We start from the raw sequence: 115343 nt of genomic DNA, 5'->3' as shown, positions 1-115343 counted from the left end.
TGGTCTTACCTGATGACGTAACTATTTGTTCTACTTGACGAAAACGACGTTCAAACTTGCGATTTGCTGCCTGTAACGCATTTTCAGCTTTATGGCCCAAATGACGAGATAAGTTAACTGTAGCAAACAACAAATCGCCGATTTCCTCGCCCAACTTCTCTTCGTCCACGACAGCTTGTCGCGCTTCGAACATCACTTCATCAATCTCTTCGTAGACTTTGTCCAGAACCGGGCCAAGTGTATCCCAGTCAAAACCGACAGCAGCGCAGCGTTTCTGGATTTTATGGGCTTTCATCAAAGCTGGCAGTGCATCAGGAATATCATCCAATGCAGAATACAAAGCTTTCTCTGCCCTTTCCTCAGCTTTACGCGATTCCCAACCTGCCAATGCGGCCTCACTGCCCATTATAGCGCCTATGGCGTTTGGTGACTCGCCAGGGAACACATGTGGATGGCGGCGCACCAACTTATCGCTGATGGCATGACAGACATCAGCGAACGCAAATAGCCCTTGCTCCTGCCCCATTTGCGCATAAAACACCACCTGAAACAGCAAATCACCCAATTCGTCACGAAGATCGTTGAAATCTTTGCGCTGAATCGCATCAAGCACTTCGTAAGTTTCCTCCAGGGTGTAAGGCGCAATTGTGTCAAAAGTCTGCTTACAATCCCACGGGCAGCCGTGTTCGGGGTCACGCAAGGTGCGCATAATATCTAACAAACGTTGCAAAGCTAATGCAGTGGTGTCATGGGGAGTAACTGATTGGGTCATCTGAATTTATTCACTTTTTTTTTGTTTTTTAGCATTCGAGGCGTCGTGAGTGCAGCAGATTGATTGCCGCCAACGCGCAGCCCCCAAAGCGCACCGCAGTACGCAAGGAGGGCAAGCACAGCCCAATATCAATATTGCCAAAGCGCAGTAGCCGTCCAGATCAAAAAAAACTAATTGCCGTGGAGCCGACGGGCGTCGATAACATCCGGTAACTGATTCAACTTAGCTAACACCCTGCCCAGCACCTGCAAATTGTAGATCTCAATATCCATGTCGATGGTCGCCAGCATCTTTTTGGTATCGCTACGGCTGGCAACGCCCAGCACATTGACCTTTTCATTCGCCAAAATGGTGGTGATATCGCGCAACAGACCACTACGGTCATTGGCTGTCACCCGCACCACCAGCGAATAGCCGCTGGAATAGCTTTCGCCCCAGACAGCATCAACAATCCGCTCAGGAGCATGAGACTGTAATTCGGCTAACTGTTCACAATCAGCCCGGTGAATGGAAATCCCCCGGCCTTGCGTGATAAAACCAATAATCTCATCACCGGGAATTGGCTGGCAGCACCGAGCAATATGGTGCATCAGATTGCCAACACCTTCGACCACAATACGCCCACTGTCTTTGCTGGCATTGCGTGGCGCTGGCTGATGTTTATTATTCAGATGGCGTAAAGCCTCTAAATCTGCTTCTTCTGCCGTCGGCTTATTGAGTTTCCCTTGCAGGAAGTTAACCATCTGATTCAGACGGATATCACCACCACCAATAGCCGCCAACACTTCATCCATAGAATTCATGTTATAGCGCGGAACTAGTAGCTTTTCAGCCTCTTTCAAGCTGATATCCATGTGCTCTAGCTCGTCATCTAACATCTGCCGGCCAGCAAGAATATTCTTGTCTCTATCTTGTTTTCTAAACCAGTTATGAATCTTAGAGCGCCCACGGCTGGTCGTGACATAACCGAGGTTAGGATTTAGCCAGTCACGACTCGGGTTAGGCTGTTTCTGGGTGATAATTTCAATCTGATCACCCATCTGTAGTTGATAAGTAAACGGCACTATCCGGCCACTGATTTTGGCACCAATACACCGGTGCCCGACATCACTGTGAATATGATATGCAAAGTCCAGCGGTGTAGAACCGGCTGGTAAATCAATAACATCGCCTTTCGGAGTAAACACATACACCCGGTCATCAAACACTTGACTGCGAACTTCATCAAGCATTTCGCCGGAATCCGCCATTTCTTCTTGCCAGGCAATCAGTTTGCGCAACCAGGCAATCCGCCCCTCATAACCGGAGCGGCCTGCGACCACTGCACCCTCTTTATATTTCCAGTGCGCAGCGACGCCCAGCTCAGCATCCTCATGCATCTGGCGAGTACGGATTTGAATTTCGAGTGTTTTACCACGTGGCCCAAGCACGACTGTATGGATCGACTGATAACCATTTGGTTTAGGGTTAGCAACATAGTCGTCAAACTCATCAGGTAAATGACGAAAGTGAGTATGAACAATACCGAGAGCGGCATAACAATCTTGTAAACGCTCGACGACAACCCGCACGGCTCGCACATCAAACAATTCATCGAAAGCCAGCGACTTCTTCTGCATTTTGCGCCAGATGCTGTAGATATGCTTGGGGCGACCATAAATGTCGGCTTTGATACCCTCATCTGCCATTGCTTTATGCAATGAAGCCACGAAGTCATCTATGAATTGCTCACGATCAATACGGCGCTCGTGAAGTAACTTAGCGATTTGCTTATATTCATCGGGGTGCAGATAACGGAAGCAAAAGTCTTCCAGCTCCCACTTGATCTGGCCAATCCCCAGACGGTTAGCCAGTGGCGCGTAAATATTGGAACACTCTTTCGCCGCCAGCACGCGCTCATCTTCCGGCGCATCTTTCACTTCACGCAAATGCGCAATACGCTCAGCTAACTTGATGACTACACAGCGGAAATCTTCCACCATCGCCAATAACATACGGCGCACATTATCCACTTGCTCAGAGCTCATGGAATCATTGTGGGTGGCTTTCAACTGACGGATGGCGTCCATATCCCGCACGCCATGCACCAGATAAGTAATACTTTTGCCGAATTGCTCCGTCAAAGTGGCTTCATCCACCACATTGGCATCCACCAGCGGGAACAGCAGCGCCGCACGCATACTGTCATTATCCATGCTCAGGGTGGAAAGAATTTCAACCATTTCAAGGCCACGCCACAGCAACAATGGGGCATCAGGATGGTTTTGCGTCTGCTGCTCACAGTACCGCCAGGTTTCGGCCAAACGCTCACCTGACTGCGGATTAGGAAGCCCCAAACTGGCGATCCAATCGTCGAGAGCAAACTCGCCCGCTGGATTCAAATGTGCACTTCGTACCGCAACCATAACTTCTCCCTACTTTGCGACCCCTGGCTCCTGCATAAACAGCGCCATAGATTCAAGATGCCCGGTGTGGGGAAACATATCCAACATCCGCACCTGAGCAAGACGGTAACCGGCGGCTAACAACACCTGACTATCTCGTGCCAGCGTAGTGGGATTACACGAAACATACACCACCCGCTTTGGCGCCAGTTTAACTATATGTGACATGACCCCGGCAGCACCTGCGCGGGCGGGGTCTAACAATATTTTATCAAATCCTTGTGTTGCCCACGGCTGACAACTGATGTCAGATTCCAGATTTTCATGGAAAAAAGACACATTGGGCAACGCGTTATTCTGTGCATTATACTGCCCATTCGCTACCAGCGCCGCAACTCCTTCCACGCCGACCACTTCGCGAGCAAACTTGGCCAGCGGCAAGGTAAAATTGCCCATACCACAGAACAGATCCAGCACGCGCTCATCTGGCCGCACATCCAGCCAAGCTATAGCCTGAGCCACCATTTGCTGGTTGACCCTATCATTGACTTGAATAAAATCCCGTGGATGAAACGCTAAGCGTAGACCCTCAATCTGGTAATAGGGTTCCTCACCGATGAGTTTTTCCAAACTCTCGCTGTCACCGGCCAGATAGACGGCGATATCCTCTCGCAGGGCAAAGTCGGTTAACGCCACGCGATCTACCTCTTTAAGGGTATCAAGGTGACGTAAAACCATCAACGGCCCATTATCAGCCAATACCAGCTCCACATGCCCCAGGCGACGAACGGCCTGTAGGGCCGATAAGCAGTGATAAAGCGGCTGTAACAAGCGCTCTAATTCGGGCCGCAGAACCGGGCAGTGTTTTACACTAACTAAATCATGGGATTCGTTGTGGTGAAATCCCATTTGTAATTGTTGCTGCTTTGTCTGGTAGAACAGGCCAAATCTTGCCCGCCGACGATAGCCATATTCCGGCCCACAAATAACAGGGTCTAATTCAGGGCAACTCCCCGTCTCCCGCATGATCAAACGCCGAAGTGAATCGGCCTTGCTCATCTGTTGTAGCTGACTATTGGCGTGCTGCTGCTGGCAGCCTCCACAAATACCGAAGTGAGGGCAAGCTGGAGCCACCCTTTCACTGCATCGGTTCAACAAACGTTTAAGTTTACCGCGGCTATATTGGCGCTTTTGCTCAGTAAGCTCAATTTCAGCTTGCTCCCCTGGCAAAGTGCCCGGAATAAAGATAGCTTTGCCGTTGTGGCGCGCAACCCCCTGACCAAAAGGGTCAAGCGAGTTTACTGTCACAGTTAGCGTTTGTTTGGTCGTCACACGTCGGTTTGGAGAGTAGAATTGCGCCATATTGATTGTACAAGCATCGGTTTCGTCAGCTGCTAATTCTCCCACATTGGAATACCATGACCAAATACAGTCTTCGCGCGCGCATGATGATTTTAATCCTGGCCCCCACGCTGCTTCTTGGGCTGTTACTTAGCACGTCCTTTATGATCAATCGTTATAATGAACTGCAAAAACAACTGGTTAGTGCTGGTACAAATATTATTGAGCCGCTGGCTGTTGCCAGTGAATACGGAATGACCTTTCGCAATCGCGATACTGTTCGTCAGTTGATTAATCTCCTTCATCGCCGTCATTCGAATATTGTTCGGTCAATATCTGTTTTTGACGCAGATAACAATCTTTTTGTCACATCTAACTATAATTACAATTCCTCACAATTAAGATTGCCCAAAGGCGATCCGATTCCCAGTTCGCTGATGCTTTCCTATCGCGGCGACTCTTTGATTCTGCGCATGCCTATTGTGTCAGAGTCCAACTTGTCCAGTGACCGAACCTCAGATTCAGATATCACAAATCGGCCATTGGGCTATATCGCCATGGATTTGGATTTACAATCAGTGCGCTTGCAGCAATACAAAGAGATCTTTATTTCAACTCTGCTGCTGTTGTTCTGTATGTGTGTGGCGATTTTATTTGCGTATCGTCTGATGCGCGATGTCACCGGCCCCATTCGTAACATGGTGAATGCCGTTGACCGCATTCGCCGTGGGCAATTAGATAGCCGGGTTGAAGGGCATATGCTCGGTGAATTGAACATTCTTAAAAATGGCATCAATTCCATGGCTATGTCGCTGGCGGCCTATCACGAAGAGATGCAGCAAAATATCGACCAAGCCACATCTGACTTGCGCGAAACATTGGAACAGATGGAAATCCAGAACGTCGAATTGGGGTTGGCGAAAAAACGTGCGCAGGAAGCCGCACGAATTAAATCTGAATTTCTGGCCAATATGTCCCATGAGCTTCGTACTCCGCTCAATGGCGTAATTGGCTTTACCCGCCAAACGCTGAAAACATCACTGACACCGACTCAAACTGACTATCTGCAAACTATTCAGCGTTCCGCTAACAATCTGTTATGCATCATTAATGATGTGCTGGATTTCTCTAAGTTAGAAGCCGAAAAACTGGTTCTCGAGCATATCCCGTTCCCACTGCGCGGGGCACTGGATGAAGTCGTTATTTTGCTGGCACACACCGCACATGAAAAAGGCTTGGAACTGACTCTGCATGTTAATAATGATGTTCCAGAGCAAGTGATTGGTGACGCAATGCGTTTGCAGCAAATAGTCACGAACTTGCTGGGTAATGCGATTAAATTCACCGAACAGGGCAATATTGATATTCTAGTGGCGGTGCAGGCCAAAACTGCACAGCGGGTCACTCTGGTGGTAGAAATTCACGATACCGGCATTGGTATTTCCGAATCCCAGCAAGCACAGTTGTTCCAGGCATTTCGTCAGGCCGATGCCAGTATTTCACGTCGTCACGGAGGAACTGGCCTAGGGCTGGTAATAACCGAAAGATTGGTGAAAGAAATGGGTGGCGATATCAGCTTTCACAGCCAGGTCGATAGAGGTTCGACTTTCCGCTTCCACCTGACCTTGGATCTTAACGAAGCCATTCCCTACCGCCACCCGGATATGCCAGATTTGGCAGGGAAAACACTGGCATATATTGAACGCAATGCCGCGGCGTCAAGAGCAACGCTGGATATTCTCAGTATCACCCCTTTGGAGGTGACTCATAGTCTGACATTAGCGCAATTGCCGAGACAGCATTATGATTTCCTGCTGGTTGGGGTGCCAATCCCATATCGCAATAATATGGCTGTTCATCAAGATAAACTGATTGCCGCCCTGAAGATTTCCGAACAAGTTATTTTAGCGCTACCCAGCCAATCACAGGTGGAAGCTGAACAACTTAAGCAAATCGGTGCCAAAGCGTGCTTGATTAAGCCCATCTCCGCCAATCGATTAATCCCGTTATTATCTTATGAAGAAGTGCATTATGAATCGCCGGTAGCAGAGCAAACTCGCAAGCTACCAAAGCTGCCTTTCAAAGTGATGGCTGTTGATGACAACCCGGCTAACTTGAAGTTAATGGGGACGTTGCTGGAAGAACAGGTCGAAGAAACAGTGTTATGTGACAGTGGAGCGAAGGCCATTGCCTATGCTCGTGAAAATACATTGGACATCATTTTAATGGATATTCAAATGCCGGAAATCGACGGCATCCGCGCCAGTGAAGTGATTCACCAGATGTCACATCATCAGGACACCCCAATTATTGCCGTCACTGCTCACGCCGTTAGGGGGCAGCAAGAACAATTATTAAAATTAGGAATGGCTGATTATCTGGCAAAACCTATTGATGAAGCTCGGCTGATACAAGCCCTTTCACGTTATCAACCTGATTGTGTTCCACAAAAGCCGGTGGAGTCTGACATTCAGTCAATTCCACAATCTGAATGTGAGGGATCAATAGACTGGCCGCTGGCAGTAAGGCAAGCGGCCAATAAAGAGTCGCTGGCCAAAGATCTGTTGACCATGTTGTTAGAGTTTACGCCACAAGTGACGGAGCGCGTGCAGGCGATTCTGGCCGGTAGCCATGATGATGATATTCTGAATCTGATTCATAAACTCCATGGCAGTTGCGCATGTAGCGGTGTACCTCGGCTGAGGCAATTGTGTATGACAATTGAACAGCAATTACGCCAACAAACTGATTTACAAGACTTACAACCTGAATGGCTTGAGTTGTTAGATGAAATAGATAACGTCCGCTACGCCGCACGAAGTTATTTAGGCGCAGCCTGATACCAATGCGGCTTTGGGCTGAAATAAAAAGGGCACACCGATAAACGGCTGTGCCCTTTTTTGTGATATTTATGCTTTTACTGCATAAATAGCCGTCACTGTATCAATAGCTATTACTGCATCAACAAGTAGAGTGAAGTATCACCACGCTGAATGCTCAACGCCAATACTGATGGTTTGGTATCAAGGATTTTCCGCAACTCACCCAGATTCTGGACCGGTTGCTGGTTAACACCCATAATAATATCGCCTTTTTTCAGGCCGATACGTGCAGCAGCGGTACCAGGTTTCACACTATCAACTTTCACGCCTTTCTTACCATTCGCATCAGAGTTGCTCAGCTCCGCCCCTTCAATACCGGTGTAAAGATTACCGGAATCAACTTGCGTTTGGCTGCTCTGCTCTAATGTAACTTCCACATTGACTGGTTTACCCTCGCGCAGCAGACCTAAGGTCATTTTGCTGCCCACTGGCAAAGTACCAATCTCAGCACGGAAGCCAGCGAAACTGTTGATAGCTTTACCATTCATGCTGACAATCACATCACCCGCTTTAATCCCTGCTTTAGCCGCAGCTGATTTTGGCAATACCTGACTAATAAAGGCGCCTTTCTGTGCATCAACATTCATCGCTTTCGCCAGCTCAGAGTTCAGCTCTGTGCCCATGATGCCCAGCTCACCGCGTTTAACCTGACCAAATTCAACCATCTGAGATGTCAGGTTTTTCACCATGTTACTTGGGATAGCAAAACCGATACCAATATTGCCGCCATCAGGTGCCAGAATAGCAGTGTTAATCCCGATCAGCTCACCGTTCAGATTGATCAAAGCACCACCAGAGTTCCCACGGTTAATGGCCGCATCAGTCTGGATAAAGTTTTCGTAGTTTTCCACATTCAAACCACTACGACCCAATGCTGACACAATACCAGAGGTTACGGTTTCACCCAGCCCATAGGGGTTACCAATTGCAACGGTATAATCCCCGACACGCAGTTGATCGGAATCAGCAATTTTAATCGCAGTGAGGTTTTTAGCATCTTTCAGCTGTAATAAGGCGATATCGGTACGTGGATCTTTACCAATCACTTTCGCTTCATAGCTGCGGCCATCACTCAACTTCACATTGATTTTGGTTGCATTATCTACCACATGGTTATTGGTAACGACATAACCCTTAGCGGCATCAATAATGACACCTGAGCCCAGCGCACGGAAATCCTGCTTGCTCGGTGCGCCACCTTTACTCCCTGGCCCGCCTCCCTGACACATCGGGGAAGCCTGGAACGGGGAACCGTCCTGACAGAATGGCGAATCATCACCAAAGAATTGCTGGAACTGTGGTGGAATGCCGCCGGCACCGGCATTGCTGACCTGAGCACTCCCCTCCACATTAATACTCACAACCGAAGGCATTACCTTCTCTAGCATTGGCGCCAGGCTAGGGAGCTGCTGGCTGCTGGAAGAAGCTGTTTCTGCCGAAATGGCAGAAGAAACCGGCCCCATGGCTAAACCGATGCTCAATGCCAATGCACTTAACACTAAAGTTGTTTTTTTCATGTATTCTGGTTCTCGCTATACAATTAATAATGAGTCAATAAAATGGTGTATAACAGACTTATCCCGTAATAGATGATGTGCTGCAGATACAGCAGATGAACCCGAGAATCTAACTCAATTTAGTAAATCGGGTGAATGCTAACTGCTAACACCACAACAATTTCAAGTAAGAAGGATATAGTCGTCTTGCATAGTAAGATTAAATATGGGGGATGAAGTTCAGATAACCAATAATTGGAAAAGTAAAAAATATTGTCCGTCTTTACAAATCTATAGTTAATTAAACGGACACTTTAGTTTTTCTGCATACTATTCCGCAGCCATCAAACGGCGATATTCATCATAAGCATAAAGATCTGTCATACCACTGATATAATCCTGAATTAAACGCGCACGATAATAATATTCATATATCTCATGTTGTTCTGGCGATAAATTACGTAACCGCTCTGCTGATTCCGCATAGGCCAGGCGATGCTTCGTTGACAACTTATGGAACAAACGAGTCTCAATCGGGTACTCTCGATGGCTGTCTTCTGCCACTAATTGTGTAAATGCCGTTTGTGGCATAGCCAATAGCGGGCTATAAATATCAAGCAACCCACTAATAACTCTATATCCTTGTAATTCAAGCTGTTCTACTTCTGGATAATTGAATACGTGTTTCACTGCTACCTTTTTAAAAATTTGCAGTAATTTACATGCTGGGCTGGAGTCTTCTAATAAAGCATGATTAAACGAACCTGAAAATACTTCTGATAGATTCTCAATAAAACGCTGTGCTGCATGCGGAACTAATTTTCCGACGGTATTAACCCGTAAATACATAAAGAATTGATCTTCAGAACTACGCCGACCTTGCCCGCGCCCTAATTGACGAAATGCACCGCCCACCACTTTATCAAACAAATCACCATGACTCACTTCACCCCACTCTTGCACCATATGGTCATAAAGTTGTTCAACACTGAAGATATTTTTTTCGACAGCATCTTCTAAGTCAGCAATACAATAAGAGATATCATCCGCAGCTTCCATAATATAGGTCAGCGGGAAACGGTTAAACTCCCCCATATTGAGTTCACGACGTAAATCTTTAACATACTCTTCTTCCGCGAGATAAAATCCTGGCTTCTTCATCAAATAGTGATAGGAGTCCGGAATATCACCTGACCAATAAGCCGGTTTCGTATATTTAAGAATGCAGCCAACCTGTGCATAAGTAAGATTCAGCTTTAATAAGCTATAAACTAATCGAATCGCTTGTGCATTGCCCTCAAACTGGCTTAAGTCATGGCGGATTTTACTGCGGAGAATATTAAGCTCAGTTTCTCCCTCCCGCAGTTTTAATACGTTAACTTTGCATTGATCTTTGCCCCGCAGCTCAGCGCCTCCTCCATTAGGGTCCATTTGTTTAGTAAACCAATTATTGATTGCCGACTCACCAAAATGGCCAAAGGGCGGATTGCCAATGTCATGCATCAGACATGCCATTTCTACAATACTTTCAAAAGGATCCAGTAATTTATCTAACCCGTAGGCAGTGATTTTTTTATCTTGTTTAAAGCGATTGAGGATCTCTTTGGCGATATAACGGCCGACCTGTTGAACTTCCAGCGAATGAGTTAAGCGGCTGCGGACAGCTGCATTGCGCTCCAACGGGAAGACTTGTGTTTTTTGCTGTAGACGCCGAATAGCGGCAGAATTAACAATGCGACCGCGATCACTTTCAAATACTCGGGTAATTTCATATTCATCTTCAGCCGAACTGGGTTTACCAAATGGCCGCTGAAAACTAATTTTCTGTTTAAAGTCGATCCCGGACATGTTACCCCCTGAGTATTTAAGTGTATCCCAAAAGTCATTGGTATTACGGCATGACAGCAAACAAGTATATCCCGATGAGCTGACATAAGTCGGTGATTCGGATGTGTGAGAACCGCTAACACCGCCGTAATTTCAAGTACAAAAGGAATAAACAGTGATACCCACTCTCAGAAGAAGATGCAATTGATTACGTGTGAACTGCGGCACATTACGCATTATCTTTGGTGAACTACCCGACTATCTCACTTACCTGATAAACTGTGTACTGGACATTACAGATTAATCTATTCTTTAATATCAGCGGGTATCTATATGAAAGTAGGCATTATTGGTGCAATGGAACAAGAAGTCACACTGCTGCGTGACAAAATTGAAAATCGCCAAACCTTAGCACGCGCGGGTTGTGAGATTTACACCGGCAAACTCAATGGTGTTGATGTTGCCTTGCTGAAATCCGGTATTGGTAAAGTGTCTGCAGCGATGGGCACCACTCTATTGTTAGAGCATTGCCAGCCAGACATTGTTATCAATACCGGTTCTGCGGGTGGCCTAGCCTCTAGCCTGAAAGTCGGCGATATCGTGGTTTCTACTGAAGTCCGTTATCACGATGCCGATGTGACTGCTTTTGGCTATGAACCAGGGCAAATGGCGGGTTGCCCGGCAGCTTTCGTCGCCGCGCCTGAGCTGATTGCGCTGGCTGAAAGTTGCATCAAGACATTGAATTTAAATGCAGTGCGTGGCCTGATTTGTAGTGGCGATGCTTTTATCAATGGGGCAGCCCCTTTGGCCCGAATTCGCGCGACTTTCCCGAGTGTGGCGGCGGTTGAAATGGAAGCTGCGGCTATCGGCCATGTTTGCTATCTCTTCAAAACACCTTTCGTTGTGGTTCGCGCTATTTCTGACGTCGCAGATCAAGAGTCTCATCTGAGTTTTGATGAATTCCTGGTTGTCGCCGCAAAACAGTCAACTCTGATGATTGAAGCAATGTTAACTACACTGGCTCAGCGCGGTTAATGGTGCGACTCAATATTGCCCCCTTGGCACGAGCAACAATAATCCTGCCCCTGGCAGCGATATTATTGTTGCTCAGCCTGTTTACCAAATTAGCGCTGGCGGCAGAGCGGGTTATCAGTTTGTCTCCCAGCACCACTGAGTTGGCCTATGCTGCTGGGCTTGGGGATAAACTGGTTGCAGTAAGTGCTTACTCTGACTATCCCGAAGCGGCTAAAAAGCTGGAACATGTCGCTTCTTGGCAAGGGGTAAATGTCGAACGTATTTTGGCATTAAAGCCAGATTTGATCCTCGCATGGCGCGGAGGAAATCCACAACGCCCGTTGGATCAACTGGCTTCTTTTGGTATTCCGATCTTCTATTCTGATCCCGTTAATATTGATCAAATTGCAGATGATCTGGATAAACTGGCGCAATACAGCCCACATCCGGAGCAAGCACATCAGGCTGCGGAGCAATTACGTCAGGAAGTCATTGAGTTACGAAACAATAATGCCCGCAGTCAGCCGTTACGTACTTTCCTGCAATTTGGTACTCAACCGCTATTTACCAGTTCAGAACATACATTACAGAGCGAAGTTATTTCCCTCTGTGGTGGGGAAAATATTTTTGCGGGCAGCCGCGTGCCATGGCCTCAGGTCAGTCGTGAGCAAGTTATGACACGCCAACCACAGGTGATAGTGGTGAGTGGTGATAAGTCTCAGGCTGATAATATCCACACCTTTTGGCAGCCCCAGCTTACAGTACCGGTGATAACGCTCAATGAGGATTGGTTTAATCGTGCTGGCCCACGAATTGTGCTGGCCGCTAAACAACTGTGCCAACAAATGGCCAGTCTTCCATCCTCTGTGGCGGAGTCACATTAATGCTGGTCTATTGGCTGGATATTTTAGGTACTGCGGTATTTGCTATTTCTGGTGTATTGCTGGCGGGGAAGTTGCGCATGGACCCCTTTGGCGTGTTAGTTTTGGGTGTCGTGACTGCGGTTGGCGGGGGGACAATACGCGATATGGCCTTAGCTAATGGCCCCGTATTTTGGGTAAAAGATCCCACTGACTTGGTGGTCGCGATGGTAACTTGCCTGGCAACTATTTTGCTGGTGCGACAGCCACGACGAACACCAAAATGGATATTGCCCGTGCTGGATGCTATCGGCCTGGCGGTATTCGTGGGTATCGGGGTCAATAAAGCGTTTGCTGCCGATGCCAGCCCCTTAGTTGCTATCTGTATGGGTGTCATAACGGGTGTCGGTGGGGGAATTATCCGTGATGTATTAGCCCGCGAGATCCCAATGATCCTACGGACTGAAATCTATGCCACCGCCTGTATCATTGGCGGCATTGTGCATGCTACGGCGTTTTATACTTTTGGCATGCCGCTGCAACAAGCAATGATGCTCGGCATGGTGATAACTCTTGGCATTAGACTTGCCGCTATCCGCTGGCGTTTGAAACTGCCGACATTTGAAATCGAGCATTAGTTGTAAATATTCAGTTCCTGATTGCCAGACGTAGCATATATTTTATACAATGTACGTGCTTGTAGGCTCTTGCCGAGTCTACAAGGCTTCTTATTAGCGCTGTAATTTAAGATGAAATACGTATTTTAGTGTGAGTTAAATCTTCAAGTTTTTAAATAATTAGCCGATGTTTAGAGTTATCGCTACCGACTCGGGTGGCGGCAGTTAAAAATAATGTAGTTATAAAATCATGAAATATTTTATGTTGATGTTTTGGCTGGTCTTTCTTGTCAGTCCGTCGCTAGCCCAGGGGCTAAGCGGCACAATAGATTTACATCTGACTATAGTGCCATCTTGCCAGGTGCAATCGCCGAATCAAAACGAACACGTAGTGAATGATCCAAAAATGAATTATCCAGAAATACAGTGTCATAGAGGAAACGGATTGGTTGCGGAACCTAAAATCAGCCATTCTTTTATTGCATCAAATGACCCACATGTTAGCAAAACCCGTGCCGACCAGATGGCGCAATTGATTACTGTAGAATGGTAATATTCAGATATAAAAAAACCGCAGTTGTTAAAGCTGCGGTTTTTTTTATCGAAAATTTAGCCGTGCTCTTATACCCTAACTCATTGCTATTAAGAATAAATTGCTGTTAAGGGTAAATTAAATGCTGAAAGAAGAACCGCACCCACAAGTGCTCTTCGCATTTGGGTTTGTCACAATAAAGCGAGAACCTTCCAGCCCTTCGGTATAATCCACTGCACCGCCAACCAGATATTGCAGGCTCATTGGGTCAACGACCAGTTCAACACCTTGCTTTTCAATGGTCATATCACCATCGTTTATCTGGTCATCAAAAGTAAAGCCGTATTGGAACCCGCTGCATCCACCACCGGTGATGTAAACCCGCAGCTTCAGATTTGGATTTTCCTCATCAGAAATCAGCAGTTTCACTTTTTTTGCCGCTGCCTCGGTAAACTGCAGGGGCAGTACTGTTTCGTCGCTCATACTCATTACTCCCAACCGGTGTTCGAGGTGCAGGTTACTACAATGGCAGCCTGATCTGTATTTTGATTATCTAATACCCGAGTAGTTCATTCAAGTATTGTGGCCTAATGTTATATATTATCTACCTGTTTGAGTGCTACTTTCAACCACAGCTTGTTGCTCAGCAGCCTTTGCTGCCTGCTCTTGTCTTTGTAATGTGCGGGCTAAAATAGCTGAATACAAGGGCTTACCGCCCATAAATTGCGCTATTAAGGTCGCCCCCAGACAAGTCACTATCATGGGCAAAATGAGCTGATAATTATCGGTCATTTCCAACACCAGTACGATCCCGGTAAGAGGTGCCCGTACCGAGGCGGCAAACAGTGCCCCCATTCCAGCAATAGCAAAAGTACCTGCATCAATAGAGTATTCAGGGAAAAAGTGCGCGCAAGATAAGCCAAAAGCGGTTCCCAGAATAGTTCCCAGGGCCAACATTGGGGCAAATATCCCGCCCGGAGCACCAGAACCAAAACACAGCAAAGTGGTTATCACCCTGGCAACAAAGATAAAAAGCAACATACCAATACTGAAATTACCGGCTACCGCGATAGGAATTAATGCAAAACCACCCCCGACAGCTTCGCCGTGAATCAATGCGAGTAAACCACACATCCCCCCCAATAAACCGCCTATCAGCACCAGTTTGCGCCAGTCACCACCGTGAAAACGCATAAACATATCTTGAGAACGGAATATTAGCGCATTGAACATCACTCCCACTGCACCGAAAATAATGCCCAGCAACAGATAGAGCCACAAGGTATTCAGCGGCACATCACTGAGCTTGCCAACATCAATAATTGCGCGCTCACCATTAAAATAGCGGTAAACAATCGTTGAGGTTATCACCCCCACAAATACTGCTTTAATGGATACCAGGCTGTAGCGGAACTGCGAACGCATCTCTTCAATAACAAACAAGATTCCAGCCAGCGGAGCATTAAACGCGGCAGACAGCCCCGCAGCCGCACCGGTCGCTAATAAAGAGTGGCGAGCTTCAGAGCTGCGCAGACGGAAAATATCGACGATCATCCGCCCACTATTGGCCCCCATTTGCACCATTGGCCCCTCTCGCCCTAACACCATGCCAGCCCCGAGCGTACCAAGGCCACCAATAAATTTGACTGGAATGACCCGCCACCAGCGAACTGGCCGCATTTCTTCCATCGCCCCTTCTATTTCAGGTATCCCCGAACCACCGGCCTCTGGAGCAAAACGGCGCACCAGAAAATAACCTATCATTGCCAGCAATGCCGACATAATAAAAGCCAACGGCCACACTAAAATCGCATTGTTAGCAACCTTAGCGAGGGTCGCCAACCTTTCTTGCTGGATCCAATCGACGCCGCGATCAAAAGCAACCCCTAATAAACCGGTGACCACACCTACCACGGCCGCCATGATAAGGATAACTAAGGGTGTAGTATCACGATTAACCAAAGCATGGATAAAGCGACCACGTTTGACTTCTGAAATGCCTTCAGCAGGTATATTTTGCGTTGAATCAGTCATAGTTTTTATGCTTGTAAGTTGAATAATAAGTAATACAAATTCGCAATATGAGTCTAGCTTAGACGTTGAGAGTGTGCCTACTTAAACGCCAATGAAATGATCTTGCTCAGAAAAGGCTTTTTCTTCAGTTTGCGGCACATCGCGCATGCTAGCGGTTAAATATATCCAATCATTTGATAACCGCTGCCAGTTCTTTAGAATAAGCAGCATTGTTTATTGCCAAGGCTGATGTTGCCAATGTTAATGTCGCCCAATTCAGGAGCCGTTTTATGAGTAAATCCGAAAGTCTGTATGCCCAGGCAAAACAGCTAATCCCAGGCGGGGTTAACTCTCCGGTGCGCGCATTCAGCGGTGTCGGTGGCGTTCCATTATTCATTGAGCGAGCTGATGGCGCTTATTTATTTGATGTGGATGGTAAAGCCTATATTGATTATGTTGGCTCTTGGGGGCCAATGGTCTTGGGGCATAATCACCCGGCAATTCGTCAGGCCGTGATTGAAGCCGTCGAACGCGGTCTAAGCTTTGGTGCGCCAACAGAGATGGAAGTCAAAATGGCTGAATTGGTTACCAATTTAGTCCCCACGATGGATATGGTGCGAATGGTCAACTCCGGTACTGAGGCGACCATGAGTGCTATTCGTTTGGCCCGAGGCTTTACTGGCCGCGATAAAATTATCAAGTTTGAAGGTTGCTATCATGGCCATGCTGATTGCCTACTGGTAAAAGCCGGTTCGGGCGCCCTGACACTAGGCCAACCTAACTCGCCAGGTGTCCCCGCAGATTTTGCGAAGCACACGCTGACTTGCACCTATAATGATTTAGCCTCAGTGCGCGAAACCTTTGAACAATATCCGCAAGATATCGCCTGTATAATTGTCGAACCTGTCGCCGGTAACATGAACTGCGTTCCCCCTTTACCAGAGTTCCTCCCCGGCTTGCGCACATTATGTGATGAGTTTGGTGCGCTGCTAATTATTGATGAAGTCATGACCGGGTTTCGCGTGGCATTAGCCGGAGCGCAGGATTATTACGATGTTGTCCCTGATTTAACCTGTCTGGGTAAAATCATCGGCGGCGGTATGCCGGTAGGTGCGTTTGGTGGCCGTCGCGATGTCATGGATGCTCTGGCGCCAACAGGTCCGGTTTATCAGGCGGGTACACTATCCGGCAACCCAATCGCCATGGCGGCCGGTTTTGCCTGCCTGACAGAAGTTGCCCAAGTCGGTGTCCATGAAACCTTGACTGAATTAACGGACTCACTGGCAACAGGCCTGATCCATGCCGCGAAAGCAGAGAATATTCCATTGGTCGTGAACCATGTCGGCGGGATGTTTGGTTTATTCTTCACTGATGCCCCAACCGTGACTTGCTATCAGGATGTGATGAACTGCGACGTTGAGCGCTTCAAGCGCTTCTTCCATTTGATGTTAGAAGAAGGCATTTATCTGGCTCCTTCTGCTTTTGAAGCCGGCTTTATGTCAGTGGCGCACAGCAAAGAAGATATCCAGAACACAGTGGATGCCGCTCGCCGCAGCTTTGCTAAGCTTTAATCTCAATTAATTCGCCATCTCCCGGTCTGGGAGATGGCGAAAAAACAAAACTCATACTTGCTCAATTTTTATGTAACTAACTTAATATCGATTAATATTATAAAGTCTTTCAGATGGCTTTACTTATTACAGAATAGGCTACTATCTCAACTTAAGCCGTAGATATAATACTACCCAAAGCCGATGAAATAATTGATAAAATTTGGCTACCGCCCTTGTTTACGTAATAAATAAACAAAATACGGGGCACCAATAAACGTCGCCAATAAGCCCGCAGGGATCTGATTCGGGAATAACAGCATCCGGCCACACCAATCAGCAAAGACCATCAATAAACCACCCAAGATAGCTGCAATAAATAACTGTGGGATAGCACGACGGAAGCCCAGCATGCGGGCCATATGAGGTGCCATCAAACCGACAAAACTTAATGGCCCCACAGTCAATGTGGCCGCAGCCGTCATAGTGGCCGCCAGTAGCAAGATGGCTAACCGGCTGGGCGCAAGCGCAACACCGAGGGCTTTGGCTGTCACACTCCCCAAGGGGATAATCATTAGCCAACGGCGGCAAAGTGGGGCTAATGCAACCAAAACCAAGGCAATGGCACCGGTACTCAATGCTTGTGGCCCATCAACAGCATAGGTAGAACCTGAGATCCATGTCAGCAAACCACGCATCCGCGGATCACCACTGGCCAGCAACATGGTTATCACCGTGGTAAAAGCGGTGCTCAACGCAATCCCTGCCAATAACATGCGGCCGGGCGAGAACCCTCCGCGGCCCGCCACCACTAAAATCAGTAATAAGGTTGCCGCCGCCCCCAAACTCCCGGCAGGTAGTAGCCAAGCTAGCGCATTGCCCGGCACGATAAACATCATGATAACAACACCGAAAGACGCCCCGGAGCTTATCCCTAGCACCTCGGGGCTGGCCATTGGGTTACCCGTCAGTTTTTGAATTAATGTTCCCGCAACTGCCAGCATCACACCAGCGGCCAATGCAGCTAATACCCGTGGCCAGCGCCAGTGCAATAATGCCTGAATATCATCCCCGGAGAGCCAATTCCAACCATGACTATCACGACCAAACATGAGTGCCAGCGCTAAGCCGGCTAGCAATATCAGTAAACCGCCACTGAGCCATAAGCCCAGATACTGCCGCTCAGCAGGAACATTGTCGCCAAAATCCATACTGGGTACCGTCGCGCTATGCAGGCGAGGCAACAGCCATAATAAGAGTGGTGCGCCAATTAGCGCGGTGGCCGCACCCGTCGGAATTTCCTGCCAAACTTGTGCCAGCCAGATAAGGCTCTGATCCGTTACCCACAGCAGCAAAGCACCCAATATCGGAGCCAACATCAGACGTTGTGATAATCGGCGAGCACCCAAAATCCTTGCCAGTAAAGGAGCGAATAGGCCAATAAAACCAATGACACCGACAGCATTAACTAACATTGCGCTGAATAGGATTGCCACCCCTAACGCACTTAGCCGTGCTAACGATAACCCTAAACCCAGATTACGGGCGATACCATCATCCAGACCGAGCAAGGTTAAGGGACGAATCAATAAAGCAGCCAATACACCGGTTATCAGCAAGCGAGGCAGCAAAAACTGCACCGTGCTCCAATCTTGTTGATTCAGGGCACCGCTACTCCACAGGAACAATCCTTGCAGTTGATCATAATTGAATAGTGCCAGCAAGTTACTGACTGCACTGCAATAAAGTCCGAGAACCAACCCTGCCAATATCAGTGTAACTGGCGACATACGTTTGCCCCAGGCGACACCAAATACCAACACGCCAATAATGATACCACCGGCCATCGCGGCCAGTTGGCGGGTCAATTCACCACCGGGTAACATCCATAATGTCGCGATAGTCAGGCCAAGCTGAGCACCGGCCGCGACACCCAGAGTGGCCGGTTCAGCCAGTGGGTTGCGCAATACCTGCTGGAACAAAACCCCCACCAGCCCCAATCCGGCGCCGGTTAGCAGTGCCACCACCAACCGGGGAAGTTGGCTGTAATGGAATAGCATTTGGCGCACATCATCACTATCGGGCTGCCATAGTGCAGTGCCCCAGAGTGGGGCCGGCAGTACCTGACTAAAATTATACAGTGTTAATGCCACTGCAAAAATTAGCAGTAAGCCAAATAAGCTGGCAGGTAAAAGCCAACTTTTACGTGGATTTTTTGCCATCATGAAGATTGACCCCACGCTGACGTCAACAACCGTACAAATCGCATGGCTGACAATGTTGCGCCATAGAACCACACCGCGGGCAGTATCTGTAACTGATTTTGGCGAACAAATGACATGGACTGCCATAATGGCGTGCGGGTAACCTGTTGTAACATCTCACTATTACCATGGACAAAACACATTGCTCGCCCTGGTTTTACCGTGGCTAAACGTTCAATTCCCACGACAGCGCTGCCCCACATATTGGTCTCACCCTGCCAGGCATTTTTAATATTCAATTCGTTTAATACATCTTGGAATAAGCTGCCTTGGCCTATGACCAATGCGTGGCGAGTATCCAACAGGGAAAACATCAATAATGATGTCTCACGAGTATCAGAGAAGTGTTGCCGAGCAGTTTGCATAAAGCGGTTAAAATCAGCGATATGCTGCTCAGCAACCGTTTCCAACCCCAGCCGCTGGCCTAGCGCACGCAATGAGTGCTTACCAACTGCGAGCGGCGAACTGCCCTGTTGACTAAAAGCAAAGCTCATCGAAGGCGCTATCGGCGCAAGTTTTTCCGGCGAGGGGCCAAAACCTTCTGACATCAAAATCAGTGACGGAGCCATTTGTTGTAACAATTCCAAATTAGGTTCCGTACGCTGCCCTACATCAATCACACTGGCAGGTAATGCCGGTTCCTCAACCCATAACCGATAATTATGCGTATCCGCCACGCCATACGGTGTAACCCCGAGAGCCAGCAATAACTCCACAGGCAACCATTCGAGCGCGACAACCCTGCGACTATCAATTTTGGAGGAATTAGCCGCCCATCCGGGCAATGAATACAATAATGGTGACAAAGCCAATGCGGTGAGCAATCTGCGCCGTGTCAGGTCAGGTGACATTAAATCGGGCTGTTCCATGGGTAAATGCATTTTCATTAATATACGAAACTTACCGGCGCACCACCGGCCGGATGCGGCAATATTCCCATAGGAATACCGTAAATCTGTTCCAGTACAGCACCTTGCATCAGGCTATCCGCCGGGCCTTGCGCTATCATCTCGCCACCACGTAACGCCACCAAATGGTCGCAATAGCGGGCGGCCAGATTAATATCATGCAATACAGCAATAACGGTCAGGCCGCGCTCACGGCTAAGGCGCTGAATCAGCCCCAGCACCTCAACTTGATGAGCAATATCCAGCGCCGAGGTCGGCTCGTCGAGCAACAGGCACCGGCTATTTTGCGCCACCATCATCGCCAGCCATGCTCGCTGGCGTTCACCACCCGATAAACTGTCAACCAACCGATTTGCCAGTGGTTTTAAATCTACCAGCGCAATGGCTTCTTCCACCTGTTCACGATCCTCTTGACGAAAACGCCCGAGCGCGCCATGCCATGGATAACGGCCAATCGCTACCAGCTCACGCACTGTCATCCCTTCTGCTGCGGGCAATTGCTGTGGCAAATAGGCCACTTCACGAGCAAAGGCTTTGTTATCCCACTGAGATAAAGTCACCTCATTCAACAACACCTCGCCACTGGAGGGCGGTTGATGACGACCCAGCATTTTTAAGAGTGTCGATTTGCCGGAACCATTATGTCCAATAAGCCCGCAAACTTTTCCTTGTGGAAAGGTCAGTGACAATGGCTGCAATAAAGTTCGACCAGGAACTGAAAAACTCAGTTCACGGAGTGAAAATACGCTGGATTGGCTTGCCTGTTGGTCCAAGATGGTGCCCTGCGATTGAAAAAGTTAACGGGTGTAGTTGTTATTGCAACCCGAACGTTATCGATAAATAACGAGAAAGTGAATCGAAACGATAATAATTATCAAAGCGAGTAGTTTATGCGTAACCCACGGCGAACTGCAAGCGCAAAGCCAGACGATTTACTTGGGCGAAATACAGAAGATGAGTACACAGAGGTGGCCCTGCGGTGGCAAGTACGGCAGGGAGAGACTGGCACGGTCATGATTACCGTGCCAGCCGATAAAGCTTTACTGGCCGAACATGTCTTTAATCCAGCCCGCGACACCATCACCATCGGGTTTGGTTTGTTCCGCAGGTTGAGCCGCCTGACACAATCCTTGCGGATTTTCAGTCCAAACAGGGATTGAGCGCATGCCGCTGCCCTCACCGCAGACAAAATTCCCAGCCGAATCAATGTTCATCTGGCTAATCCCTTCTGGTGGCTGCAATACCAGCGGTAATGGAGTTTGATTCTCGAGATAGCGGCGATACAGCGTCAATGCGCCGTTAGCACCGGTCAATTTGGCCGGGCCATTATTGTCGCGCCCCACCCAGGCAATCGCCACTTCTTTGCCATCAATACCGGCAAACCAACTATCACGCAGATCATTGGTTGTACCGGTTTTGGCGGCCAGATTGTATTTTGAGAATTTCACCGATAATGAACGAGATGTCCCGCGGGCAACCCCTTGTTGCATTGCATAAAGAGTGAGATAAGCGGCCTGCGCAGGTACCATGCGCTCCGCCTGCGGGAAGCTCTGATACAACACGGTGCCGTCTTCGGCAATAACCGAGCGCACTGCGGATAATGGCGCGCGATTACCGCCACTGGCGATAGTCTGATATTCCTGCGCCACTTCAACGGGAGTCAAATCAATCGCCCCCAACAACATCGCCGGAACAGTATTAATGACCGCTTTCGGGATCCCCAGGCGTTGCAGCATGGCACTTATCTGATCCAACCCGACAGACATCCCCAGATTAACCGTCGGCACGTTCAGCGAGTTAGCTAAAGCATCAACCAGCATCACCTGACCACGGAACTGACGATCATAGTTTTTAGGCTGCCATGATGAGCCGTTGGGTAACTTAATCGACAGCGGCTGGTCGGATAGCCAGGTATTAAGCCGATATTTATCCGGCTCACTTAAGGCGGTCAAATAGGTCGGTGGTTTGGCGAGTGACCCCACTAAACGGCGAGCTTGCATAGCACGGTTAAAACCGGCAAATTGCGGCTGTGCGCCCCCGACCATGGCACGAACTTCACCACTGAAGCGGTCGACAATTACCATTGCCGCTTCTAAATCATCCAAATGACGGGCAGCTTTCAACGCTGGGATCCCATCTTCGATGGCTTTTTCTGCCGCGTCCTGTGACACCGGGTCTAGCGTGGTGAAAATTTTCACACCGGACAAGTCGTTAATCTTGTCGCCCAATTTCTGTTGCAACTCTTGACGCACCATCTGCATAAAAGCAGGTTGCGGTGTGATAACCCCACCTTTCGGCTGCACGCCCAATGGACGCGCGCTGAGCATGGTATACAGCTCTGCATCAATCACGCCCTGATTTTGCAATAAGCGCAGCACCAGATTACGGCGTTCGAGAGCCAAAGTCGGGTTACGCCATGGGTTATACAGAGAAGCCCCTTTCACCATCCCCACCAGCATGGCTTGCTGGTCGAGGCTCAATTCATTCACCGGACGACCAAAGTAATACAAGCTCGCCAATGGGAAACCGCGAATCTGATCACTACCACTTTGGCCGAGATACACTTCGTTCAGATACAGTTCCAGAATTCTGTCTTTGCTGTAGCGGTAATCGACCAGCAGAGCCATATAAGCTTCGTTAAGCTTACGCCACAGCGAACGCTCATTGGTCAGGAACAAGTTTTTGACCAACTGCTGCGTCAGAGTACTACCGCCCTGAACCGCCTTGCCGGCGGTCAGGTTAGCCACCACGGCGCGGCCAATGGAATATGGGCTGATACCATCATGCTCATAGAAATGGCGGTCTTCTGTCGCCAGCAAGGTATCAACCAGCAAATCAGGGAAACCAGCGCGCGGCACGAACAAGCGCTGTTCGCCATTAGGCGATTGCAGCATGGTGATCAACTTAGGATCAAGGCGCAGGAAACCAAAATCGCGTTGATTATCCAGGTTTTGGATCTGGGCCAGCCGATCATTTTTAAACACCAAACGCGCACGAATTTGGCCTTCTTTCGCATCCGGGAAATCAAATGGGCGACGCAAGATATCGATGCTGTCGCCCTGGACGGTAAACTCGCCAGGGCGAGTCATACGCGTAACCTGCCGGTATTGCATTCCCTCCAGCAAATCGATCATTTCTTTCTTGCTGTAAGACATCCCCGGCTCAAGGTTCACCATGCGGCCATAAACAGCGGCGGGCAATTGCCAAACCTTGCCGTCAATTCGGCTACGGATTTGCGAATCGAGGTAAACCCCATAAATAGCCAATACCACAGCGCCGACCAGGAACAGTTTGATAAATAACCCAAGCCAACGGCGTTTTTTACGGGGCGGACGTGATGCTACCTTTCTTGGCATCGGTTCTTCCTCGTCATCATCATAGTCATCATCGTCGTGGTCTTCGTCATCTAAATAGTCTTCTTCTTCGTATTCATCTTCATCACGCCGCCGGCGCAATGGCCGTTTCGGTGTAGCTTTGGGTTGGGCTTTCTTGCCCTTGCGCCCTATCGGCTCGCGGTCATCCCCAGACATGTCTTTCTCTCCACGCGCATTGGCGATTATTGCGGCTTAATGTGTTCCCCAATTCACATTCTGGAAAGGGGAAACATCTGAAATTATTGGCTCTCGGCCATATCCCTCAAGAACTTAGTGTTATTGCTAAGCGCGGCTTCAGCGATAGGAAGAGGATTGTCTTACTTATCCTGATACTTCTTGGTTCTGCGAGTTGGCCGGGTATTGGCGGGATCATCCGGCCAGACATGCTTGGGATAGCGCCCTTTCATCTCTTTTTGTACCTCGCGATAAGCTCCTTGCCAAAAAGCAGCTAAATCGCCAGTAATCTGCAGTGGCCGGTGTGCGGGTGAAAGTAACTCCAGCACCATCGCTACCCGCCCACTAGCCAGCATCGGACTGTGCTGCTCGCCAAAAACTTCCTGCAAACGCACCGCCAACACCGGTGGCCGATCGGCATAATAGCGGATTGGCAGACGGCTACCGGTCGGCACAGTGTAATGAGTTGGCAGCTCAGTATCCAGCCGTTGACGTAATTGCCAGCTCAACAAACGTGTCAACGCCTCCGCAATATTCACCTGCCGTAACCCTCGGAAATCCCGCACGCCGGACAGTGAGGGCTGCAACCATAGCTCAAGTTTATCCAGTAAAAAGTCGTCATCTACCGCAGGCCATTTCTCTTCGGGCAACCAACGGCTGGCACAGTGTAAGCGGGTGCGAAGCTGCTGTGCATTTTCATCCCAACTCAGTACCTGCAAACCCTGCTCGCGCACCCAGTTTAACAAGGCGGATTGCAATGCTTCATCACTCGGTTTCGCTAAGGGCTGTGTCCGCAATGTCAGCCGCCCAATTTGCCAGCGCCGCCAGGCACGCAATGTCCCCTTTTCTTCATCCCACTCGACGACTGTCCGCTCTTCAACCAAACGGGGTAATTGTTTTGCCAGTAACTCAACATCAATAGGTAACGCCAGTAAAATGCGCGCGTCCGGCCCGCTGCTGCTTTGTAATAAGCTGGCGGCCACCAGCCAAGGTGCTCGTGATAGCGCCTCGTCTTGCGCCATAGCAGCGCCCATACCATTAGCCAGCAGATAGCGCCCATCCTGCCCGCGTTGTTGTGCGATGCGGTCCGGATAAGCCAATGCCAACAATTGACCCGCAATGTCACTGTCTATAACTCCCACGCGAGCATTAATTCTTTGTGTCAGTTGTCTCGCCCGGCGCTGCCAGTGCGGTTGTGGACGGCTCAGCCAGTCATGTAAATCAATTTGCCCGGAACGAGGAGGCTCCTCCAGAATTGCGTCTAATAACGCCGCGGTCGCCAATGCATCCGGACTTTGCCCGGCGGCAAAACACAACATAGCGGCCAGGCGCGGCTCACACCCCAAACTGGCCATCACTCGCCCCGTGCCCGTGAGCTGCTCGTGTGAATCAATAGCCCCTAAGTTCCGCAATAAATTGCGGGCCACCGCGAGTGCCGCTTGAGGCGGCTTATCAAGCCAATTGAGTTGTGCCACATCCTGACATCCCCAATTAAGCAGTTCCAACCACAAGCTACATAAATCACTGTTAAGAATTTCGGGTTCACTGTATTCCGCGGCTCGCTCGGCCTGTTCTTTAGCAAACAAATGCCAGCAGATTCCCGGTTCCAATCGCCCGGCGCGACCAGCGCGCTGCACCATCGAAGCCTGACTGATGCGCTGAGTGACCAATCGGGTGAGGCCGTTTTTGACATCAAAGCGCGCCACCCGTTCCAACCCGCTATCAACCACCAGCCGAATACCCTCAATCGTCAAACTGGTTTCAGCAATATTGGTCGCCAGCACCACTTTGCGCCGTCCAGTTGGTGCCGGCTGAATGGCTTTCTGCTGTTCACTGAGCGCAAGAGCGCCATACAGTGGGCAAAGATCCGTGTCACTGGCAACGTCACCTTGTAACCGCTCCACAACGCGATGAATCTCCCCGACGCCAGGTAAAAATAACAGCAAAGAACCCGATTGTTCGTTTAATAAGCGCTTAACACGATTGGCAACCCCATCCTCCAGCCGTTCATGACTTGATAAAGGCTGGTAGCAGCGCTCGACGGGAAAACTGCGTCCCGCAGAAACAATCGCGGGAGCTAATGGCAATAATGCAGAAAGGCGTTGGTTATCCAGCGTTGCGGACATTATCAGCAGTTTCAGATCATCACGTAGCCCTTGCTGCACATCCAGCAACAGCGCCAGTGCCAAATCGGCTTGCAAGCTGCGTTCATGGAACTCATCAAGAATGACCAACGAGACTCCCGTCAGCTCGGCATCTTGCTGAAGCATGCGGGTCAAAATACCTTCGGTGACCACTTCCAGACGTGTATCTGGCCCACTTTTACTTTCGGCACGCATCCGATAGCCCACGGTCTGACCCGGCTGTTCACCCAATTGTTGGGCCAAACGATAAGCCACATTTTTCGCCGCTAATCGCCGAGGTTCCAGCATGATTATCCGGCCGGGCAAGCCCCCCAGTTGCAAGATTTGCAGTGGCAGCCAAGTCGATTTACCGGCCCCAGTGGGGGCATGGAGCAGAACTTGCGGGGAGGTTTGCAGCGCGGCCAAAAGCGCATCAAGCACTTCACTTACTGGCAAAACGACCTTCGCCGCATCACTTTCATTCAAACTCACCACCACATTCTTCCCCATACTCTCTACTTTCATCATCAGCCATTGTAACATCATGGCCGTATAGCGTATTTAGCCGAGTGATTATGCCAGCCTAATGATTAATACTGTTGATAAAACCATGAATAAACGCCTATTTTTTGCGCTGTCGCTGCCCGATACCGTGCAGCAGAACATTGTGCAATGGCGAGCAGATAACTTCCCGTCAGAAGCGGGACGCCCTATTGCGGCGGCGAATCTCCACCTGACACTGGCGTTTCTCGGTGAGGTCAGTCTGGGCAAAGCGCAAATATTGCAACAACAAGCCGGGCGAATCAGTCAGTCAGGTTTTAATGTGACGCTGGATGATATTGGCCACTGGCCCAGCTCCGGAGTAGTCTGGCTCGGATGTAAAAATCCCCCGCGAGGGCTGTTGCAGTTGGCTCAATTATTGCGTTCTCAAGCTGCACGCAGTGGCTGCCACCAAACACCGTTGCCATTTCATCCCCATGTGACCTTGTTCCGCGGAGCTATTCGCCCTGTCACTATCCCGGCTAAAACCACCAACGAAAGCTTCCGGGCGAACCATTTTTCGTTGTATGAGTCGGTATATGCGCGCGGCCGCACTCGTTATAACATTGTGCAAAGCTGGCCATTGGCTGGTACAGAAAGGACTTCCGATGTCATCTAAGCCCCAGCTACTGACTTTTGCTCCTCGGTTACAACCCGCCACACTTATCCTGCGGTATAAACGCTTTTTAGCTGATATTGTGACGCCCGCCGGAGAAACATTAACTATTCATTGCGCTAATACGGGAGCAATGACTGGTTGTGCCACACCGGGGGATACGGTTTGGTATTCAACCTCGGATAACCCAAAACGTAAATATCCCCATAGTTGGGAGTTAACTCAAACCCAAACCGGTGATTGGATCTGCGTAAATACCCTACGTGCCAATGAGTTAGTCAGTGCTGTGATAGATAATAATTATATTGTTGAATTATCTGGTTACACTTCTGTCAAAAGAGAGGTTAAGTATGGGGATGAGAACAGCCGTATAGACTTGTTATTGCAGGCAGAAAATAGGTCTAACTGCTATATTGAAGTCAAGTCGGTTACCTTATTACAGCAACAATGTGGGTATTTCCCGGATGCCGTCACTCTACGGGGTCAGAAGCATCTCAGGGAGCTGCAAAACATGGTTGCCAACGGTCACCGGGCGGTACTTTTTTTTGCCGTATTGCATACGGGCATCAGGCAAGTTGCCGCGGCCCGACACATTGACAATCGCTATGCAGAATTGCTGGCCCAGGCTCAGCAAGCAGGAGTGGAGGTTATTTGCTACGGTTTTCAACTATCGCCTGACGGTATTGCGCTGGATGCGCGCCTACCGTTATTACTGGACGAAACACCAAATCCATAACGCTGAATAAAGAAGCGATTATTGGATAAAGTTGCTCGCCAAATACGCCTTCCTTCACACCATTGTCAAGCAGGCGACAGGAATAATTGCCAACCTACCTTCCTTCTGTTATTTATAGCGGCCTGATTTTTCCCCGTATTGGGGATTTCGATAGTGCGTATGAATGTAGGAGAAGCATCATGCAAGAAGGGCAAAAACGTAAAACCTCGTCCTTGAGCATTCTCGCCATCGCTGGGGTAGAACCATACCAAGAGAAGCCAGGCGAAGAGTATATGAATGCCGCCCAATTGGCGCATTTCAAGCTTATTCTTGAAGCATGGCGCAACCAGCTCAGGGATGAAGTGGACCGTACTGTATCGCACATGCAAGACGAAGCTGCTAATTTCCCAGATCCGGTGGACCGTGCCGCGCAGGAAGAAGAGTTCAGTCTTGAGCTTCGTAACCGCGACCGCGAGCGTAAACTGATTAAAAAGATCGAGAAGACGCTGAAAAAAGTCGAGGATGACGATTTCGGTTTCTGCGAATCTTGTGGCGTAGAGATCGGCATTCGCCGTCTGGAAGCACGGCCAACTGCAGATTTGTGCATTGACTGTAAAACCTTGGCCGAAATCCGCGAAAAGCAGATGGCAGGCTAACGCAGCAATAATCTGTATATCCAAAGAAGTTGGAGCTATAGGTAGGCAGCAAGCAAGCGAATCCCACTGAGCTTATCAAGTAAGTCATTCGGGTAAGAAAGTGTCGCTAACAACCCTACAGCTCCAAGTACGAAGGGTATGACACGGTGCCAGAGCCCTCTCCGGCACCGCATTTATTACACTGGATCTTCCTTCCCTTTTATGTCCGAAGATATCAATACTCAGCAAGCTGAGCCGAAACGCACTCCGTATGTCGGGCGCTTTGCGCCGTCCCCGTCTGGTGATTTGCATTTCGGTTCGTTGATTGCTGCATTGGGAAGTTACCTGCAAGCTCGCTCTGAAGGCGGGCGCTGGCTAGTTCGCATTGAAGATATTGATCCCCCAAGAGAAATCCCTGGTGCTGCGGCGCGTATTTTAGCCGCGCTTGATCACTATGGCCTCCATTGGGATGGCCCGGTTATTTATCAATCTCAGCGCCATAACGCCTATCGCGCGACCTTAGACTGGCTGAAGCAACAAGGGCTAAGTTATTACTGCACCTGTACCCGCAGCCGAATTCAGCAAATTGGCGGTTTTTACGATGGATATTGCCGTGACCGCCATTTGCCTGCTGCCAGTGCCGCTATTCGTTTACGACAGACTCATCCGGTTTACACCTTTTGTGATAAATTACTTGGTGAGTTGCATGCTGTGCCCGCGCTGGCCGAAGAAGATTTTATTATTCGTCGTCGTGATGGCCTGTTTGCCTATAACTTGGCAGTGGTGGTTGATGATGCTTTTCAGGGCGTGACCGAGATTGTGCGCGGTGCAGATTTAATCGAGCCAACGGTGCGCCAGATAGCCCTCTACCAGCAGTTACAACAACCAGTACCTTGCTATTTGCACTTGCCACTGGCGCTGAACCATGATGGTAATAAGCTCTCTAAGCAAAATCATGCGCCGCCGCTGCCCCATGGCGACCCGCGCCCGATTTTGGTTGAGGCACTAAAATTTTTGCATCAACCCCAGCCAGAATGCTGGCAAGATCTTGATTTGCCGTTATTATTACGTTTTGCAGTCGAAAACTGGGACTTGGCAGCAATTCCGCTTCAGGGGGCGATAGTTGCCACTGAAAACACAACGGCATTCTCAAAGGAAGCACGGTGAGCTATGATTAGCCGCTGTTTTTCTGTTGTTCTGTAATTTATTAGCCACTATCGAGGTGTACCATTTTTACCCGAGTAGCCAATTTCTGCCGTAAGGTACTGATTCGCGATGATAAATCAGCTCGCGATAGCAAAGCTGTCCGTGATGACACGGCCCGTGATAGCAGTGCCCGTAAAGATATAGTGCACGGTGAAGATAACGTGGCCCGCAAAGAGAGAAGGCCTGCCAGAACAAATACTGGCCGCAAGAATCATGCGGAGCCTGCTTCACAACAGGGCTCGATGACAATTATTCCGCGAGACCAGCACAATATTTCCCGTAGAGATATCAGTGATAATGCGCTGAAGGTTCTCTATCGCCTGAATAAATCAGGTTATGAAGCTTATCTGGTTGGTGGCGGTGTCCGTGACCTGCTGCTGGGTAAGAAACCGAAAGATTTTGATATCACCACCAGCGCCACACCAGAGCAAGTGCGAAAATTATTCCGCAACTGCCGTTTGGTCGGCCGCCGTTTCCGTCTGGCACATGTGATGTTTGGCCCGGAAATCATTGAAGTTGCGACTTTTCGTGGTCACCACGAGCAGCAACAAGCGGAAGATAGTGACAAGAATTCTTCCCAACAGGCACAAAATGGCATGCTGCTGCGTGACAACATTTTTGGCACTATTGAAGATGATGCCCAACGCCGTGATTTCACCATCAATAGCCTCTATTACGGTATTTCTGATTTTGCACTGCGTGATTACACCGGTGGTTTGCGTGATCTGAAAGAAGGTATTATTCGTCTGATTGGCGATCCTGAAACGCGCTATCGCGAAGATCCGGTGCGGATGCTGCGCGCTGTTCGTTTTGCCGCCAAGCTGGATATGACTATCAGCCCGGAAACAGCAGAGCCGATCCCTCGTCTGGCCTCATTGCTACACGAGATCCCACCCGCTCGCCTGTTTGAAGAGTCACTCAAATTGTTGCAATCGGGCTATGGCTATAAAACCTATTTAAAATTGTGTGAATACCAGCTTTTCCAGCCGTTATTCCCACTCATTGCCCGTAATTTTACCGAGCATCATGACTCGCCGATGGAACGTATTTTAGTTCAGGTACTGAAAAATACTGACCATCGTCTGCATAATGATAAGCGCGTCAATCCTGCTTTCTTATTTGCCGCTATGCTTTGGTATCCACTGATCGAACATGCGCAGAAGCTGACACAAGAAAGTGGTTTGGCTTACTACGATGCTTTCGCACTGGCAATGAATGACGTGCTGGATGAAGAGTGCCGTTCACTGGCGATTCCAAAACGTATTACCTCATTGGTGCGAGATATTTGGCTGCTGCAATTGCGCCTGTCACGCCGTCAGGGCAAACGTGCGCACAAGTTGATGGAACATCCAAAATTCCGTGCAGCTTACGACTTACTGGTGCTACGCGCAGAAGTAGAAAACAACCACGAACTACAGCGCCTCGCACAGTGGTGGGGTGAATTCCAGGAAGCAACGCCGCTACAGCAAAAGAATATGCTAAATACTTTAGGGGCTGATCCGGCGCCGCGACGGTCTCGCCCTCGCCGCCCACGTAAGCCAGCACCACGTAAAGAAGGGGCATAATACGCACCATGATCCGGGTCTATATTGCGCTGGGCAGTAATCAGTCCATGCCACTGCAACAGGTCAAAACCGCACTGGAAGCGCTGGAGCATCTGCCGCGCACCCGGCTGGTGGCCTGTTCGCCGTTTTATCGCACTAAACCGTTAGGCCCGCAGGATCAACCGGATTTCCTTAATGCGGTCGTGGCGTTAGATACCGCCCTGCCACCAGAACAATTGTTAGATAGCACCCAAGCCATTGAGCGCAATCAGGGGCGGGTGAGGAAAGAACAGCGCTGGGGGCCACGGACTCTGGATCTTGATATTATGCTGTATGGCGATCAGGTGATAAAAACCGATCGCCTTATCGTGCCGCATTATGGTCTGAAAGAGCGAGAATTTATGCTCTACCCACTGGCTGATATCGCCCCTGACCTTATTTTCCCCGACGGCGAATCACTGTCAGAACGCCTTAAACTCGTGGATAAAAATGGCCTGGTGCCTTGGTAACCGACCAAACCCAACACGCCATATACCTATCTGATATCCCGCCATTTTAACCTACCGTCTCAGGAGAAAGAGTGATGAAAGCCACTACCATGAGCCACTTGCGCCAATGGAAACTCGAGAAGCGTAAGTTCGCCACACTGACTGCCTATGATGCCAGCTTTGCTCAGCTATTTGCTGAACAGGGAATCGAGGTTCTGCTGGTGGGTGATTCGCTCGGTATGACATTACAAGGATTCGATTCTACTCTGCCGGTCACAATTGCGGATGTGGCTTATCATACTCGCGCCGTGCGCCGTGGTGCCCCACATTGCCTGTTATTGGCAGACATGCCTTTCATGAGTTATGCCACTCCAGAACAAACATTTACCCATGCCGCTGAACTGATGCGTGCCGGGGCTAATATGGTCAAACTGGAAGGCGGCAGTTGGTTGTGCGACACCATTCGCATGTTGGCCGAACGCGCTGTTCCGGTGTGCGGGCATTTGGGATTAACACCGCAGTCTGTCAATATTTTTGGCGGTTACAAAGTGCAGGGCCGCGAAGAAGTCGCAGCCAATCAGCTTTTGAAAGATGCTCAGGCGCTTGAAAATGCAGGCGCACAATTGCTGGTTCTGGAATGTGTCCCAGTGGAACTGGCACAGCGAGTGACTGAGGCGCTGGCAATCCCGGTGATTGGTATTGGCGCTGGCAATGTTACCGATGGGCAGATTCTGGTTATGCATGATGCCTTGGGCATTACTGGGGGTCATACACCTAAATTCAGCAAAAACTTCCTGGCGCAAAGTGCGGGTGATATTCGTGCTGCAATTAAGCTTTATATTCAGGAAGTTGAGAGCGGTGTTTATCCCGCCGAAGAACATACTTTCCAGTAGTTTTTTATGGATAAATATTCAGGGGAATTGGGAATGCTGATTATTGAAACCTTGCCGCTGTTACGTCAGCAAATTCGCCGCTGGCGGCAGGAAGGCAAGCGAGTTGCTTTGGTGCCCACCATGGGTAATTTGCACGAAGGGCATATGACATTAGTGGAAGATGCCAAAACGCGTGCCGATGTTGTCGTCGTGAGTATTTTTGTCAATCCACTGCAATTCGAACGACCAGATGATTTGGCGCGCTACCCGCGTACATTGCAGGAAGATTGCGAGAAATTAACCCGCCACGGTGTGGATTTAGTGTTTGCCCCCGCCGCCGCAGATGTCTACCCAGCGGGCCTTGATACTCAGACTTATGTCGACGTCCCTGCCCTGTCTACCATTTTGGAAGGCGCCAGCCGCCCCGGCCATTTCCGTGGGGTGTCGACTATCGTCAGCAAGCTGTTCAATCTGGTTCAACCGGATGTGGCCTGTTTTGGCGAAAAAGATTACCAACAACTGGCACTGATCCGCAAAATGGTGGCGGATATGGGCTATGACATCAATATTGTTGGCGTGCCAATTGTGCGCGCCAAAGATGGCCTGGCACTGAGTTCCCGTAATGGATATCTGACTGCCGAAGAGCGCAAAATTGCGCCGCAGCTTTATAAGATAATGCAGACATTGGCTGAGAAACTCGCCATGGGTGAGCGGCAAATTGATGATTTATTGGCGGATACCGCAGAGCAATTGCTTCATGCTGGTTTTACGCCAGATGAACTGTTTATTCGCGATGCCCAATCCTTGCAGCCGCTGACAGTTGATAGCAAACAGGCCGTCATTCTCATGGCTGCCTGGCTAGGTAAAGCTCGCCTGATTGATAATCAACAAGTTGATTTACATAATTAATTTCAAAAATCAGATTGTGGTGAAACGGGCATATAAAGTCAGTCATAGACAACTGATATAAAATCAGCAAAACTGAGTGCTTCTCCCTAAATCGGTCGATGATGGGATAGGGTGCCAGACTTATTCTGGGCAATAACCGGGGTCAAAGGTAAGAGTTATGATACGCACTATGTTGCAAGGCAAACTGCACCGGGTGAAAGTCACTCAAGCTGATTTGCACTATGAAGGTTCCTGCGCTATTGATCAGGATTTTCTGGAAGCCGCTGGGATTTTGGAATACGAAGCCATTGATATTTATAACGTTGATAATGGTCAGCGTTTTTCAACTTATGCCATTGCCGCCGAACGCGGCTCGCGGATTATCTCAGTGAATGGTGCGGCAGCGCGCTGCGCCTGTGTTGGTGATAAATTGATAATCTGTTCCTATGTCCAGATGTCTGATGCTGATGCCCGCCTGCACCACCCAAAAGTGGCGTATTTCGAAGGTGAAAATCTGCTGCAACGCAAAGCTAAAGCTGTACCCGTTCAGGTCGCTTAATAGCCGTCGGACGCGAAGTTGCACAATAAGAAAAGGCGCTTAACTAAAGCGCCTTTTTCATATCTTAATATCACACTGTGAAATAGCTAATCAGATTCCATCACCGCAGGCGCGGCGGCAACCGGCTGACCAGGTTCATTTGCAATACGCTCCGCCATCGTCGGAATGGAGTCCGTACGCAGAATATAAAGCCGCTTGAGGGTATACGGGTTATCACCGGGTTTAACCTTGCCCTGCATCGTCGTTACCGCCAAATGGAAACCAGCAGTTTTAGCAGCATCAATCGCGGTTTGATTAAAGCCACCGAACGGATATGACAGAAAAATTACGTGCGGATTAAACTGCGATAATGCGCGGCGAGAGTGCTCAAAATCAAAAATTATATTGTGAGAAGAACGGCTCAATAAGATTGGATTGCGTTTATTATCCGTCCGGTGCAAAAAGTGTGTATGAGATTGAATATCAAATACATCCTGAATCTCTTTCAATTCAGAAATACTCATAAACTGTAATGAGTCCGGATTCCACTTCTGGGGGTGGCGTTTAATACGCGATGAAATAATAAATGCCGTAGCCCGGAAGCCGTTTTCTTTCAAAATCGGATAAGCATAGCGATGGACTGATTTAAGGCCATCATCAAATGTCAGCACCACGACTTTCCCTGGCAGGTTAATTTTGTTATTGAGATAACCTTCAAGCTGATAAAGAGAAATAGTGTCGTAACCGGTCTGTTTGAGATAGGTCATCTGGTTACTGAACGCGGCATCAGAGGTCGTCGTCGAGGTATTCAGAAAACGTTTATTTTCCTCATTTTGCAGCATATGGTGATAAGTCAGGATAGGAATGCCATTATCTATTTCGGCATCACTGCTGCTGACATAACCCAAACGATCGCCAATATTAACCTGATACCAAGTATTACTTAGCCGGTCTTTCAACTTACCCACAATCGGGTAGCGCAGGTTCTCTACCAAGGTCGCAAATTGTTCGCTATCGACATCTGCCGCCAAATAAACCGGTGTTTCGCGCTTGATAATAATATTTTGATTCGGCAGAGGTTTATTCAAATCCCCCAATATATCATTGTTTTTTCGCGCTTTATTGATATCACGTAAATCGTCTTTATCAATAAAGCCGATACCGTTACCAAATTTAAACTCATAGTATTCTGCCGCTGCGGGTAAAACCTGAATAAGTTGATCTTCTTTCATCTCGCCCACAGGAATGACCTGCTCGCCAACCAACGAATATATTTCGCTGTCACGGGCTGTCACCATATATTTAGGGGTAAGAACCGCTTCATCTGGCAGAAGGTCTGCATGGGTTGCCGGCATCATTACCGACATGACAATACCGAGTAGCATCCCAATAGCTATTCTGTTTTTATGCCACATTATCGTTCTACTTATGCGCATTCGGCGCTGAATTGAAAGGGGGAAAATCTGGTGCGCCAGCATAGCACGAGACACCTGAAGTTGAGAAAGACGATATTAGACGGGGACATTATTTATTACGATTAAATTCCAGCATTAACAACAATTAACTAACTAATGATTTACCCGCAATGCCTAAAACTTATTCAAAATCGGTGACGTTACAGGGGTTAAATAGCTGCACACCACTGTAACGTCAAGGTCGAAGGGTATTAGGTGCGCAGGCCGCGACCACGCTCAATCAAATACCAAGCCCAAGCATAAAATACTGCGATAAACACCACTAATACACCAATGGTAAATACGAGCGGCACATCAGTAATTCCGAGGAACCCATAGCGGAAGCCACTGATCATGTACACAATAGGGTTAAGTTTTGACACCGCTTGCCAGAATGGTGGCAGCAAGGCTAATGAGTAAAATACCCCGCCCAGATAGGTCAGCGGTGTTAACACAAAAGTCGGCACCAGACTAATATCATCAAACGTCTTGGCAAAAACAGCATTCAACAAACCGCCGAGAGAGAATAGAATCGCCGTCAGCATTAATGTCAATGCAATCATTGACCAGGAGTGGACATGCAGCGGCACAAAGAACAGTGAAACAATGGTCACCAGGATACCGACACAAATCCCACGCGCCACCCCACCACCAACATAGCCCACAATCACGATATGGGTGGGGACTGGGGCAACCAGCAACTCTTCGATGCTACGCTGGAATTTTGCGCCAAAAAAAGAGGCTGCGACATTAGCATATGAGTTTGTTATCACCGCCATCATTATCAAGCCGGGAACAATAAACTGCATATAATCAAAGCCACCCATATCACCAATTCGGGAACCAATCAGATTGCCGAAAATAACGAAATAGAGCGACATAGTAATCACCGGCGGCACCAGAGTTTGAATCCAGATGCGGGCAAAACGAGTGATTTCTTTGATCCAAATACTTTGTAGTGCTACCCAATACAGGCGGGTCATGCTTTTTCTCCCCCGTTGCCATTAACCAAGGTGACAAATAGCTCTTCCAGACGGTTAGCCTTGTTGCGCATACTTTGTACCTGTATTCCCTGAGCATTCAGTTGGCTGAACAGGCCATTCAGACCTTGTTCACGCTTAACATCAACTTCCAGCGTTGAGGTATCGGTGAGACGATAGCTATAGCCTTCCAGCTTTGGCAGCGGGCTTTTCATCGCCAAATCAAAAATAAAAGTTTCTGACTCAAGTTTGCCAAGCAACTGTTTCATAGTGGTATTTTCCACCAGCTCGCCATTCTGAATAATGCCGATATTGCGGCACAGCATTTCAGCCTCTTCCAGATAATGGGTCGTCAGGATGATGGTGGTTCCCTGTGCATTGAGCTCTTTGAGGAACCCCCACATAGAGCGACGTAACTCGATGTCTACCCCTGCTGTCGGCTCGTCCAGAATCAGTAATTTGGGTTCATGCATCAGGGCGCGGGCAATCATCAGGCGGCGCTTCATCCCGCCAGAGAGACGAATAGCGCGCTCATTACGTTTGCTCCATAAATCTAATTGGCTGAGATATTTTTCGGCTCGCTGTATGGCCTCTCGTCGCGTGACACCGTAATACCCCGCCTGGGTAATCACAATCTGTAAGACTGTTTCAAACGGGTTAAAGTTGAATTCTTGTGGCACCAGTCCGAGTTGCCGTTTGGCATTCACGATATCTTGATCAATGTCGTAACCAAAGACCCTCACCTTGCCAGAGGTTTTGTTCACCAATGAGCTGATAATGCCAATAGTGGTGGATTTACCCGCCCCATTAGGCCCAAGCAGTGCATAAAAATCGCCTGCCTCTACGTGCAGATCAATGCCACGCAGTGCCTGAACGCCACCTGCATAGGTTTTGGTCAGCTGCGTTATTTCCAGTGCATATGTCATAAGTAAAAAAGAACCTTATTCTATGAGTTCCCAGCGGTTACAGCATATCCGTGCTTGCTCACCCCCTCACTGTCAGGGCAGCATGTGGAGCAAAGGGAAGTAGTTAGATACAGAGAAAATGTTGCGCAGACAAAACTGTGCAAACAACAAAGTCACTGTTCCGATTTTAAAATCGTGATCCTTGTCGTATATTATCCTATCGCAATCCGTTCATTACAGGCTATTTACATTAATGAAAGAAATAGAGAAGCTCCTCGCGAACAATGACCTCTGGTCTAAAGCTATTAGTAAAGACGACCCTGGTTTTTTTGAACATCTGGCGGAAGCCCAGAAACCTCGGTTTTTGTGGATTGGTTGTTCAGACAGCCGCGTTCCCGCAGAACAGTTAACCGGCCTGAAAGCTGGCGAATTGTTTGTTCACCGCAATGTTGCCAATCTGGTTATCCATACGGATCTGAACTGTTTGTCCGTGGTGCAATATGCCATCGACGTTTTACAGGTCGAACATATCATTATCTGTGGTCACCTTGGCTGTGGTGGTGTTGAAGCCGCAATGAAAAAAGACCTCGAATTAGGGCTTATCGACAACTGGTTACTGCATATTCGGGATCTTTGGTTTAAACACAGCTCACTGCTGGGTGAACTTCCTGCCGAAGAACGTAGTAATATGTTATGTAAAATCAACGTGGTAGAGCAAGTGTATAACTTGGGACATTCTACTATTGTTCGCTCCGCCTGGAAACGCGGGCAGAAAGCCATGATTCACGGCTGGGTCTATGGTATTGAAGACGGCAAACTGACGGATTTAAATATCTCGAGTACCAGCCTCAGCGAACTAGAAATCAAGTACCGCGAAGCAATGGCGAAAATACTGCAACCCAACAGACAAAACTGATGAGTTGCTATGGGAGGGTGTTAAAACGCACCCTCTCCCATTAACTACGCGACTCAATCAGCCTAAAATATCCACGCGCAGCAATCGATCACTCGTCAAACATAACAACCTTTCCGACATAAGGAAGGTGTCTGTATCTTTGAGCATAATCAATACCGTAACCCACCACAAATTCATCAGGAATAGTGAAACCGACCCACTCTACTGGCACCTGTACTTCGCGGCGCTCGGGTTTATCCAGCAACGTACAAATAGCCAATGATTTCGGGCCACGTAGTTGCAGAATTTCACGCACTTTACTTAATGTATTACCTGAGTCGATGATATCTTCAACAATAAGCACATCTTTACCACGGATATCTTCATCCAGATCTTTCAGGATTTTCACATCGCGAGTGGTGCTCATGCCATTGCCGTAGCTGGAGGCCGTCATAAAATCGACTTCATGGGAAACATCAATGGCGCGGCATAAATCAGCCATAAACATAAATGAGCCACGGAGCAACCCGACCAACACCATTTCACTGCCACTGTCGCGGTAATGTTCGGAGATTTGGCGGCCTAATTCGGCAATTCGGGTTTTGACTTCCTGCTCGGAAATCATGACTTCTACAGTGTGTTTCATAGGTTTTAACGTCGCTTTTTTACGTTGCTTGCCGGAAGAAAGCCGCTGAGTTTACCATAGCCTGAGCCTGGTTGCGACGGACTCTCCCGCCGCAGACATAACCCATTAATGCACCTTAAGCACTGACAGTAAAGCCCAGCATCATGCCGGTATCTTCATGTTCCAGCAGGTGGCAATGGGCCATATAAGGTGTGCTGGTTGGGGCCAGGTGATTAAAACGCACCAATATCTCACTGCGAGCACCCTCCACTCGCACAGTATCTTTCCAACCACGCCGATGTTCCGCAGGTGGCTTCCCATTTTCGGTCAGAATACGGAACTGCGTACCGTGAACATGGAATGGGTGCAACATCATGTCGCCCTCACCAGAAACCGTCCATTTTTCGTATTTGCCCTGTTTGGCATCAAATGCCGCTTCGGTCATGGAAAAGGCTTTGCCATTGATCATATTGGCATGGCTGAAATCAAAAGCAGGGGCCGCTTTCATCGCGCCATGATTCATGCCCTTCATATTGCTGTGATCCATTCCTCCCATGGCCCCCTTATCCATTCCCCCCATATTGCCGTGATCCATGCTCATTCCCGCCATAGCTTGCATACCATAGCGGCTCATCAGCGCCTGCATGCCCAGCATATCCAGTTTCGGGTCCATCATCAGTTGGAACCAGCGCTCTTGCAGGCCGGTAGCATCGGCAAGCGGCGGCACCACAACCAGAGAATCCGGCAATGTTTTGCTGCCCGTTGTCAGTGAGGGTTGAATGCGTAACACCGGCAGCGGCTTATCAAATGGAGCTAATGTCATGCCCATCTGTTTTACTGGCAAAGTGACCAAATCAAGTGCCTGGCCATCAGAGGTATCCACCAGCACCTCGAAACGCTCGCCCATCAGTATTGGCAATTCGCGCACCGCCACTGGCTCGGCCAGTAAGCCGCCGTCACTGCCAATCACATACATTGGGCGACCATCGCTAAGGGCCAGATTCAGGGAGCGCGCATTACACCCATTCAGTATCCGCAAGCGCACCCAGCCGCGCGGGGTTATCTGTTGCGGATAGCGGGCACCGTTGGTGAACATTCGATCACCAAACCACCCCACAGCAGCCGTCATCACATCCAATTGATAGTCAATCTGGCCATCTTTATCCAACAATTTATCCTGCAAAATGACCGGAATATCATCCACACCCCACTGTTTCGGCAGAGGCAGTTTTTCGCTGTCACTGTCATCTATCAGCACTAGCCCCCCTAACCCCATCGCGACCTGACGGCCCGTGATGCCGTGGGTATGGGGATGGAACCAGCAGGTGGCAGCGGGTTGCTCTACCGTAAATGTGACTTGGCGCTTTGCCCCCGGCTGAATCAGTGCTTGCGGCCCACCATCGACATCACCGGGAACTTCCAGTCCGTGCCAGTGCACAGTTGTAGCTTCCGGTAATGAATTTGTGATGTTAATCGTGACCGGCTTGCCGCGCTGCAAACGAATCGCAGGCCCTAACAAGTTGCCGTTATAGCCCCAGGTTTGAGTGGTGGCGGAGGGCAACCAGGACATAGTGCCTGTTTGGATATTCAGATTAAGGCTACCGCTGGCATCGGGTAAAAGTAGCGGCGGGATGGGTAAAGGTGAAAAATCTGCGGCTAAAGCCGCGCGGCTCCATAAAGGCAGTGAAGTGGCGGCTCCAAGAGCTGCCGTTAACTTGATAAAATCACGGCGATGCATGGTCGTCTCCATTCTCGATTGTGAGTAAGTGCCCACAGGGCACAAAAACAGCATTATTTATCAGCATAAACCTTCCCCTTGAGGGAAGGTCAAGGAGTAATCAATCACTTTGTGAATCAATCCCCGTATATCCCCACACGAAGAGCATAATAAAATTTACGCTGAACCATCACAGTGTGATAACGTCTGTTAACAATGAATAAGCCTGTTTCCGCTATGAAAAGAACAACGTTAGTTATGCTGCTGCTTACTCTGTGCGGATTCTCATCTGCCAGTTCTGCATTAAGTGAATCTGAAGCAGAAGATCTTGCAGATCTGACTGCGGTATTTGTTTATCTGAAAAATGACTGTGGCTATAACGAGTTACCCAATAATGAAATCAAACGGGCAATTGTCTATTTTGCTCAACAAAATCGCTGGGATCTGCGTAACTACAATAGCTTTAATATGAAAGCGTTGGGTGAAGAGAGCTATCGCGACCTACGGGGCATTGCGATCCCGGTTCCTACCAAATGCAAATCTCTGGCTCGTGATTCTTTAAGTTTATTGGCCTACGCTAACTAGCGATCCCGCATTTACCCTTTCAGCCTAAAATTCAGCCGTGCAACCTTAGTCAGAGTTGGCTATGATGTTGCCCCCATTTTTCATGGCTGTTACTGCGAAGGAGAAGCCCCGAACATGTCACAGAAAGAACTATGGTATGAAACATTACATGCCAACTTCGGCCAGTATTTTTCAGTGGAAAAAATACTGTACCGCGAAAAAACCGAGCACCAGGATTTGGTGATTTTTGAGAACCCTGTGCTGGGTCGGGTAATGGCATTGGATGGCGTGGTGCAGACCACCGAACGCGATGAATTTATCTATCATGAAATGATGACACACGTCCCTTTACTGGCCCATGGCCAGGCAAAGAAAGTGCTTATCATTGGCGGTGGCGATGGCGCGATGCTACGCGAAGTCAGCCGCCACAAAAATATTGAACAGATTACCATGGTGGAAATTGACGCCGGTGTCGTCGAGTTCTGCCGCCAATATCTACCCAATCATAGTGCCGGTGCCTATGATGACCCCCGTTTCAAGCTGGTTATTGATGATGGCGTCAACTTCGTTAACCAAACGACTGAAAAATTCGATGTCATTATCTCCGACTGTACTGACCCTATTGGGCCAGGAGAAAGCCTGTTTACGTCTGCTTTCTATGAAGGATGTGCCCGAAGTTTGAACGACGGCGGCATTTTTGTCGCGCAAAACGGCGTCTGTTTCCTGCAACAAAATGAAGCGGTCGATAGCCATAACAAGCTTAGCCACTATTTCGAGGATGTCAGTTTTTATCAAGCAGCCATTCCGACATATTACGGCGGTATCATGACCTTCGCTTGGGCGACACAAAACCCGCAATTGCGCCAATTGGATATCACTACGCTACAACAGCGTTTTGTCAAAGCGGGCCTGACCTGTCGCTACTATAACCCAGCCATTCATGTCGGCAGTTTTGCCCTGCCGCAATATCTGCTGGATGCCTTAACGGCCAAACGTTGATAATACGCAAGGAGGTGAGCTAAATTGTCCAAGCTTAAACTACACGGCTTCAACAACCTGACTAAAAGCCTGAGTTTTTGTATTTACGATATTTGTTATGCCGAAACCGCAGACGATCGCGATGGCTATATCGCCTACATTGACGAACAGTATAATGCCAACCGCCTGACCGAGATCTTGACAGAAACTTGCTCGATCATTGGTGCTAATATTTTGAATATCGCCCGTCAGGATTACGATCCTCAGGGTGCGAGTGTCACTATTTTGGTCAGTGAAGAGCCGGTCGATCCGCGCGATGTTGATAACTCAGAGCACCCAGGCCCACTGCCAAGTGCCGTTGTCGCCCATTTGGATAAGAGCCATATCTGCGTCCATACCTATCCGGAAAGTCACCCTGAAGCAGGGTTATGTACTTTCCGTGCAGATATTGAAGTCTCGACCTGTGGTGTCATTTCACCGCTGAAAGCACTGAATTACCTTATTCATCAGTTGGAATCCGATATCGTCACCATGGATTATCGGGTACGCGGTTTTACCCGTGATATTAACGGGATAAAACATTTTATCGATCATAAAATCAACTCAATTCAGAACTTTATGTCCGATGATATGAAGTCGCTGTATCACATGATGGATGTGAATGTTTATCAAGAAAATATCTTCCATACCAAAATGATGCTGAAAGATTTCGATTTGAAGCATTATCTGTTTAACGCCAAGCCAGAAGAGCTGAGCGCGGAAGAGAGAGAACGCATTACCCGCCTGCTATACAAAGAAATGCAGGAAATCTACTATGGCCGTAATGTGCCAGAAATGTGATGTGGTAGGGAATATCAAGCTTAGAATCCCGGTTTTGACCGGGATTTTTGATTAAGGGAGTTGGGCAAATAAGAAAGTAATATCAGCCTTTGCATCGGCCAGCAGCGCATGGCTCAGGTCTATTATATTATTAAGCAATAATTGATCTTCCGCTATTCCCATCATCCTGATTGACGATGTATAAGAAGATCCTATTTTCTTCGTTTGATATCGCACAAGGATGATGCCCCAATGAATCGCCTCCCTACCCTGTATGGCATTATTGCGATCCTGCTGTGGAGCATGAGTGTCGCCTTAACCCGTGGCCTGTCAGAAACGTTAGGGCCATTTGGAGCGGGTGCGGCAATTTACACCGTCAGTGGAATTTTGGTGTGGTTAGTCGCCGGGAAACCAACTTTGCGCGGGCAGCATCCAGCTTATTTGTACGGCTGTGGTTTGCTGTTTGTGGTGTATATGGTGGCTTTTGTCTTAGCCATCGGTATGGCGAATGACCGCCAGCAGACACTGGAGATTGGCCTGATTAATTATCTGTGGCCGAGCCTGACACTGTTATTGGCGGTGCCATTACTCAAACTCCGCGCACGGTGGTGGCTCTGGCCGGGTGCGGCTCTGGCCCTGTTTGGCGTGATTTGGGTCGTCAGTGGCGGGAATGGGCTGAATATCAAGGTGCTCGGTGCCAATGTCAGCAGTAACCCATTAGCTTACAGTTTGGCGCTGATGGCGGCATTTACCTGGGCCGGTTACTCCAATCTGGTGCGGGTATACAGCCGAGGGCCAGGGGTATTGCCACTGTTTTTGCTCGCCTGCGCGCTATGTCTGTGGGCCATGTTCTTTGTGCTGACACCGGGTCAGTTGCACTTTACCCAGCGCGCGACTTTTGAGCTGTTACTGATGGGCGCCAATACCGCATTAGCCTATCTGTGTTGGGATATCGCCATGAAAAAAGGCAACGCCACACTGGTCGCTGCCCTCTCTTACTTCACACCTTTGTTATCAATACTGATTGCCAGTTTATGGCTCAATACTCCCCCTTCAGCCGCATTCTGGCCGGGTGTTGCCATGGTGGTAGCCGGCTCTTTGCTGTGCTGGTCCGCCAGCCGCTCCACTATTTAGAAATGATGAAGTTACGGTAGCCTTTCAATACCAGCAGAAAGTCCTCTAAACCACATAAGCAGAGGCTTTCTTCGTCATAGTAATTCATGCCTTCTTCCATTTCGTCGCCTTCAATATCCAATTGATTGGCGCGCACCATCACTTCTTCACCATCAAACCACAAGGTATATTCATGGCCATCGAGCTGCCACTGGCGCTCACTGCCTTTGACTTCAGCCGCCGCAGCTTCAATTTGATCGAGTTTGGTCAAATCGCCTTTGATTTCTTCATTGAGCCAATGGCCGATCACCTCATGCCCCATGGAGAATCTGACCAGCACTTGCCCAGTTAAATCACGCAAGAATTCATAGTCCATAGCATGCCCTCCTGATGCTCTTTTAATAATTGTAACCGTATTTAGTTAGCTCACTTGGCGCAAGCTCGCAAAGCCGGTAAATAGCGGCAAAATTTCACATCGATACGGTTTTTAAAATAGAAACGGGAGGCCATTGGCCTCCCGTTTAGCAGGTGCGAAATATAGCGGCTTACACGGCGGTTTGGAAGATAACTCCGTCGGCTTTATCCGTATATTGGCTCAGCTTATCAAAATTCAGATACCGGTAAGTATCTTCTGCGGTCTTATCAACCTGAGCCATATAAGTTTGATATTCATCAGGAGTTGGCAGACGCCCCAGCAGTGATGCAATTGCTGCCAGTTCAGCCGAAGCCAGATAAACATTCGCCCCATTCCCCAAGCGGTTCGGGAAGTTACGGGTCGAAGTAGAAACGACTGTCGCCCCATCGGCGACACGCGCCTGGTTACCCATACACAAAGAGCAGCCCGGAATCTCAACACGGGCACCACTCTTACCAAAGACACTGTAGTAGCCCTCTTCGGTAAGTTGCGCGGCATCCATTTTGGTCGGCGGCGCGACCCAAAGGCGGGTTGGCAACTGGCCTTTGTGTTGATCCAGTAACTTACCGGCTGCACGGAAGTGGCCAATGTTGGTCATGCAAGAGCCGATAAACACTTCATCGATTTTGCTATTAGCAACATCAGACAGCAAACGAGCATCATCCGGATCGTTAGGCGCACAGAGAATTGGCTGGGTTATTTCCGCCAGATCGATTTCGATCACCGCGGCATATTCCGCATCTGCATCACCTTCCAGCAGATTCGGATTAGCCAACCAGCTTTCCATTCCATTGACACGGCGCTCCAGTGTACGGCGGTCGCCGTAACCTTCAGCTATCATCCACTTCAACAACACAATGTTGGATTGCAGATACTCAATAATCGGCGCTTTATCCAGTTTGATGGTACAACCAGCAGCAGAGCGCTCGGCAGAAGCATCTGCCAGCTCGAATGCTTGTTCAACTTTCAACTCTGGTAAACCTTCAATTTCCAGAATTCGGCCAGAGAAGATATTCTTCTTGCCTTGCTTCTCAACCGTCAGCAGGCCTTCCTGAATCGCGTAGTAAGGGATAGCATGCACCAGATCACGCAGGGTGATACCCGGTTGCATTTTACCTTTAAAGCGCACCAACACAGATTCAGGCATGTCCAGAGGCATTACACCTGTTGCTGCCGCAAAAGCCACCAGACCAGAACCCGCAGGGAAAGAGATCCCGATAGGGAAACGGGTGTGGGAGTCACCCCCCGTGCCTACCGTGTCCGGCAATAGCATGCGGTTGAGCCATGAGTGGATGATGCCGTCACCTGGGCGCAATGAGACACCGCCACGGTTCATAATAAAGTCAGGCAATGTGTGGTGAGTGGTCACGTCTACTGGCTTCGGATATGCCGCCGTATGACAAAATGACTGCATAACCAAGTCAGCGGAGAAGCCCAGACACGCCAAGTCTTTCAGCTCATCACGGGTCATTGGGCCAGTGGTATCTTGTGAACCGACCGAGGTCATTTTAGGTTCGCAATATTCACCTGGGCGCACACCTGCAACGCCACAGGCACGGCCCACCATTTTCTGTGCCAGCGAGAAACCTTTGTCGCTTTTGGCAACCGGCTTCGCCACACGGAAGACTTCGCTGACGGGCAAGCCCAGAGATTCGCGAGCTTTAGTGGTCAAACCGCGGCCGACGATCAATGGGATACGGCCACCCGCACGCACTTCATCCAGCAACACCTCAGTTTTCAGTTCGAAAGTGGCTAAAATCGTGCCCGACTCATGGTGACGCACTTCGCCCAAATACGGGAAGATATCAATCACATCACCCATATTCAGGTTGCTGACGTCCACTTCAATCGGCAATGCACCCGCATCTTCCATCGTGTTAAAGAAGATTGGCGCAATTTTGCTGCCCAGCACGACACCACCGCCGCGCTTGTTTGGCACGTAAGGGATGTCATCGCCCATAAACCACAGCACAGAGTTAGTGGCTGATTTACGGGAAGAGCCGGTTCCGACTACATCGCCGACGTATGCCAGCGGGAAGCCTTTTTTATTCAGCTCTTCAATCTGTTTGATTGGGCCAACATTGCCCGGTTGATCCGGATGAATACCTTCGCGGGCATTTTTCAACATTGCCAGTGCATGCAGCGGGATATCAGGGCGCGACCAGGCATCTTGAGCCGGAGACAAGTCATCGGTATTGGTTTCACCGGTTACTTTGAATACGGTTACCGTGATTTTCTCAGCCAATGCTGGGCGAGAGAGATACCATTCGGCATCAGCCCAAGATTGCATAATTTTCTTGGCATGAGGATTACCCGCGTTGGCTTTTTCTTCTACATCGTAGAAGTTATCAAACATCAGCAGGGTGTGAGATAAGGCTTTGCCCGCAATCGGAGCCAGCTTTTCATTATCCAACGCATCAATCAACGGATGAATATTATAACCGCCCTGCATGGTGCCAAGCAGTTCAATTGCTTTTTCAGGGGCTATCAATGGGGAGTGGGCTTCACCTTTGGCGATGGCCGCCAGAAAACCGGCTTTAACGTAGGCTGCTTCATCAACACCAGGGGGAACACGGTTGATAAGCAAATCTAGCAGGAATTCTTCTTCGCCCGCAGGCGGATTTTTTAATGATTCAACCAGCGCTGCCATTTGTGATGCATCTAATGGCTTGGGGACGATACCCTCAGCAGCACGCTCGGCTACGTGCTTACGGTATTCTTCTAGCACGACTCTCTCCTCGCTTTTATTGTCATATATTTTGCCAGGCTATCTGTAGCCACCAGCCATCATCATTGATGCAGTAGGTGTAAGGTAAGAAGCCCAGTTTCGCTCAGCCAGCATACCAGTATTTGAACTCAGTGTTAATTCGTTCACATAAAAGCAACATTAAATTTTTGCTGAATCGTTGAGCGCAGTGTAATCACCTGAACTATTGATAACCACTCTCAGTTAGCCCCTTACAAAAGGGCAATATCCGTAAAATCTCCTCGCATAATACCCATACATTAGGAATGGATACCATCTCTCGGTGAAAATCTCGTGCTGTTGATATGACTTTTAGAGCGAGGAATGATGAGGGGAAGATATTATGGCGATAAATGGAGCAGAAACAGCCGATAACAACTGTTTCTGCTTTAACAAAAACCCTATACCCAAAATAATGGGGGTGCAGAGGTAGGCGGCAAGCAAACTCATCCCGATGAGCTTACATGAGTAAGTCATTCGGGTTAGCGCGCGTAACTACCCCCCTGCGGCCCCAAGTATGACGGCATTTAGAATTGGGTGTTTAAGCTAACAAAATATGTCCGACCAGGTTCATTGTAAGTCGCCGCCCCAGCACCGGCGATATTGGCCACGTTTTGGGCATTACCCTCACGGAACTGGCGCTTATCAAATAAGTTTTCAATCCCAGTGGTCACACTGACATTTTTTGTCACGGTGTAGCTCGCACTGAGGCCAAAGATGGCGTATGGACTCACTTCATTGCGTGCTGTCCCCGTCACTGGCAGCCCCTGATAGTCATATTTCTTCGGTTTCTGACGCCCATACCAAGTCACGGTAGACAGTAAGGACAAATCATCCGTGGCCTGCCAGCTTAGCGAGCTGTTCAGAGTAAACTCTGGTGTGATGGATAAGTAATCACCGGTAGTTTTGTTCTTAGACTCCAGCATGTAGGTCAGATTGCTGCTCCATTGCACCGTGTCAGTGAATGGCACGGTCAGGTTACCTTCTAACCCCTCGACCAAAGCTTTCGGTATGTTTCCCCATTTGAAGATATCGGAATCAGCATAAGCTCCGGTGCCGCCATTAGCTTTTCCAAGGGAGACCAGGCCCGGCTCAATCTTATTGCGGTAATCATTACGGAAATAAGTGATACCAGCAATAATGCCATCATCATGGAATTCGAAACCGATCTCTTTGTTGACGCTGGTTTCAGCTGACAAAGAGTCATTCCCCATCAAGTAACAGCTTCCACCGCCACCGTAGCAGCCCTGACCACGGCTATATAGCAAGTAGTTTGGGTTGGTTTGATAGAGATTTGGCGCTTTATAGGCGCGGGCAATCCCCATTTTCATGGTGAAGTAATCGCCCAATTCCTGTGACAGGTTTAACCCCGGGCTCCAGTTGCTTCCGGCGGTGCTGTGGTGATCAAAGCGCAGCGCTGGGGTGAGCATCGTGGTATCTGTCAACTCGATATTATCTTCCACAAACACTGAAGCTATCTGCGCTGAAGTCCGAGTATTTCGACCAGCTCCCGTCAAACCACTGACATTGCCGCCTTCAGTTGTCGTTTGGGTATTAGAGGTCGGGTCATTCATTTTCTGGTCATTCCATTCAGCGCCAACAGTCAGCACCTGATTAACGCCAAATTCAAACGGCAGATTAACCTCGGAATGGGCCAAATAGTTATCCAGCTTGATAGTGCTGAATTTGTTATTAGAGAAAATACCCTCGGTACCGCCTGCCAGGCCCTCATTAATACGTGAGTTACGCGTATTTTCATACTGAACATAGGAAGTGGCGCTGACGCCGTTATCCCAAAAACCACGATGAGTTAATGAGAAATTATCGCGATACATCACATTGGTTTCCGCACCGTATAAGCTGCGAACAATGACATTGCTATTGGTGTTTTGTGTATCACCGGCATAAATATTCCCCTGACGACTATAACCCGCCTCAAACTCCAGGGATTGGCCTTGCATGAACTCCCAACGCAATAAACCATTGATATCTTTATTACGAACCCCTTCACGACCGGCGGGTAAGGTGCCCGCCTGATTGCCGGTTCGAGCTGATTCATGGCCTTGGTTAATATCCCAATCATCAGCATCAGTTTTATTGTACCCGCCGTATAAGCGGAAACTGACCGTATCACTTAATGGCCCCAACAGACTGAAATCGGTACGACGCGTCGCCCCTTCTTCACTGTGCTGCGGCAGGTTCATATAGGCATTCCAGCTACCATGCAGCTCTTTGTCCGGCTGTTTAGTGATGATATTCACCACGCCACCTGCGGCACCATTACCATAACGCGCGGCAGCAGGCCCGCGTAATACTTCGATTTTCTCAACCATATTCGCCGGTACCCAGTTGGTATCACCACGGGTATCGCGCTCACCACGCCAGCCATAACGCACGGCATTACGGCTCGAAACAGGGATGCCATCAATCATAATCAGCGTGTTTTCAGGCCCCATGCCGCGAATATCAATCTGGCGGTTATTGCCGCGCTGGCCGCTGGCTGAGTTACCGGAAAGGTTAACACCCGGCATGGTGCGGATAATTTCGGACAGGTCATTAGCCGGAGGACGTTTGCGAATATCTTCCGCCGTGATAGTCGATGCGCCAAGTGCCTGGCGGACTTGCTGCTGAGCCGTTACGACTAATGTATCACCGGTGGCCGCTTTGTTGTCGGCGGCCGTTGTTTCTTGCTGTTGTGTTACGCCTGTATCAGACCCTGCCTGAGTGGTATCTTGTGTCTGCGCCCAAAGCGGAGTCGAAATACAGATACCAATCACGCTCGCTAAGGTCGTCAGAGAGCGCCGCTGCGATTTTACTTTCATTACACTTTCCCCGATGCAAAAGCCCACAGCAAATGTCAGTAGAGGAAAATCTCTACCAATCTATTCATAGGGCAACAAAAACGAACAAGATTGATAATTATTTTCATTATCAATTCATCTCGCTAATTGTTACATTTGCAATCAGAAAAAAGGTTTGTATAAACAGCAAAACCGTTTGTTATAAAGTCAATGTTGTCACAACATCAATGTTATTGGAGAGGCCACTATGTCGGCGATGAAGAAAAACAAATTGCGCAATGTTTCCCCCTCATCCAAACCGATTTATCGCGACCAAATTGTGCAACAGTCAAATCTGGTGGCCAGTGACTATCAGTTGAGCGGCGCTAAATTGTCGTCCACCGACCCAGTATTGTATGGTGATTTTCAGGTATTGCGCTTAAACCCACACCTGATCCTGCATACCGCCAATGTGACCAACCTTTCCGATATCAAGACGCAGAATCAGCTCAATCCGGCTTTGAAGCTGGCGATTGTGGTGAGTGGCAGCGCACATATTTCATTTGGGGGCAAGCAACTGCATTTGCAGGAAAAAGGCGATGCCTCGCTGGTCTCATTAACAGAAAGCACCCTTTTCACTCGCCACGGTAAGAATAATAGCCATGAGCGCACTCTGACACTCACCTTTGACCGTGAATGGTTGTATGGCGATTTACTGCCGCAAACGGGTTCCTGGGATACTCTTTACAACTTTACTCAGCAGCATCTGGCGATTCATTTATGGCGGCCATCTGTTCACGCACAAGCCATTGCGCAGAAAATCGCAAGCGCCCCTCCCTTTTCGACCCCGCTGGAGCGCCTGCATTGGGAAACACAATGTATTGGCCTGATTATTGAAGCATTCAGTTCACTGGAACAGCAGGCGCTACAGCAAAATAAAATCTCATTACGTGGTATGAACCGGGTTCAGCAGGTCCGTGATTGGCTGGAAAGTGGTGAAGCAGACCATCTATCAATGAGTGAACTGGCCCGTTTGGTGAATATGAGCCAAAGCACTTTGCAGCGACGTTTTCGTGAAAGCTACAACATCACAGTATTTGAATATTTGCGCCATTGCCGTTTAAAACGCGCCATGTTAGCCCTTCAGAAAGAAGGTATCAGTATTGATCAAGCAGCGGCTATTGCGGGTTATACTAGTCCGGCCAATTTCGCCACGGCATTACGTCGAATATTTAATATTTCCCCAAGCCAATTAAGAACCGGACAATTTTTTTAATACTCAGATATTTTTCGTCACCCTGACCAGCATGGAAATATTGGTATTTATTAATCATTACAACGTAAATATAAATAAACGCACCAATAAGTTTTCTTTCCTTGATTAAAAATTCAATTTAGTCAAATATCATCCTGCGTAGAGAAATTAAATATATGGAATTCATTACAATAAAAACATTAATATGGAGACTCTATGAAAATAGCCCTCACTCTATTAATTTTAATTTATACTGTCATATCCATTAAAATAGCACATTCTCGCCCAGTAGAACCTAAATACCAATCTAATAAAGAGAGTTTTAGTCAATATCAAGCCAGACATTGCCGATGGGAGAATGGCCTGGCGTGTAGAGAAGTTCCGGAAAATCAGGGGAAAACACCCCCAGCGACAAGTGAAGAAATTGCACTGGATATTGGTCTCGGTATATTAACCGGGGGGCCGACTCCACAACCGAGAGGATTTAAATTTTCTATAGGGAAGTTACCTATTAAGCCAACAACAAAAGTACCCCCATCCCCCAAACTAGGAGCCACTACAGAGCGGACACTATTATTACCGGCGGCAGCAAAACCGAAAGCCAAAGGGGTAATAAAAAGAATAAACGGCAGAGTTGGCTATCTTTTAGGTGACCCAAATGCCCCCGCGTTAGGTGAGGAACCTCCAATTAAACGGGCAAGAGTAGACAACTCAGAATCAACGTCATCCAGCGCCAACGAGTCTGACTCATCCAGTATTAAAGAGTCCGATATGGAGGAAAGTGATAATCAAGTATCCGAAACCAGCAAGTTCACCATAATACACCGTAGAGGCCCCATACAAGAAAGTGAAGTAGCAACAGCTATTGAGGAAATGGAAAGTATCTACGGTAATGAGTTTTGGCTTGATACTCAGCTAGATATAAATGACGAAATTAGCGAATATAATAAATTAACTACGCATGACAAAATCAGTTTCCAAGATTACTTTGCGTTGAGAGATTATACCGAGGACAGTTATGTTAGAATTAATGATGCCATGCGTAGCAATAACATTAGCCCAAAACTTAAAATTGAAATCGAACAATTAACCAATGCACTAAAACGTCATTCAGATGTGAGTATTTCATTTAAAAACAAATCATTCAAATATTTAAGTTCAGATGATACTGATATTGTTTATCGCGGTGAAATCAGAAGCAGAGTGGAATTTGAGACCGAAATAGTCGAAGAAGAAATTTACAGCAATGAGACTTTTTTTAGCACAACGTCAGACGAAGAATATATCACAAACTTTAATACTGAAGATCTCGATAACGGAGAAGTCAATGTAAGATATACCATTCATTATCCCAGAGGATTAACATACAGCACTGATGTCTCAGCCCTACTAGATAATACCGAAGGCACCAGAATATTTCTTCCTCATAGCTTTTTTCTGATTACTGAAATCAATATCATTGACAATGAAACAATTGAAGTAGAAATGCGAGCCCTCAGAGGGCTAGGATCAAAATTCATTCCCCCGCCGATCCAAATTAATTAAAATTACTGTTTCCATAAAAAACGGCCCCTATCGAGGGACCGTTTTAACGTCGACTTCGGCAAATACCGTATCAGCTAAAAATTATTTCTTTTTCGCTTTCGGGTTCGGCAAGTCAGTAATGCTACCTTCGTAGATTTCTGCTGCCAGACCGACAGATTCATGCAGCGTCGGGTGAGCATGGATGGTCAATGCGATATCTTCAGCATCACAGCCCATCTCGATTGCCAGACCGATTTCACCTAACAATTCGCCGCCATTAGTCCCGACAATTGCGCCACCGATGATACGGTGAGTTTCTTTGTCGAAAATAAGTTTGGTCATACCATCTGCACAATCAGAAGCGATAGCACGACCCGATGCCGCCCACGGGAAGGTGGAGGTTTCGTAGCTGATGCCTTTTTCTTTCGCTTCTTTTTCGGTCAGACCTACCCATGCAACTTCTGGTTCAGTGTACGCAATGGATGGAATCACTTTCGGATCGAAGTAATGTTTCATGCCAGAGATAACTTCAGCAGCAACATGGCCTTCGTGAACACCTTTATGCGCCAGCATTGGCTGACCCACGATGTCGCCGATTGCAAAGATATGCGGCACGTTAGTACGCAGTTGTTTATCAACGTGGATAAAGCCACGTTCGTCAACTTCAACACCGGCCTGACCTGCATCCAGCAACTTACCATTCGGCACACGGCCGATAGCAACCAGAACAGCATCATAACGCTGCGGTTCTGCAGGAGCTTTTTTGCCTTCCATGGTGACATAGATGCCGTCTTCTTTGGCTTCTACTGCTGTCACTTTGGTTTCCAGCATCAGGTTGAATTGCTTACTAATACGTTTGGTAAAGACTTTTACTACGTCTTTATCAGCCGCCGGAATCACCTGATCAGCCATTTCGACCACATCAATCTTCGAACCCAGCGCATGGTAAACAGTCCCCATTTCCAGACCGATGATACCACCGCCCATCACCAGCAGACGCTCTGGGACAGTTTTCAGTGCCAATGCATCAGTTGAGTCCCAAACACGTGGGTCTTCATGCGGAATAAATGGTAGTTGGATTGGACGAGAACCCGCAGCAATGATCGCGTTATCGAAATTAATAGTTGTCGGGCCATTTTCACCCTCAACAACCAGGGTGTTCGCGCCAGTGAACTTACCAAAACCGTTAACCACTTTGACTTTACGGCCTTTAGCCATACCTGCCAAACCACCGGTTAACTGATTGATAACTTTCTCTTTCCAGACACGTACTTTATCAATGTCAGTTTTAGGCTCGCCAAAAACGATACCGTGTTCAGCTAATGCTTTAGCTTCTTCGATAACTTTAGCGACGTGCAACAACGCCTTGGAAGGGATACAACCGACATTCAGGCAAACCCCACCCAGAGTGGAATAGCGCTCAACCAGAATGGTTTCTAAACCTAAATCCGCGCAACGAAAAGCAGCAGAGTACCCTGCTGGGCCTGCCCCAAGTACCACGACCTGAGTTTTAATTTCAGTACTCATCATGACCTCTTAATTGTTTGTCCGGCGAATTTGTCGTCATTCTTTAGGCTAATTAATTTCATAACGCCTTGATCCACCGTGACGCTTGCACCGCGTGCAGTTTACAGAATTGTTAATAATCTGAAAAGCCGCATCGCGTGACGAGTGTCTCAACAACCTTGTCGACTTATGTAACAAGCCGACAAAGCCGGTTCATAACTGTCTTTTGTCTGTCTGTAATAACAACAAGGCCGGCACTAAGCCGGCCTTGGCGATTACATCACCAAACGGCGAATATCGGCCATAATGGTGGCGATATACGCTGCGAAGCGAGCACCTGCCGCACCGTCGATCACACGATGGTCGAAGGACAGGGACAGAGGCAACATCAGACGCGGAGCAAACTCTTTACCATTCCAGACTGGTTTCATGGATGATTTTGACACACCCAGAATGGCTACTTCTGGCGCATTAACGATTGGCGTAAACGCCGTCCCGCCGATGCCGCCCAGGCTGGAAATAGTGAAACAACCGCCTTGCATATCAGATGCCGTCAATTTGCCATCACGCGCTTTCTTGGAAATCACAGACAGCTCGCGAGACAACTCGACAATACCTTTTTTGTTTACATCACGGAATACCGGAACAACCAAACCGTTAGGGGTATCAACCGCCACACCGATATTGATGTATTTCTTCAGTGTCAGTTTCTGACCATCTTCAGAAATTGAGCTGTTGAAGCGCGGGAACTCTTCCAACGCCTTGGCAGCTGCTTTCATCAGGAACACCAGCGGAGTGATTTTCAGATCTTGTTTTTTCTTCTCAGCTTCGATGTTTTGTTGCTTGCGGAATACTTCAACTTCAGTGATATCCGCTTCATCGAATTGTGTCACATGTGGGATCATGACCCAGTTGCGGCTCAGGTTAGCACCAGAGATTTTCTGGATACGGCCCAATTCCACTTCTTCGATTTCGCCGAACTTGCTGAAATCAACTTTCGGCCAAGGCAGCATACCTGGCAAACCGCCACCGGTAGCAGCAGGTGCCGCTTCAGCACGTTTAACAGCTTCTTTCACATAAGCCTGAACGTCTTCGCGCAGGATACGGCCTTTACGACCCGTACCTTTCACTTTCGCCAGATTCACACCAAATTCACGAGCCAAACGACGGATAACTGGCGTTGCATGCACGTAGGCATCATTCTCAGCGAACTCGCCTTTGCTCTCTGCTTTCGCCGCTGGAGCCGAAGCTGGAGTTGGTGCTGCTGGCGCTGCTGCTTGTGGAGCTGGAGCCGAAGCGGCCGCAGGTGCTGCGCCTTCGACTTCAAACACCATGATCAGGGAACCGGTTTTCACTTTGTCGCCAGTGCTGATTTTGATCTCTTTCACGATACCCGCGAAAGGAGCAGGAACTTCCATGGAAGCCTTGTCACCTTCAACAGTGATCAATGATTGTTCAGCTTCAACTTTATCGCCAACTTTCACCATCACTTCAGTGACTTCAACTTCGTCGTCACCGATGTCTGGCACTTCAACGTTTTTAGCTGCTGATGCCGCTGGCCCAGCAGGCGCTGCTGCCGGTGCTGGTGCAGCCGCTTGCTCTTCCGCTTTTGCCGGTGCCGCAGCGGCACCTGTTGCTTCGAAGATCATCATCAGCTTACCGGTAGCAACAGTGTCGCCAACGGCAATTTTGATTTCTTTAACTACACCCGCCTGCGGTGAAGGGACTTCCATGGAAGCTTTATCACCCTCGACGGTGATAAGCGATTGCTCCGCTTCAACGGTATCGCCAACTTTCACCATAATTTCGGTGACTTCCACTTCATCTGCACCGATGTCTGGTACGTTAATTTCAATAGCCATTTGTTCTTTACCTCTTATGCCAGACGCGGGTTAACTTTATCGGCGTCGATACCAAACTTAGTAATTGCTTGTGCAACTACGCTGGTATCGATATCACCGCGTTTAGCCAATTCACCCAGAGCTGCAACCACAACGTAAGAAGAATCAACTTCGAAGTGATGACGCAGGTTCTCACGGCTGTCAGAACGGCCAAAGCCATCTGTACCCAGAACGCGGAACTCGCTGGCAGGAATGAAGTTACGAATCTGTTCAGCGAACAACTTCATGTAGTCAGTAGAAGCAACCGCTGGTGCGTCGTTCATGACCTGAGCAACATAAGGTACGCGCGGAGTTTCTGTTGGGTGCAGCATGTTCCAACGCTCACAATCCTGACCGTCACGGGCCAGTTCAGTGAATGAAGTTACGCTGTACACATCAGAGCCCACACCGTAGTCATTAGCCAAAATCTGAGCCGCTTCACGGACATGACGCAAAATAGCGCCTGAGCTCATCAACTGAACTTTGCCTTTGCTACCTGCAACAGTTTCCAGTTTGTAGATACCTTTACGGATACCTTCTTCTGCGCCCTGCGGCATCGCTGGCATGTGATAGTTTTCGTTCAGCGTGGTCAGGTAATAATAAACGTTTTCCTGCGCGTCGCCGTACATACGCTCCAAACCGTCATGCATGATGACTGCCACTTCATAAGCATAAGCTGGATCGTAAGAAATACAGTTCGGGATAGTCAGTGACTGAATATGGCTGTGACCATCTTCATGTTGCAGACCTTCGCCGTTCAGCGTTGTACGACCTGAAGTCCCGCCCACTAAGAAGCCACGTGCTTGTTGGTCACCCGCAGCCCAGCACAGGTCGCCGATACGTTGGAAACCGAACATGGAGTAGTAGATGTAGAACGGGATCATTGGCAAATCATTGGTGCTGTATGAAGTCGCAGCAGCCAGCCATGAAGAAGCCGCACCCAGTTCGTTGATCCCTTCTTGCAGGATCTGGCCTTTTTCGTCTTCTTTGTAGTAAGCAACCTGCTCACGGTCTTGCGGGGTGTACTGCTGACCATTCGGGCTGTAAATACCAATCTGACGGAACAGACCTTCCATACCGAAAGTACGGGCTTCATCGGCGATGATTGGAACAATGCGGTCTTTGATAGACTTGTTCTTCAACATCACGTTCAGCACACGCACGAATGCGATAGTGGTAGAAATTTCTTTATTCTGCTCTTCCAGCAAGGAGCTGAAATCTGACAATGCTGGGATTTCCAGCTTTTCAGTGAACTTAGGCATACGGGTTGGTACATAACCTTCCAGCGCCTGACGACGTTCATGCAGATATTTATACTCTTCGGAATCTTTCTCGAAGGTAATGTATGGCAGTTTTTCGATATCGGCATCAGCCACCGGCACATTGAAGCGATCGCGGAAGTGGTGAACACCTTCCATGTTCATTTTCTTCACCTGGTGGGCAATGTTTTTACCTTCAGCTGTTTCGCCCATGCCGTAACCTTTAATGGTGTGGGCCAGGATAACAGTTGGTTTGCCAGTGGTTTCTTGTGCTTTTTTCAGTGCCGCAAAGACTTTCTTCGGATCATGACCGCCACGGTTCAGAGACCAGATCTCGTCGTCGCTCATGTCTTTCACTAATGCAGCAGTTTCTGGGAAACGGCCGAAGAAATGTTCGCGCACATAAGCGCCATCTTTAGATTTGAAGGTCTGGTAGTCGCCATCCAGAGTTTCATTCATCAATTGGATCAGTTTACCGCTGGTATCTTTACGCAGCAGTTCATCCCAACGACTACCCCAGATAACTTTCAGAACCTGCCAGCCAGCACCACTGAAGATACCTTCCAGCTCATTAATGATTTTGCCGTTACCAGTAACCGGGCCATCAAGGCGCTGCAAGTTACAGTTGATAACAAAGACCAGATTATCCAGTTTTTCACGGGTCGCGATGGTGATCGCACCTTTAGATTCTGGCTCATCCATCTCGCCATCGCCCAGGAAGGCGTATACGGTCTGTGCTGAAGTGTCTTTCAGACCACGGTGAGACAGGTATTTCAGGAACTTGGCCTGATAAATAGCACTGATTGGGCCAAGGCCCATAGATACAGTTGGGAACTGCCAGAACTCAGGCATCAGTTTCGGATGCGGGTAAGAAGACAGACCCTTACCGTGAACTTCCTGACGGAAGTTATCCATTTGCTCTTGAGTCAGGCGGCCTTCAAGGAAGGCACGTGCGTAAACGCCCGGAGAGATGTGGCCCTGGAAGTAAACCAGATCGCCGCCGTCTTTTGGATTACGAGCACGGAAGAAGTGGTTGAAGCAAACCTCGTAGAAGGTAGCGGAAGATTGGAAGGATGCCATGTGGCCGCCCAAATCCAGATCTTTCTTCGATGCACGCAACACGGTCATCACGGCATTCCAACGGATTGCTGAACGAATACGACGTTCCAGATCCAGGTTGCCAGGGTAAGCGGGTTCGTCTTCTACTGCGATAGTGTTGATGTAATCACGGCTGGCTGAACCAGCTGCAACACTCACACCACCTTTACGGGCTTCGCCCAAAACCTGATCAATCAGATACTGAGCACGCTCAACACCCTCTTCACGGATGACCGATTCGATCGCCTGTAGCCAGTCGCGGGTTTCGATCGGATCCACGTCATTATTTAAACGTTCTGACATGGTGGTATTCCTTATCTGTTTCTAATGGTTTATTTGGAGCCTATCTTCCTGTGCTTTAACCCGGGGCTAAAGCACGTGCCCTGGTGAAAACACCGGAAGATAGGCCCATCAGTTTAGTTGCCGCTAATGCCCCTCAAATGAGAGACATCACCCAAATGAATTGGCATTGCAGAGAATAACCCTGCAATTTCAAATACAAAGGGTATAAAACGAGTTATTGAGGTTTTGCAGAGGCGCAACCTGAATGAATCGTTTCTAGTCCTTGCGCTGTTGGAGCCGACGCAAAGATCGCTCACGGCGACTGTGCTCCCGACTGAGGTCCAACAGGATCTCCTCAATAAACGCCAAGTGACGGTGTGAAGCTTCGCGGGCCTTCTCCGGCTCGCGTGCCACAATCGCCTCAAAAATCCCGGCGCGGTGACTGCTCACCGTTGCCAGCATTTCGCGGCGCGAGTAAAGCAATTCAAAGTTTTGTTTAACGTTTTGTTCGAGCATTGGCCCCATGCAGCGCAGTAAATGCAGTAAAACCACATTATGCGCGGCCTCTGTGACAGCCACTTGATACTGCATGACTGCATCAGCCTCGGCATCCAAATCGCCGCTGTCCTGTGCTTGTTGGATAACAGTATGACATTCACGAATACGTTGCAGATCTTCATCTGTGCCACGCAGTGCAGCATAATAAGCAGCAACACCCTCGAGGGCATGACGGGTTTCTAGCAAGTCGAATTGTGATTCTGGATGGTCGGCCAGCAGTTCAGCCAGCGGATCGCTAAAGCTTTGCCAGAGATTGGTTTGCACGAAAGTGCCACCGCCCTGACGGCGCAACAGCAGCCCCTTAGCCTCTAAGCGCTGGATTGCTTCTCGCAGAGAAGGGCGGGAAACATCAAATTGCTTCGCCAACTCGCGCTCAGGCAGTAATTTCTCACCTGGGCGTAGCGTCCCTTCCAAAATCAGGTATTCGAGCTGTTGCTCGATAACATCTGATAATTTGGGCTGACGTATTTTGTTGTAGGCCATAATTTATTATGAGTCGCGCTATAAGCCGTATTGAGTGAATCGTCTCTGCGAGTAGCGCGGAGTCAATTGGTAATACCAATTTCAAAAACGTGACGATAAAGTAACAAAGTATTCACTACCTGTCCATACGGACCTTGACCAAAATCATGAAACCCAGCACATTTTAACAACTTCACTGATAAAGCGATGCAAAGTGATAACGTACCGGTGGTAATACCATTACCTGAAGCCAGAGAGTTTTAACTTTTATGAAACGGGTATTTAGGCAAGCTGAAGCGTTATAGTTATTTTATTTGTGAATAAAAATTCTATTTATATGAATTTTTATTTATAAAAAACAAGAAAAGTCTGCATTTCCCTGTCTTTTACCTAAGCACTGGTATGACCATTATAAAAATGACTCACTGGCGACTTTTTGTGCAAAAAACACCTGTTACTGCTTTTCCTGAAAACAACAGCTTGATCACGCATCAACATTTTTATTGATATTTTGACTAAAAATTCGCCGGATAAAATAAAAAGCAGATGCAATAATTCTCGCCTACCACTATTCTCTTTTAAACGGTAGCCAATGGAGCAAATTCCATAGAAAGCAACCGTAAACAAAATAATACAAATAATGTAATCAAAATCTTACGCATAGCGCAGGGCATATATTTTGCCAGTGAATAGTGACAACGACAGAGGATGCAATGATGAGTGTTCAACAGGAAGGTGCGGAGCTAAAGCGGGGGCTTAAAAACCGCCACATTCAGCTTATTGCCTTAGGTGGTGCTATTGGTACCGGGCTATTTCTGGGTATCGCGCAAACCATTCAAATGGCGGGGCCTTCAGTTTTACTGGGGTATGCAATTGGCGGTTTTATCGCATTTTTGATTATGCGCCAGTTAGGAGAAATGGTCGTCGAGGAGCCTGTAGCGGGTTCTTTCAGTCATTTTGCGTATAAATATTGGGGCAACTTTGCCGGTTTTGCTTCGGGCTGGAATTACTGGGTGCTGTATGTACTCGTCGCCATGGCCGAACTGACGGCTGTCGGTATCTATGTCCAATACTGGTGGCCAGAGATCCCAACATGGGTTTCTGCCGCCGTTTTCTTCCTCGCCATTAATGCCATCAATCTAGCAAACGTGAAAGTCTATGGTGAGATGGAGTTCTGGTTTGCCATCATTAAAGTTGTTGCGATTATCGCGATGATTCTGTTTGGCGGCTGGTTATTGCTAAGCGGCCAAGGTGGCCCAGAAGCGACCGTCACTAACTTATGGGCACAGGGCGGCTTCTTCCCTAATGGCATCATGGGCTTAGTGATGGCCATGGCAGTGATCATGTTCTCCTTCGGTGGCCTTGAGTTAGTCGGCATCACCGCAGCAGAAGCAGAAGACCCGGCCAAGAGCATCCCGAAAGCCACCAATCAGGTTATTTATCGTATCTTATTGTTCTATATCGGTTCTCTGGCTATTTTACTGTCACTCTATCCGTGGGGCAAAGTGGTCGAAGGCGGCAGCCCGTTTGTGCTTATTTTCCATGCATTAAACAGTAATGTGGTCGCCACTGTACTGAATGTCGTGGTACTGACGGCGGCACTGTCGGTCTACAATAGCTGTGTTTACTGCAACAGCCGCATGCTATTTGGCCTGGCAAAACAAGGTAATGGTCCGAAATTCCTGTTGAAAGTCGATGGTCGCGGCGTGCCAGTGATTGCCATTGCGGTTTCCGCATTCGCCACTGCTTTCTGTGTGCTGATTAACTATTTGATTCCGGGCCGAGCTTTTGAATTATTGATGGCGCTGGTGGTTTCCGCACTGGTCATCAACTGGGCAATGATTAGCCTCGCACACCTTAAGTTCCGTGCCGCTAAAAACCGTCAGGGTGTCATTCCTCAGTTCAAAGCATTCTGGTATCCGTTTAGCAACTACCTGTGCTTAATTTTCCTGACCGGTATTCTGGTCATCATGTATCTGACACCGGGCATCCAGATTTCTGTGTTATTGATTCCAGCATGGATACTGTTGCTCGCGGTGAGCTATATATTGAAGAACCGTGGTCAGCGGGTAAAACGCTAATAGCAAAAAATGGCTTGTTATTTAGGGCCTGATAATACCACCTCAAACAAGCCAGCCTTCAGTGCTGGCTTGTATTTTTAATAAGCTAATAGAAGTTGATCACGCAGATTAAAAAAGAGATTGTAACTCGCAAGGGGACACAACAAAAAACAATTAATTAATAGAAATAAAAAACATGAATTTCAAGCTAATCCTAACCAGTAACTTTATTAGTAAGAAAAATTCCATTAAGAAATCATATTAAAAAGGCTGGTAAATAATTACCAGCCCTACTCATTAAACCAACGCGCCATAAATCGTCAGTAATGCGACCACAACAATAACCGCCAGAGTTACTTTGCGAGCTAAAGACACCGCAGACCGGGGGGTTTGTACTGGATCTAAGTGCGGTTCCCGCGCCAGTGAATATTGTGCAAGTTGGGTTAACACTTGGTACTGCGAGGAGCGGAAATCTCCCAATGAAGCAAACCAAGCCGGTAATGCTCTTTCACCATGACCAAGTAATGCATAAGCTACACCGACTAACCGCACTGGTATCCAGTCCAGCCAATGCAATATGCGGTCAATACCTGACTGAGAACGCTGTAATGGTGTGTGATGTCGCGCTAACCAAGTTTGATAGCCTCGTAGCATCGCATAACCTGCTAACGCTACTGGGCCAAAATTAACACAGACGACAAACCAGAATATTGGCGCTAAATAATAGCGGAAGTTTATCCATAACAGTGCATTTTGCAGAGATTCCAACCTGGTTTTTTCACCGCTATCCATCGGTAAACCATGGATAAGTGCTAATTCTTCAGCCATTTTATCCGTGGCATGAGCATCTCCTTGACGAGCAGCTTTCAAATAAGCTCGGTAATGTTTACGTATCCCTCCCGCACCAATGCATAACAGGCAAATAAGTATCCAGAGGAATAACTGCGGAAGGCCAAATAAGATATTTTGTACTAGCTGTAAGACCAGCCATACCAACGCCATCCATATCACAGCCAACAGTAGAGTTTGCACTAACGAAAAGTGGCGTAAACGCGTAAATACCACTTCAAGACGGTGGTCCAGTTGCCAATGTTCGCCCAGTTTAAATAAGCGTTCCCATGCTAGCACCAGTAATAACGTGAACAGTGTCATTAGCTCTTATTCTCCCTTTGCATTTAACCGCCCCGAAGCAGGGGATACGCCTCACGGCATCTATAGGCAACAATATCAAGATAAGGCAGTAAAAAAATGTGTACCAGGTAATCGGCCCTCCCCAGAGAGACACCAGTATCACTCTGATGGCGATAGGGTCACTAAACACTGCTGATACGTGGCCCAATCAAACGCAGGACCAGGATCTGTTTTACGCCCTGGCGCAATATCACTATGCCCAGTCACCCGATCAGCTGTAATCGGATAATGAGCAAAAAGCAGCGCACTTATCTTATTTAGGCTGTGATATTGTGCGGGCGTAAACGGTAACACATCCGTCCCTTCTAGCTCGATCCCAATCGAAAAATCGTTACACCGCTCACGCCCAGCAAAGATTGAGACCCCGGCATGCCAAGCACGTTTATCAAATGGAACATATTGAATAATTTCACCCTCTCGGCGAATTAAACAATGGGCCGACACTCGCAGGTGAACAATATCGGCAAAATAAGGGTGTTCATCAGCATTGAGAGTGCCCGTAAACAGCTGATCGATATACGGGCCCCCAAACTCACCAGGGGGTAAACTAATATTATGAATCACCAACAGAGAAGGAGCCTCACCTCCAGGCCGCTGATCAAAATGTGGGGAAACAACCCGTTTAACCCCTGAAATCCAGCCATTATCCAACTGCATTGTTTGTCTAGTGCCCCCTAATAATAACACTTCAACCGGCTCTTTTATGGCACTTCTGCCAGCAACAGAGTAGCATGTTTGGACAACTATCTATCCGCCATTTCGGAGTTTTCTATGCCGACCCGCAGCTATAATGCCGACAGCCGCCGCGCCGAGCTATTGGAACGAATTCAATGTGATATCCCATTTACTGTCGCTCAGGCGTTGAGTGAAGACCTCGGTGGTGAGGTCAATGCAGATCGCGACCTCACAGCACAATTACTGCCCGAAGATAAGCAGGCAAATGCCACCATCATTACTCGAGAGGCTGGTGTTTTTTGTGGCCAGCGCTGGTTGAATGAAGTGTTTATTCAACTTGGAGCCCAAGTATCTGTCACATGGGAAGTTAACGATGGAGACAAGCTGGTGGCGGATCAGGTTCTTTGCCATTTGACTGGCCCCGCCCGAATTCTGCTGACAGGTGAACGTACCGCACTTAACTTCCTGCAAACTTTATCGGGTGTAGCTACGCAAGTGAACCGCTATGTGGCTGCACTCTCTGGGTTACATACACAATTACTCGATACTCGGAAAACCGTACCGGGGCTGCGCACTGCCTTGAAATATGCTGTCCTCTGTGGGGGAGGGAATAATCATCGGCTTGGTTTATCCGACGCATTCCTTATTAAGGAAAATCACATTATTGCAGCGGGTTCTATTAAAGAAGCGGTTGCCAAAGCCTTTTGGATACATTCCGATGTCCCTGTCGAGGTTGAAGTTGAATCCCTTGATGAGCTACAACAAGCACTGGAAGCCGGTGCTGACATCATCATGTTAGACAATTTCACCATTCCAATGATGCGTGATGCTGTAAACACACGCAATGAACTTGCCAAAACCCAGAGCAGTGCACAATTGGAAGTTTCAGGTAACATCACCTTGGAAACCCTGCGCAGCTATGCTGAAACGGGGATTGACTTCATTTCAGTGGGCGCACTCACCAAACATATTACTGCCCTGGATCTTTCCATGCGCTTTAAATAATCCTACCAAACTATTCTCGGCGGGTGTCTCTCAATAGCAGACTCTCATTCTGTTTTGCGAACACCGCCGAAATTATCGATGATTCAACTGCAAGAACAAAAATATCCGACAGTACACTTCGCAAATCGCTCTTATCCCCCTATGACCACGAATTTAAAAAGTGCACTCTGCCCACGTTTTCTCAAACACATGGAGAGTGTCAAATGGCTAATCAACGAGGTTTTACATTAATTGAATTGATGGTTGCGATCGCCATCATTGCGGTTCTCAGTGGTATTGGTATTCCGTCTTATCAGCGTTATATCCAAAAAGCCGCTCTTACCGATATGTTACAAGCCATTGTGCCATACAGAATGGCAGTAGAGCTTTGTGCTCTGGAACATGCCAGTCTTGATAGCTGTGATGGTGGGAACCAGGGTATTCCCGCAGGCGAATCGTCCCGATATATCAGCGCGACAACCATCAATAAAGGAGTAATTACATTTACAGGCCAGCAAACACTTGCCAGTCTGACGTTGGCTATGTCGCCAACAATAAATGACAGTGGAAATGTAGTCTGGACAAGGACGTGTACCGCAGCAAATAGCAGCCTTACAGATAACTGTAAGACCGTGTTCCGTTTTAATGATAAGGCCTAATCCAATGACCGACTTCATGAAATGTCCACACGAGGCAATAAACAATGAATTACACACGCTCTGCCGCCGTCATCGGTCAATAGCTTTAAAAATCGATGATAAAAACCTGACCATAGCGTCATCTGGCCCTGTAAATGAAGTGTTGTTAACGGCGCTGCGTTTTGCATGTGGCCGTAAGATCAAAGTGGAATATTGGCCGAAAGCCAAGATTGAACAGTCATTAAATTTGGCCCCATCTGTAATAGATAACTTAAACAAAGGAGTAAAATCCAAAGAAAGCCATCACGGTATAGAAGATAGGTCAGGGATAACATCATCCAATACGCCACAAGAGGGTTCGGATGACACATTGCTTGATAATGAAAGCGACATACCTGTTATTCAATTCATAACGCAAACACTAAGGTTGGCTATTCAGAAGCGTGCATCAGATATCCATTTTGAACCTTATCAGTATCACTATCGTATTCGCTTAAGAATTGATGGTGTATTACATGAATCTCCACCACCAACAGTCGAGTTATCAAGTCGTATTAGTAGCTGTCTAAAAGTCATGTCCAAGCTGAACATCGCTGAAAAGCGGTTAGCACAAGATGGTCAGTTGACACTACTGCTAGACGGCATCCGTTACTCGATGAGAATAGCGACTATTCCCGCGCAATATGGCGAAAAAGTCGTGCTGCGGATCCTTAATATGCAGCAGCAACCTACACTGGAAACACTGGGGCTAACAGCAATAGCTCACAAACAGTTAACTCGCGCACTTTCAGCTCCACAGGGTTTGATTCTGGTCACAGGACCAACGGGTAGCGGTAAGACAGTTACCCTTTATTGCAGCCTGGACCAACTCAATCAGCCACAGATAAATATCTGTAGTGTTGAAGATCCTATTGAGATCCAGGTGGATGGCATAAATCAAACGCAGACCAACAGTAAGATAGGGCTAGATTTTTCAAGTGTGTTACGCGCAATGCTGCGTCAGGATCCAGATGTGATTATGCTCGGTGAGATTCGTGACAATGAAACGGCAAAGATAGCGGTTAAAGCAGCGCTCACAGGGCATCTGGTTCTCTCAACGCTGCATACTAATTCTACGGCCGAAACACTTATTCGTCTGACCCAAATGGGAGTAGAGCGCCACTTAATTGCCTCCAGTCTGACATTAGTCATCGCGCAACGATTGGTACGCCGATTATGTCTACATTGCCGCGAGGCATCACCCGCCCCTTTCCAAGCTTCACCAAGTATATGGGCGAGTCCACTACAACATTATCTTGCCGTGGGCTGCGAACACTGTTGTGCCGGTTATTATGGCCGAACGGGTATTTATGAAATGTTAAATGTCACCCCACCAATTCAACAAGCTTTGCTCAATAATGTCAGCCCAGCAGAACTCACCCTAATCGCACAGGAGCAAAAACAAGTCACATTACTTTCCGCGGGTTTGACATTAGTCGAAAACGGAGTGACCACACTTAGCGAAATTAATCGTGTTGTAGGATTCCTAACAGAAGCTGAGGCAACACCGTGAGCTATCAGCGCTTATTTTACTGGAAAGCAGTTAACACCTCCGGACAAGTACAAACAGGCGCATTATTGGCAACGGAAAGAAATATTGTTTATGAACATATGTTCCGCCATGGGCTACAGCCCTTGCGCGTTAAAAGTGGGAAACGGTTGTCAATCCGCTATTGGCGCGGCGACCGTCTGATCACTGTTACTCGCCAATTAGCAACATTGTTACAAGCTGGCTTGCCTTTAGTGAATAGCTTGCAGTTGTTAGCGAAAGAAATGGATGCCTTACCTTGGCAGTGTTTATTACAGGAGATAAGCCAGCAGGTTTCACAGGGGCAATCACTATCAGAGGCAATGGCACGCTACCCACACACATTTCCCCAATTATACCCCCCCGTCATTGCGATGGGGGAATTAACAGGGAATCTGGAACAGTGCTGTATTCAGTTGGTTCAGCATCAAGAACAGCAACAAAAATTGCAAAAGAAAGTGATTAAGGCACTTAAATATCCAGCATTTGTCTGCGTTATTGCGCTGGTTGTCAGTATTATCATGCTAGTTTTGGTGCTACCCGAGTTTGCACAAATCTACCAATCATTTGATACCCCCTTACCGGCGCTGACAGCCATGCTGTTATTTATATCTGAATTTGTTACTGCTTACGGGCCATACATCGCAGCATCATTAACATCACTTTTTATTAGTTATTTGTACATTCGTCGTCATCGAACCCAATGCCAACAATGGGAACAAAAGTTTTTACTACATCTACCATTAATATCAGTATTGATACGCGGCAGTTGTCTTAGCCAAATTTTTCAAACATTGGCTATCACCCAACATGCTGGATTACCGCTGACGGCTGGATTAGATGCTGCGCTTCGTTCCATTAATAATGATACCTATCAACAAGCATTAAGGAGTATTCAAAAGCAAATCAGCCAAGGAGTTCCCCTGTATATGACGCTATCTCAATACCATTTATTTCCGCCCTTATGCCAACAAATGGTTCGGGTAGGCGAGGAATCTGGTGCACTGGATGTGTTATTGGAGAAGCTGGCCAGTTGGCACCGGCAACAAACACAGGCGTTGGCTGATAATCTCACTCAAATGTTAGAACCAATATTGATGTTAATTATTGGCAGTATCGTGGGAATTCTGGTAATTGCGATGTATTTACCAATATTCCAACTAGGAGATGTTATCGGATAAATGATGTTATTGAGGAACGTTATCAGGGTCATTCTGACTAGTCCTGCTATAGGTTGACACTTTTTAGCCTTATAACGCCCGGTGAACTTCATCGGGCGTTTTGTATTGTAGCGACAGATGTGGCCGACGTGTGTTGTAAATCTCCACCGACTCCCTCACCATCTTTCTTGCCTGCACGATATCTTCTGGTTTAACAACCAGATATTCCATTTTCAATATCCCATTGACCCGTTCTGCCAGCGCATTCTGGTAGCAATCATACCCGTCCGTCATCGAGCAGATGATGCCATGACGTTGGTGTAACGCCTGATATTCCTTCGAGCAATACTGGATACCCCGGTCTGAGTGATGTACCAGCGGGTGTGTGCTGCGCTTGCCTGTCAGCGCCATTTTGAGCGCTTTGGCCACATGGCAGGTATGCAGGCTGTCATGCACATGATATCCCACGATTTTTCTCGACCAGGCATCCGTGACCAGACTCACGTATGCCGTTCCCGTTTGTAGTGGAAGGTAGGTGATATCCGCTACCCACACCTGTTCTGGGCGGCGGGCAATAATCTGTTTCTCTCCTGACTTCAGTAAGTTAGGGTGACGGTAAAAGCGGTGATGGCTATTTGTCGTCTTGTGATATGCCCGCCTGGGCTGTACCAGTAATCGCGAGCAACGCAGTATCTCAAAGAGGCGGTCCCGACCAACGTGCAGCGCAGGTTCTGGCCGTTGCCACAACAAATAATGCAGTTTACGCGTGCCCAGTCGCGGCTGGTGCAGCCGGATGGCCGTGACTTGCTCTACGACGCGCTGTGCCTGCTTTTCTCTTTCGCGCTCTCGCTGCAAGGATTGATACCACGCCTGCCGGCTAATCCCCATAAACTGGCAGACTCGCGTTATTGTGAGTCCCGGCGTTTGTGTTTGCGTGATAAGGCGGCCAACTGCTTTTTTGTCAGGGTGGCTCCGAAGTCGTTATTCATCACTTTCACGACGGCTTCAAAAAACTGAGCTTTGACTTCAGATTCAGCGAGTTGCTGTTCGAGTTCTTTAATCCGCTGTTCGGGAGTAAGCGGTATTTTTGGCATGTTGGCTCCGCACTTTCTTGCAGGAGAGGGGGAAAGCCAGTCGAGTTGACCGTATTTGCGTAACCAGTTGATCACGGTGGCATTTCCCTGGATACCATAACGTTCAGTGGCCTGACGACAAGTCATTTCACCTTTTTCGACCTGTTCGACAACGGCCAATTTAAAGGATAGAGAGTAATCGCGTTGGGTACGTTTAACATATTGGTTCATCACATTTTCCTCAGTATCCGAGTTAAATGTGTCAACGCTATTTAGGACGGGTCATTCATTAAAAATGGGGCGCTAATTTACGCCCCTTTTCATATCGATAAATAGATATCGAGAAGACTAGCTTTGCTTGAGAACACGATATTCTCAGTATCGGATATTAGTTACTACCAAATACCCGGTTTTCTTGTTCTGCAACACGAATAAAAGTGGTGCGCTTGGTCAGTTCTTTTAAGTGCGACGCTCCAACATAAGTACAAGCGGAACGCAAACCACCCATAATATCGCGTACGGTGTTATCAACAGAGCCACGTAATGGCAATTTAACTGTTTTACCTTCTGCAGCGCGATACTCAGCAACCCCACCGACATGGCGTTTCATGGCAGATTCTGAGCTCATACCGTAGAACAGCATAAACTTCTCGCCATTCTCTTCTACAACCCGGCCTTCACACTCATCATGTCCAGCTAACATACCACCCAGCATGACAAAATCAGCTCCGCCGCCAAAGGCTTTCGCAACATCACCCGGTACTGAACAACCACCATCACTCACAATCTGCCCACCCAAGCCATGTGCTGCATCAGCGCACTCGATAACCGCCGATAACTGTGGATAACCAACACCTGTTTTCACTCGAGTAGTACATACCGAGCCAGGCCCAATCCCAACTTTAACAATATCAGCGCCCAACAAAATAAGCTCTTCGACCATCTCACCCGTCACCACATTCCCCGCACAAATAACTTTATCCGGACATGCTTCACGCGCTTTTTGCAAGAAAGAAACAAAATGCTCTGAATAGCCGTTAGCGACATCAATACAGATAAATTTCAATGCAGGTGATAACGCCAAAATTTGTTTCATTTTGTCAAAATCAGCAGAGGAAGTCCCAGTAGAGACCATGACATGGCGCAAGACTGATTCAGGAACCCGTTTCACAAACTCGCCCCACTGCTCAACAGTGTAGTGTTTATGAACAGCGGTCAGAACATCGAATGACGCCAGAACTTCGGCCATGCGGAAGGTGCCAACAGTATCCATATTAGCGGCGATGATAGGTACACCAGACCAATTCCAACCTGAATGTTTGAAGGTAAACTGGCGCTCCAGTTCAACTTCAGAGCGGCTTTTCAGTGTTGAACGTTTAGGGCGGATTAACACATCTTTAAAGCCTAATTTCAAACCTTCTTCAATACGCATGGCTTATTATTTCCTGGTTAGTGGCGATAGATCGCAAAATTGATCGGGCGTAAATCACGCCATCCCAGTGAAGCTATCATACGCATGAATAATTCTTCGGCAAGACTGCGAATCCACCTTTATTTGCGCTACAATCCCACAAATTACCTGAAAAGTGCTAACCCCCCTTTTATTACTGACCCACTTCACTTATTTCTCTATCTAGCTCAAACAGAATGCACACCTTGCTATGCCTTCTCACCTGCTTTCAGATACAATTCTGCCACTCACTAACTGCATGCAAGGCTAGGCTAGGCAATGAGCTATATTGTGGCCCTCACGGGTGGAATCGGCAGTGGCAAAAGTACTGTCGCGGATGCATTCGCCAACCTCGGAGTCCCCCTTGTTGATGCTGATATTATTGCCCGCCAAGTGGTCGAACCTGGTATGCCGGCGCTAGCCAATATTGCCTCCCGCTACGGTGAAACTATTTTGCATACAGATGGCACATTGAACCGTGCAGCATTACGCGCAAAAATTTTCAGTGAGCCGCAGGAAAAAGCATGGTTAAATTCATTGTTACATCCACTGATTCAACAGGAAACTCAACGTCAACTCGCGAGTATTAATGCGCTATATGTACTTTGGGTTGTCCCCTTATTGGTTGAAAATGGTTTACATCACCGGGCCAATCGTGTGTTAGTGGTAGATGTTGCACCTGAAATACAACTCGCCAGAACCATGGCGAGAGATGGTATTACCCGCCAGCAGGCAGAACATATTTTAGCTTCACAGGTTTCGCGACAACAGCGGCTAGCCAGTGCTGATGACATTATTGACAATAGCGGCGATCCCATAGTTATCGCCCCGCAAGTTGCTTCATTACACCAACAGTATTTAAAATTGGCAATTGCGGCCCAACAGGATCTACATCGATGAGTGACCTCACCTCAACAATACTTTTTGAACATCCGCTCAATGAAAAAATGCGTACCTGGCTGAGAATGGAGTTTTTATTACAACAATTAGAAAGCCAACGTACGTTAGATAATATTGCCAGTGCATTAACGTTTTTCCGTACCGCTTCTGATTTAATTGATGTCCTTGAGCGCGGTGAAGTGCGCACTGATTTACTTAAAGAATTAGAGCGCCAACAACAAAAATTGCAGCAATGGGCGGATATACCCGGCGTTGATATGTCACGGGTTGACTCCTTACGCAGCCAATTAAAAAGCCGAGCCTCAGTATTAATGTCTGCGCCCCGAATCGGGCAGTCATTGAAAGAAGACCGCTTAATCAGTGTTGTTCGCCAGCGCCTGAGTATCCCTGGCGGCTGCTGTAGTTTCGATTTACCCACTCTACACACCTGGCTGCACCTGCCCCCAGAACAACGCAACCAACACATTGCCAAATTGCTGGAGAGCTTGACCCCGCTCAATCAGTCGTTGACCATTATTCTGGATCTGATTCGTCAATCTGGCCCGCTACGGCCACAAATCAGCTTAAATGGTTTCTTTCAAGACAACGCAGAAGGGGCTGATTTACTGAGGTTACGTTTGCCACTAGACCCGCAGTTGTATCCACAGATTTCCGGTCATAAGACCCGATATGCTATTCGCTTCTTACCACTCGACAGTGAAAATGGTACTGTGCCAGCCCGTTTGTCATTTGAATTAGCCTGCTGCTGAGTTTGTGGGTTTTAGATGTTTTTAGGAGAGAACATGGACTTAGAAGAAATCGAGGTTAACTGCCCCACTTGCGGGAAAGTTGTTATCTGGGGAGAACAAAGCCCCTATCGCCCATTCTGCTGCAAGCGTTGCCAACTTATTGATTTAGGTGAGTGGGCCGACGAAGAAAAACGCATTTCCAGTAATGGCGAGCTATCGGACAGTGATGAGTGGAGTGAGGAAGACCCTCTCCAACATTGATAATCTCAGTCTGACGCAATGGAGCAAACGCCATTTTGCTCCATTTTAGCAGGCCAAGAGGACTAGGCTGTGAGTAACTCAATAATGGCCGTATTTGCTGGCGGGAACTCTTCAGCCAGCAACTCAGATTGCTTCACCCAGCGCATTGGCTGTCCCTCGCGGCCAAAGGGTTCGCCATCCCATGCTTCAACCATATAGAAACTTAATGTCACAATACGATCAGTAAAAGTGTGCTCCAGCACTTTGAGTAAAACTGCCCCTCTCACTACAATTCCAGTCTCTTCCAACAGCTCACGTTTTAATGCGATTTCTGGTGTTTCGCCCTGCTCAACCTTACCGCCAGGGAACTCCCAAAATCCGGCCATATGAGAATCGGCAGCGCGTCGGGTAATAAAAATCTCCTGCTGGGAGTTGCGGATAATCCCTACCGCAATTTGTAAGTGTTTCAATTCTTTCTCTCCTGATCAGGGCATAAATGCAGGTTTGAGTACCTTTTTTTATCTGTCCTAAAATAGAGGGACAAAAAAGGTGACTAGTCCTGCTATAGGTTGACACTTTTCAGCCTTATAACGCCCGGTGAACTTCATCGGGCGTTTTGTATTGTAGCGACAGATGTGGCCGACGTGTGTTGTAAATCTCCACCGACTCCCTGACCATTTTTCTTGCCTGCGCGATATCTTCTGGTTTAACAACCAGATATTCCATTTTTAATATCCCATTGACCCGTTCTGCCAGCGCATTTTGATAGCAGTCATACCCGTCCGTCATCGAGCAGATGATGTCATGGCGTTGGTGTAACGCCTGATATTCCTTCGAGCAATACTGGATACCCCGGTCTGAGTGATGTACCAGCGGGTGTGTGCTGCACCTGCCTGTCAGCGCCATTTTGAGCGCTCTGGCCACATGGCAGGTATGCAGGCTTTCATGCACATGATATGCCACGATTTTTCTCGACCAAGCATCCGTGACCAGACTGACGTATGCCGTCCCGGTGCGCAGAGGAAGGTAGGTGATATCCGCCACCCACACCTGTTCTGGCCGGAGGGCAATGACCTGATTTTCTCCTGACTTCAGTAAGTTAGGGTGACGGTAAAAGCGATGATGGCTATTCGTCGTTTTGTGATACGCCCGTTTTGGCATAACCAGTAACCGCGAGCAACGCAGTATCTCAAAGAGGCGGTCCCGACCCACATGCAATGCCGGTTCTGGCCGTTTCCGCAACAAATAATGCAGTTTACGCGTGCCCTGTCGCGGCTGGTGTAGCCGGATGGCCGTCACCTGCTCAACGACGCGCTGTGCCTGCTTTTCTTTCCCGCTTTCGCGCTGCAAGGATTGATGCCACGCCTGCCGGCTAATCCCCATGAGCTGGCAAACACGCGTTATTGTGAGTCCCGGCGTTTGTGTTTGCGTGATAAGACGGCCAACTGCTTTTTTGTCAGCGTGGCTCCGAAATCGTTATTCATCACTTTCACGACGGCTTCAAAAAACTGAGCTTTGACTTCAGATTCAGCGAGTTGCTGTTCGAGTTCTTTAATCCGCTGTTCGGGAGTAAGCGGTATTTTTGGCATGTTGGCTCCGCACTTTCTTGCAGGAGAGGGGGAAAGCCAGTCGAGTTGACCGTATTTGCGTAACCAGTTGATCACGGTGGCATTTCCCTGGATACCATAACGTTCAGTGGCCTGACGACAAGTCATTTCACCTTTTTCGACCTGTTCGACAACGGCCACTTTAAAGGATAGAGAATAATCACGTTGGGTGCGTTTAACATATTGGTTCATCACATTTTCCTCAGTACACGAGTTAAATGTGTCAACGCTATTTAGGACGGGTCAAGGTCAAAATAAAGGGCGGTTTTTAAGCCGCCCTCATTATCAGTATTAACCGCTGCCTAAAATATTACTGTAGGCGACCGTGGCACTGCTTATATTTCTTACCAGAACCACATGGACACGGATCGTTACGGCCGACTTTGCGCTCAAGGCTAGCGGCAACATTGACTTCATCTTGTGACATCAGTGCGCTGTTATCAGATTCGTGGCTGAGTTGTTGCTGTTTAGCCAAACGTTCTGCTTCTTCGCGACGCTGTACTTCCAATGCTTCAACTTCTTCAGGCATCCGTACTTGTACTTTGCTCAGTACACTGATCACTTCATATTTCAGCGATTCCAGCATGGATGCGAACATTGTGAAGGATTCACGTTTATATTCCTGTTTAGGATCTTTTTGCGCATAGCCACGTAAATGGATACCCTGACGCAAATAATCCATTGCCGCCAAATGCTCTTTCCACAACGAATCAAGTGTTTGTAACATCACACCTTTTTCGAAGTTACGCATCATATCAAAGCCAACCACTTCTTCTTTACGATGATAATCGGCAATGGCCAGTTGAAGAATCCGTTCGCGTAAAGTTTCTTCGTGCAGTTGCGGCTCATCTTCTAACCATTGAGCAATTGGCATGTCCAAGTCGAAATCATTTTTCAGACGCTGTTCCAAACCTTCGACATCCCACATTTCTTCCAGAGATTGGGTTGGAATGTAGCTATCGATAACCGTTTTGAAGACATCTTCACGGATGCTATTGATGGTTTCGCTAACATCAGCCACATCCAACAACTCATTACGCTGGCTGTAGATAGCCCGGCGCTGGTCGCTGGCGACATCATCATATTCAAGTAATTGCTTACGAATATCGAAGTTACGGCTTTCAACTTTACGTTGCGCGTTGGCGATAGCTTTAGTCACCCATGGGTGCTCAATCGCTTCACCCGGCTTCATACCTAACTTGCGCATCATGCCAGACACACGGTCAGAGGCAAAAATGCGCATCAAGGCATCTTCCATTGACAGGTAGAAGCGTGAAGAACCGGCATCACCTTGACGACCTGCACGACCACGCAGCTGGTTATCGATACGGCGTGACTCATGGCGCTCAGTACCAATAATATGCAAACCACCGGAGGCCAGCACTGCGTCATGGCGAATCTGCCATGCTGCTTTAATTGCCGCAATTTGGTCTTCAGTTGGGTCTTCCAACAAGGCAATTTCACTCTGCCAGCTGCCGCCCAACACAATATCGGTACCACGGCCGGCCATGTTGGTCGCAATGGTTACCGCACTTGGTTGACCCGCTTGAGAAACGATTTCAGCTTCCATGGCGTGGAACTTGGCGTTCAGAACCTTGTGTTCAATACCTGCTTTCGTTAATTCAGCAGAGACCACTTCTGATTTCTCAATCGAGATAGTCCCCACCAATACTGGCTGGCCGTTCGCAGTACGCTCACGGATATCTTCGATAATCGCGCCAATTTTTTCCTGTTCGGTCATGTAGACCAAATCAGCCAGATCCTTACGGATCATTGGGCGGTTGGTTGGAACAACAATGGTATCGAGCTTGTAAATGGAGCTGAATTCGAATGCTTCAGTATCCGCTGTACCGGTCATACCGGCCAGTTTCTCATAGAGACGGAAGTAGTTCTGGAAAGTAATTGAAGCCAGCGTCTGGTTTTCGTTCTGAATTTCTACGCCTTCTTTCGCTTCAACCGCCTGATGCAAACCATCTGACCAACGGCGACCTTGCATGGTACGCCCGGTATGTTCATCAACGATGATAACTTCACCGTCTTTCACGATGTAGTCAACATCACGGGTGAACAATACGTGAGCACGCAGAGCTGCCGTGACGTGGTGCATCAACATGATATTAGCGGGAGAATACAGAGACTCCCCCTCTTCCATGATGCCCGCTTCTACTAGCATTTCCTCAATTTTGATCAAACCGCGTTCGGTCAAATGCACCTGACGTGATTTTTCATCCACGGAGAAGTGACCTTCGCCCTGGAAAGTATCCGAGTCTTCTTTTTCCTGACGAATCAGTTTTGGAATCAGCTTATTAACCCGAATATACATCTCGGAGCTATCTTCGGCCGGGCCGGAGATAATCAGCGGGGTACGGGCTTCATCGATCAAGATGGAGTCAACTTCATCCACCAGTGCGTAATGCAGTTTGCGCTGAACGCGCTCTTCTGGGCTAAACGCCATATTATCGCGCAGATAGTCAAAACCGAATTCGTTGTTAGTACCATAGGTGATGTCAGCAGCATAAGCAGCGCGCTTAGCTGGCGCAGCCATATTCGGCAGATTGATACCCACACTCAAGCCCAGGAATTCGAACAAAGGACGGTTATTTTCGGCGTCACGTTGAGCCAAATAGTCGTTGACGGTAACCACGTGAACACCACGGCCGCTCAGCGCATTCAGGTAAGCTGGCAGAGTTGCAGTCAGCGTTTTACCTTCACCCGTACGCATTTCTGCGATGCAGCGCTCGTTCAATACCATACCGCCAAGCAGCTGCACATCGAAGTGACGCATGCCAAATACGCGTTTACTGGCCTCGCGTACTACCGCAAAAGCCTCAGGAATCAACGTTTCCAGCACTGCACCATTTGCCAGACGCTCACGGAATTCGTCAGTTTTGGCGCGTAACTCTTCATTTGTCAGCTTTTCGACTTCAGGCTCCATGCGGCTGATAAGCTCGACCACCTTACGCATACGGCGCAGTGTACGATCGTTACGGCTGCCAAAAACTTTGGTTAATAATTTGATTAGCATGATTCTTAATATCTCTTACAAGACCACCAAACCGGCGGCCAAAGGTTGTATAAAATTGGGGTAAACCAAGAGAATAATTAGCTTAGATTGGCAGGCCCGGCACGGATACCTTGCACTTGTGCAAGCCAGAGCCCCGGTTTGTGTAACGAAAGAACAGGTCGTTTAACCTGCTCGGTATAGCGAATAATTGCGGGTGGTTTGAATTCGTGGGTCAGTAACGCATTTAGTGTATTCAGCAGTGCAAGCTGCTGAATTTGCAATGGTTCTTCCTGATCAGTCTCAACCACCTCTTGCACCCGTGCATATGCCGCTTGAGGTGCCAGTGCAAATGAAAGGTGACGAATAACCGTGCGCAGTGCATGCTGTTGCCAGTAGTCTACGCTGAATGAAGGGCGACGATGCATATCATGTAGCAATGCCAAACTAGTAAAGTTTGTCGCACCGTAATTCTGACGGCTTTGGCTTGATGATGTGTTCGGTATTGCTGCTTGATCAGGAATGCCAGACAGGTTTGATGGCACGCCAAGACTCGCCGCTACCATCCCCAAAAGGAGATGCGGCCAGAAATAACGTCTGCCAAATTGTCGCCAACGATTTAGAATACCGATCACGAGTTTAAAATCCGCCGGAGCCTTGTCAATGCGTGAAAGCCGCCCACAATTATTAGATGTTCTGTTCGATGATGCCATTGCAGCAGAAAACGGACCGCTGCATAACGTACAACAACGCGCTACTGCACTGTTAAAACTTAACCGTGCGGTAAAAGGATTGCTCCCCTCACAATTGCAGCCGTGGTGCCGTGTCGCTAACTATCGACAGAGTGTTTTAGTGCTAGAGACCGCGAATGCCAGTTGGTTAATGCGCTTGCGTTATGAACAACCGGCGTTACTCTCTGCGCTACGAGCGCAAATTCTACCATCATTGTCTTCAATCGACATCAGGATTAATCCGTCGTTAATGGCCCGCGGCCATAACATAACGCAAGATGCCGCAAAATCTTCACAAGATCCTGAGAAATCGCCGCCATTACGTCATCTAAGTTTGGAAAGCGCTAAGGAATTAAGAGGATTAGCGAGCCGTAGCCCTGAAAAACTGAGGACAATATTGGAACGATTGGCTGCGTTGGCCGGAGAGAGTGCCAACGCAACCAAAAGTGATAAATAAATTTAGTAAGCTAATACTGTAGACGGAGCTTTGAAAGCCAATGGCATTTCGGCTTCGTCTTGGAACGTCACAAATTCCCATGCTTCTTGCTTAGCTAAAACAGCCTGCAATAGCTTGTTATTTAATGCATGACCAGATTTGTACGCAGTAAATGCGCCAATAATATTATGGCCGCACATAAACAGGTCGCCGATAGCGTCCAGCATTTTGTGACGAACAAATTCATCTTCGAAGCGCAGGCCATCTTCGTTTAGCACGCGGTAATCATCCACCACGATGGCACAATCGAAACTGCCGCCCAGGCACAAACCACGGGACTGCAGATATTCGATATCACGCATGAAACCAAAAGTACGCGCACGGCTGATCTGACGGACGAATGAATCGGCCGAGAAATCTAAACGGTAACGCTGCGTACTTGAATCAATCGCCGGGTGATTAAAATCAATGGTAAAATCTAAACGGAATCCATTAAATGGAGACAATTCAGCCCACTTATCACCGTCTTCAACCCGCACAGTCTCTTTCAGTCGCAGGAATTTCTTCGCAGAGTTTAACTCTTCGATACCCGCATCCAGCAGCAAGTACACAAATGGACTGGCACTACCGTCCATAATAGGGACTTCGGGAGCGTTAACTTCAATAATAATGTTATCAATCCCTAACCCTGCCAGAGCAGCGTTGAGATGCTCAACAGTAGAAATACGCACGTCATGCTCATTGACCAGGCAAGTACAGAGCATGGTATCACGCACGGATTTTGCATCTGCCGGAAAATCAACCGGTGGATTCAAGTCAGTGCGACGATAGATGACCCCGGTATTAGCCGGCGCGGGTCGCATTGTCAGCGTGACTTTCTTACCGGTGTGCAAACCGACGCCAGTCGCCTGAACAATACGTTTTAAAGTCCTTTGTTTGATCATCGTTTTATCTCGCAATGTTGTCCATCCTACCGACCCAGTTTATAACAAGATCGGCGGGACAGTTTAGCACAAAGAGCGGAGATTCCAATTTTTTCAGAAATTAGTCGGCTTGCTTACGCAAAAACGCCGGAATATCTAAATAATCGGGCTCTTTATTGGTTTGAGCAGTTGGGTCATTGACCACTTTAGCCGCAGGCTTAACTTCCTGAGGTAAAGGTGACATGCCATGCTGCTGGTAACGATGGTCCATAACAGGCTGAGTCTGCTTGTTGGTAACCAACGTGATTTCAGGGCGTTTATCCATGCCGATACCGGTTGCAACCACAGTCACACGCAGTTCGTCGTTCATTTCTGGATCTAACGATGTCCCGATAACAACGGTCGCATTGTCAGACGCAAATGCACGGATTGTATTCCCCACAGTTTCGAATTCATCCAAACGCAAATCGAAACCAGCCGTGATGTTGACCAACACACCACGAGCACCAGATAGGTCGATATCTTCCAGCAACGGGCTGGAAATCGCCATTTCTGCTGCTTCTTCAGCACGATCTTCACCACAAGCCACACCGGAGCCCATCATGGCATAACCCATCTCGGACATCACAGTACGCACGTCAGCAAAGTCGACGTTCATCAGACCTGGGCGGGTAATCAGCTCGGCGATACCCTGAACAGCGCCTTTCAATACGTCATTAGCTGCACCGAATGCATCCAATAAAGAGATGCCACGACCCAGAACTTTTAACAACTTATCGTTCGGAATAGTGATCAGTGAGTCCACATGCTTGGACAGTTCAGCAATACCCTGCTCAGCAAATGCCATGCGCTTCTTGCCTTCGAAATTGAAAGGCTTAGTAACCACAGCAACTGTCAGAATACCCAGTTCTTTTGCCACTTCAGCAACAACAGGAGCAGCGCCAGTACCTGTACCACCGCCCATACCTGCGGCGATAAAGACCATGTCCGCGCCATCAAGAGCGGCACGCAGTGCTTCACGGTCTTCTTCTGCTGAATTACGACCCACTTCTGGGTTCGCGCCAGCACCCAAACCTTTGGTAATCCCGCTACCAATCTGGATGGTTTGGCCAACAGCCGTCTTACGTAGCGCCTGAGCGTCTGTATTAACGGCGAAGAATTCAACACCTTCGATGCGTTCGCGCACCATGTGTTCGACGGCATTACCACCGCCACCACCGACGCCGATGACTTTAATCACCGCGTCATTGGTTAGTTCCATAGGTTCAAACATAGTTTCTCTCCGTTTTGTGCCTGTCGCTTCGAGATCAAAAAATATGTTCAGCATGATCTCTTTGTTGAAACATTAAAACTCTTTTCTCAGCCAGCTATTGATACGTTTAAACCAATTGCCCACTGAGGCACGTTTTTCTACTTCTGACTCACCACTGAGATGAGATTCTTTACCATAGTGCAACAACCCAACAGCAGTGGAGTAATAAGGTTCCTGTGCATAGTCCGTCAGCCCGGTGATATTGAGCGGTTGGCCGATACGAACCTGGGCATGAAATACCCGTTGAGCGCACTCAGCCAGACCATCAATTTGTGCAGCTCCGCCTGTCAGCACAATACCGGCTGCCAGATGATGCTTCACGCCTTGCTGACGTAATTGCTCCTGCAATTGTAAAATCTCGTCATTAACTAAATTCAGCAACTCGGTGTAGCGTGGTTCTATAACCTCAGCGAGCGTCTGTCTTTGCAGACTACGCGGAGGGCGTCCGCCAACACTTGGCACTTCTACACTTTCATCCTTGCTGACAATCGACCCGAGCGCACAGCCGTGTCGAACTTTAATCGCTTCCGCGTCTGTTGGCGGCGTTCCGAAGGCATACGCGATGTCACTGGTGACCACATTCCCGGCGTAAGGGATTACTTTGGTGTGGCGCAGCGCCCCACCGGTATAAACCGCCATATCCATGGTGCCACCGCCGATGTCGACCACACAGACACCCAACTCGCGTTCATCTTCGGTCAATACTGCATAACTTGCGGCTAAACCGGCGAAAATCAATTGGTCCACTTTCAGACCACAGCGCTCCACCGCTTTAACAATATTCTTCGCCATATCGTTATGGCAGGTAATCAGATGTACTTTGGCCTGCATCCGCACACCAGAAAGACCAACAGGATTTTTGATGCCTTCTTGATAATCGATAGCATATTCCTGCGGAATAACGTGCAGGATACGATGCTCATCACGCACACGTACCGACTTCGCGGTATGCACTACGTTTTCTACATCTTCCTGAGTTACTTCCTCTTCTGAAATAGGAACCATCCCTATTTCATTCTGACAACTGATATGTTTACCCGATAATGCCAGATAGACAGATGAAATTTGGCAATCCGCCATTAACTCGGCCTGATCGATAGCGCGCTGTACGCATTTCACCACCGATTCAAGATCGTTAACCCCACCCTTATCCATGCCACGGGATGGGCAACTGCCTACCCCAATAATATTGACCATGCCATCGGGCAGAACTTCCCCTACCAATGCGGAGACCTTTGCCGTTCCGATCTCAAGACCTACTACCAGTTTTCTGTCCGTCGACTTGATCATTGTTGTTTTGCCTGTGCCTGATTCTGTTGCGGATTACTGTTCTGCTGGCCATTTATTGGTGGCTCACCACCCTGACTGCCGATAAATACCGGAGCCCAACCTATTGCAGCTCCTGTTTCATATCGCAAATCAACATAACTGACCCGTTTATCTGGCTGCTGTTGCAACATCGGATACAACTCAATGAAACGTTGCAAACGCCCCATTCGGTTATCTCGTCCCAGCTCCAGCCGAACATCATTATCTAAGGCCAATTGCCAAGAATGTCTGGCGCTCATCGCCACCATTTTCAGCTGATACTTATTGGCCGCTAACACTTTGCTCATTGCCCGGTAGCCTTCCAGAACATCCTGTTCACTGCCTTCCGGGCCATACAGTAGTGGCAATTTCTGTTTGCCGACTCGCTCGGACGGCACACTGAATGACCGCCCCTGCTCATCAACCATATGCAAATCATTCCAGCGGGCAAAAGGCACATACTCCACCAGATGGATTTTCAGCTCATCCGGCCATTGTTTACGCACACTGGCCTGCTGAATCCAAGGGAGCCTTTCAATCTGCTGCTGGATGATATTCACATCCTGCGTCATGAAAGTCCCCGGAGCACCCAACGCCAAAATAGCCTGGCGAATATCATCATTGGTGGTGTAATGGCGCTCACCGGTCACCACCAATTTTGACAGTGGCAATCGGCTGGCGTCTTTCATCCACCCCACCACCACCCAGCCCCCCCAGAGGATGGTTCCCAGCACCATCAGCAGGAAAATCAGCCCTGCTAATTGGCCTCCGTTACTGCGCCGGGCTGCGCTGTTTTCAGCCGCGCGTTCACGCGCATTTAGGGCAGCTTGCGACATATCAGTCAGCCAACGTCAGAATTCGGGCCACTAACTGGGAAAAACTCAACCCATATTGTCGGGCAGCCATCGGCACTAAACTGTGGCTGGTCATACCCGGTGAAGTATTCACTTCAAGCAGGTAGAAGTTGCCATCGCTGTCTTGCATAACATCAACCCGGCCCCACCCACGACAACCCAATGCCTGATAAGCCTGTAACGACAATGTCGCTAATTGTTGCTCTAACTCAGCACTTAAGCCGCTTGGGCAGAAATACTGAGTCTCATCAGACAAATATTTCGCTTCATAATCATAAAATACGCCGGGAACCTGAATTCGGATCGACGGTAAAACATCATCACCGAGGATGGCGACCGTGAATTCCGGCCCACTCAACCATTTTTCAATCAAAACATCAGTGTCGTGGCGGAAAGCTTCAACCAAGGCATTTTGTAATTGGCTCGCCCTTTCAACCTTGCTCATCCCTACGCTAGAACCTTCATGACTTGGTTTAACGATTAACGGCAGGCCAAGCTTAGCGACACATGCCGCCAATTCCTCTGACGAAAGTGTTTCAAACTGTTGACGATTTAGCGCGACATAAGGAGAAATTGGCAAACCCGAGGCTTGCCACACCAATTTGGTGCGTAATTTGTCCATCGTCAGCGCCGATGCCATCACGCCGCTGCCGGTATAGGGCAGTTGCAGAAACTCCAGCACACCTTGCAGCGTACCGTCTTCACCCCCACGGCCATGCAGGGCAATAAAGACCTTATCAAAACCTTGTTCTTTAAGCTGAGTTACCGGGAAGTCTTTAGTATCAATGCCATGCGCATCAATACCCGCTTCTTTCAGGCCTGCTAAAACTGCCTGACCTGATAGCAATGACACTTCACGTTCAGCAGAGGTTCCACCCAGCAGTACCGCAACTTTCTCAGCCATGATGTCCCTCGTCTTTTGTCTGTGGCTGTAATTTAAGCTCAGCCAATTTCCGGGCAATTTTACCAATGTTGCCAGCCCCTTGAACCAGAATTAGGTCATCGCCATTCAGTAATTGCGCTAACACCTCTGGAACGGTGTCGCTGTCTGACACCAAAATAGGGTCCAGCTTGCCACGATTGCGGATGGTACGGCACAAAGAGCGGCTATCAGCCCCTGGGATTGGCGGTTCACCGGCGGCATACACATCCAGCATCAGTAAAACATCGACTTGCGACAGGACATTAGCAAAGTCGTCATACAAATCACGAGTTCGGGTATAACGGTGCGGCTGGAAAACCATCACAATACGTTTGTCCGGCCAGCCAGCACGTGCCGCTTTAATCGTGGCATCGACTTCTGTCGGGTGATGACCATAGTCATCTACCAGCATCGCACTGCCCTCTTTGCCATTCACCGGTGCCAATAGGAAGTTACCGAGGAAATCAAAGCGGCGACCTGTTCCCTGGAACCCAGCGAGTGCGCGCAGGATGTCATCGTCTTCAATACCTTCTTCGGTAGCCACCGCCACCGAAGCGGCCGCATTCAGCGCGTTATGACGGCCCGGTGCATTCAAGGTCACGGTCATCAACGGCTTATCCAAACGCTTCAGTGTGAAGTGCCCCTGTGGGCCTTCTTGCCGATAGCTGGCAATCTGCACATCAGCATCATCACTAAAACCATAAGTAGTAATATGGCGACCAACACGCGGCAGCAACTCACGCACCACCGGATCGTCAATACACATCACCGCGCGGCCATAGAATGGCAAGTTGTGCAAAAAGTTAATAAATGTCTGTTTTAAATTCTCAAAGTCGCCCTGATAGGTATCCATATGGTCGGCTTCGATATTAGTGACAATCGCCACCATTGGCTGCAAATGCAGGAATGACGCATCACTCTCATCAGCCTCTGCGATCAGGTAACGGCTGGATCCTAAGCGCGCATGAGTCCCTGCCGCTTTAACCAAACCACCATTCACAAATGTTGGGTCCAGACCCGCTTCGGCGTAAATACTGGAAACCATCGCGGTGGTGGTTGTTTTACCGTGCGTACCAGCAACCGCAATGCCATGGCGATAGCGCATCAGTTCTGCCAGCATTTCTGCACGACGAATCACTGGAATACGCGCTTCGCGAGCCGCGACAATCTCTGGGTTATCCGCCGAAATTGCCGTTGAAACCACCACCACACTGGCATCCAGCACATTTTCTGGGCGGTGATGGAAATAAATCTGTGCGCCCAATGACGTCAAATGCTGAGTCACCGGGTTGGGAGCCAAATCTGAACCGCTAATTTGATAACCTTCGTTTGCCAACACTTCAGCGATACCACCCATGCCGGCACCACCGATGCCAACAAAGTGAATGTGCCGGACGCGACGCATCTCGGGCACGATAGTACGTAGTTTCGCTAGTTGTTGTGTATTCACGTTTTTCTTCACTTTTTTGTCTGTTGCATATTCACAGCCCGCATCATCTAACTGCCAACTGTTCATTATCTCTATCTAACAATCACTTACTGGCAGCGACCACTTCAGCAGCCACTCGCTCAGTTGCATCTGGGATCGCCACGAGCCTTGCTTGCTCGGCCATGGCTAATAATGTTGCGCGGTCCCACTCGGCTAACAGGCTACTCACTGCTTGCGCGGTAAATTGCGGTTGCTCGATAATTTTGGCCGCCCCGGCTTTTTCCAGCGGCAAGGCATTCCAATATTGCTGCCGGTCTTTATGCTGGAAAGGAACAAAAATCGCCGGTAACCCTGCGGCTGCCACTTCGCTGACCGTCAGCGCCCCCGAACGGCACACCACCACATCAGCCCAGGCATAAGCCGCAGCCATATCATCAATAAACTCGACCACCTGATGCTTATCACCCTGCCCTGCTTGTTGGTAAGCTTGCAGTGCCTCGGGTAACGCGCCTTTACCAACTTGGTGCCAAACCGTTATTTGCTCACCCAATGTTGCAGCAACCTGCGGCATAGTTTGATTGAGCACGCGCGCGCCTTGGCTACCACCAATAACTAACACCCGAATCGGCCCTTCACGACCTGCTAAACGCTCAGCTGGCAGTGGCAAGGCCAACACATCGGTACGAACCGGGTTACCCACCACTTCGGCATTTGGGAATGCGCCGGGAAACGCCTGTAAAACCTTTTTAGCGATTTTAGCCAGCCAGCGGTTAGTCAAACCCGCAATGCCATTTTGCTCATGCAAAACCACCGGAACCCCGCACAGCCATGCGGCTAAACCACCAGGGCCAGAAACATAACCGCCCATTCCCAGCACGACATCTGGCTGGTAATCACGCATAATTTTCTTGGCCTGACGCACCGCGCGATAAATACGCACTGGGGCGGTCAGTTGGGCCATCAAGCCCTTGCCGCGTAAACCAGAAATCTGAATAAAATCAATTTCAATGCCATTTTTGGGTACCAATGACGCTTCCATTCGGTCTGCGGTACCTAACCAACGCACCTGCCAGCCTTGCGCCATCAGATGATGTGCAACGGCCAAGCCGGGGAAGACATGCCCCCCAGTGCCACCCGCCATCACCATTAAACGCTTGGTCTTGCCACTCATCGGGCACTCCTTACAAACGCCTGAGCTTTTGCCAGACGTGTTTCAAAATCAATACGTAACAACAGCACTATCGCAGTTGACATAATAATCAAGCTCGACCCGCCGTAACTTATCAGAGGGAGAGTCAAACCTTTGGTTGGCAACATCCCGGCAGCAGCCCCAACGTTAACCAGAGCCTGGAAACTAAACCAGACGCCAATCGAGCAGGCCAAAAAGCCGGAAAATCGCTGATCTATCTCTAATGCACGACGCCCGATGGACATAGCACGAAAAGCGACGAAGAATACCATTAACAATGCAAGAACCACACCGAAATACCCGAGTTCCTCGCCTAAAATCGAGAAAATAAAGTCAGTATGTGCTTCCGGTAAATACTCCAATTTCTGTACTGAATTTCCCAGTCCTTGCCCCCAAAACTCACCACGACCAAAGGCCATTAATGATTGGGTCAACTGGTAACCGCTGCCGAATGGATCAGCCCACGGATTCCAGAATGATGTCACGCGGCGCATACGGTAAGGTTCGGCAATAATTAGCAGACAAACGGCAAACACACCGGAGCCGATAATGGCTAAAAACTGCCACATCTTGGCCCCAGCTAAAAACAGCATCGCCAGCGTGGTAACAAACAGCACCACCACGGTGCCTAAATCGGGCTGCGCCAGCAGTAATACTGCCAAAATGACCATCACGCCCATCGGTTTGCAAAAGCCCCAGAAGTTACTGCGCACCTCTTCAACTTTACGCACCAGGTAGCTGGCCAGATAACAAAACAGCGACAACTTGGATAATTCAGCAGGCTGAATACGCAGCGGCCCGAGTGAAATCCAGCGGGATGCTCCGTTGACCGAGCTGCCCACGACCAAAACCACCAGCAGCATCACAATTGAAATCAGCAACATAATGTTGCTATAGCGCTGCCAAACTTCCATCGGGATACGCAGAGTGACCAGCGACAAACCGAATGCCAGTGCCAGATACAGCGCATCACGCTTGGCAAACAGGAAAGGGTCACTGGCCAGACGCTGACCAATCGGCATTGACGCCGAGGTCACCATCACAAAACCAATAATCGCCAAACCGAATGTCAGCCACAGCAAGGTTCTGTCGTAAAGTATCATGCTGGTGGTGTCGCTCTCCCGCGACCCCATCACATAGTGTTTTACGGTATTAAACAGCCCTAGCCCCGGCATGCGCATCAGCCCAACTCCTCTGCCAGGCGAGCAAACTCATCACCGCGTTGCTCGAAACTGCGGAATTGGTCCAAACTGGCGCAAGCTGGCGACAATAACACCATATCTCCCGGTGCTAATGATTTTGCCAGTAGCCCCATAGCTTGCTCCATCGTCTCAGTCAGTTGAGAGACCTCCGGACGCAGTTCAGCCAGTTGCTCACCATCACGGCCAAAGCAATAAATCTTGATATGGTCGCCTTGCAAAAAGCGGGTTAACCCGGAGAAATCTGCCGACTTCCCGTCACCACCCAATAGCAAGTGCAAAGTGCCATCCACTTGTAAGCCATCCAATGCCGCTTCAGTGCTGCCCACGTTGGTGGCCTTGGAATCATTAATCCAACGCACGCCATTGTGCTCGAACACCAATTGGAAACGGTGTGGTAAACCCGTGAACGTGGTCAATGCAATCAAGCTTGATGAGCGCGGGATACCAACCGCATCAGCCAGCGCCAACGCGGCCAGCGCATTGGTATAGTTGTGCCGCCCGGTTAATTTCATTTCCCGAGTATTAAGCACTTTCTCACCACGAACCCGCAGCCAAATTTCGCCCTGCTGCTTATTCAGATGATAATCACCAACATCCACACCAAAACTAACACAGCGGCTATCAGCGCCACGCACCGGCATGGTGAGCGCGTCATCGGCATTCACGACACAAACTTTAGCGTTTTCATATACGCGCAATTTAGCTGCGCGATATTGCTGCAATCCGAACGGATAGCGGTCAGTGTGATCTTCCGTGACATTCAATATGGTGGCCGCACTGGCGCGCAAACTTGAGGTGGTTTCCAACTGGAAGCTGGATAACTCCAACACCACCAATTGGTTTTCTTGTTTCAATAACGTCAGAGCCGGAACACCGATATTGCCGCCCACACCGACCTGCCAGCCAGCAGCTTTTGCCATCTCGCCGACCAAAGTCGTCACGGTACTTTTACCGTTAGAGCCAGTAATCGCCACCACCGGTGACTGATTTTCACGGCAGAACAGTTCAATATCACCGACAATCTCAACACCGGCTTCGGCTGCCTCACTCAACGCGGGATGAGCCAGCGCAATACCGGGGCTGGCAACAATTAAATCAGCTTCCAATAGCCACTGCTGATTCAAATCACCCACATGGCGCTCGACATTTTCGGGTAACTTATCCAGGCCCGGAGGATTGATACGGGTATCCATAACACGCGGCGTTACGCCACGCGCAATAAAGAAATCAACGCAGGAAAGGCCGGTTAGCCCCAGCCCGATAATGACCACTTTTTTACCCTGATAATCAACCATAATTACCGCACCTTCAGCGTCGCCAGGCCAATCAGCACCAGCATCAGCGAAATAATCCAGAAGCGCACGATAACCCGTGGTTCTGGCCAGCCTTTAAGTTCGTAATGATGATGAATCGGGGCCATACGGAAGATGCGCTGCCCACGTAACTTAAAGGAACCGACTTGCAAGATGACCGACAGTGTTTCAACCACGAACACCCCGCCCATAATCACTAATAAGAACTCTTGGCGCAGCAATACCGCGATGGTGCCCAGCGCACCGCCCAATGCCAAAGAGCCGACATCACCCATAAACACTTGAGCCGGATAAGTGTTAAACCACAAGAAACCCAAGCCGGCCCCGACAATCGCGGTACAGACAATCACCAATTCACCGGCGTGGCGCAGATAAGGAATATGCAGATATGCAGCAAAGTTCATGTTACCGGTCGCCCAGGCAACCAGCGCAAAACCGCCGGCAACAAATACCGTTGGCATAATCGCCAGCCCATCCAGCCCGTCGGTCAAATTGACCGCGTTGCTGGTGCCAACAATCACGAAATAAGCCAGCAGGATATAGAGCAGGCCAAGCTGCGGCATGATGTCTTTAAAGAATGGCACCACCAGCTCCGTGGCTGGGGTATCTTTTCCGATGCTGTACATCGCGAAAGCCGCAGCCAGCGCAATGATCGACTGCCAGAAGTATTTCCAGCGAGCAATCAGGCCTTTAGTGTCTTTGCGTACCACTTTGCGATAATCATCGATAAAACCGACAATCCCATAACCAATAAGAATGAACAGCACACACCACACATAAGGGTTAGACGGGTAAGCCCACATCAGAACCGAAATGGTGATGGAGAATAAAATCATCAAGCCGCCCATGGTCGGCGTACCGCGTTTACTGAAATGTGACTCTGGCCCGTCATTACGAACGACTTGACCAATCTGTAATTTCTGTAAATAAGAAATCAGGTATGGCCCCATCCACAATGAGATAATTAATGCCGTCAACAGACTGACAATGGCGCGGAACGTCAAATAGGAAAAGACGTTAAAGCCCGAGTAAAATTTTACTAAGTATTCAGCCAACCAAACTAACATGATGCTTTCTCCTGTAACGCACGCACGACATTTTCCATGGCGGCGCTACGTGAACCTTTAATTAAAACTGTGATAGTCGGATGTTCGAGCAGCAACTCACTGACACGGGCTGCCAAGGTATTCTTATCCTGAAAATGTTCGCCGCACCCACTCGCATCACTCAGTGTCTGGCTCAGTGCCCCTATGCTCAGCACTTTATCGATACCCGCCTGTTTCGCGGCTTCGCCCACCTGACGGTGGCAATCGACTGCGGTTTCACCCAATTCGGCCATATCACCCACTACCATCACTCGGTAGCCCGGCATTTCCGCTAATACTTGCGCGGCGGCGGTCATGGAGCCGACATTGGCGTTGTAGCTGTCATCCAGTAGCAACTTGCCAGCAGCAAGTTCAATGGGGAATAAACGGCCCGGTACGGCTTGTAACTGTGTTAGCCCCTCACGAACAGCCGCTAAACTCGCGCCAACTGACATGGCTAATGCCGCAGCGGCTAATGCATTGGCAATGTTATGTCGCCCGGGCAACGGTAATTCGATAGCCGCAGTGCCGAAAGGAGAATGCAGAGTGAAATGAGTGACTTGCGGTGTAATACGCACGTCACTGGCAAAGAAATCGATATTTTCTGCACCGAGAGGTGCAAAACGCCAAACTCGCTTGTTATGCAGAGTTTCCTGCCAGTGCGGCCAATCATTGCTGTCAGCATTGATAATCGCGGTGCCATTAGCGGGCAGACCAGCAAAAATCTCGCCTTTAGCTTTTGCTACACCCGCCAGTGAGCCAAAACCTTCCAGATGCGCGGCAGCCAAATTGTTCACCAAAGCACTTTCCGGGCGGCTTAAATCGGTGGTGTATGCAATTTCACCAATGTGATTAGCGCCAAGTTCGATGACTGCAAAATCATATTCCGGGGTCAGGCGCAGTAAGGTCAGTGGTACGCCGATATCATTATTAAAGTTACCGGCGGTATACAGCACCTTGCCACATTGGCGCAAAATCGCTGCAACCATTTCTTTTACTGAGGTTTTACCTGAAGATCCGGTTAAGGCTACCACTCGGGCTGGCACTTGTTGGCGCACCCATGCGGCCAATTGCCCCAGCGCCAAGCGGGTGTCTTTGACCACCAATTGGGGTGCATCCCCCAGTAAGCGTTTACTTACCAGCAAAGCACCTGCACCAGCGGCAACAGCATCTTCTGCAAAGTCATGTCCATCAAAACGCTCGCCTTTCAGCGCAACGAATAAACACCCCGGCGTGACCTTACGGGTATCAATGGTCACTTCGGTAATATCGGCGTTATCGCGACCAATATATTCAGCGTTTAGTAGCGTGGACAGGAAATGCAGTGAGACCTTAATCATGCCACCACCCCCAACAAACGCGCGACGGTGACACGGTCGGAGTAATCCAGGCGGCGATTGCCAACTAATTGATAATCTTCATGTCCTTTACCTGCAATCAGCACCACATCGTCGGCGGTGGCTTGCATAATGGCGCAGGTCACGGCTTCTGCACGGCCATGAATTGCCTGTGCATGACCGGCATCCAGCAACCCACTGAGAATATCGGCTATAATCGCCTGCGGCTCTTCACTGCGCGGGTTATCATCAGTAACCACCACCCGATCAGCCAGCTGTTCCGCGATGCCGCCCATAAGTGGGCGCTTACCTTTGTCACGATCGCCACCGCAACCAAACACACACCACAATTGGCCTTTACAATGTAAACGAGCCGCAGCCAGTGCTTTTTCCAAAGCATCTGGGGTGTGGGCATAATCCACCACCACCGTCGGTTTACCCGGCGCATTAAACACTTCCATCCGCCCGCACACCGGTTGCAGATTAGGTGCAGCGGCTAATAATTGTGTTAGTGGATAACCCAGAGAAAGCAGTGTTGCCAGTGCCACCAGCAGGTTACTGACGTTGAATGCCCCCATCAGGCGGCTTTCTAACTGGCCTTCGCCCCAGCTTGAATCAAAAGCTATGCTGGCACCATTATCGTGATAGTGGACTTGACTGGCGGAGAGCCACGGGCCATTCCAGCCCACAGGAGTATTGCCTTCCATACTGACGGCGACAGCTTGCGGCAACTGCCCTAACCAGCGGCGACCGACCTCGTCATCAGCATTAATGATTTTGTGTTCGGATTGATGGGTGGAGAACAGCAGCCATTTTGCCGCTTCGTAACTGGCCATATTGCCGTGATAATCCAGGTGATCTCGGCTTAAGTTAGTGAACACTGCGGCAGCAAACGGCAATGCGGCTACGCGGTTCTGAATCAAACCGTGGGAGGAAACTTCCATCGCGGCGAAAGTCGCCCCCTGGTCAACCAGATTGCGCAGCAAATGCTGGATATCAACCGCTGAGCCGGTGGTGTTCTCCGTCGGGATAACCTGCCCTAACAGACCATTGCCAACCGTCCCCATCACAGCGCTGGTTTCGCCCAACATCTGAGCCCACTGCGCCAGCAATTGGGTGGTGGTGGTTTTGCCATTAGTTCCCGTCACACCGACCAAACGTAGTGCTGCACCCGGCTGATGGTAAAATTGCCCCGCCAGCTTAGATAAGTGTTGATTCAAATTGCGCAGATAAATAACAGGAACACCGTGCATCTCTACCATGCTGGCATCCGGCGCCACGCCATCAGCTTCTGCGACCACGGCCGCTACACCTTGGGCGATGGCTTGCGGGATATAGCGACGCCCGTCCGTCTGGTGACCCACAATGGCGACAAACAAATCCCCGGCAGCGGCAACACGGCTGTCTAATGTCATTTCCCGTAGCACACGCTCCGGGACGTCTAGCCCCCAAGGAGCGAGTAAGTCGCACAAGTTACGATCTGCCACCTGAACCCTCTTTTGTATTAATCACTAATTCGCTTTTATCACCAGTGGGTAACGCATCTGGCTCAATGTTCATGGTGCGCAGTACGCCGCCCATGATGGCACCGAACACCGGTGCAGAAACCGCACCACCGTAATATTTCCCTGCCTGCGGGTCATTGATGACCACAACCAGAGCAAATCTAGGGTTACTCGCGGGCGCGACGCCAGCGGTGTAAGCGAGGTATCGGTCCATATATTTGCCATCTGGGCCGACTTTCTTGGCGGTACCGGTTTTAATGGCAATTCGGTAGCCTTTGATAGCCGCTTTGGTGCCCCCGCCGCCAGGTAATGCCACGCTTTCCATCATATGAACCACGGTGCGTACCAGCGGTTCTGGGAAGACGCGTTCACCGGCCACTGGCGGGTCAACTTTGGTAATCGACAGCGGGCGATAAATCCCCATGCTGCCGATGGTTGCATAGACTCGCGCTAGTTGTAACGGTGTTACCATTAGCCCGTAGCCGAAAGAGAAGGTGGCCCTCTCTATGTCAGACCACCGTTGTTTTTTAGGATATAAGCCACTGCTTTCTCCGACCAACCCCAAATTGGTCGCTTTCCCAAACCCAAACTTTGAGTAAGTTTCTACCAAAGCTGAGGATGGCATCGCTAACGCCAGTTTAGAAACACCGACGTTACTCGACTTCTGCAAGATCCCGGTCACGGACAGCTCTGCATAACGGGCCACGTCTTTAATCTGGTGACCGTTAACAAAGTACGGCAAGGTATTCAGCACGCTGTTCTCTTTCACTACGCCGTGCTGCAATGCCGTCATGACTACCATTGGCTTAACTGTCGAGCCGGGTTCAAAAATATCGGTTATTGCCCGGTTACGCATTGCGTCTTTCGGCGTACCGGTCAAATTATTCGGGTTGTAAGATGGGCTGTTTGCCATCGCCAGCACTTCGCCAGTGTTAACATCTACCAGCACTGCGGTACCCGATTCTGCTTTGTTAAATGCCACCGCATTGTTCAGCTCGCGGTATACCAGCGCTTGTAAACGCTCATCAACACTCAACACCAGATTGTGTGCCGCTTGGCTATCAACTGAAGAAATATCCTCGATGACACGGCCATAGCGGTCTTTACGTACCGTGCGCTCGCCAGGTTGTCCTGTGAGCCAACGATCGAAACTTTTCTCTACGCCTTCAATACCTTGGCTATCGATGTTAGTCACACCGATGATATGTGCCATAACCTGCCCTGCTGGATAATAGCGGCGGGATTCTTGGCGTAAATAGATACCAGGTAATTTCAGCTTATGGATGTAGTCGCCAATGGCGGGGTTAACTTGGCGAGCCAGATAAACAAAGCGCCCTTTTGGGTTGGCATTAATGCGGGTTGCCAGTTGATCTAACGGAATTTCCAGCGCATCTGACAGAGCTTTCCAACGCGAATCCAGAGTAATGCCACCGCGTTCGGTCAACTCTTTTGGATCAGCCCAAACGGCGTTAACAGGTACACTGACGGCCAGTGGGCGGCCAGAGCGGTCACTTATCATGCCACGTGCAGTAGGGACTTCTTGTACCCGCAATGAGCGCATGTCGCCCTCACGCACCAACTTATCGGGGTTAATCACTTGCAGATAGGCGGTACGCAACATCAAGCCGACCAACGCCAACAAAATACAACCGCACAGCAACGCAAAACGCCAGCTTATAAAGCTGGCTTGTTCTTCCTGGCGCTTTAACTTCCCGGGGCGCGCTGCTTTCATGCGTTACCTTGGCTACTCAGAGTCATGGTGGCGACAAATTCCTTTATTTATTGGAAAAACCTATTGTTGAACCACAATATTTTCTTGTGATGGATCAACATGTTGCATTATTAACTTATCGGTCGCGATACTTTCAACACGGCTGTGATCACCCAACGCGTTTTCTTCCAGAATCAAGTTGCGCCATTCAATATCCAGTGCATCTCGTTCCAGTACCAACTGCTCGCGCTCTGCGGTCAGCAAACGCGTACGGTGGGCGGTGGTCACAACAAAAATGGCAGACACCAACACCGCAATCAGCAGAATTAACGGGAGCTTCGCATTGCGGAATAAATCCCCGCCGATGACTCCGACTAAACCGTGGCGTTCGTTGCCTATCACTCTTTAACCCTCTCAGCAAAACGTAATACCGAGCTACGCGCTCGTGGGTTTTCGGCCACTTCAGCATCTGGCGGCATCATCTTGCCAGCAGATTTTAATGTGCGCCCACCCATGCTGCGTAACTGGGCTTCCGTCAATGGCAGGCCCGCCGGAACCTGTGGCCCACGGCTGTGATGACGGATAAAGTTTTTCACAATGCGGTCTTCAAGAGAGTGGAAGCTAATGACGGATAAACGCCCTTCGGGGGCGAGAACTTCAAGAGCACCATCCAGCGCGCGCTCTATCTCTTCCAACTCACTATTGATATAGATACGGATAGCCTGGAAACTGCGTGTCGCAGGATGTTTGTGCTTCTCACGGAACGGGCTGGCGTTGGCAATCAAATCGGCCAGCTCTTTGGTGCGCGTCATCGGTTGAGTGAGGTTGCGCTCAACAATGGCCTTGGCTAGACGTTTGGCAAAACGCTCTTCACCGAAAGTTTTCAAAACCCAAGCGATATCGTCAGCGCTGGCTTTCATCAGCCACTCGGCCGCTGATATTCCACGGGTTGGGTCCATCCGCATATCCAATGGCCCATCGCGCATGAAAGAAAAACCGCGCTCGGGATCATCTAATTGAGGGGAGGAGACGCCCAAGTCCAGCAAGACACCGTTAATCCGGCCGACTAAATCCAATTCCCGCACATAATGCGCTAAATCAGAAAACGGGCCATGTACGATAGAGAAACGTGGGTCTGTAATGGATTTTGCCGCTTCAATCGCTTGTGGGTCACGATCTATGGCTATCAGACGCCCTTCTGGCCCAAGTTGGGACAAAATCAGACGCGAGTGGCCACCACGGCCAAAAGTTCCGTCAATATAGATGCCGTTATCACGGATGTTCAGGCCATTAACCGCCTCATCCAGCAATACGCTTGTGTGCTTGTAGTTGTTATCTACAATGTGATTGTTATCTACCATGCTTATAGCGATAAGTCCTGTAGCCGCTCAGATAAAGGTTCCTGAGTGGACTGTTCTGCGTCGATGTCATCCTTGACTTGTTGATACCAGGTCTGTTCATCCCACAGTTCAAACTTGTTGAACTGCCCAACCAGCATCACTTCTTTATTCAGCCCGGCGTGCTGACGCAATGTTCCTGCGATCAGTAAGCGCCCAGCGCCATCCATCTGACATTCACTGGCATGCCCAAGCAGCAAACGCTGAACTCGACGTTCAGCTGGATTCATGCTCGACAGCCGGGATAATTTTTGTTCAATGACTTCCCATGCAGGGAGTGTATAAAGCAACAGGCATGGTTGGTGAAGGTCTATGGTACAGACCATCTGGCCTTGCGATTCCTCATTCAGCAAATCCCGGTAACGGGTAGGTACGGCAAGCCGCCCTTTGCTGTCGAGGTTAACCATCGTTGCCCCACGAAACATGACTGAGTTACCCCCTCACGACCCAATTCGCCACTTTACCCCACAAATCCCCACATTAAAGAGTTTACGGATGGTATGAAAACCTTGTCAAGCCAGAGCGGATGCGCTTTGACAATATTTATGGGTGGTTTTTGAGATATATCTCGTATAAGGGGCTATTTTCGCGGTTGGAATATAAATTAACGTCATGATAAACGGGCTAATTTTCCACCAGTAATTTTGGCAACTTAAATAAATAATAAATTGTCAATTAATTGACGCATTATTTCCTTCTGCAAGGAATGTCTCATTTTTAGTATGAAAATCGCACGATTTAAAATTGCACACTTTGGGCACAAAACCCGCGGCGGCTGGTGTTTCCTAAGAAAAAGTAGCGAAGTCAGCAGCAAAATCGACGGCAATACAATAATACCCTTGATAACAACGAGTGTTACTCGGCAGACATTTTACTTCAATTAACCGATAAGAATTAATCTATTTTGAAATAAATTATTAGTGCCTATTTTTAGGTATTGATGAAATATGAATACCTTCAGACAGATAAATCTTAAATTAGGAAAAGACTGTAAATTAATTTTACTGCTCAGATTATTTTTAATTTCCTCTCTGCTGTATAACGCAACCCAGCCAACAAGCCAAATATATAACCACATGTTTTTAAACGAAAAACACTCGCAATGGCGTTTAAAAAACCACAGAAAGCGCAATTCCTCACAGTACAAAGTATAAAAATCAGGCAAATGTTAAAAATAAAAATTTTAAGCTGGTTATATTACAAACAATAGCACTGTAAACTACACAAAAAGCAAAATAACAATACAATCACCTGCAATTCAAATAATGAGCAATACATAAAACCTGTCATTAATCTCAGAGATGGATATTTTGGCAGATTTTTCCTCCAATTAGGGAGTTAATGACAATGTTTTCAACTGGGTCCCGTCTGCGTAGTGCCGCAGCCGATACTTTTGCACTTGTGGTGTATTGTTTTGTCATCGGCATGGTAATTGAAATAGCGATTTCTGGAATGACATTCCAACAATCACTCTCTTCTCGGCTGGTTTCGATTCCGGTTAACATCCTTATTGCCTGGCCCTACGGTGTGTATCGTGATGCGTTCATCCGTTTTGCGCGTCGCCATGCGGGAGAGCATATGTGGGCGAGGAACCTTGCCGACTTACTGGCTTATGTCAGCTTCCAGTCGCCAGTCTATGCCTTAATTCTGTGGTCTGTTGGTGCGGATTTAGAACAAATAACCACGGCAGTCGCGAGTAACGCCTTGGTTTCAATGGCAATGGGTGTGGCTTATGGTTATTTTTTGGAGTATTGCCGCAGGCTGTTTCGCGTCGCAGGTTACGTCTAATATTTGATTGTTGTGAATTGCAATCAGGGCCACAGATGGCCCTGATTTACTAAAGCGTAGATTATTTGCGGCTTAAGCTACCGCGACGGAATAAATTGCGGCGAATTCGGGTCAACCCCGGTTTTGGCTTATGAGGCTCATCTAAGCTGGCTAATACCAGTTCCAGTACCCTCTCAGCAACATCCCGGTGGCGCTGCGCGACTGCTAATACCGGGCATTCGAGGAAATCCAACAGTTCATTATCACCAAAAGTGGCAATAGCCAGATCACTGGGTAGACGCCCGCTTTGTTTTAAAGTGACATCCATGACGCCCTGCAATAGCTGAAATGAGGTCGTAAACAGCGCCTGTGGCATGGGATGGGTCTTCAGCCATTCAGCGAACAGCGCACCGGCAGCTTCGCGCTCGTAGCTGTTGGCATACAGGTAATCAACCTTGCGCGGATCGTCTTTCCACGCCTCACGGAACCCCATCTCCCGCAGGAAACTGACCGACAATTCTGGCAACGCGCCCAGATACAAGACCGACTCTGCCGGGAATGAGCGCAGTTCTTGCGCCAACATCTGTGCATCTTCTTGATCCGCACCGACAACACTAATGAAATGCTCCCGATCCAGTGCGCGATCAAGCGCGATTATCGGTAATGGATCATTTGCCCAGCGCTGGTAAAAAGGGTGCTCAGGTGGCAGAGCTGTGGAAACGATGATGGCGTCAACCTGCCGCTGTAACAAGTGCTCGATACAACGCATTTCATTATCTGGTTGATCTTCAGAACAGGCGATCAGAAGTTGATAACCCCGTTGACGAGCCTGACGCTCCAGATAATTAGCAATACGGGTGTAGCTGGTATTTTCCAAATCCGGGATCACCAAACCTATCGAACGGGTTCTGCCCGCGCGCAGCCCTGCTGCAACAGCATTTGGGTGATAGTTATGTTCCCTGACAACCGCCATAACTTTGTCTACTGTTTTATCGCTGACCCGGTACTGTTTCGCTTTGCCATTAATGACATAACTGGCCGTAGTGCGCGAAACGCCCGCAAGGCGCGCGATTTCATCCAGTTTCACATTGACCCCTTATATACCTAATAAAATAACGTTGAGGCTAAACTAATAGACATAGTTTAACCATGGATATGATCTAACAGCAGATCTCATTATTGAGCAACCGCTTTAACTGCCATATAACGCTATCTAGGTTAAAAAATAAGAAAAAAAAGCCCAGCATGTCTGCTGAGCCTGATAATTGGAGATTAGTCAGTATTAATCACCATGATTAGCGCATGATCTTGTCACCACGGGATACACCAACAATACCGGAGCGAGCAACCTCAACAATTTCGGCCACTTCTCGCACCGCATTTAAAAATGCATCCAGTTTGTCACTGGTGCCCGCCAGCTGCACGGTATAGAGCGTGGCGGTCACATCCACAATCTGCCCACGGAAGATTTCAGCGCAGCGCTTCACCTCTTCACGCCCGTAACCGCTGGCCTGCAATTTTACCAACATGATTTCGCGTTCAACATGTGAACCTGAAACCAACTCGCTAACACGCAATACATCCACCAGCTTATGTAGCTGTTTTTCAATCTGTTCCAGAACCTTGGCATCACCCACGGTTTGGATGGTCATTCTCGACAACGTGGGATCATCGGTAGGCGCGACCGTCAAACTTTCAATGTTATAACCGCGCTGAGAAAACAGGCCCACGACTCGTGATAGAGCACCTGATTCGTTTTCCAGCAGAACTGATAAAATCCGGCGGCGCATAGTTATGTCCTCTCCGTTTTACTAAGCCACATTTCGTCCATGCCACCACCGCGAATTTGCATTGGGTAAACATGCTCTGTTTCATCGACAGTGACATCCACAAATACCAGACGATTCGTCTCGGATAATTGCTTCAAAGCATCGGCCAGTTTGCTTTCCAGCTCATCAGGTGTGCGAATGGAAACGCCAATATGACCATATGCTTCGGCCAGTTTGACAAAATCAGGCAGAGAATCCATGTAAGACTGTGAATGCCGACCAGAATAAATCATATCCTGCCACTGCTTCACCATCCCGAGATAGCGGTTGTTCAGGTTCAAGACCAACACGGGCAAGTTGTATTGCAGTGCAGTAGATAATTCCTGAATATTCATTTGGATACTGCCATCACCGGTGACACACACCACAGTTTCATCCGGTAGCGCCAGTTTCACCCCAAGGGCCGCTGGCAGACCAAAGCCCATGGTGCCCAGGCCGCCTGAGTTGATCCAATGGCGTGGTTTATCAAATGGATAGTAGAGTGCGGCGAACATTTGATGTTGGCCGACATCCGAGGTGACATAAGCATCACCTTTGGTCAGGCGATGCAGTGTCTCAATTACCGCCTGCGGCTTGATTTTGCCACTGTCTCGGCTGTAACTCAGGCAATCACGGGCACGCCATTGCTCAATGGATTGCCACCAATCCCGTAAACTATCAAAATCTTGCGCGCAATCAAGTTGAGGCAATAAATCCAGCATTTGCGTCAGAACTTGTTTGGCATCACCGACAATTGGAATATCAGCTTCTACGGTTTTTGATATGGAAGTTGGGTCTATATCAATGTGTACCACAGTGGCATTCGGGCAATATTTCGCCAGATTATTGGTGGTGCGGTCATCGAAACGCACACCTACGGCAAAAATAAGATCCGTGTTATGCATGGCCATATTGGCCTCAAACGTCCCGTGCATCCCCAGCATCCCCACACTTTGGCGATGTGTGCCTGGGAAGCTACCCAATCCCATCAAGGAACTGGTGACCGGTATATTAAGCTTTTCTGCTAAAGCCAATAACTCTTCATGACAAGCAGAGTTAATGGCCCCGCCGCCGACATACATAATAGGCCGTTTCGCCGCCAGAATGGTTTGCAGCGCGCGTTTAATCTGCCCGCGATGGCCTTGCACCGTCGGATTATAAGAGCGCAAACTAACCTGTTCCGGATAGGCATAAGGCATTTTTACCGCCGGGCCAACAATGTCTTTTGGCAGGTCGATAACCACCGGGCCTGGACGACCTGTCGAGGCCAGATAAAATGCTTTTTTTAATACAGTTGGGATGTCTTCGGTGCGTTTAACGAGGAAACTGTGTTTCACCACCGGGCGGGAGATACCCACCATGTCACATTCTTGAAAAGCATCGTAGCCAATCAGTGAGCTAGGTACCTGACCAGAAAGCACCACCATCGGCACTGAATCCATATACGCCGTTGCAATGCCGGTAATCGCATTAGTCGCACCAGGGCCAGACGTGACAAGTACGACGCCAACCTCGCCCGTTGCGCGCGCATAACCATCGGCCATGTGAACCGCACCTTGTTCGTGGCGCACCAGCACGTGATCGATGCCTCCGACCGTGTGCAGGGCATCGTAGATATCAAGTACGGCCCCGCCGGGATAACCGAATACATGCTTAACGCCCTGATCGATTAACGATCGGACCACCATCTCGGCTCCTGACAACATCTCCATGGGTTTTGCCTCCAGGCTTAGTTTGCTCATTGGATAACGGGAAATCATTTCCACGAAATCCGGTAGGAAAGGCACAACGCCCCGTATTCCTATTCTTTGTTGTTATAGTTCTGATGTTTATTAACATAACTAACTTATTAACATAACGTCAGAATTTCTGGCAGGCAAACAGCAATTATCTACATTAAAGGCAATTGTGTTGGTCAAAAACTGGATTTACCCTCATCACAAAAAATAAAACACTGCCTGAGTCTCCACAGCCTTGTTTTTCACACCGCTTTGACCGCCAATTATAGAACTAAATCAGGCTGAGAATTTTTACTGATTGGAGACAGTAAAATAATAGAAACCAGGCAAAAATAGCGAGGATGGGAGACGAATGGTCAAAAAATCAGCGACAGCCTCTATCCTTAGGTAGATACAGGCTGTTGCAGGGAAATATTGATAGGCTAATCGCGGTACATGGAATCAATTTCATTCTGATAACGCTGGAGAATGATTTTACGGCGTAATTTCATGGTCGGAGTTAATTCGCCCGTTTCCATAGTGAATGCCTGTGGCAACAGAGTAAAACGCTTAACTTGCTCGAACTTTGCCAGCTCTTTTTGCATATCTTTTAGCCGTTGCTCGAACAAACTGACAATATGGCTGTGGCGTAGCAGTTCTAACCTGTCATGGTATTTCAGGTTTATTGAATGCGCATATTCTTCCAGTGACTCGAAACACGGGACAATCAGCGCCGAAACAAATTTACGGGTATCGGCAATGATGGCAATCTGCTCGATAAAGCGATCCTGCCCCAGCGTGCCTTCAATCATCTGTGGCGCAATGTATTTCCCGCCAGATGTTTTCATCAAATCTTTCAGCCGCTCAGTGATAAATAAATTCCCCTGAGCATCCAATGCCCCCGCATCACCTGTTTTGAGCCAGCCATCTTCGGTGAAAGAGTCGGCGGTATCTTGGGGTTTATTGAAATAACCGCGCATCACAATCGGGCCACGCACCTGGATTTCGCTTTCAGCGCCCAGACGGACTTCGATCCCCGGCAACGGCTTGCCGATAGAGCCAAAGCGGAAGTCTTTCTCTTCCCAACAAGAGACGGTAGCGCAGGTTTCGGTCATGCCATAACCGTACTTGATGTTGATGCCAATCGCCTGGAAAAACAGAATGATATTGTCATCAAGGCGTGCGCCTGCGGCTGGTAAGAAACGCACTTTGCCGCCCAAAACCCCGCGTAACTTGCTCAATACCAAACGATCTGCCAGTTTGTATTTCTGTTCAGATAACCACGATAATGTTTGCCCACGTTGCAAAGTTTGGAATTTTCGCTCACCACATCCTACCGCCCAACGAAATAGCATCTGGCGGTGCCATTTTGCCTGCGCAACTTTGTCATTAATGGCACTGAACACTTTCTCGTAGAAACGGGGAACTGCACACATGACTGTCGGTTTTACTGCTTGCATCGCTGCGCGCACCCAATTTGTGTCACTGATATACACATTTTGTGCACCGGTATGCATGACATAGAAACTCCAGGCGCGCTCAAAAACATGAGACAGCGGCAGGAAACTCAGAGAAGTATCTTCAGATGTCAGGGTTAAGCGCTGGTCATGTAAATGGAGCTGGGCCGCCATATTCCGGTACTCCAGCATCACACCCTTTGGCTCCCCCGTAGTACCCGAGGTATAAATCAAGGTGAATAAGTCGTCTAAATCACAACCTTCTATACGCGCAGTCAATAGATGCTGTTGTATTGCATCTGGCTGCTGTTCAAAATCAGCTAAATGTTGGGCATATTCACAGCCACGTAAATCAACTTGGGGGTCTAATACAACAATCTTGCTGAGCTGCGGGCACAGCGACTTGAGTGTGATAGCAACATCAAACTGTGTTTGTCCGCCGACAAACAAAATGCGCATGTCAGCATCATTGATTACGTAAGCAGCTTGAGCCGTTGTGTTGGTGGCATACAGCGGAACACTCACGCCGCGTAATTGTAAAATAGCTAAATCTGCCAGCGACCACGCCATGCTGTTATTAGCAAAAATCCCAATACGCTCTTGGATTGCGACCCCCAAGGACAATAAAGCAGCTGAAATCCGCGTCACATGAGCATCAATCTGCCGCCAAGTGAGCTGATTTTCACCCTCTGGTGACCATTCACGGAAAGCTACCTTGTCAGTTCTCTGGCTTATTTGTTGGCGCAAACGGCGCACAAGGTGGTATTTATCTAATATTGGGGTCATAACATCGCAGCTCGCTGATAAATCCTTCGTTAAAGTATACCACTACTTTTTTGCCTGTTAGCTTTCAGCTTACAGGCGTTCACTTTTTTTCGCGCAGTCTACTCACTCTATGAGCTATGGCAAACAAAATTCAGCGCAGAAGTGTGAGCTGAAATAGATTTTGACGAAAAATACAGCAGTCACAACCACGGGGAAGAGTTAAAAGCAGATAAGAATGTTTTGCGGGATGGGATAATAATTGAACCCAAGAAATATTCATTTTAATTCAGTTGCTACCCTTGCCTGCTGCTGAGAACAAGATTATTTCAGCAGCAGGTCTTAACGACAATAATTAAGAAGGAATACTAAGTTGACTGAGTAGTTCTCTCATCCACAGATGCCCTTTATCTCTGGCAGTAGATTCATGCCAAGTGAGATAATATGGACGGAAGGCCTGCTCCCAAGGCAGTGGAATAAGCTTCAGATTAAGGGTCTCACTGTATGTTTGAACCAACCAGCGAGGAGCAATTGCGACATAGCTAGTTTGAGATACAATATTCAGCACACTATTCATATCAGTACTTTCATAAGCAATAGTTTGGGTGCTGATGGTGGATTCATAATAAAACTCACTGAAAGAACCCATTTTCTCCAAAGAGACAACCGCATGTAATTCAGAAAGGAGTTGTTCTTGAGTAATTGAATTATCAATCCGCGGATGATCTTTAGATACAGCTAAAACCGACTCATCATTGGATAATGATATATCATGAAAGTCGGCTCGCTCAAACTGCGTATAACCTATAACAAACTCAGTCTCTTGATAACGTAACTGATGTTCAACATTCTCATTAAGATAAGATCTAATAATGAGCTGAACATTAGGGGCTAATTGATTAACCCGCTGTATAATTTGTGCTGTCAACCTGATATCTAAAGGACTACAAATAGATAAATTAAATACTCGCCCGCTGCTTTTGGCTTCAAACCCCGCACATGGCAACTCATTTTGGACTAATTGTAGTGCCTGTCGGACCGGGCCAAAAAGCTGACGCGCTCTGGCGGTTGGCTGAATGCCCCGACCATAGCGGACGAACAGTTCATCATTAAACATGACCTTAAGACGGGCAACCGCGTTACTCACGGCGGGCTGGGACATACCCAATAACTGGGCTGCACGTGTCACATTATGCATTTGCATCACAGCATCGAAAACAGTTAATAGATTGAGGTCGACACTGCGTAAATGAACATCACTACCTTCCTTTTTCGTCACTTGACTGTCGGTTACTAAGTTGTGTTCAAACATGCTTAACTCCACTAAGCTTTATGCAGATGGCATGATTAATAAATAACCTCATAGATATTTATCACTGTTTAAAAATATCTTTGAACACTTATTATTAATTATACCAATATTCTCTTTAATACCTCAGCGAGGTAAAATCGAGTCTCATCCTTGTATAGGTGCAAAAGTATAAATCACATCTAATGCATTTGGTGATCAGTAAATACCCATAGATAAACATATAAACAAGAAGAACATGCAAAATATTCTGCATGGTGAATAAAACTAATCTACATTGTCAATAGCAAGGTAACGCCTAATTAGAATTAATGATAGAATTCTTGACATAATCACATCACAAAAAGAGAAGGTTAACAACTATGACATTAATGAATAATAAATTCTTCACTTATAACTTATTAACCCTTAATTATTTTCAAAAAAACAAAGACAATGTAAAATACTTCACTCGACCTAATTACATTTAATATAATTAATCATAAAATATAAAAATCAAGAACAAAACCAAGGGCTAGGATAAAATAATCAACACATTAATTTATTATCTATATAAATAAATAATAATATTAATGTTCTCTGAGTTGATTAATAATTAACCTGTAACGCTTATTGATTCTCTACTCGTTACTTCTTCAAAAACACGTTTTAACAAAGCTCAGAGAACCCGTCAATAGATCCCCCGCTCATAAAATTGTGAAAAAGCACAATCCCCCGCATTCTGAGCATTATGCCAAACAAAGCAAAATCTACGACTTGGTTGATTAGATGAAAAAACCTTAAATTCTAATTTATAAGGTTTTTATGTTGATAAAAGGAATTCAGCATTGTCATAACCAGTTGAACACGCTTTTTTAAACAAAAGTTGACACAACCATATAATTCACGTATCAATTAAGGCAACGCAATATTTTAACTAATGAGAAACTGAAAAATTATGTTCTACACCACCCGTCTACTAGGCCTACTACTCAACGCATCTCTTTTGCGCGGTATGTTGGTGGATGGAAATCAGAACTGATTCAGTCATCAAGATTAACAAACCCGCGCAAATGCGCGGGTTTTTTTTTACCCGCTAAGCGCAAATGTAAACACGACAAGGAAAACCTTATGAGCCAACAAGTCATTATTTTCGATACAACATTGCGTGACGGTGAACAAGCATTGCAGGCCAGTCTGAGTGTTAAAGAGAAGCTGCAAATCGCGCTGGCACTGGAAAGAATGGGTGTCGATATCATGGAAGTCGGGTTCCCAGTCTCCTCACCAGGCGATTTTGAGTCTGTTCGTACTATTGCTCAGCAAGTCAAAAATAGTCGGGTTTGTGCATTAGCGCGTTGTGTAGATAAAGATATTGATGTTGCTGCAGAAGCCTTACGCATTGCCGAGGCATTCCGTATCCACGTATTTTTGGCGACATCAACCTTGCATATTGAGTCCAAATTAAAGCGCTCGTTTGAAGATGTGTTGGCCATGGCCGTGCATTCAGTGAAACGCGCTCGTAACTATACCGATGACGTAGAATTTTCTTGTGAAGATGCTGGCCGTACGCCGATTGATAACTTGTGCCGCATTGTAGAGGCTGCAATCAATGCCGGTGCCACAACCATCAATATCCCTGATACCGTCGGCTACACCACGCCTTATCAGTTCGGTGGAATCATTACTGATTTGTATGAGCGTGTACCGAATATTGATAAAGCTATTATTTCAGTCCATTGCCATGATGACTTGGGCATGTCCGTCGCCAACTCCATTACCGCCGTGCAAGCCGGAGCGCGTCAGGTCGAAGGGACGATTAATGGCTTAGGTGAGCGTGCAGGTAACTGCTCATTGGAAGAAGTGATCATGGCAATCAAAGTGCGCGAAAACATGTTGGGCGTGCATACCAACATTAATCATCAAGAGATTTACCGCACCAGCCAATTGGTCAGTAAGTTATGCAATATGCCAATACCGGCTAACAAAGCCATTGTTGGTAGCAATGCTTTCGCCCACTCATCCGGTATTCATCAAGATGGCGTACTGAAAAATCGCGAAAACTACGAAATCATGACCCCAGAATCTATCGGCCTGAAAGGTGTGCAGTTGAACCTGACTTCCCGCTCTGGCCGCGCGGCAGTCAAACACCGCATGGAAGAAATGGGTTATCAGGATAAAGACTACAATTTAGATTCTCTGTACGACGCGTTCTTGAAACTGGCGGATAAAAAAGGCCAAGTCTTTGATTACGACTTGGAAGCTTTGGCATTCATTAATAAGCAGCAGGAAGAGCCGGAGCATTACCGTTTGGACTATTTCAGTGTGCAATCGGGTTCCAGCGTGATGGCAACAGCATCAGTGAAGTTGGTGTGTGGTGAAGAAATAAAATCAGAAGCGGCCACCGGTAATGGCCCGGTTGACGCGGTATATCAAGCCATCAACCGCATTACTGATTACCCCATTGAACTGGTGAAATATCAATTATCTGCCAATGGTCAGGGTAAAGATGCTCTGGGTCAGGTTGATATCGTTGTTGATCATAAAGGCCGACGTTTCCATGGTGTGGGCCTGGCAACAGATATTGTCGAGTCCTCCGCCAAGGCGTTGGTTCACGTATTAAATAACATCTGGCGCGCTCATCAGGTCGATATTGAGAAGCAGCGTCTGCAACAAAATAATCAGGAAATGGTGTGAACATGACTAAGACTTATCATATTGCCGTTTTGCCCGGAGACGGCATTGGCCCTGAAGTAATGACTCAGGCAAACAAAGTATTGGATGCCGTTCGTCAGCGTTTCGGCATCAAAATTTCAACCAGTGCTTATGATGTCGGCGGTGCCGCTATTGACCGTCATGGCAGCCCATTGCCGCCAGCTACCGTGAGTGGATGCGAGCAAGCTGACGCCATTTTATTTGGCTCCGTGGGCGGCCCAAAATGGGAACATTTGCCACCGGCTGAACAACCTGAGCGCGGTGCGTTGTTACCGTTACGTAAACATTTCAAATTATTCAGCAACTTGCGCCCGGCGCGTTTATATCAGGGATTAGAAGATTTCTGTCCGTTACGCAGTGATATCGCCGCTAAAGGCTTTGATATTCTGTGTGTGCGCGAATTGACTGGCGGTATCTATTTCGGTCAACCCAAAGGCCGTGAAGGCCAAGGTATGCACGAACGTGCATTTGACACTGAAGTTTATCATCGTTTTGAAATTGAAAGAATTGCCCGCATTGCCTTTGAATCTGCTCGTAAGCGCCGTGGCAAAGTTACCTCTATTGATAAAGCCAATGTGTTGCAAAGTTCGATTCTGTGGCGTGAAGTTGTGACTGCGATTGCGGCGGATTACCCAGATGTTGCGTTGTCCCATATGTATATTGATAACGCCACCATGCAGTTAATTAAGGACCCTTCGCAGTTTGACGTACTGCTGTGCTCTAACTTGTTCGGTGATATTTTGTCAGATGAGTGCGCCATGATTACCGGCTCAATGGGCATGTTGCCATCCGCCAGCTTGAATGAGCAAGGTTTCGGCTTGTATGAACCTGCGGGCGGTTCAGCACCGGATATCGCGGGCAAAAATATCGCCAACCCTATCGCGCAAATTCTGTCTTTGGCCCTGCTGTTGCGTTTCAGTTTAGGTAAGGACGACGCGGCTGACGCGATTGAAAATGCTATCAATCAAGCATTAGAACAAGGCTATCGTACTGCTGATTTGGCGGGTGATGGCAAAGCAATCGGCACAAATGAAATGGGCGATATCATCGCTAAATTTGTGGCGGAGGGAGCTTAAAATGGGCAAAACGTTATATCAAAAATTGTATGATGCGCATATCGTTTACGAAGCGCCAAATGAAACTCCGCTGTTATATATCGACCGCCATTTAGTACACGAAGTTACATCACCGCAGGCTTTTGATGGCTTGCGGGCCATGGGCCGCCCGGTGCGTCAGCCGGGCAAAACGTTTGCCACCATGGACCACAACGTTTCTACGCAAACCAAAGATATCAATGCCAGCGGCGAAATGGCCCGGATTCAGATGCAAGAGCTGATCAAAAACTGTGCTGAATTTGGCGTGTCATTGTATGACTTAAATCACCCATTCCAAGGTATCGTCCATGTGATTGGCCCAGAGCAAGGGATGACTTTGCCGGGGATGACGATTGTGTGTGGTGATTCCCACACCGCAACCCACGGCGCATTTGGCTCCCTGGCCTTTGGTATCGGCACTTCAGAAGTTGAACATGTGCTGGCGACTCAGACCTTGAAACAAGGCCGGGCCAAGACCATGAAAATTGAAGTCAATGGCGATGTCGGCCCAGGGATTACCGCCAAAGATATCGTGCTGGCGATTATCGGCAAAACCGGCAGCGCAGGTGGCACCGGTCATGTCGTGGAATTCTGTGGCAGCGCCATTGAAGCGCTGAGCATGGAAGGCCGCATGACACTGTGCAATATGGCAATTGAAATGGGTGCTAAAGCCGGTTTAGTGGCACCGGACGATACGACGTTTAACTATCTGAAAGGCCGACAGTTTGCGCCGACAGGTGAGCAATGGGAGCAAGGCGTCGCGTACTGGCGCGGCTTGAAATCTGATGCTGATGCCAAATTCGATACTGTCGTCACCTTAGATGCCGCCGAGATAGCGCCACAAGTGACATGGGGCACCAATCCGGGTCAAGTGATTGCCGTTAATCAAATTATTCCGGCACCAGAATCCTTCAGTGATCCGGTTGAGCGGGCTTCAGCAGAAAAAGCCTTAGCTTATATGGACTTGCGCCCAGGTATCAAATTAACTGAAGTGGCGATTGATAAAGTCTTTATTGGTTCTTGCACTAACTCGCGCATTGAAGATTTACGAGCCGCAGCCGCCGTGGCGCAAGGGCGCAAAGTGGCCAGTGGTGTACAGGCCATTGTGGTGCCCGGCTCCGGCCCGGTGAAAGCACAAGCAGAAGCGGAAGGTTTGGATAAAATCTTTATCGAAGCCGGTTTCGAGTGGCGTTTACCCGGCTGCTCCATGTGTTTGGCAATGAATAATGACCGCCTGGAACCCGGTGAGCGCTGCGCCTCCACCAGCAATCGTAACTTTGAAGGGCGTCAGGGCCGTGGGGGCCGAACCCATTTAGTCAGCCCGGCAATGGCTGCCGCAGCCGCTGTCAGTGGTCACTTTGCTGATGTCCGCGATTTATCTGCCGCCACCCACTAACCGGAGACACCACCATGGCAAAATTTACTCAACACTCGGGTTTTACTCAACATAGGGGTCTGGTCGCTCCATTGGATGCGGCGAACGTCGATACTGACGCGATTATCCCAAAACAGTTTTTGCAGAAAGTCACCCGCACCGGTTTTGGCCAGCACTTGTTTAACGACTGGCGCTTTCTCGACGATGCTGGCAAAGTGCCCAATCCTGAATTTGTGCTGAACCAACCTCGCTATCAGGGCGCGACCATTTTGTTAGCGCGCGAAAACTTCGGCTGCGGTTCATCTCGTGAACATGCGCCTTGGGCACTGACAGACTTTGGTTTTAAAGTGGTTATCGCCCCAAGTTTTGCTGATATTTTTTACGGTAACTCATTTAATAACCAGTTATTGCCGGTCACATTAAGCGAAGCGGATATTGATACTTTATTCCAGTTAGTTAAAGAGAATGAAGGCATTGAGTTTATTGTCGATTTAGAACATCAAACACTTAATGCCGGTGGCAAAAGTTATTCATTTGAAATCGATAGTTTCCGCCGCCACTGTATGATTAACGGTTTAGACAGTATTGGCCTGACATTACAGCATGAAAGTAATATTTCAACATACGAAAAACAACAGCCAGAATTTCTGCGTTAATTATTTTTAGTTCATTTTGTGAGTATATTGTTGGTGTCAGGTAACTTCCTGACCCAACAATTCAAAACCTATCAAAATATTAATTAAAAAATTAGCTATCTTTATTTGTTACTTCCATTCCAGGCCAAATCTCATAACAATCAATCTGTTATATAACAGCATTGCAACCTATTAGATTACATACATATTAATGTGGCTAATATAGTTTACATTGATTGTATTTTGTGCTGACGGTCACTTTTTATTTCTTAAACCACGGTATGCTACTTATCACCATTCACACCTAGAGGGCGCCTTATGACACGCATTGCATTGCGTTACGAAGCACGCATCTCCGGCGACAGCCGAGCTTGGTTTAATATAGATTACCGCCTCGCCAACGATTTCCCGCGTTAATTCCTCTATTGCTTATTCAGCTTCTGCTGAAAAATTCATTTTTTTATTTTCGTTGCCATCATAGCAATGCGAATTGTTATTTTTATTCGCTGCGATTTGATTGCGCAAAGATATTACTATATCCATAATTTAATATATCCCAGTCATTGGCGTGGCAGTGAATATTCCTGTGACCTCAAATGATAAAGGTGTATTTTTGGAGTAATAAATCATGAAACGCATCCCAGAACCTTTCCGTATTAAAATGGTAGAAAATATCCGGATGACCAATCGGGAGGATCGCGAGAAAGCACTGATTGAGGCGGGTTATAACCCATTCTTACTGCCAAGTGAGGATGTTTATATTGATTTACTGACTGACTCCGGCACCGGGGCAATGAGTGATCGTCAGTGGGCAGGATTAATGATGGGCGATGAAGCCTATGCCGGTTCACGAAACTATTACCACTTGTGCGACCAGGTTAAGAAACTGATTGGCTACCCATTCACTATCCCAACCCATCAGGGCCGTGGGGCTGAACAAATCCTCTTCCCCTGTCTGATTGCGAAAAAACAAAAAGCAGGTGGAGCCAAGAACCCGGTCTTTATCTCCAACTTCCACTTTGACACCACCGCCGCCCATGTTGAAATGAATGGTGCAAAAGCCATCAACGTCGTCACTCCGAAAGCCTTTGATACCGTGACTTATTATGACTGGAAAGGCGATTTCGATTTAGACCAACTGAAAGCCACTATTGCCGAGTATGGTGCTGACAACGTGGTGTCGATTATTACCACCGTCACCTGTAACAGCTCTGGCGGGCAGCCAATTTCAATGAGCAATATGCGCGAAGTGTATCGCATTGCTCAACAGCATAATATTCCAGTGGTTATTGACTCCGCCCGCTTCTGTGAAAATGCCTGGTTTATTAAGCAACGCGAGCCAGGTTATGGCGATAAGTCGATCAAAGAGATCATTCTGGAAATGTATCAGTATGGCGATATGCTCACCATGTCAGCCAAAAAAGACCCAATGGTGAACATTGGCGGTTTGTGCTGTTTCCGCACTGATGAGGACTTATTCAACGACGTTCGCATCCGTTGTGTACCTATGGAAGGTTTTGTCACTTACGGTGGCCTGGCTGGTCGCGACATGGAAGCGCTGGCCATTGGGTTGGAAGAGGGAATGAACGAGGACTTCCTGACTTACCGTATTGGTCAGGTGGAATATCTGGGGGAACGCCTGCGCGCTGGCGGTATTCCAATTCAATATCCGACTGGCGGTCACGCGGTGTTTGTTGATGCCAAAATTTTGCTACCACATATTCCAGCCGAGCAATTCCCCGCGCAGGCGCTGAATAACGCCCTGTATCTGGAAGCGGGTATCCGCAGTGTGGAAATTGGCTCACTGCTGCTAGGGCGTGATCCGCAAACGGGCAAACAAAAACCGTCACCATTGGAACTGCTGCGCCTGACCATTCCACGTCGGGTTTACACCAATGATCACATGGACTATATCGCGGATGCCCTTATTTCACTCAAGTCACGTGCTGAAGAAATTAAAGGCTTAACCTTCACCTACGAACCCCCTGTTCTGCGCCACTTTGTTGCCCGATTAAAACCCATCGAATAAACGGCAACTGTCACGCCAAGACCACGCCCCTGCCGCACTGGCAGGGGAAATACAGCTACAAAATCGCTACCTCTATAAGTGGTAAAACCACACGAGGACACCCTACTATGGCCCAAACTACACTAGAAAATCAGGTCACAGCAGCAAAAATTAAAACCCCTTCCCTCCTCGGCGGTGCAATGATTATTGCAGGGACCATCGTCGGCGCAGGGATGTTTTCACTACCCGTTGTGATGTCAGGGATCTGGTTCTATTGGTCAATTGCCGTACTGGTTTTTACCTGGTTTTGTATGCTTCACTCAGGATTAATGATCCTTGAAGCCAACCTCAACTATCATACCGGTGCCAGTTTTGACACCATCACCAAAGACTTACTAGGCAACGGCTGGAATGTGATTAACGGCCTGACCGTCGCCTTTGTGCTCTACATTCTGACCTACGCCTATATCTCCGCCAGCGGCTCTGTTATTCAACATACTTTACGCGGAATGGGGATAGATTTCTCGGCCCGGCTGGGCGGTCTGTTTTTCGCCTTATTCGTCGCCTTTATTGTTTGGCTCAGCACGACAGCAGTAAGCCGAATGACGACGATTGTGCTGGGTGCCAAGATACTCACTTTCTTTATGACGTTTGGTGGGTTGCTAGGCCATGTCGAACCCGTAAAATTATTTAATCTGAGCGACGCCAACCCAAGCTACCTGCCCTATCTGTTGATGACTCTGCCATTTTGTCTTGCATCATTCGGATACCACGGTAACGTCCCCAGTTTAATGAAGTATTACGGCAAAAACCCACTCCGTATCCGCAACTGTTTGCTGTTTGGTACTCTGTTAGCCCTCGCGCTGTATATCATCTGGCTGGTCGGCACCATGGGGAATATCCCACGGCCACAATTTCGTGAAATAGCCAGTCAAGGTGGGAATATTGATGTGCTGGTCAGTGCGCTGGGCGGAATATTGCAAAGTTCGTCAATGGATCTGCTGCTGACGGTGTTCTCAAACTTCGCCGTCGCCAGTTCATTCCTCGGCGTCACTTTGGGTTTATTCGATTATCTTGCTGATTTATTTAAATTTAACGACAGCCGCTTAGGTCGGGCAAAAACAGCCGCTATCACCTTCCTGCCGCCAATATTGGGTGGGTTGATATATCCAGATGGTTTCATTTACGCGATTGGCTATGCAGGACTGGCCGCCACGGTCTGGGCCGCCATTGTTCCTGCGCTGTTGGCCCGAGCCTCACGCAAACGTTTTGGTAGCCCGCTGTACCGGGTTTGGGGCGGTACCCCCATGATTGTATTGATTTTACTGTTCGGCGCAGTCAATGCCGTCGCCCATATCCTGTCCAGTCTGAATTTACTGCCTGTCTATTAAAGCACCACACAGCGCCCTGCGGGGCGCTAAGCTTCTCTGACTCGCGCACAAATGATGAGTGAAAGAATGGCAAGGATCATTGCCATGACATACACCGAATTATGCCCCCAAGTTTCCGTTAATACCCCTTGCAACACCCCGGCCAGAATTACCCCAGTTGAAATACTGTTAGTAAACAACGTAGTAGCCGCACCCGCCCTGCCCGGCATTAAATCCTGAAAATAGAGCATACCTATCCCGGCGACAATACCGATGAAAATGGCATTAAAAATCTGCAATAACACCAGGGCCGTTTTGAATTTGAATAACACCAGCCCGGTATAAAACAGCACGCCAGCCAGCACCGCGAACAGCATAATTTTGCGCTTACCAAAACACCTAACCGAATAGCCCGCCAATAGCATAATTGGAATTTCCAGCCCGGCAGCCGTTCCCATCAATAAACCCGCCAGCCGCTCAGGCAACCCCAGATTTGCTGTAATATATAAAGGCATATCAATGATGTACATGGTGTTGCATGTCCACATCAGCATTGACGCAATAAACAACAGCAGCACATCTTTATCAGCAAACAGGCTGCCCTGCACCACCATTGGCGCATCCGCCACTGGTTCTGTTCGTTTCACTGACGGCAGAATAAACCACACCACCAGCGCGCTCAGCACAAAGATACCGGCGGCAATACTAAACATCAGGGTAAAGCCATAATTCAGCGCCAACATAAATGACAGCGGCGGCCCGATAACCCAAGCCAATGAGAGTTGCGCACGCATAATGGAGCTGAACATCACCACTTCGCGGGCCGAACCATCGGCGTATTCACGCGCCAAAGCGAAAATTTGCGGCATCGCGGTGTTGGCCACAGAGGCCAGCAGAACACCGGCCGTGATCAAGGTCAGATAATCACGATTAAAAGCAAATAACAGGCTATTCCCCACCGCCATCAAGTAGCAAACCATAATGAGTTTACGGCGGTCCCCGCGAGAATCCGAGCGCTTGGCCAGCATAAAGCTGACGGTAATCCCGGCGATGGCATTGACGGTATAAAACAGCCCAACCCATAGCGGCCGCACTTTAACTTCAGTGCTCAAAAACAGACTTAAGGTCGGGGCCTGCAAGGCACCAGCAATACCGGAGAGAAATGCCACCACAAAGAAAGCGAGAAAAACCGGATTGATACGACGGGAAAAGGTTAAAGCAGATTTCATTCCAGGCTCCAGCGCCAGAAACAGCTATGACTTCCTATGCTACACAAGCGCGTAGATTTATACAGAGGCAAGTATAAATTTTGCATCAGAATAATTGAGGCCGCTAATAATGCTATCGCGTTCAGAACACAGGATAAAAAAAGCCAGTGGGATAAACCACTGGCTGGTGAAGTACACCATTACTCAGAAATTTTGGAACTCAGT

Annotated in this window: 93 protein-coding genes (1 of these 93 running past the window's edge); 39 read left to right on the top strand and 54 right to left on the bottom strand. The window is 48.4% G+C overall.

Annotated features, from left to right (window positions below):
- The 3 genes from mazG to rlmD form a co-directional block, all read right to left on the bottom strand.
- Positions 1 to 772: the 5' portion of a nucleoside triphosphate pyrophosphohydrolase gene (gene mazG / locus F0T03_RS04245; protein WP_159677296.1), read on the bottom strand. Its footprint begins 71 nt before the window's first position; the window shows 772 of its 843 coding nt (coding positions 1–772); the start codon lies at positions 770 to 772; its stop codon lies beyond the left edge, outside the window.
- A gap of 170 nt (positions 773 to 942) precedes the next feature.
- The gene (relA, locus tag F0T03_RS04240) at positions 943 to 3177 is read right to left on the bottom strand and encodes a GTP diphosphokinase (protein WP_145554290.1); all 2235 of its coding nucleotides are present in this window, start codon (positions 3175 to 3177) and stop codon (positions 943 to 945) included.
- A 9-nt stretch (positions 3178 to 3186) separates the two neighbouring features.
- Entirely contained in the window at positions 3187 to 4518 is a 1332-nt protein-coding gene (gene rlmD, locus F0T03_RS04235) for a 23S rRNA (uracil(1939)-C(5))-methyltransferase RlmD (protein WP_159680669.1), read from the bottom strand.
- Positions 4519 to 4574: 56 nt separating this feature from the next.
- Between rlmD and barA the strand changes: the two genes are divergently transcribed.
- Positions 4575 to 7337: a two-component sensor histidine kinase BarA gene (gene barA / locus F0T03_RS04230; protein ID WP_159677295.1), complete on the top strand. Its 2763-nt coding sequence runs from the start codon at positions 4575 to 4577 to the stop codon at positions 7335 to 7337.
- A gap of 113 nt (positions 7338 to 7450) precedes the next feature.
- On the opposite strand, the gene degP is transcribed toward barA, so the two are convergent.
- Entirely contained in the window at positions 7451 to 8896 is a 1446-nt protein-coding gene (degP, locus tag F0T03_RS04225; RefSeq protein ID WP_145554294.1) for a serine endoprotease DegP, read from the bottom strand.
- Between the two features lie 309 nt (positions 8897 to 9205).
- Positions 9206 to 10723 (bottom strand): dGTPase, encoded by a 1518-nt coding sequence (gene dgt / locus F0T03_RS04220; RefSeq protein ID WP_145554296.1) that lies wholly within the window; start codon positions 10721 to 10723, stop codon positions 9206 to 9208.
- A 312-nt stretch (positions 10724 to 11035) separates the two neighbouring features.
- Here dgt and mtnN point away from each other — a divergent pair, with 312 nt between their 5' ends.
- From mtnN to F0T03_RS04200, 4 genes are all read left to right on the top strand, one after another.
- Positions 11036 to 11737, top strand: coding sequence for a 5'-methylthioadenosine/S-adenosylhomocysteine nucleosidase (gene mtnN, locus F0T03_RS04215; protein WP_145554298.1), 702 nt, complete (start codon positions 11036 to 11038; stop codon positions 11735 to 11737).
- Positions 11737 to 12600 carry a vitamin B12 ABC transporter substrate-binding protein BtuF gene (gene btuF, locus F0T03_RS04210; RefSeq protein ID WP_162526870.1) on the top strand — a complete coding sequence of 288 codons (864 nt, stop codon included), beginning with the start codon at positions 11737 to 11739 and terminating at the stop codon, positions 12598 to 12600. Before mtnN ends, btuF begins: the two co-directional genes overlap by 1 nt.
- Positions 12600 to 13214: a TRIC cation channel family protein gene (locus F0T03_RS04205; protein WP_025379458.1), complete on the top strand. Its 615-nt coding sequence runs from the start codon at positions 12600 to 12602 to the stop codon at positions 13212 to 13214. Before btuF ends, F0T03_RS04205 begins: the two co-directional genes overlap by 1 nt.
- A gap of 241 nt (positions 13215 to 13455) precedes the next feature.
- Positions 13456 to 13746: a hypothetical protein gene (locus F0T03_RS04200; RefSeq protein WP_145562131.1), complete on the top strand. Its 291-nt coding sequence runs from the start codon at positions 13456 to 13458 to the stop codon at positions 13744 to 13746.
- Between the two features lie 117 nt (positions 13747 to 13863).
- Here the strand turns inward: F0T03_RS04200 and erpA are convergent, their stop codons facing one another.
- The gene (gene erpA, locus F0T03_RS04195) at positions 13864 to 14208 is read right to left on the bottom strand and encodes an iron-sulfur cluster insertion protein ErpA (RefSeq protein WP_004706254.1); all 345 of its coding nucleotides are present in this window, start codon (positions 14206 to 14208) and stop codon (positions 13864 to 13866) included.
- Between the two features lie 117 nt (positions 14209 to 14325).
- The gene (gene clcA / locus F0T03_RS04190) at positions 14326 to 15759 is read right to left on the bottom strand and encodes a H(+)/Cl(-) exchange transporter ClcA (RefSeq protein WP_159677294.1); all 1434 of its coding nucleotides are present in this window, start codon (positions 15757 to 15759) and stop codon (positions 14326 to 14328) included.
- Positions 15760 to 16028: 269 nt separating this feature from the next.
- On the opposite strand from clcA, the gene hemL reads away from it, so the two are divergent.
- Positions 16029 to 17309 (top strand): glutamate-1-semialdehyde 2,1-aminomutase, encoded by a 1281-nt coding sequence (gene hemL, locus F0T03_RS04185; RefSeq protein WP_159677293.1) that lies wholly within the window; start codon positions 16029 to 16031, stop codon positions 17307 to 17309.
- A gap of 206 nt (positions 17310 to 17515) precedes the next feature.
- Here hemL and fhuB read toward each other — a convergent pair whose 3' ends face one another.
- From fhuB to hrpB, 5 genes are all read right to left on the bottom strand, one after another.
- On the bottom strand, positions 17516 to 19513 hold the full coding sequence (fhuB, locus tag F0T03_RS04180) for a Fe(3+)-hydroxamate ABC transporter permease FhuB (RefSeq protein ID WP_159677292.1): 1998 nt from the start codon (positions 19511 to 19513) through the stop codon (positions 17516 to 17518).
- Positions 19510 to 20439 (bottom strand): Fe(3+)-hydroxamate ABC transporter substrate-binding protein FhuD, encoded by a 930-nt coding sequence (gene fhuD, locus F0T03_RS04175; protein WP_159677291.1) that lies wholly within the window; start codon positions 20437 to 20439, stop codon positions 19510 to 19512. The genes fhuB and fhuD overlap by 4 nt, the downstream gene beginning before the upstream one ends.
- Complete coding sequence (gene fhuC / locus F0T03_RS04170) at positions 20439 to 21233, bottom strand: Fe3+-hydroxamate ABC transporter ATP-binding protein FhuC (RefSeq protein ID WP_159677290.1); 795 nt, start codon at positions 21231 to 21233, stop codon at positions 20439 to 20441. The genes fhuD and fhuC overlap by 1 nt, the downstream gene beginning before the upstream one ends.
- 267 nt (positions 21234 to 21500) lie before the next feature.
- Positions 21501 to 23990: a bifunctional glycosyl transferase/transpeptidase gene (gene mrcB / locus F0T03_RS04165; protein WP_145554314.1), complete on the bottom strand. Its 2490-nt coding sequence runs from the start codon at positions 23988 to 23990 to the stop codon at positions 21501 to 21503.
- 161 nt (positions 23991 to 24151) lie between these two features.
- Entirely contained in the window at positions 24152 to 26674 is a 2523-nt protein-coding gene (hrpB, locus tag F0T03_RS04160; RefSeq protein ID WP_159680665.1) for an ATP-dependent helicase HrpB, read from the bottom strand.
- 43 nt (positions 26675 to 26717) lie between these two features.
- On the opposite strand from hrpB, the gene thpR reads away from it, so the two are divergent.
- From thpR to panD, 9 genes are all read left to right on the top strand, one after another.
- The gene (gene thpR, locus F0T03_RS04155; protein ID WP_159677289.1) at positions 26718 to 27290 is read left to right on the top strand and encodes an RNA 2',3'-cyclic phosphodiesterase; all 573 of its coding nucleotides are present in this window, start codon (positions 26718 to 26720) and stop codon (positions 27288 to 27290) included.
- Entirely contained in the window at positions 27280 to 28023 is a 744-nt protein-coding gene (sfsA, locus tag F0T03_RS04150; protein ID WP_159677288.1) for a DNA/RNA nuclease SfsA, read from the top strand. Before thpR ends, sfsA begins: the two co-directional genes overlap by 11 nt.
- Before the next feature lie 179 nt (positions 28024 to 28202).
- Positions 28203 to 28658 carry an RNA polymerase-binding protein DksA gene (dksA, locus tag F0T03_RS04145; protein ID WP_005156764.1) on the top strand — a complete coding sequence of 152 codons (456 nt, stop codon included), beginning with the start codon at positions 28203 to 28205 and terminating at the stop codon, positions 28656 to 28658.
- Positions 28659 to 28859: 201 nt separating this feature from the next.
- Positions 28860 to 29804 carry a tRNA glutamyl-Q(34) synthetase GluQRS gene (gene gluQRS, locus F0T03_RS04140; RefSeq protein ID WP_159677287.1) on the top strand — a complete coding sequence of 315 codons (945 nt, stop codon included), beginning with the start codon at positions 28860 to 28862 and terminating at the stop codon, positions 29802 to 29804.
- Positions 29805 to 29866: 62 nt separating this feature from the next.
- On the top strand, positions 29867 to 31408 hold the full coding sequence (pcnB, locus tag F0T03_RS04135; RefSeq protein ID WP_145554322.1) for a polynucleotide adenylyltransferase PcnB: 1542 nt from the start codon (positions 29867 to 29869) through the stop codon (positions 31406 to 31408).
- 8 nt (positions 31409 to 31416) lie between these two features.
- A complete protein-coding gene (gene folK / locus F0T03_RS04130) occupies positions 31417 to 31896 on the top strand; it encodes a 2-amino-4-hydroxy-6-hydroxymethyldihydropteridine diphosphokinase (protein ID WP_145554324.1) in 480 nt (159 codons plus the stop codon).
- 74 nt (positions 31897 to 31970) lie between these two features.
- Complete coding sequence (gene panB, locus F0T03_RS04125) at positions 31971 to 32768, top strand: 3-methyl-2-oxobutanoate hydroxymethyltransferase (protein WP_162527011.1); 798 nt, start codon at positions 31971 to 31973, stop codon at positions 32766 to 32768.
- Positions 32769 to 32801: 33 nt separating this feature from the next.
- Positions 32802 to 33656 (top strand): pantoate--beta-alanine ligase, encoded by an 855-nt coding sequence (gene panC / locus F0T03_RS04120; protein ID WP_159680663.1) that lies wholly within the window; start codon positions 32802 to 32804, stop codon positions 33654 to 33656.
- Between the two features lie 157 nt (positions 33657 to 33813).
- A complete protein-coding gene (gene panD, locus F0T03_RS04115; protein WP_145554330.1) occupies positions 33814 to 34194 on the top strand; it encodes an aspartate 1-decarboxylase in 381 nt (126 codons plus the stop codon).
- Positions 34195 to 34280: 86 nt separating this feature from the next.
- Here the strand turns inward: panD and F0T03_RS04110 are convergent, their stop codons facing one another.
- The 3 genes from F0T03_RS04110 to F0T03_RS04100 all read right to left on the bottom strand — a co-directional run bounded on the left by F0T03_RS04110 (position 34281) and on the right by F0T03_RS04100 (position 37533).
- A complete protein-coding gene (locus F0T03_RS04110; RefSeq protein ID WP_145554332.1) occupies positions 34281 to 35588 on the bottom strand; it encodes a polysaccharide deacetylase family protein in 1308 nt (435 codons plus the stop codon).
- 251 nt (positions 35589 to 35839) lie between these two features.
- Positions 35840 to 36610, bottom strand: coding sequence for an ABC transporter permease (locus F0T03_RS04105; protein WP_005156782.1), 771 nt, complete (start codon positions 36608 to 36610; stop codon positions 35840 to 35842).
- On the bottom strand, positions 36607 to 37533 hold the full coding sequence (locus F0T03_RS04100; RefSeq protein ID WP_145554334.1) for an ABC transporter ATP-binding protein: 927 nt from the start codon (positions 37531 to 37533) through the stop codon (positions 36607 to 36609). Before F0T03_RS04100 ends, F0T03_RS04105 begins: the two co-directional genes overlap by 4 nt.
- Positions 37534 to 37765: 232 nt before the next feature.
- Here F0T03_RS04100 and can point away from each other — a divergent pair, with 232 nt between their 5' ends.
- Positions 37766 to 38428: a carbonate dehydratase gene (can, locus tag F0T03_RS04095; protein WP_145554336.1), complete on the top strand. Its 663-nt coding sequence runs from the start codon at positions 37766 to 37768 to the stop codon at positions 38426 to 38428.
- An 88-nt stretch (positions 38429 to 38516) separates the two neighbouring features.
- Here the strand turns inward: can and hpt are convergent, their stop codons facing one another.
- Both hpt and cueO read right to left on the bottom strand, forming a co-directional pair.
- Positions 38517 to 39053, bottom strand: coding sequence for a hypoxanthine phosphoribosyltransferase (gene hpt / locus F0T03_RS04090; protein ID WP_005167149.1), 537 nt, complete (start codon positions 39051 to 39053; stop codon positions 38517 to 38519).
- Between the two features lie 115 nt (positions 39054 to 39168).
- Positions 39169 to 40770: a multicopper oxidase CueO gene (gene cueO / locus F0T03_RS04085; RefSeq protein WP_159677286.1), complete on the bottom strand. Its 1602-nt coding sequence runs from the start codon at positions 40768 to 40770 to the stop codon at positions 39169 to 39171.
- Between the two features lie 216 nt (positions 40771 to 40986).
- On the opposite strand from cueO, the gene F0T03_RS04080 reads away from it, so the two are divergent.
- The 4 genes from F0T03_RS04080 (at position 40987) to yddG (ending at position 44244) form a co-directional block, all read left to right on the top strand.
- On the top strand, positions 40987 to 41334 hold the full coding sequence (locus F0T03_RS04080) for a YacC family pilotin-like protein (RefSeq protein ID WP_016266377.1): 348 nt from the start codon (positions 40987 to 40989) through the stop codon (positions 41332 to 41334).
- Between the two features lie 114 nt (positions 41335 to 41448).
- Positions 41449 to 42312, top strand: coding sequence for a polyamine aminopropyltransferase (gene speE / locus F0T03_RS04075; RefSeq protein ID WP_159677285.1), 864 nt, complete (start codon positions 41449 to 41451; stop codon positions 42310 to 42312).
- A gap of 24 nt (positions 42313 to 42336) precedes the next feature.
- Entirely contained in the window at positions 42337 to 43131 is a 795-nt protein-coding gene (gene speD, locus F0T03_RS04070; RefSeq protein WP_145554339.1) for an adenosylmethionine decarboxylase, read from the top strand.
- A gap of 231 nt (positions 43132 to 43362) precedes the next feature.
- Positions 43363 to 44244 carry an aromatic amino acid DMT transporter YddG gene (gene yddG, locus F0T03_RS04065; RefSeq protein WP_159677284.1) on the top strand — a complete coding sequence of 294 codons (882 nt, stop codon included), beginning with the start codon at positions 43363 to 43365 and terminating at the stop codon, positions 44242 to 44244.
- On the opposite strand, the gene yacL is transcribed toward yddG, so the two are convergent.
- The 3 genes from yacL to F0T03_RS04050 all read right to left on the bottom strand — a co-directional run bounded on the left by yacL (position 44237) and on the right by F0T03_RS04050 (position 50206).
- Complete coding sequence (gene yacL, locus F0T03_RS04060; protein ID WP_159677283.1) at positions 44237 to 44599, bottom strand: protein YacL; 363 nt, start codon at positions 44597 to 44599, stop codon at positions 44237 to 44239. The genes yddG and yacL overlap by 8 nt on opposite strands.
- Positions 44600 to 44768: 169 nt before the next feature.
- The gene (acnB, locus tag F0T03_RS04055) at positions 44769 to 47366 is read right to left on the bottom strand and encodes a bifunctional aconitate hydratase 2/2-methylisocitrate dehydratase (RefSeq protein ID WP_159677282.1); all 2598 of its coding nucleotides are present in this window, start codon (positions 47364 to 47366) and stop codon (positions 44769 to 44771) included.
- A gap of 545 nt (positions 47367 to 47911) precedes the next feature.
- A complete protein-coding gene (locus F0T03_RS04050; protein ID WP_159677281.1) occupies positions 47912 to 50206 on the bottom strand; it encodes a TonB-dependent siderophore receptor in 2295 nt (764 codons plus the stop codon).
- A 226-nt stretch (positions 50207 to 50432) separates the two neighbouring features.
- On the opposite strand from F0T03_RS04050, the gene F0T03_RS04045 reads away from it, so the two are divergent.
- Together F0T03_RS04045 and F0T03_RS04040 are read left to right on the top strand one after the other, a co-directional pair.
- Positions 50433 to 51440, top strand: a complete 1008-nt coding sequence (locus F0T03_RS04045; protein ID WP_145554353.1) for a helix-turn-helix domain-containing protein — start codon at positions 50433 to 50435, stop codon at positions 51438 to 51440.
- A gap of 195 nt (positions 51441 to 51635) precedes the next feature.
- A complete protein-coding gene (locus tag F0T03_RS04040) occupies positions 51636 to 52964 on the top strand; it encodes an ADP-ribosyltransferase (protein ID WP_159677280.1) in 1329 nt (442 codons plus the stop codon).
- A gap of 81 nt (positions 52965 to 53045) precedes the next feature.
- On the opposite strand, the gene lpdA is transcribed toward F0T03_RS04040, so the two are convergent.
- From lpdA to pdhR, 4 genes are all read right to left on the bottom strand, one after another.
- On the bottom strand, positions 53046 to 54470 hold the full coding sequence (lpdA, locus tag F0T03_RS04035; protein WP_162527010.1) for a dihydrolipoyl dehydrogenase: 1425 nt from the start codon (positions 54468 to 54470) through the stop codon (positions 53046 to 53048).
- A gap of 254 nt (positions 54471 to 54724) precedes the next feature.
- Positions 54725 to 56311 carry a pyruvate dehydrogenase complex dihydrolipoyllysine-residue acetyltransferase gene (gene aceF, locus F0T03_RS04030; protein ID WP_159677279.1) on the bottom strand — a complete coding sequence of 529 codons (1587 nt, stop codon included), beginning with the start codon at positions 56309 to 56311 and terminating at the stop codon, positions 54725 to 54727.
- 14 nt (positions 56312 to 56325) lie between these two features.
- The gene (gene aceE, locus F0T03_RS04025) at positions 56326 to 58989 is read right to left on the bottom strand and encodes a pyruvate dehydrogenase (acetyl-transferring), homodimeric type (protein WP_145554357.1); all 2664 of its coding nucleotides are present in this window, start codon (positions 58987 to 58989) and stop codon (positions 56326 to 56328) included.
- Between the two features lie 255 nt (positions 58990 to 59244).
- The gene (gene pdhR / locus F0T03_RS04020; RefSeq protein WP_004389026.1) at positions 59245 to 60009 is read right to left on the bottom strand and encodes a pyruvate dehydrogenase complex transcriptional repressor PdhR; all 765 of its coding nucleotides are present in this window, start codon (positions 60007 to 60009) and stop codon (positions 59245 to 59247) included.
- Positions 60010 to 60704: 695 nt separating this feature from the next.
- On the opposite strand from pdhR, the gene F0T03_RS04015 reads away from it, so the two are divergent.
- Positions 60705 to 62069, top strand: a complete 1365-nt coding sequence (locus tag F0T03_RS04015) for an amino acid permease (RefSeq protein WP_145554392.1) — start codon at positions 60705 to 60707, stop codon at positions 62067 to 62069.
- Between the two features lie 276 nt (positions 62070 to 62345).
- Here the strand turns inward: F0T03_RS04015 and ampE are convergent, their stop codons facing one another.
- Together ampE and ampD are read right to left on the bottom strand one after the other, a co-directional pair.
- Entirely contained in the window at positions 62346 to 63200 is an 855-nt protein-coding gene (gene ampE / locus F0T03_RS04010; RefSeq protein WP_159677278.1) for a beta-lactamase regulator AmpE, read from the bottom strand.
- 138 nt (positions 63201 to 63338) lie between these two features.
- Positions 63339 to 63896 carry a 1,6-anhydro-N-acetylmuramyl-L-alanine amidase AmpD gene (gene ampD / locus F0T03_RS04005; RefSeq protein ID WP_159677277.1) on the bottom strand — a complete coding sequence of 186 codons (558 nt, stop codon included), beginning with the start codon at positions 63894 to 63896 and terminating at the stop codon, positions 63339 to 63341.
- 114 nt (positions 63897 to 64010) lie between these two features.
- Between ampD and nadC the strand changes: the two genes are divergently transcribed.
- The 4 genes from nadC (at position 64011) to hofC (ending at position 68284) form a co-directional block, all read left to right on the top strand.
- Entirely contained in the window at positions 64011 to 64919 is a 909-nt protein-coding gene (gene nadC / locus F0T03_RS04000) for a carboxylating nicotinate-nucleotide diphosphorylase (protein ID WP_159677276.1), read from the top strand.
- Between the two features lie 203 nt (positions 64920 to 65122).
- Positions 65123 to 65557, top strand: a complete 435-nt coding sequence (ppdD, locus tag F0T03_RS03995; protein WP_159677275.1) for a prepilin peptidase-dependent pilin — start codon at positions 65123 to 65125, stop codon at positions 65555 to 65557.
- Complete coding sequence (gene gspE, locus F0T03_RS03990; RefSeq protein WP_425511045.1) at positions 65544 to 67088, top strand: type II secretion system protein GspE; 1545 nt, start codon at positions 65544 to 65546, stop codon at positions 67086 to 67088. Before ppdD ends, gspE begins: the two co-directional genes overlap by 14 nt.
- A complete protein-coding gene (gene hofC / locus F0T03_RS03985; RefSeq protein ID WP_145554363.1) occupies positions 67085 to 68284 on the top strand; it encodes a protein transport protein HofC in 1200 nt (399 codons plus the stop codon). The genes gspE and hofC overlap by 4 nt, the downstream gene beginning before the upstream one ends.
- Positions 68285 to 68353: 69 nt before the next feature.
- On the opposite strand, the gene F0T03_RS03980 is transcribed toward hofC, so the two are convergent.
- Together F0T03_RS03980 and F0T03_RS03975 are read right to left on the bottom strand one after the other, a co-directional pair.
- Positions 68354 to 69567, bottom strand: a protein-coding gene (locus F0T03_RS03980; RefSeq protein ID WP_425511039.1) for an IS3 family transposase whose coding sequence is annotated in 2 segments (ribosomal slippage) — positions 68354 to 69225 and positions 69225 to 69567 — 1215 coding nt in all. Because the reading frame shifts where the segments join, the coding sequence is not laid out codon by codon here.
- Positions 69568 to 69724: 157 nt separating this feature from the next.
- On the bottom strand, positions 69725 to 70768 hold the full coding sequence (locus F0T03_RS03975; protein ID WP_159677273.1) for a GMP reductase: 1044 nt from the start codon (positions 70766 to 70768) through the stop codon (positions 69725 to 69727).
- A gap of 297 nt (positions 70769 to 71065) precedes the next feature.
- Between F0T03_RS03975 and coaE the strand changes: the two genes are divergently transcribed.
- The 3 genes from coaE to yacG are packed head-to-tail and all read left to right on the top strand — an operon-like array spanning position 71066 to position 72675.
- A complete protein-coding gene (coaE, locus tag F0T03_RS03970; RefSeq protein ID WP_159677272.1) occupies positions 71066 to 71686 on the top strand; it encodes a dephospho-CoA kinase in 621 nt (206 codons plus the stop codon).
- The gene (gene zapD, locus F0T03_RS03965; RefSeq protein ID WP_145554365.1) at positions 71683 to 72435 is read left to right on the top strand and encodes a cell division protein ZapD; all 753 of its coding nucleotides are present in this window, start codon (positions 71683 to 71685) and stop codon (positions 72433 to 72435) included. The genes coaE and zapD overlap by 4 nt, the downstream gene beginning before the upstream one ends.
- Before the next feature lie 33 nt (positions 72436 to 72468).
- Positions 72469 to 72675, top strand: a complete 207-nt coding sequence (gene yacG / locus F0T03_RS03960; protein WP_145554366.1) for a DNA gyrase inhibitor YacG — start codon at positions 72469 to 72471, stop codon at positions 72673 to 72675.
- Between the two features lie 62 nt (positions 72676 to 72737).
- Here yacG and mutT read toward each other — a convergent pair whose 3' ends face one another.
- From mutT to secM, 4 genes are all read right to left on the bottom strand, one after another.
- Positions 72738 to 73124: an 8-oxo-dGTP diphosphatase MutT gene (mutT, locus tag F0T03_RS03955; RefSeq protein WP_159677271.1), complete on the bottom strand. Its 387-nt coding sequence runs from the start codon at positions 73122 to 73124 to the stop codon at positions 72738 to 72740.
- A gap of 115 nt (positions 73125 to 73239) precedes the next feature.
- Positions 73240 to 74453 (bottom strand): IS3 family transposase gene (locus F0T03_RS03950; RefSeq protein ID WP_425511044.1). Its coding sequence is split into 2 segments (ribosomal slippage): positions 73240 to 74111 and positions 74111 to 74453, totalling 1215 coding nucleotides; the frame shifts between segments, so codons are not numbered across the junction.
- 118 nt (positions 74454 to 74571) lie between these two features.
- A complete protein-coding gene (gene secA / locus F0T03_RS03945; RefSeq protein WP_159677270.1) occupies positions 74572 to 77286 on the bottom strand; it encodes a preprotein translocase subunit SecA in 2715 nt (904 codons plus the stop codon).
- Positions 77287 to 77363: 77 nt separating this feature from the next.
- The gene (gene secM / locus F0T03_RS03940) at positions 77364 to 77897 is read right to left on the bottom strand and encodes a secA translation cis-regulator SecM (protein ID WP_145554369.1); all 534 of its coding nucleotides are present in this window, start codon (positions 77895 to 77897) and stop codon (positions 77364 to 77366) included.
- Positions 77898 to 77925: 28 nt separating this feature from the next.
- On the opposite strand from secM, the gene F0T03_RS03935 reads away from it, so the two are divergent.
- Entirely contained in the window at positions 77926 to 78450 is a 525-nt protein-coding gene (locus tag F0T03_RS03935; protein WP_162526868.1) for a DUF721 domain-containing protein, read from the top strand.
- A 2-nt stretch (positions 78451 to 78452) separates the two neighbouring features.
- Here F0T03_RS03935 and lpxC read toward each other — a convergent pair whose 3' ends face one another.
- From lpxC to mraZ, 16 genes are all read right to left on the bottom strand, one after another.
- The gene (lpxC, locus tag F0T03_RS03930; RefSeq protein WP_004389005.1) at positions 78453 to 79373 is read right to left on the bottom strand and encodes a UDP-3-O-acyl-N-acetylglucosamine deacetylase; all 921 of its coding nucleotides are present in this window, start codon (positions 79371 to 79373) and stop codon (positions 78453 to 78455) included.
- A 100-nt stretch (positions 79374 to 79473) separates the two neighbouring features.
- Positions 79474 to 80625 (bottom strand): cell division protein FtsZ, encoded by a 1152-nt coding sequence (gene ftsZ, locus F0T03_RS03925; RefSeq protein WP_145554371.1) that lies wholly within the window; start codon positions 80623 to 80625, stop codon positions 79474 to 79476.
- 72 nt (positions 80626 to 80697) lie between these two features.
- Complete coding sequence (gene ftsA, locus F0T03_RS03920; RefSeq protein ID WP_002210431.1) at positions 80698 to 81954, bottom strand: cell division protein FtsA; 1257 nt, start codon at positions 81952 to 81954, stop codon at positions 80698 to 80700.
- Positions 81951 to 82808: a cell division protein FtsQ gene (ftsQ, locus tag F0T03_RS03915; RefSeq protein ID WP_145554372.1), complete on the bottom strand. Its 858-nt coding sequence runs from the start codon at positions 82806 to 82808 to the stop codon at positions 81951 to 81953. The genes ftsA and ftsQ overlap by 4 nt, the downstream gene beginning before the upstream one ends.
- A gap of 1 nt (position 82809) precedes the next feature.
- Positions 82810 to 83730, bottom strand: a complete 921-nt coding sequence (locus F0T03_RS03910; RefSeq protein WP_159677269.1) for a D-alanine--D-alanine ligase — start codon at positions 83728 to 83730, stop codon at positions 82810 to 82812.
- A complete protein-coding gene (murC, locus tag F0T03_RS03905; RefSeq protein ID WP_159680661.1) occupies positions 83723 to 85198 on the bottom strand; it encodes a UDP-N-acetylmuramate--L-alanine ligase in 1476 nt (491 codons plus the stop codon). Before murC ends, F0T03_RS03910 begins: the two co-directional genes overlap by 8 nt.
- A gap of 82 nt (positions 85199 to 85280) precedes the next feature.
- Complete coding sequence (murG, locus tag F0T03_RS03900; protein WP_159677268.1) at positions 85281 to 86348, bottom strand: undecaprenyldiphospho-muramoylpentapeptide beta-N-acetylglucosaminyltransferase; 1068 nt, start codon at positions 86346 to 86348, stop codon at positions 85281 to 85283.
- Complete coding sequence (gene ftsW, locus F0T03_RS03895) at positions 86345 to 87547, bottom strand: cell division protein FtsW (protein ID WP_145554375.1); 1203 nt, start codon at positions 87545 to 87547, stop codon at positions 86345 to 86347. The genes murG and ftsW overlap by 4 nt, the downstream gene beginning before the upstream one ends.
- Positions 87547 to 88863: a UDP-N-acetylmuramoyl-L-alanine--D-glutamate ligase gene (gene murD, locus F0T03_RS03890; RefSeq protein ID WP_159677267.1), complete on the bottom strand. Its 1317-nt coding sequence runs from the start codon at positions 88861 to 88863 to the stop codon at positions 87547 to 87549. Before murD ends, ftsW begins: the two co-directional genes overlap by 1 nt.
- A 2-nt stretch (positions 88864 to 88865) precedes the next feature.
- Positions 88866 to 89948, bottom strand: coding sequence for a phospho-N-acetylmuramoyl-pentapeptide-transferase (mraY, locus tag F0T03_RS03885; protein ID WP_145554377.1), 1083 nt, complete (start codon positions 89946 to 89948; stop codon positions 88866 to 88868).
- On the bottom strand, positions 89942 to 91306 hold the full coding sequence (gene murF / locus F0T03_RS03880; RefSeq protein WP_145554378.1) for a UDP-N-acetylmuramoyl-tripeptide--D-alanyl-D-alanine ligase: 1365 nt from the start codon (positions 91304 to 91306) through the stop codon (positions 89942 to 89944). Before murF ends, mraY begins: the two co-directional genes overlap by 7 nt.
- Positions 91303 to 92790, bottom strand: coding sequence for a UDP-N-acetylmuramoyl-L-alanyl-D-glutamate--2,6-diaminopimelate ligase (murE, locus tag F0T03_RS03875; protein WP_162526867.1), 1488 nt, complete (start codon positions 92788 to 92790; stop codon positions 91303 to 91305). Before murE ends, murF begins: the two co-directional genes overlap by 4 nt.
- Complete coding sequence (locus F0T03_RS03870; protein ID WP_145554379.1) at positions 92777 to 94540, bottom strand: peptidoglycan glycosyltransferase FtsI; 1764 nt, start codon at positions 94538 to 94540, stop codon at positions 92777 to 92779. Before F0T03_RS03870 ends, murE begins: the two co-directional genes overlap by 14 nt.
- Positions 94541 to 94600: 60 nt before the next feature.
- Positions 94601 to 94921, bottom strand: a complete 321-nt coding sequence (gene ftsL / locus F0T03_RS03865) for a cell division protein FtsL (protein WP_145554380.1) — start codon at positions 94919 to 94921, stop codon at positions 94601 to 94603.
- A complete protein-coding gene (gene rsmH, locus F0T03_RS03860; protein ID WP_159677266.1) occupies positions 94918 to 95880 on the bottom strand; it encodes a 16S rRNA (cytosine(1402)-N(4))-methyltransferase RsmH in 963 nt (320 codons plus the stop codon). Before rsmH ends, ftsL begins: the two co-directional genes overlap by 4 nt.
- A 2-nt stretch (positions 95881 to 95882) precedes the next feature.
- A complete protein-coding gene (gene mraZ, locus F0T03_RS03855; RefSeq protein WP_005167064.1) occupies positions 95883 to 96341 on the bottom strand; it encodes a division/cell wall cluster transcriptional repressor MraZ in 459 nt (152 codons plus the stop codon).
- A gap of 922 nt (positions 96342 to 97263) precedes the next feature.
- On the opposite strand from mraZ, the gene F0T03_RS03850 reads away from it, so the two are divergent.
- The gene (locus tag F0T03_RS03850; RefSeq protein WP_162526866.1) at positions 97264 to 97704 is read left to right on the top strand and encodes an L-alanine exporter AlaE; all 441 of its coding nucleotides are present in this window, start codon (positions 97264 to 97266) and stop codon (positions 97702 to 97704) included.
- A gap of 61 nt (positions 97705 to 97765) precedes the next feature.
- Here F0T03_RS03850 and cra read toward each other — a convergent pair whose 3' ends face one another.
- The 5 genes from cra to leuO form a co-directional block, all read right to left on the bottom strand.
- Positions 97766 to 98770, bottom strand: a complete 1005-nt coding sequence (gene cra / locus F0T03_RS03845; protein ID WP_145554383.1) for a catabolite repressor/activator — start codon at positions 98768 to 98770, stop codon at positions 97766 to 97768.
- A gap of 208 nt (positions 98771 to 98978) precedes the next feature.
- Positions 98979 to 99473, bottom strand: a complete 495-nt coding sequence (ilvN, locus tag F0T03_RS03840) for an acetolactate synthase small subunit (RefSeq protein ID WP_004388986.1) — start codon at positions 99471 to 99473, stop codon at positions 98979 to 98981.
- Between the two features lie 2 nt (positions 99474 to 99475).
- Complete coding sequence (gene ilvI / locus F0T03_RS03835; protein ID WP_159677265.1) at positions 99476 to 101203, bottom strand: acetolactate synthase 3 large subunit; 1728 nt, start codon at positions 101201 to 101203, stop codon at positions 99476 to 99478.
- Positions 101204 to 101652: 449 nt separating this feature from the next.
- Entirely contained in the window at positions 101653 to 103452 is a 1800-nt protein-coding gene (locus F0T03_RS03830) for an AMP-dependent synthetase/ligase (protein WP_159677264.1), read from the bottom strand.
- Positions 103453 to 103783: 331 nt separating this feature from the next.
- On the bottom strand, positions 103784 to 104740 hold the full coding sequence (leuO, locus tag F0T03_RS03825; protein ID WP_159677263.1) for a transcriptional regulator LeuO: 957 nt from the start codon (positions 104738 to 104740) through the stop codon (positions 103784 to 103786).
- Positions 104741 to 105847: 1107 nt separating this feature from the next.
- Here leuO and leuA point away from each other — a divergent pair.
- The 7 genes from leuA (at position 105848) to mtr (ending at position 113931) form a co-directional block, all read left to right on the top strand.
- Positions 105848 to 107410, top strand: a complete 1563-nt coding sequence (gene leuA, locus F0T03_RS03815) for a 2-isopropylmalate synthase (RefSeq protein ID WP_145556542.1) — start codon at positions 105848 to 105850, stop codon at positions 107408 to 107410.
- A 2-nt stretch (positions 107411 to 107412) separates the two neighbouring features.
- The gene (gene leuB / locus F0T03_RS03810; RefSeq protein WP_145556543.1) at positions 107413 to 108504 is read left to right on the top strand and encodes a 3-isopropylmalate dehydrogenase; all 1092 of its coding nucleotides are present in this window, start codon (positions 107413 to 107415) and stop codon (positions 108502 to 108504) included.
- 1 nt (position 108505) lies between these two features.
- Positions 108506 to 109918 carry a 3-isopropylmalate dehydratase large subunit gene (gene leuC, locus F0T03_RS03805; RefSeq protein ID WP_159677262.1) on the top strand — a complete coding sequence of 471 codons (1413 nt, stop codon included), beginning with the start codon at positions 108506 to 108508 and terminating at the stop codon, positions 109916 to 109918.
- Positions 109919 to 109932: 14 nt separating this feature from the next.
- The gene (gene leuD / locus F0T03_RS03800; RefSeq protein WP_159677261.1) at positions 109933 to 110553 is read left to right on the top strand and encodes a 3-isopropylmalate dehydratase small subunit; all 621 of its coding nucleotides are present in this window, start codon (positions 109933 to 109935) and stop codon (positions 110551 to 110553) included.
- A 297-nt stretch (positions 110554 to 110850) separates the two neighbouring features.
- A complete protein-coding gene (tnaC, locus tag F0T03_RS03795) occupies positions 110851 to 110949 on the top strand; it encodes a tryptophanase leader peptide (RefSeq protein WP_071843463.1) in 99 nt (32 codons plus the stop codon).
- A 211-nt stretch (positions 110950 to 111160) separates the two neighbouring features.
- Complete coding sequence (tnaA, locus tag F0T03_RS03790; RefSeq protein ID WP_145556546.1) at positions 111161 to 112561, top strand: tryptophanase; 1401 nt, start codon at positions 111161 to 111163, stop codon at positions 112559 to 112561.
- 107 nt (positions 112562 to 112668) lie between these two features.
- Positions 112669 to 113931 (top strand): tryptophan permease, encoded by a 1263-nt coding sequence (gene mtr / locus F0T03_RS03785; RefSeq protein ID WP_145556547.1) that lies wholly within the window; start codon positions 112669 to 112671, stop codon positions 113929 to 113931.
- 26 nt (positions 113932 to 113957) lie between these two features.
- On the opposite strand, the gene F0T03_RS03780 is transcribed toward mtr, so the two are convergent.
- The gene (locus tag F0T03_RS03780) at positions 113958 to 115139 is read right to left on the bottom strand and encodes a sugar efflux transporter (protein WP_159677260.1); all 1182 of its coding nucleotides are present in this window, start codon (positions 115137 to 115139) and stop codon (positions 113958 to 113960) included.
- Between the last annotated feature and the right edge of the window lie 204 nt (positions 115140 to 115343).

The sequence above is a fragment of the Yersinia canariae genome, assembly GCF_009831415.1.
GTDB classification, from domain to species: Bacteria; Pseudomonadota; Gammaproteobacteria; order Enterobacterales; family Enterobacteriaceae; genus Yersinia; species Yersinia canariae.
This window is presented reverse-complemented; position numbering and strand designations above follow the sequence as displayed.

What these genes read in the sequence shown, in the direction of transcription:
- relA (WP_145554290.1), bottom strand. Translation starts at nt 3,177, where the DNA reads ATGGTTGCGGTACGAAGTGCACATTTGAATCCAGCGGGCGAGTTTGCT.
- rlmD (WP_159680669.1), bottom strand. Translation starts at nt 4,518, where the DNA reads ATGGCGCAATTCTACTCTCCAAACCGACGTGTGACGACCAAACAAACG.
- barA (WP_159677295.1), top strand. Translation starts at nt 4,575, where the DNA reads ATGACCAAATACAGTCTTCGCGCGCGCATGATGATTTTAATCCTGGCC.
- degP (WP_145554294.1), bottom strand. Translation starts at nt 8,896, where the DNA reads ATGAAAAAAACAACTTTAGTGTTAAGTGCATTGGCATTGAGCATCGGT.
- dgt (WP_145554296.1), bottom strand. Translation starts at nt 10,723, where the DNA reads ATGTCCGGGATCGACTTTAAACAGAAAATTAGTTTTCAGCGGCCATTT.
- mtnN (WP_145554298.1), top strand. Translation starts at nt 11,036, where the DNA reads ATGAAAGTAGGCATTATTGGTGCAATGGAACAAGAAGTCACACTGCTG.
- btuF (WP_162526870.1), top strand. Translation starts at nt 11,737, where the DNA reads ATGGTGCGACTCAATATTGCCCCCTTGGCACGAGCAACAATAATCCTG.
- F0T03_RS04205 (WP_025379458.1), top strand. Translation starts at nt 12,600, where the DNA reads ATGCTGGTCTATTGGCTGGATATTTTAGGTACTGCGGTATTTGCTATT.
- F0T03_RS04200 (WP_145562131.1), top strand. Translation starts at nt 13,456, where the DNA reads ATGTTGATGTTTTGGCTGGTCTTTCTTGTCAGTCCGTCGCTAGCCCAG.
- erpA (WP_004706254.1), bottom strand. Translation starts at nt 14,208, where the DNA reads ATGAGCGACGAAACAGTACTGCCCCTGCAGTTTACCGAGGCAGCGGCA.
- clcA (WP_159677294.1), bottom strand. Translation starts at nt 15,759, where the DNA reads ATGACTGATTCAACGCAAAATATACCTGCTGAAGGCATTTCAGAAGTC.
- hemL (WP_159677293.1), top strand. Translation starts at nt 16,029, where the DNA reads ATGAGTAAATCCGAAAGTCTGTATGCCCAGGCAAAACAGCTAATCCCA.
- fhuB (WP_159677292.1), bottom strand. Translation starts at nt 19,513, where the DNA reads ATGATGGCAAAAAATCCACGTAAAAGTTGGCTTTTACCTGCCAGCTTA.
- fhuD (WP_159677291.1), bottom strand. Translation starts at nt 20,439, where the DNA reads ATGAAAATGCATTTACCCATGGAACAGCCCGATTTAATGTCACCTGAC.
- mrcB (WP_145554314.1), bottom strand. Translation starts at nt 23,990, where the DNA reads ATGTCTGGGGATGACCGCGAGCCGATAGGGCGCAAGGGCAAGAAAGCC.
- hrpB (WP_159680665.1), bottom strand. Translation starts at nt 26,674, where the DNA reads ATGTTACAATGGCTGATGATGAAAGTAGAGAGTATGGGGAAGAATGTG.
- thpR (WP_159677289.1), top strand. Translation starts at nt 26,718, where the DNA reads ATGATTAATACTGTTGATAAAACCATGAATAAACGCCTATTTTTTGCG.
- sfsA (WP_159677288.1), top strand. Translation starts at nt 27,280, where the DNA reads ATGTCATCTAAGCCCCAGCTACTGACTTTTGCTCCTCGGTTACAACCC.
- dksA (WP_005156764.1), top strand. Translation starts at nt 28,203, where the DNA reads ATGCAAGAAGGGCAAAAACGTAAAACCTCGTCCTTGAGCATTCTCGCC.
- gluQRS (WP_159677287.1), top strand. Translation starts at nt 28,860, where the DNA reads ATGTCCGAAGATATCAATACTCAGCAAGCTGAGCCGAAACGCACTCCG.
- folK (WP_145554324.1), top strand. Translation starts at nt 31,417, where the DNA reads ATGATCCGGGTCTATATTGCGCTGGGCAGTAATCAGTCCATGCCACTG.
- panB (WP_162527011.1), top strand. Translation starts at nt 31,971, where the DNA reads ATGAAAGCCACTACCATGAGCCACTTGCGCCAATGGAAACTCGAGAAG.
- panC (WP_159680663.1), top strand. Translation starts at nt 32,802, where the DNA reads ATGCTGATTATTGAAACCTTGCCGCTGTTACGTCAGCAAATTCGCCGC.
- panD (WP_145554330.1), top strand. Translation starts at nt 33,814, where the DNA reads ATGATACGCACTATGTTGCAAGGCAAACTGCACCGGGTGAAAGTCACT.
- F0T03_RS04110 (WP_145554332.1), bottom strand. Translation starts at nt 35,588, where the DNA reads ATGTGGCATAAAAACAGAATAGCTATTGGGATGCTACTCGGTATTGTC.
- F0T03_RS04105 (WP_005156782.1), bottom strand. Translation starts at nt 36,610, where the DNA reads ATGACCCGCCTGTATTGGGTAGCACTACAAAGTATTTGGATCAAAGAA.
- F0T03_RS04100 (WP_145554334.1), bottom strand. Translation starts at nt 37,533, where the DNA reads ATGACATATGCACTGGAAATAACGCAGCTGACCAAAACCTATGCAGGT.
- can (WP_145554336.1), top strand. Translation starts at nt 37,766, where the DNA reads ATGAAAGAAATAGAGAAGCTCCTCGCGAACAATGACCTCTGGTCTAAA.
- hpt (WP_005167149.1), bottom strand. Translation starts at nt 39,053, where the DNA reads ATGAAACACACTGTAGAAGTCATGATTTCCGAGCAGGAAGTCAAAACC.
- cueO (WP_159677286.1), bottom strand. Translation starts at nt 40,770, where the DNA reads ATGCATCGCCGTGATTTTATCAAGTTAACGGCAGCTCTTGGAGCCGCC.
- F0T03_RS04080 (WP_016266377.1), top strand. Translation starts at nt 40,987, where the DNA reads ATGAAAAGAACAACGTTAGTTATGCTGCTGCTTACTCTGTGCGGATTC.
- speE (WP_159677285.1), top strand. Translation starts at nt 41,449, where the DNA reads ATGTCACAGAAAGAACTATGGTATGAAACATTACATGCCAACTTCGGC.
- yddG (WP_159677284.1), top strand. Translation starts at nt 43,363, where the DNA reads ATGAATCGCCTCCCTACCCTGTATGGCATTATTGCGATCCTGCTGTGG.
- yacL (WP_159677283.1), bottom strand. Translation starts at nt 44,599, where the DNA reads ATGGACTATGAATTCTTGCGTGATTTAACTGGGCAAGTGCTGGTCAGA.
- F0T03_RS04050 (WP_159677281.1), bottom strand. Translation starts at nt 50,206, where the DNA reads ATGAAAGTAAAATCGCAGCGGCGCTCTCTGACGACCTTAGCGAGCGTG.
- F0T03_RS04045 (WP_145554353.1), top strand. Translation starts at nt 50,433, where the DNA reads ATGTCGGCGATGAAGAAAAACAAATTGCGCAATGTTTCCCCCTCATCC.
- F0T03_RS04040 (WP_159677280.1), top strand. Translation starts at nt 51,636, where the DNA reads ATGAAAATAGCCCTCACTCTATTAATTTTAATTTATACTGTCATATCC.
- lpdA (WP_162527010.1), bottom strand. Translation starts at nt 54,470, where the DNA reads ATGAGTACTGAAATTAAAACTCAGGTCGTGGTACTTGGGGCAGGCCCA.
- aceF (WP_159677279.1), bottom strand. Translation starts at nt 56,311, where the DNA reads ATGGCTATTGAAATTAACGTACCAGACATCGGTGCAGATGAAGTGGAA.
- aceE (WP_145554357.1), bottom strand. Translation starts at nt 58,989, where the DNA reads ATGTCAGAACGTTTAAATAATGACGTGGATCCGATCGAAACCCGCGAC.
- pdhR (WP_004389026.1), bottom strand. Translation starts at nt 60,009, where the DNA reads ATGGCCTACAACAAAATACGTCAGCCCAAATTATCAGATGTTATCGAG.
- F0T03_RS04015 (WP_145554392.1), top strand. Translation starts at nt 60,705, where the DNA reads ATGAGTGTTCAACAGGAAGGTGCGGAGCTAAAGCGGGGGCTTAAAAAC.
- ampE (WP_159677278.1), bottom strand. Translation starts at nt 63,200, where the DNA reads ATGACACTGTTCACGTTATTACTGGTGCTAGCATGGGAACGCTTATTT.
- ampD (WP_159677277.1), bottom strand. Translation starts at nt 63,896, where the DNA reads ATGCAGTTGGATAATGGCTGGATTTCAGGGGTTAAACGGGTTGTTTCC.
- nadC (WP_159677276.1), top strand. Translation starts at nt 64,011, where the DNA reads ATGCCGACCCGCAGCTATAATGCCGACAGCCGCCGCGCCGAGCTATTG.
- ppdD (WP_159677275.1), top strand. Translation starts at nt 65,123, where the DNA reads ATGGCTAATCAACGAGGTTTTACATTAATTGAATTGATGGTTGCGATC.
- gspE (WP_425511045.1), top strand. Translation starts at nt 65,544, where the DNA reads ATGATAAGGCCTAATCCAATGACCGACTTCATGAAATGTCCACACGAG.
- F0T03_RS03975 (WP_159677273.1), bottom strand. Translation starts at nt 70,768, where the DNA reads ATGCGTATTGAAGAAGGTTTGAAATTAGGCTTTAAAGATGTGTTAATC.
- coaE (WP_159677272.1), top strand. Translation starts at nt 71,066, where the DNA reads ATGAGCTATATTGTGGCCCTCACGGGTGGAATCGGCAGTGGCAAAAGT.
- zapD (WP_145554365.1), top strand. Translation starts at nt 71,683, where the DNA reads ATGAGTGACCTCACCTCAACAATACTTTTTGAACATCCGCTCAATGAA.
- yacG (WP_145554366.1), top strand. Translation starts at nt 72,469, where the DNA reads ATGGACTTAGAAGAAATCGAGGTTAACTGCCCCACTTGCGGGAAAGTT.
- secA (WP_159677270.1), bottom strand. Translation starts at nt 77,286, where the DNA reads ATGCTAATCAAATTATTAACCAAAGTTTTTGGCAGCCGTAACGATCGT.
- F0T03_RS03935 (WP_162526868.1), top strand. Translation starts at nt 77,926, where the DNA reads ATGCGTGAAAGCCGCCCACAATTATTAGATGTTCTGTTCGATGATGCC.
- lpxC (WP_004389005.1), bottom strand. Translation starts at nt 79,373, where the DNA reads ATGATCAAACAAAGGACTTTAAAACGTATTGTTCAGGCGACTGGCGTC.
- ftsZ (WP_145554371.1), bottom strand. Translation starts at nt 80,625, where the DNA reads ATGTTTGAACCTATGGAACTAACCAATGACGCGGTGATTAAAGTCATC.
- ftsA (WP_002210431.1), bottom strand. Translation starts at nt 81,954, where the DNA reads ATGATCAAGTCGACGGACAGAAAACTGGTAGTAGGTCTTGAGATCGGA.
- ftsQ (WP_145554372.1), bottom strand. Translation starts at nt 82,808, where the DNA reads ATGTCGCAAGCTGCCCTAAATGCGCGTGAACGCGCGGCTGAAAACAGC.
- F0T03_RS03910 (WP_159677269.1), bottom strand. Translation starts at nt 83,730, where the DNA reads ATGGCTGAGAAAGTTGCGGTACTGCTGGGTGGAACCTCTGCTGAACGT.
- murG (WP_159677268.1), bottom strand. Translation starts at nt 86,348, where the DNA reads ATGAGTGGCAAGACCAAGCGTTTAATGGTGATGGCGGGTGGCACTGGG.
- ftsW (WP_145554375.1), bottom strand. Translation starts at nt 87,547, where the DNA reads ATGCGCATGCCGGGGCTAGGGCTGTTTAATACCGTAAAACACTATGTG.
- murD (WP_159677267.1), bottom strand. Translation starts at nt 88,863, where the DNA reads ATGGTTGATTATCAGGGTAAAAAAGTGGTCATTATCGGGCTGGGGCTA.
- mraY (WP_145554377.1), bottom strand. Translation starts at nt 89,948, where the DNA reads ATGTTAGTTTGGTTGGCTGAATACTTAGTAAAATTTTACTCGGGCTTT.
- murF (WP_145554378.1), bottom strand. Translation starts at nt 91,306, where the DNA reads ATGATTAAGGTCTCACTGCATTTCCTGTCCACGCTACTAAACGCTGAA.
- F0T03_RS03870 (WP_145554379.1), bottom strand. Translation starts at nt 94,540, where the DNA reads ATGAAAGCAGCGCGCCCCGGGAAGTTAAAGCGCCAGGAAGAACAAGCC.
- rsmH (WP_159677266.1), bottom strand. Translation starts at nt 95,880, where the DNA reads ATGGTAGATAACAATCACATTGTAGATAACAACTACAAGCACACAAGC.
- mraZ (WP_005167064.1), bottom strand. Translation starts at nt 96,341, where the DNA reads ATGTTTCGTGGGGCAACGATGGTTAACCTCGACAGCAAAGGGCGGCTT.
- F0T03_RS03850 (WP_162526866.1), top strand. Translation starts at nt 97,264, where the DNA reads ATGTTTTCAACTGGGTCCCGTCTGCGTAGTGCCGCAGCCGATACTTTT.
- ilvN (WP_004388986.1), bottom strand. Translation starts at nt 99,473, where the DNA reads ATGCGCCGCCGGATTTTATCAGTTCTGCTGGAAAACGAATCAGGTGCT.
- ilvI (WP_159677265.1), bottom strand. Translation starts at nt 101,203, where the DNA reads ATGGAGATGTTGTCAGGAGCCGAGATGGTGGTCCGATCGTTAATCGAT.
- F0T03_RS03830 (WP_159677264.1), bottom strand. Translation starts at nt 103,452, where the DNA reads ATGACCCCAATATTAGATAAATACCACCTTGTGCGCCGTTTGCGCCAA.
- leuO (WP_159677263.1), bottom strand. Translation starts at nt 104,740, where the DNA reads ATGTTTGAACACAACTTAGTAACCGACAGTCAAGTGACGAAAAAGGAA.
- leuA (WP_145556542.1), top strand. Translation starts at nt 105,848, where the DNA reads ATGAGCCAACAAGTCATTATTTTCGATACAACATTGCGTGACGGTGAA.
- leuB (WP_145556543.1), top strand. Translation starts at nt 107,413, where the DNA reads ATGACTAAGACTTATCATATTGCCGTTTTGCCCGGAGACGGCATTGGC.
- leuC (WP_159677262.1), top strand. Translation starts at nt 108,506, where the DNA reads ATGGGCAAAACGTTATATCAAAAATTGTATGATGCGCATATCGTTTAC.
- leuD (WP_159677261.1), top strand. Translation starts at nt 109,933, where the DNA reads ATGGCAAAATTTACTCAACACTCGGGTTTTACTCAACATAGGGGTCTG.
- tnaC (WP_071843463.1), top strand. Translation starts at nt 110,851, where the DNA reads ATGACACGCATTGCATTGCGTTACGAAGCACGCATCTCCGGCGACAGC.
- tnaA (WP_145556546.1), top strand. Translation starts at nt 111,161, where the DNA reads ATGAAACGCATCCCAGAACCTTTCCGTATTAAAATGGTAGAAAATATC.
- mtr (WP_145556547.1), top strand. Translation starts at nt 112,669, where the DNA reads ATGGCCCAAACTACACTAGAAAATCAGGTCACAGCAGCAAAAATTAAA.
- F0T03_RS03780 (WP_159677260.1), bottom strand. Translation starts at nt 115,139, where the DNA reads ATGAAATCTGCTTTAACCTTTTCCCGTCGTATCAATCCGGTTTTTCTC.